Here is a 115,343-nt window from a genome sequence, read left to right as displayed (position 1 = left end):
TATCCGGCTTACTCATCTGTGTGGAGCACGCTGGGGATGGTATGCCGATTTCCGAGTGAAATACTATGTAAGCAAACTGGAGCATAGTGACTTTTTGGAGGGTTTTGTTTCGGCTATCTCTCCTTTAAGCTATTTTCATATAGGTTATAGCGTAGGGGGAGTGTACCGTTTGGAGGGAACGCGCTGGCAATGTTATCCCCGCGTAGGGATAGGACAGAATTTTTACGGATATAATCGTAAGAAGGAGTCGGATGGTGAGCTACGTCTGGAAAGTGACGGAAAAACATTCTGTATGGACGTAGGCATCATGACACAGTATCGTCTGACTCCTCTTTTTGCAATTACTTTTGATGTCTTGTACAGACAGCCCCTGACTTCCGCCGAGAGTTATTTGCTACTGGAAACAGAAACGGGTATGCAACCTTATTCTTATCGTAGCAGCACACTGGGCCGTGAACTGAATGTGGGCATCGGTATTAATTTCTGTTTTAGTCTGAAGAAGAAATAGCAGGCATCTCTTGTTTTATCTTGTTATAAGAGACTGGGGAAGAACAAAGGTCTGATTTCCTGAAAGGAGGGGAGAGAATACGGAAGGAGAACTGTAGTTGAAAACGAAAGTGACAAAATGTAACTTTCTCTGATGAGGCTGGTGGGCACAGAAGGAAGTTGACAAAATGTCAAATCAGACCGCTCTACACGGCTTTATTTGGACTCGGATACGAGGACGCTTGCAAATTTGCCTGTTTTTGGAGGTTCTCTGAAATCCGAATGAAACCTTAATTGACTGTTTTGCTTATTCTATCTTTTTAAAGGTGTTAAAGTGTAGCTTTTTGTAGTGTAATGGCTGGAAGCGGATACTTTTTGCCTTTTTGAAATAGATGGGTTTTAAAGTCGGTAAATGTATACAATAGGGTGAAAAAGAGATTTTACCTATGAATTGGAGGGCGAAAATCCCATTTCTTGTCGTGTTGATATACGCGACTGATAGCGTAAGCGTACGTGACTTGTCGCGTAAGCAATCGGTACAGGTATCGTAAGCCTTCGATACAAGTCGTATTTGATGGTGAAACAAGCTTGAAAAAGCTGTTGTATAGCATGGTTTAACCCTCTTTTAAAGGGTCATAAAGTAGCGTGAAGCTGTGTTTTGTGCAGAATGTGTGTTAGCTGAAAAGTGGAATTTTCTTGTTTTAGATAGCAAAATCGTTGTTTAGGTGTTATATTGATTATTTGCCGGTTGTGTGGTGGTTTAAAAGAAACCGGGATTCACTGAACAGTGAATCCCGGTTTTCTGTATGTGTATGAAACGGATTGTTCCGATTGTCATTAAAGTGCTTTTTCCTTTATGATGCCGGTGTTGTAGGCAACCAGCAGCTTTTTCAGGTCTTCTATCTGAATACTCAATTCTTTTCCCTTGTCGGTGTCTTTTACCATCATGCGTTTGCTGCTCATTTCTACCAACTGGGTAGTCGACTTAATGTCCTGGCCTTCTTCGATGGCTTTCTGTGTAGAGGTGAAAGGCTCATGCTGTACCAGCTGGAAACCGCGTGAGTGATAAACCAGTGTATAGCCGGCTATACCTGTTTCTGGTTGGTAGGCTTTCGAGAATCCTCCGTCAATCACCATCAGTTTACCATTGGCCTTGATCGGCTTTTCTCCTTTGACAGCCTTTACAGGTACGTGTCCGTTAATGATGTGACGATGCTCGCCTTCTACCTGGAACTCATCCATAATCATGTCGCATACATCCTCACGGTTGCGCAGTTCGTAGTAATAACCTTTTACTTCCTTATGTGTTTCTTTATCGCTTAAGAAGTAACGTTCAAAAGTCGCCATTTTGCTTTTATCGAAGGCTGGAGAATCTTTTCCGCACCACAGGTACCATACGTAGTCTAAAGCAAATGCCTTTTCTTTACTTTCGTTGTCGTCGAAATAAGCCTGTCGGATGAGTTGTCCTACCCGTTCCAGAAGTGCTTTTCCTTTGTACCGTTTACCTGCAATATCTACTTCTTTCAGACTGCCGTCTTCGTTTAGAGGCATGGAGGCATGATACAGCAGATTGGAGTTGCATACATTGTACATGCAGCCATAGCGGAACAGGCATTTCATGTGCTTGCGCAATTTTTCACTGCTGGTGAAAGAATGGTGCAGTTTGGTTACAATTTCCTGTTCTTCTTCGGTCAGTTTATATGGGTTGGCCGGATCGACTGTAGGGAAGTAACAGTCTCTCATTTCATATTCTTTTCCGTTCAGCATCAATGTCTTTCGTTCGAAATTGATACAGTGTAACAACATACGGTCTTCCATTTGGAATTCCGGACGGCGCTGTATGATTTCGGCTTCCAGTTTGAACTGAATCACACTGATGGCTTTGTGCATCTGTGCGATGAGGCGGATTGTCTTTTCGTTGTAAGGGCTGGCTTCCTTGTCTATTTTGGGGAAGAAATTGGTACATGGATCATCGGCATAGGCCTCCATTGCAAAAGTGGCAAGCGGCAATAGGTTGATACCGTATCCGTCTTCCAATGCAGAAAGGTTGCCGTAGCGCATGGCCAGACGCAGTACGTTGGCTATGTTGCAGTCGTTGCCTGCTGCAGCACCCATCCATAAAATATCGTGGTTTCCCCATTGGATGTCAAAGTTATGGTAGTTGCACAATATATCCATGATGATATGCGGTCCAGGACCACGGTCGAAGATATCGCCCAAGATGTGCAGTGAGTCGATTGTCAGGCGCTGAATCAGGTTGCACATTGCAATAATGAATTCATCGGCACGGTGTGTATCGATGATGGTGCGTATAATGACATTGATATAAGCCTGCTTGTTGGGTTCGATACTGCTTTCGTGAAGCAACTCCTGAATAATGTACGAGAATTCTTCGGGCAAAGCTTTACGTACTTTTGAACGTGTATATTTGGATGACACATTCTGGCATACCTTTACCAACTGGTTCAGGGTGATGACATACCAGTCTACAATATCTGTTTCTGTTTCCTTTACCAGCTGAAGCTTTTGTTCCGGATAGTAAATCAGTGTGCAGATTTCTTTCTTTTCTGTCTCGCGCAGGGTATTGCCGAAGATTTCGTTTACCTTGCGTTTGATGGCACCCGAAGCATTGCGCAGTACATGCTGGAAAGCTTCATACTCGCCGTGCAGGTCGGCCAGAAAATGTTCCGTACCTTTAGGAAGGTTCATGATTGCTTCCAGATTGATGATTTCCGTACTTGCAGCAGCAATGGTAGGGAAATTATGTGACAGCAACTCCAAATAACGGAGGTCCTGCTTGATGATTTCGGGAGTAATTTGCTTGTATATGTTCATGGGTCAGATTAAGTTATAGAAAGAACATTAAAATAAGTTGTGCGATAATGACTCTGGTAAACATGCCGAGAGGGTAGACTGTAGCATAGCTTACAGAAGGATTATCGTTGGGAATAATATCGTTGGCATAATTCAGTGCCATCGGATTGGCCATACTTCCGCAGAGCATTCCGCAGGTATTGCCAAAATCGAGACCGCAAAAGCGTAATGCGACCAAGGCCATGATAACAACCGGAATAAAAGTAATAAGGAATCCGATGCCTACCCATAAAGCACCCTCCGGGCGCATGACAGTTTCGAAGAACTGTGCTCCGGCATCAAGTCCCAGACAGGCTAAATAGAGCGACAGACCTATACCGCGCAGCATCAGGTTGGCACTGCGTGTGGTGTAAGTAAGCAGATGGAAGCGTGGACCATAGGCACCAATCAAGATACCGATAATGATAGGTCCTCCCGCCAGTCCTAATTTCACCGGAGAACTGATGCCCGGAATGGCAATAGGAATGGAACCTACAATCAATCCTAATACAATACCGATAAAGATGGAAGCAAGGTTTGGGTCTTTTAAGGTCTTGACTCTATTTCCCAACACTTTTTCTACATTCTGAATGGCAGCTGCTTCGCCTACTACGGTCAGACGGTCTCCCAACTGCAAGATAAGTCCCGGAGTGGCCAGTAGTTGTACACCGCTGCGCAGTACACGGCTGATGTTGATACCGTATGTGTTACGCAGGCGCAAAGCTCCCAGTTTCTTTCCGTTTATTTCCGGTCGCGATATGATAATATGCTTTGAAATAAGTTGGCTGTCTATGGCATTCCAGTCGATGTCTTCCTTGTTCCAGTCGCGGTTTTCCTGTTCTCCGAATAGAATAGTCAGAGCCGGAGCATCTTTCTCGGTTGTGATGACTAACAGACGGTCGTTTTCTTTCAGGATTTTGTCAGAAGTAGGAATACTTACCATACCTTCTCTCCAGATTCGTGAGATGACGAATTTGGGATAACTCATCTTGGCTATGTCCTGAATACTTTTGTTGAAGATAGCCGGATTGTGTACCTGAAAGGTAGCAATGTAAGTATGATTGGGATCATCGTGTTCCTGTTCTTCCAGATCTTTCGGACGGACAAAGAGTTTTCGTACCACAATGATGGCCAGAATGACACCGACTACTCCTAACGGATAGGTGACTGCACAACTTAGTGCAGCTCCGCTGGTCGGTTCACCCAGTTGTTTAAGGGTTTGCTGGGCAGCACCGAGTGCCGGAGTATTGGTTGTGGCACCGCATAGGATTCCCACCATGTCGGGCAGGGAAATGGAGGTGGTCTTGCTTAAGGCTACAGCCATAATGGTGCCTAACAGGATAACTCCTAATCCTAGTAAATTAAGTCTATATCCTCCTTTCTGAAAGGAACTGAAAAAACCGGGACCAACTTGTAGCCCAAGTTCGTATACGAAAATTACTAAACCAAAACTTTCTGCGTAAGTGAGCATTTGAGGGTCGATAGAGAAACCCAGATGCCCGGCGAAAATCCCCATAAAGAAAACAAATGTAACTCCCAGCGAAATTCCGCAGATATGAATTTTGCCGAGTCCTAATCCGCCTGCAATGATGAGTGATAAAATGACGACTGCCTGCAATGCGGAGTGATTGAAAAATAAATCATATAACCATTCCATGGCGCAAAGATACGTACTTTTGTTTATTGCAAGGGTTAGTTTATGCGTTTTTTATGCGGGAAAAAGAAAAAACACCCGCCAGCCTTGTGTTGCATGAGGCTGGCGGGTGTATATGGGTTGTAATACTTTGAATTGTTTTTATCGGATGAACAACAGTTCGCGGTATTTGGGCAGTGTCCACATCTGGTCGTCGATAATCAGTTCCAGCTTGTCGATGTGGTAACGGATTTGTTCCAGCATGGGGGCAATGTTGTCGTGGTAAGCAATCGCTTTGGCACGTTCTTCTGTTATGCGGTTGGCAACTTTACGTGCTTCTACCATTGCATCCACCTGTTCTTTGATGAAAGCAGTGTGTTCTGCAATCTCCTTGATGATAGCCAGATTTTCTGCCGACAGGCTTGCTGCTTCTTCTGCAGAGAAGAGAGATTTCATTTTGTAAGCGTTGTCTATCAGTTTGGTCTGGTATTCGATAGCAACCGGTACTACGTGGTTCATAACCAAATCGCCCAACACGCGTGCTTCAATCTGGATTTTCTTGGTATACATTTCCCATTTTACTTCGTTGCGTGCTTCGAGCTCTTTACGGTTCATTACTCCTGTAGATTCGAACATACGTATTGTTTCCGGTTTCAGGTAGTTGTCGAAGATAATCGGGCAGCTTGTTTCACAATCCAAACCTCTGCGTGCTGCTTCTTCTTTCCATTCGTCGCTGTATCCGTTGCCATCGAAGCGGATAGGCTTACATTCCTTGATGTATTTGCGGATTACCTGAATGATAGCAGAAATCTTAGGTTCGCCTTTTTCAATCAGTTCGTTTACATCTTCTTTGAAACGTATCAGCTGTTCAGCCATGGCTGTGTTCAAGGCTATCATGGCACTTGCACAGTTGGCTTCCGAACCCGGTGCACGGAATTCGAAACGGTTTCCTGTAAATGCAAACGGTGAAGTACGGTTGCGGTCGGTATTATCGATAAGCAATTCCGGAATCTGTGGAATATCCAGTTTCATTCCTTGCTTGCCTCCCAAAGATACCAGATCGTTGCTGGTGCTTTCTTCCAAATGATCCAGCACTTTACTAAGCTGTGTACCCAAGAAAGAAGAAATAATTGCTGGAGGCGCTTCGTGTGCTCCCAGACGGTGTGCGTTGGTTGCACTCATGATGGAAGCTTTCAGCAATCCGTTATGATGGTATACTGCCATCAGGGTATTTACAACGAAGGTAATGAAGCGCAAGTTTTCTTCAGATGTTTTACCTGGTGCCATCAGCAACACTCCATTGTCTGTACCCAATGACCAGTTGTTGTGTTTACCTGAACCGTTTACTCCCTTAAATGGCTTTTCGTGGAGCAGTACGCGGAAACCGTGATTGCGGGCGATTTTACGCATCAACGACATCACCAGCATGTTATGGTCTACTGCCAAGTTACATTCTTCGTAAATTGGAGCCAACTCAAACTGATTGGGAGCAACTTCATTATGGCGTGTCTTTACCGGAATGCCTAATTCCAATGATTGGATTTCCAGTTCTTTCATGAAAGCTGCTACACGGCTTGGAATTGCACCGAAATAATGGTCTTCCAACTGCTGGTTCTTAGATGCTTCGTGTCCCATCAAGGTACGTCCGGTGAGCAATAAGTCCGGGCGTGCTGCATAAAGGCCTTCGTCTACAAGGAAATATTCTTGTTCCCATCCCAAGTAAGAAATGATTTTCTTTACAGAAGGATCGAAATAGTGTACTACGTCCAGCGCTGCCTTTGTGACTGCTCTGATAGATTTCAGCAATGGAGTCTTGTAGTCCAGAGATTCACCTGTATATGAAATAAAAATAGTAGGAATACACAATGTATCATCTACAATGAATACTGGAGATGAAGGATCCCATGCACTGTATCCACGTGCTTCGAATGTATTTCTGATACCTCCATTGGGGAAAGATGAACCGTCTGATTCTTGCTGTACGAGCAGTTTTCCTGAAAACTCTTCCAACATGCCACCTTTTCCATCGTGCTCCACAAATGCATCGTGCTTCTCTGCAGTACCCTCGGTCAGTGGTTGGAACCAGTGAGTATAATGAGTAACTCCCATCTCAATGGCCCATCTTTTCATACCATTGGCTACTTCGTCGGCAATATTGCGATCAAGTGTTGCTCCGTTGTCTATTACGTCGATTAGTTTATTATAGACTTTGCTTGGCAGATATTTGAACATCTTTTCGCGGTTGAACACGTACTTGCCGAAGTATTCACTGGGGCGTTCTGCTGGTGAAAGTACTTCAACCGGTTTTTTGTGAAAAGCCTGTTCTACTACTCTGAATCTTAATTTTGACATAATACCTAAAGTTGTTTTTATTGTTGTTTTTATTTTAGTTGCTTATTGTTTAGCCCATTGTTGTATACGCTGCATGGCTTCTTTACATTGTTCAGTAGTATTGAAAGCCGTTAAGCGGAGATATTCATTCCCGTTTTGTCCAAATCCAATTCCTGGAGTACCTACAATATTGGCTTCATAGAGTAAAGTCTCGAAGAATTGCCAGGAGTTAAGATGGCCGGGAGCTTTTATCCAGAAGAAAGGTGCATGATTTCCACCGAAGAAAGACAGGCTTGTTTGTGAAAGCATATCTTTCATCAGTTGTGTATTGTGCATGTAATAAGATACAAATTCTTTTACTTGTTTCTTTCCTTCGGATGTGTATAGTGCTTCTGCGCTACGCTGACTGATGTAAGATGCGCCATTGAATTTGATGGAGCGATGTCGGTTCCATAATTTGTTGAGCATAATGCGCTCTCCTTTCAGTGTGGTAGCCGTGACTTCTTTGGGGATAACTGTATATCCACATCTTACTCCGGTAAAACCAGCTGTTTTGGAGAAACTTCTAAACTCTATTGCTACTTTTTTAGCTCCTTTTATTTCGTAGATGGAGTGAGGAATATCCGGATCTTGTATGTAAGCCTCATAGGTTGAGTCGTACATTATCAAGGCATCATTTTCAATGGCATAATTTACCCATTTCTTCAGCTCTGTCTTGTTCATGGCAACTCCTGTCGGATCATTGGGATAGCATAAATAGATTATGTCAATCCGCTGAGAAGGAATATGAGGCATGAACTGGTTCTCAGGTGTACAAGGCAGATAAACGACATTACTCCATAAACCTTCTTCTTCAAAACATCCGGCTCGTCCACACATCACATTCGATTCAATATAGCATGGATGAATCGGGTCGGTAACTCCGATACTGTTATCATGTCTCAAAATATCCCCGATATTACCAATGTCGGTCTTTGCTCCGTCATTGATGAATATTTCACTGGGTTCGAGTGATACACCTCTAGACAGATAATCATTCTTGAGAATAGCTTCGATAAGGAATGGATAACCTTGTCTGGGGGCATATCCGTGAAAACTATGTGAACTGGTAAATTCTTCGGCTGCTTTGTGCATGGCATTGACTGCTGCTTGAGGAAGAGGAAGGGAGACATCTCCTGAGCCTAAGTCGATGATGTGTGCCTTAGGATGAGTTACCTTGAAGGAATTGACCTTTTTTGTCACTTCAGAAAAAAAGTATTGGTCAGGTAGCTTGAGGAAATGTTCGTTTACTAATGCCATAATTTAATAGTAAAAACTATTTTGCTGCAAAAATACGAATTTTATGTCATTTGCAAAAGATTTTGTTTTATGGATTTTTACATAAAGATTGTTTTAACGTATTCTTTGTGTCTTTCTGGAAAAATATAAAATGTTCTGCCATTATATTTAGGTTTTTTTCTATTTTTGTACTGAATTTTAAATAGAACAACGACAATGAATCAGGCTTTATCTGCTACTCGTAAACAGAAAATTTTGAGAGAAACCAAAGATTATTTAATGATAGCTTTGGGTATGGTGATGTATGGTATTGGCTGGACTGCATTCCTTTTGCCTAGTGATATTCCATCGGGTGCGGTACCGGGTATTGCATCTATAGTCTATTGGGCTACAGGTTTTCCTGTTCAATATACCTATTTGATTATTAATTTTCTTCTATTATTACTGGCTTTGAAAATACTAGGCTTGAAGTTTTGTTTGAAAACGATATTTGCCGTGTTTGTATTGACTGCAATCTTAGGGGTTATTCAGAGCTTTTTTAAAGAAGGCTTGATTCACGATCAGCCGTTTATGGCATGTGTGTTGGGAGCTTCGTTTTGTGGAGGTGGTATTGGTGTAGCATTTTCCGCCAATGGAAGTACGGGTGGTACAGATATCATTGCCGCAATAGTCAATAAGTATCGTGATATCACACTAGGTCGAGTGATATTGATATGTGATGTGATTATTATTTCATCCAGTTATCTGGTGCTGCATGATTGGGAAAAGGTAGTATACGGATATACAGTATTGTTTATTTCCAGTTTTGTCTTGGATCAAGTTGTAAACAGCGCCCGCCAGTCTGTGCAGTTTTTCATTATATCTTCTAAGTATGAAGAAATAGGACGCCGTATTAATAAAGACTTGCATCGTGGAGTTACTTTCATTGATGGCGTAGGTTGTTATACTCAAAATAATGTGAAGATGATGTTTGTGCTGGCTAAGAAACGTGAGTCTAGTACTATTTTTCGCTTAATTAAAGATATAGATCCTCATGCTTTTGTCTCTCAAAGTGCTGTAATTGGTGTTTTTGGAGAAGGATTTGATAAGATAAAAGTAAAATAAACTTTAGAAACTTATGACAACAAGTGTTGAAATAGTACGGAGCATTGCTGCTCAGTACCATGTTTTGTTGAAAAAGGAAAGTATACATGCCTTGGCAGATATTCTTGTATGCAGAAAATATAAAAAAGGCGAGCGTGTTCTGAACGAAGGTGAGTATTGCAAATGCATGCGTTATATAGAAAAAGGTATGACGCGACAGTTTTATTTTAAATATGATAAAGATTTAACCGAGCATATTGCATATGAGGGGGGGATGGTGATTTGTCTGGAGAGCTATTTGAAAGAAGAGCCGACCCGTCTGATGATTGAAACGTTGGAACCTACAATCGTATGGGAAATTTATAAAAGCGAAGTAGAGGCATTGGCAGAGCAACATGCGGATATAGGTAAATTATACCGTAAGTTCTTCGAGTATTCGCTGATAGAATCGCAAATAAAGGCCGATACATTACGTTTTGAACCGGCCTATGAGCGATATATCCGTCTTTTACAACTTCATCCTGAAATATTGAAGCGTGCTCCGTTGGTTTATATAGCTTCTTTGCTGCAGATGACTCCAGAAACGTTAAGTCGTGTAAGATCTGCCAGCTTGAATGCCTGATATATTTTTAAAGAAGTAGGTATTAAAATAAAATAATACCTACTTCGAATGTAGCTTTATCGTCGAAGTTTCCACTGTGACCATATGTCTTTGTCCAGCTGTATCCACCGGATGCAAAGACACCTATCTTCTTGCTTATATTATATTCAATGTTGACGCGTGGCTGGAGTGCATACAATCGTGCTGGATATCCATTGTCTTTGTTTTTCAGGCTTTCGATATGATAATATCCCATATCGGCACTGATTTCTAACTGGGGGAGGATAGGATAATATACTCCTGCACGATAGAACGCGCTGAAAGAAAACTTGGCATCCGTATCAAAATAATAGGCACCTGTACCGATTTGGGTATATGTGTGTTGGTTTTTAAAGCGCACTGCTACATTTACCTTGTTCAGATTACCTCCGGAGATAATCAATTGGGGACGTGTACGTGGGTTCCAGTTGACCAGTCCGATCTGCCGTGCAGAAATACTGTCTTGGCTGATGTTGATAAGTCCCAATTGCCATCCCTTGTTTCTTTTGGTTTCTACATTGCTTACTCCTATTTGTAATCCTCTGTTCTGTTCGCTGTAGTTTGCCAGTCCAAGCTGTAATCCTTTATTGTTGACAGTCACATTGCCTAATCCGGCCAACTGTACCCCTTTATTGCTTTCTCCCGCTACATTGAGCAAAGCCGACAGTTGAACTCCTTTGATACTGTTGCCATTTACATTCATTAATCCACCGATTGACATACCCGAATAATCCTGACCGTTGATATTGGCCAGTCCGGCTATATGTACACCACCGGAAGATTTTCCACTCAGATTAATCAATCCTCCAAGAAAGAATCCTCTGGTGCTTCCATTGACTACGTTACCAATGCCGGAGAGTTGAAACCCATTGGCTTCTTTGCCGCTTACGTTCATCAATCCAGATAATACCATTCCATTGGATGTTTTTCCTGTTACGTTGGCAATGCCGGCAATTTGCAGACCGGACATATTTAATCCTGTTACGTTAGTAATACCGGCAACTTGTATTCCTTTAACGTATTGGTGAGTAATACTTGAAATGGCATTGAGGCCAAAGCCTTGCAAATTGGCATAATTACTAAGCAAGCCAATATTTACATAAGTCTGAGGAGGATCCTTTTTCTTATTGGTAATACTGAGAGCCATATTGGGCCCTTTTTTGAGACCTTTTGGTTTGGCCGAGTAGGAACTATTTGTTCCTGTCAGGACAAAGCCTAACAGGAACAATGCTATGAGTTGTTTGTTTGATTTCATTTGAACTTACTTTATATCCTGATATAAGAAGCGTTTGATACTCTTTTTAGGAGTTTTTTCAAACTCTTCTGGTTGTATAGTGATACGAGTGATCTGTGAGTATCCCGGAAGTTCTTCATTCAAAGCTATACGGTTGTTTTCCATTACCTGCGCAATGTCGGCATCAGTCATTCCCTGTGCATATGCTTCTTCAAAGTCGGGATATACAAGTGCCGTCAGTTTGTGGTCGGCCTGTTGGATGACAATGTTTTCTGCGACCAAAGGCATATTGGCCAATTTATCCTCGATTTCTTCCGGATAAATATTTTGTCCCGATGGTCCTAACAACATATTCTTGCTACGGCCTTTGATAGTAATGTTTCCTGCTGCATCCATTACTCCTAAATCGCCAGTATGCAGCCATCCGTCTTTGTCGATGACCTGAGCTGTTGCTTCGGGGTTCTTGTAGTAGCCCAACATTACGTTATCACCTCGTGTCAGAATTTCTCCTACTATATTTTCCGGGTCCGGACTGTCGATACGCACTTCCATACGTGGAGCTGATTTTCCGCAAGATCCCGGCTTGAAGCGTTTCCAGTCTTCATAACTGATAATAGGGGCACATTCTGTCATTCCGTACCCTACCGTATAAGGGAAGTCAATACTTTTCAGTAATTGCTCTACTTCCTGATTGAAGGCTGCTCCACCTATGATAATTTCGTGGAAATTACCTCCGAATCCCTGTATCATGTGTTCGCGTACGGTAGCCTTGATCTTATCGTTGATAATAGGTACCTTAAGCAGGATTTTCATTTTCAGTGTTTCCAACTTAGGCAATACGTTTTTCTTGATAATCTTTTCAATAATAAGAGGTACTGCGATGACAATATGTGGTTTTACTTCTGCAAAGGCCTGGAAGATAATCTTCGGACTTGGCATACGGGTGAGGAAGTAAACATGACATCCGCACGCAACTTCGTATAAAAATTCGAAAGCCAGACCATACATGTGTGCCATGGGAAGCATGGATACCACTCTGTCTCCCGGTTTGAGTGGCAGAACCTCGAAAGCGAACTGTGTGTTAGACCATAAAGCACGGTAAGGTATCATTACTCCCTTGGACGCACTGGTTGTGCCAGAGGTATAATTGATGACTGCCAGTTCTTCTGTTTCATCACGGCGGTAACTTACGTGTTCACGACGGAAATTACGAGGGAATTTACGCCCGAACAATTCGTTGAGGTGCTCGCGTGCGTATTCCAACTGCTTACTGCGGCATACCAGTAATGTAAAATCTGTCATTAGGATAATACCTTCCAGTTGCGGCATTTCCTTTTCGTCGAGCGACTCCCATATTACATCTCCTGCAAAGAGAAGGCGTGCACCCGAGTGATTGACAATGTTATGTATATTGTCTGCTTTAAATTCGTGAAGAATGGGGACTGCTACAGCTCCATAAGTCAGGATGGCCAGAAAAGCCACTCCCCAATGTGAACTGTTCCGTCCGCAAATGGCTACCTTGTCGCCAGGTTGTATTCCGCTCTCGGCAAGCAGAATATGCAATTTCTCTATTTTACGAGCTACGTCCTTATACTGCAAGGTTGCACCTTTATAGTCGGTCAGAGCATCCAAATCCCAATTTTTTTTGATGCTTTCTTCTATAAAAGCTAAAAAACTTTTTTCCATAATTTAAAATTTAAACTGCACATAGGGGCAGTAGTTTGTGCAAATATAGCTTTTTATTCTTTGTCGGGCAATTTATTTCTATGCAAAATCATATCGGAATACGATAGAATAAATTTCTTGAATGTAAATGAATCTTTTGCCGGATGGATATTTTTTTGCATTAGTGATGTACGATTCTTCTTCTTTTTTTATAACTTTGAGAAAGAGGCTTTTCCGCATATTGATGAAGAAAGTTGATGAAAGGGAAAATCAGTCGGTCATTGAATTATTCACTTAAATAAAAATGCCTATGAAAAAGTATGTAGCTGAATTAATCGGAACTTTGGTTCTGGTATTGATGGGATGCGGCAGTGCCGTGTTTGCTGGAAATATAGCCGGAACGGTAGGTGATGGAGTTGGGACCTTGGGTGTGGCTTTCGCTTTCGGACTTGCGGTGGTCGCTATGGCTTATACCATAGGAAATATTTCGGGTTGCCACATAAATCCGGCTATTACCTTGGGTGTATGGCTTTCGGGAAGAATGAGAACGAAGCGTGCCATGATGTATATGCTGTTTCAGGTGGTAGGCGGTATTTTAGGGGCACTGTTGCTTTCCTTGCTGGTGGCAACCGGTGCACATGAAGGGCCAACATTCACGGGTGCCAATAGCTTTGCACCCGAACATATGTGGCAGGCATTTCTTGCCGAAACGGTGTTTACGGCATTATTTGTATGGGTTGTATTGGGTACTACCGACGAGAAGAAAGGAGCCGGCAATATGGCCGGTCTGGTGATTGGTCTTACTTTGGTATTGGTACATATTGTTTGTATCCCTATCACCGGTACCTCTGTGAATCCGGCCCGTAGTATTGGACCGGCCTTGATGGAAGGTGGTCAGGCTATGGGACAATTGTGGCTGTTTATTGTTGCTCCTATGCTTGGAGGAGCAATTGCCGCTGGAGTCTGGAGGTTTATTAAGTCGGAAGCTTAGAATAAAAACAAAGGCTGGTTCAATTTGATGATGCATCAAGTGAACCAGCCTTTATGATGTGTATGCAATGTATTCCGGAAATGGATTGGTATTTTAGCCGACGTAGTCGGCTGTACAATCGGCGTAGTCAATTATGGAATCGGCGTCGTTGATTATACAGCCGACGGCGTCGGCTAAAGCATATTATCAGTATCGTATCTGAATTTATCGTTCATCGGGCCATGCACAAACCTTTTGAGTGGCTTTGATTACAGGCCGTTGAGCATTGGCTTGGCGGAGGTAGTTACCCAATTCTTTCGAAAGTTCATTTACTATTTCAGGATAGACTTTGGAGAGATCGTTTTGTTCACCGATATCTTCTCTGACATTGTATAGTCTTTTTTGTCCTGTCTCCCAAGTGTAAATCAGGTGATAGTCTCCTTTCAAAATAGCGGAATATGCTCCGTAGCCTTCTTCTGTATTTTGGGTTTCTCCCCAAAGGTTAGGGAAATGCCAGTAGATGGGACGTTCGTATCGATAAGCAGGCTGTTTCAAGGCTTTTACGAAACTGACTCCGTCGATAGTCTGTACAGGAGAATATTGTGTAACACCTGCCATCTCGAGTATGGTGGGGTAGAAATCTTCTACCATCACACGCTGGTCGTTGAGCGAGTTTCCTTCGGTTACTCCCGGCCAGTATACCATCATCGGTTCGCGTACGCCTCCCATGAAAGCAGAGCCTTTTCCTGCTCTTGCTGGGAAGTTCTGGTCTCGGTTTTCACGTCCCTGTCGTACGTTGTTCAATCCTTGTCCTCCATTGTCCGACATAAACAGTATGATGGTGTTCTGTTTTACTTCCGGGTTCTTTTCCAAGAAGTCCAAGATATCCCCCAAACTCTTGTCCATACCTTCTACAATGGCCGCATATCGGGCTTCGTTTTCATTGAGCCCAGCCTGAAGCTGTTCGTCGAACTTACCGCGGTATTTGTCCGAAAAACGTTTGTCATTATTGTAGGGCGAATGAACTGCATAGTGCGACATGTACAGATAAAACGGTTTATTTTCTGCAATAGGTTTTTTCAGCGCTTCCAGTGCTTCTATCGTGAGTGCTTCGGTAAGGAAAATATCCTGTCCGTAATATTTCTCCATTCCTTTTACTTCTTGCGGGCTTCCTTTTCCGAAGAATTCTGTTCCCAGATAGCTTCCTGGTGCTCCGTTTGCTCCTCCGGCAATATTCACGTCGAATCCCATTGTTGCAGGATTGGCTCCCGGAGTAGTTTTTGCACCAAAATGGGCTTTCCCGCAATGGATGGTGTAATATCCGTTATCGTGTAAGATTTTGGGGAGTGAAGTAATAGGTGTGGTATTTTTACGATTGTATGCAGTGGTTACCGTATCCGGTTGGATGCCGTTGTAGTTCCAGTCTGGAATATCGAGGGTTGCACTGGGAGCATCTGTCTTTTCATCATAGTTCAGGGTCCAGTTGGTTACCCGATGGCGTGCTGCATTCATTCCCGACATAATACTGCAACGGGTAGGGGATGATACGGCACAGGCATATGCTTCTGTAAAACGGACTCCCATTTGAGCCATACGCTCCATGTTGGGAGTATGGTAACGTTTGTTCAGATTGGTTTTCTCGTTGTTGTAAAAAGGAACAGATGTATCTTGCCATCCCATATCGTCTACTAAAAACAGGATGATATTAGGTGTGTTACTGTTCGGTGTATTGGCTGCGGCAGAGACAATCGGACTGATTGCCAGTGAGATTAACAAAGATTTGTTCATGAGTTTGTATGGTTTTATAGAAAAGTAGGCTAATACCACCAGGGGGTATTCCCTTGTCTGCTTTCTACTCCTATACTGATGGCTGCGCTTTCTCCAATCTTAAAATTGAACATGCCGCCAAATCTGTCAGGATTGTAGTTGGGCAGGGGATAGTAGTATTGGGGACGTTGAGGTGTCAGTGATTTGACTCCATAAGCTGTAAAACTGATCCGGTCTGTCAGCTGGAAAGCGGCTACCCCTGCAATTCCTACTTGCTGATAGTTTACGAATCCCCAGTTCATGTTGCTTGCATAAAGTCCGCCTGCAATGCTGATGCGGTTGCTTACCGGAACGGCATACATGAATGCTGCATCTTGTCCGAATCCGACGCCTGAAGGGGCATAACGACTGGGACTGAATGTAAGGTTTAGTCCGATGGAAGCATTGAAGCCTTTGTGCAACTCCCATGTCGAGAAGCCATATCCAAAAGGAGTAATACCGTATAAGCCAAAGGGTCTGTATATTCCGGATTCTACGACTGGTGACTGTAATGGTACATAAAGACTGTCGTTAGAAGCTGATATGGGTGAACATACTAAACTGTCCGGTTGGACTTCCGTTTGTGCCAGTCCGGCAACAGGCAGCAGTAATCCTATGAGGCTGAATAGACTTTTCATGGTTGCAACAATATAAGGGAGACTGATTGGTTTATACAGAACAGGGAAAATATTTCCCCTGTTCTGTTCACTTATACTTATTCTTCGTGATTGCTGTAATATTTCATAAACTGGGTACGTTCGAACGGGTTTACGTCTCCACATGCAGAAGCGTTCATTTTGCCCTGGAATTGAGAAATCGTATTGTATCCCTGTTCGTTCATCCATTCTGCCAGTTCTTTCTCCATTTTTGCAATTTCTTTTGCACCATATTGATAAATAACGCTGCAAATTTCTACAGCCGATGCACCTGCTAAAATGGATTTGATAACACCTTTGCCGCAATGTACACCACCAGATACAGCATAGTCTATCTGTGGAACTTCCGCAGAAGCAATTGCTGTCCAGCGCAGACGGCTTGCCAGTTCTTGAGGAGTACTCATTACGTTGGTGTTTGTAAAGCTTAGTGTGTCAATGTTGAAGTCGGGCTGGTAGAAACGGTTGAATAAAACAACGGCAGCTGCTCCGTTGGCATAAAGCTGGTTGATAAGAGCTATAGGATTGGTAAAGTTCATTCCTAATTTGATAATTATAGGAATGTTGACAACCTTCTTTACATGGCAGAGAATATCGATATGGCGCTGCTCAAAGCTACCGAATTTATAATCTTTGTCGATCTGCAATGACAAGATGTTCAGCTCCAAAGCATCAGCTCCTGCGTTCTGCATCATTGCTGCAAAGTCAGTCCATTCACTGTCGCTGTAGCAGTTGATGCTGGCGATGACAGGAATAGAGCATTCTTTTTTTGCCTGTTCGATGAGGCTGATGTGTTCGCTCAATGCATGTGAGCGTACATAAGCTCCCAAATAGTCGTCTGCTTCAGGAGAACCATAGCCCTGCATGGAACCTGCCTGCATGTTGATTTGTTCTTCGAAAACAGATTTAAGTACAACGGCTGCTGCATCGGCTTCTTCCAGTTTTTTTATTTTCTCTACACTGTTAGTCAATCCCGAACTACTGATAATAATGGGATTTTTCAGTGATAATCCTGCAAATGTAGTTTTCAATTGTTCCATATTGCTTGTTTTTTTAATAAATTCTTTCTCCGAATATTTTACTGCCTACTCGTACCAGGGTACTTCCTGCTTCTATCGCGAGTGGATAATCGTGCGACATTCCCATCGAAATTTCCCGGAATGTATCTCTGTCAGCAAAATAATTCTGTTTGATTTCGTTGAAGAACCGTTTTAGTGAATCAAATTCTCTTTTTATTTCTGTTTCATCTTCTGTGAAAGTAGCCATTCCCATCAATCCGGCAATGCAGATATGTGTGAGGTTTTTCCATTCTCCGGCTTCAAGCATTTTTCTGCATTCCTGAAAGGTAAAACCGTATTTGCTTTCTTCTTGTGCGATGTGTATTTCGAGAAGGCAAGGTATTACTCTGCCGTTTTTGGCTGCTTGTTTGTCGATTTCGGCTAACAGCTTGTAAGAATCGACGGCATGTATCATGGCGATATAGGGAGCAATATACTTGACCTTGTTGGTTTGTAAATGTCCAATGAAGTGCCATTCTATATCTTTGGGTAACGTTTCATATTTGCCGGTAAGTTCTTGTACCTTACTTTCTCCAAATATACGTTGCCCTGCCCGATAAGCCTGTTCTATCGATTCATTAGGGTGAAACTTCGATACCGCTACCAGTTTTACCTGTGCAGGTAAACTGGTAAGTACTTCCTTTAAATTTGCTTGGATGTCCATAGGCGGTTGGATATTATTTATCTTTTGTCTGCGTCAGGGAACTCTGGCTTTACATCAGGTTCGGCAGAATAAGGGTATACATCCATGATAGCTGTTTCGGCTACGGATGCAATGGAATAGTCTGCCATTGTTCCTTTCATTCCTTCATCCAGTTTCTTGACAGCATCCCGTAAGTCAGCTGCCTGTACCAGTACGTTGGTTGCAGTCTTTTTTTCTGCTCCGCTTTTTTCATCGAGTGTGATGAAGTACAATTTGCATTTAAACCAACGGTCTGCACTGTCTTCCTCACAGGGGAAAAGTTCGCTGTAGTTGGCTCTTTTGATATCGGAAACTGTAAATTCTCCGCTGATAAAAGGAGTTATTTCTTCAATAATACGTGATTCTGCTTCTGTAAAACTGAGTGCATCTACCAAGTAAGGTTCTGTTACTTTCTTGTTCATTCCATTTTCCATGACTTTTTCGTAACGAATCTTACATTCAAACCAATTATGCATCATAATGACTGTTTTTTCTTTTAAGGGTTAGTATCTTTTATGCAAAGATAAATTAAAAAATACAGACTATCGACTTCTTCATGGCAGAAAGTAATTCACTTTTCTATCCTTTATTCTCTCAGTTTGCACCGGTTTTGTTGCATGAACTCCTGTATGGCTTGTGCGTGTTTCCCAAGTAACATCACATGATGATTGCCTAACGGATTTTTTAAGAAATAAGAAACAGGCTTGTCCAGTTTTATTCTTAACTGTGTACGGCAGGCTGTAAGAAGATTCATGTTTTCCGTCAAGTATCCCTCTGTGACAAAATATTCATCCAGACATTCTCCTCCACAACGGAAAATGGTCACATCGCCAGGGTGTACGATACCTTGTATACCAATACCTGTAGCTGCTTCGAAATGATCACGGATGATGTAGCTGTCTGTCATGCTGGTAGGTATTGAACAATGTGCTAATAGCAGTTCGTTGTTCTGGGTATCGATAAAAGCCGGATTGCCCATAAAACAAGTTTGTCCTGTCAGAGCCTTTGCCATCAGAAGTGTCATGATTGCCTGTAAATCACCTTCGCATCCGGAAGGTATTCCTTCGTCATTGAGCAAAGAACTGGCAAGGCAACCGGTCAGTTGTAATTCTTCTGTCAATAATGCTCCGGACAGAGTGACCGCATCTAGTTTCTCTTCTTTGCAAATGGTTTTGACAGCCTTGTATAAACGCATTTCTTGAAGTAAAATCTCGGGGGTCGTGTCTTGACAAGCTTGTGCCCGGGTTGCAAAAAGAGAAGCTTCTACTCCCACTTCATCATCTGTAATTTGATTGTATAATTTATAGACTTCTTCTATTGGAATATCTACATATGTCACTCCCCATCTTTTGCTGGCAAGCAGATAGTCTACATGGCAAGCCACTAGCCAGGAAGATGGAGTGCCCACGACACCGATTCTCTTTCCTTTTAGGTAATGACGTGCCTGGAAAGCTTGATGATGTTGCAGTACTTGACTAACCATTTCCTGTGTACGGCCATGGATTATCTGTACTTTCATGTCCTTGCTTCGAATCCATGCAGCAATTTCCATTGCCGCTGCCAATGAATTGTTCAGTCCGTCGGTCAGTAAAGTAATGGGATAGGGGAAGATGCTGAAATTACTGATTACTTTATCTTCTACCTGTCCGCTTGCTATGAAAGCCATCTTGTAAGAATTGCTTGGAATTGTATCTGCATCTTTATAGTTTATAAGATGAAGCGTGAAATGGTTTTCCAAAGCAACAAATAGATCTTTGTGGCTTTCATAAACTTGCTCTTTTCTGTAATTACCGGAAGTGAATATAATAAGGTATAAATCCATGATTCTGAATATTTGTGTTAACTGCTAATTCAAATATATGTTTTTATTTTGAGCTGACCTTATAAAATGAGTTTTGATAACATACATTGACTTTATGTAAGAATCTTAATGGTAGTTTGCTGGGATTTATTCTCTCATATTAGTTGCGTGTTTTCTCCTTTACCGTTATCTTTGCAATAATGTTTTAAAATTATTGTATATGCCAGAAATATCCATCAGAGGTCAGGAAATGCCAGAGTCACCTATCAGAAAGTTGGCTCCTTTGGCAGAGAATGCAAAAAAGAGAGGAATCCATGTCTATCATTTGAATATCGGTCAGCCGGATTTGCCTACTCCTCGAGCCGCCCTTGATGCGATTCGACATATCGACCGCACAGTACTTGAGTATAGTCCCAGTCAAGGCTATCGTAGTTATCGGGAAAAGCTCGTTGGGTATTATGAGAAATATGCCATTCATTTGGATCCGGATGATATCATTATTACAACAGGAGGTTCGGAAGCTGTATTGTTTGCTTTTTTGAGCTGTTTGAATCCGGGTGATGAAATCATTGTACCAGAACCGGCGTATGCCAATTATATGGCGTTTGCTATTTCGGCAGGAGCAATTATTCGTACCGTAACGACTACAATCGAAGAAGGTTTCTCCCTTCCTAAGGTTGAGAAGTTTGAAGAGCTGATAAACGAACGGACCAAAGGTATTTTGATATGTAACCCGAATAACCCTACCGGTTATTTGTATACGCGAAGAGAAATGAATCAAATTCGTGATTTGGTAAAGAAGTACGATTTGTTCTTGTTCTCGGATGAGGTTTACCGTGAATTCATTTATACAGGTTCTCCTTATATCTCGGCTTGTCATTTGGAGGGAATAGAGCAGAACGTCGTCTTGATTGATTCAGTATCTAAGCGTTATTCGGAGTGTGGTATTCGTATTGGTGCTTTGATTACAAAGAATCCCAAGGTACGTAAAGCGGTTATGAAGTTTTGTCAGGCACGCTTGAGTCCTCCTTTGATTGGACAGATTGCAGCGGAAGCTTCATTGGATGAGCCGGAAGAATATACTCGCGAAATGTATGACGAATACGTAGAGCGTCGTAAATGTTTGATTGACGGATTGAATCGTATACCAGGGGTTTATTCTCCTATTCCTATGGGCGCTTTTTACACGGTAGCCAAACTTCCTGTCGATGACAGTGAAAAATTCTGTGCATGGTGTTTGGAGGAGTTCGACTATGAAGGAGAAACCGTCATGATGGCTCCGGCCAGCGGATTCTATACCACACCGGGTAAAGGAAAGAATGAGGTACGTGTAGCTTACGTTTTGAAAAAGGAAGATTTGGTTCGTGCTCTCTATGTGCTACGTAAAGCTCTGGACGCTTATCCGGGAAGAGTAGACGATTAAGCAATTTTCGTGCTGATATGAACTGGAAACTATTTGTAGCTCGTCGTATTTACAAAAATAATAAAGACGGAAAAGAAGTCTCTAAGCCTGCCATACATATTGCTGTGGCAGGCATTGCCATTGGTTTGGCTGTCATGATTGTAGTGGTGGCTGTTGTAATCGGCTTCAAGCATCAGGTACGCGATAAGGTTGTAGGCTTGGGAGCCGATCTCTTAGTGACCAGCTTGGACGATGCTCAGTCTTATCAGGCTACACCGATAGTGGGAAATGACAGCTTGATGCAGGTGTTGCAGTCTGTACCGGAAGTGAGCCACGTACAGCGGTACTCTACAAAACCGGGCATGATTATGACATCAGATAATTTCCAGGGAATGGTACTCAAAGGAATAGGACAGGAATATGATCTGACTTTCCTTAAGAAACATCTGCAAGAAGGCGAGATTCCTCTTTTTGCAGATTCGGCATCGAGTGGTAAGGTACTGGTATCACGGACTATCGCTAATAAATTATCTTTGAAAGTAGGCGATAAGCTGTATACATATTATTTGGAAAGCAAGATACGGGCTCGCCGTTTGACAGTTGCAGGGATTTATCAGACTAATTTTTCGGCTTACGACGATCTGTTTCTGGTGACCGACCTGTATACAGTGAATCGTTTGAACAACTGGAAGTCCGAACAGGTAAGTGGACTGGAAGCAGCCGTTTCTGATTATAGTAAACTGGATTGGGTAAACGATAGATTCCGTGAACATCTCGATACGAAAGAAGATCGTTATGGAAGCATATATTATTCCCGTACGGTAGAAGAAGCGTATCCTCAGATTTTTGCATGGCTCGATTTGCTGGACATCAATGTATGGGTAATCTTGATTCTAATGATAGGAATCGCAGGCTTTACCATGATATCCGGTCTGTTGATTATTATATTGGAACGTACCAATATGATTGGAGTGCTTAAGGCATTGGGAGCAGACAATACAGCTATCCGCAAAGTCTTTCTATCTTTCTCGGTCTTTCTTATTACCAAGGGGATGATATGGGGAAATGCAATCGGACTGTCCATTTGTGTCATACAGTATTTCTTCCATCCCGTAAAACTCGATCCTGCTACTTATTATGTAGACTTTGTTCCGGTTGAATTCAATTGGGGAATTTATCTGTTGCTCAATATCTGTACACTCATTGTGTCTGTTCTGATGCTTGTCGGTCCGTCTTATCTCATAAGCCGCATTCATCCGGCCAAGTCCATTCGTTTTGAATAATACCCTAAGAGTTTATTCTTTGAATAACTGCACCTTTGCTCCGAAAGAGAATCTTAAGATGTCTTTCATTGTAAGAGCATGGTTAGTAGCCTTACTGATAATGTATAACTCACAAGTACCGACTTCGTAGAACAGTGAGATGTTTCGTAATGTTTTATGATGAGGGTTGAAACCTATTCGTTGTCCTATAAAAATATAAGGGCGGAGTTTTGTACTGAAGTTGTAATACTTGTTAGGATAACGGCCCGGTTCTTTTTTCCAGAATTCTTCACCTGCAATGGTTGTTACATAAAGACCACAGTAAAAAGGTTCTATAGCCCAATGATCATTCAGTGAAATGCTGAAAGGAATATAGTTCTGTTTGACAGTAAAGGTAAGCCTGAACTGGTTTGCATATTTTTTAGGAAGATATCCTACAAAGAAATCCGTTTCCCATTGCGTACGCTTTCCGTAATCCCACCCTATACCCAAAGAAGAAACTCCCATGCCTCCTGCATATTGGTATTTAACATGAGTCGGCTTTAAACGTTGCCATCCTTTATATCTTAAATGAACTCTTTTATCCCATTTTCGTACTGTTGTGACAGAATCGGAAGGCGATTCCGCAAAAAGCAAAGCAGGAAAGGAAATAAGTATAAAGAGAAAATGAATTTTAAAAATCAATGACTTCATAGGTATACTGATCTTGAGTGATGGTGAAATGTAAATAGGAACGTTTTTCTATATTGGCACATTGGTAATAAAAGATTCCGTCTTCAAATAAATCTTTTGCACTGAGGGTATGGCCATGTCCATGAATACAGAACTGAAGACTGGGAAACAGTTTGATGTACTCGTGGAAGATAAAAGCCGTATTGTTGTTAAACTGTTCGGAATAGGGGGCTGCATGCATTGCTACTACAGTTTTTTTGATGGAAGGAGAAAGGTTCTCAAGCTCGTTACGAAGAAACGTAAAATCGGGCACAGCTTCTGTATAGTCAAATTCCAAGGCATTGGTGTTAAGGCAGATGAAACGTACATCTCCTGCTGTAAAAGCATAATTCTCTTTCCCGAAAACTAGATTGAACACTTCTTTTCCAGTGGCCAAGCAGTCGTGATTTCCTAAAAGGCATACATAAGGAACTGTCAGACGGTTTAGGATGTCTCTTTGTTTCTCGAATTCCAGTTTCATTCCGAAATCAGAAATATCTCCAGTATGTATAACAAAGTCAATGTCATTGCGTGCATTGATATTCTCTACTGCATCTTCCGTTTCATCGTACCAGCGTTGGGTATCGCTGATGACTGCAAAAGAGATTGTTTCTTTTGTTTGCAGGCTTTGCTCTATTTCCTGAATGTTTTTATCGTTTATTCCGGTCTCTCCGTCTATATCTAAATCGTACGGGTGATACTCTATCATGTCGCATCCGGATAGGAAGCAAAGCGTAATCAGAGTGTATAACTGAAATAAATATTTAGTCTGATACATGGTTTATTTGTAATTGGTTATGGGCAAAAGTAGATATTAAATTTAGAAAGAAGAAGATTGTTTACTCCGGAAAAGTGTTCTATTTCACCGTATTTTGGTCAATTTGAAAAATGGTGAAGTCTATTTTGTAAAAACGGAGTGTAATGACAGAAGTGGCAAATGGATTTAGTAAGAGAGATAGGACAAAAAACAAAATATCCTTTTAATCGTTGTATCTTTGCACACTGTCTAAGTTTTATTGCGGAAAATAATTATGAATAAAGGTAATCTTGTATTTTGTAATCGGGAAGAAGCTGTTTCGCGTATGAACCTGTGGGGGAGCGAACGGCGCAGTTTCTTTTTTCTGGTAGATTTCGACGGAGAAAAGTGTTTGGTGGAAGAAACATCGAAGCTTTCTTCGGAAGACCTCTTGTTTGTATTTCCCGATGTAGCGAATGTAAAAGACAAAGTCACACCTTTCCCAGATTCATTCGACTGGCAGGCTTTTCCTCAGTCGTTTGAAGAATATGCCAGATCGTTCGATATAGTTTACCGCAATTTATACGGAGGCAATTCTTTTCTGACCAATTTGACCTGTGCGACTCCTGTTCGCACCAACCTGACGCTCCGGCAAGTGTTCGATCATGCACGGGCAAAGTATAAACTTTGGGTAAAAGATTCCTTTACTGTTTTTTCTCCCGAGACCTTTGTCCGCATAAAAGACGGGTTTATATATTCATACCCCATGAAAGGCACTATCGATGCCACTTTGCCCCATGCCCGCGAGCAGTTGCTGGGCGATGAGAAAGAAACCGCCGAGCATGCTACTATTACCGATTTAATTCGCAATGACCTGAGTCAGGTAGCCACAGAAGTTACCGTGATGCGTTATCGCTATCTGGAAAAACTCATTACTCATCGGAGTACGCTGCTTCAGATGAGTTCGGAGATACGCGGCAGACTGCCCGAAGACTATCGCAGTCGTTTGGGCGAACTGTTCTTTTGTATGCTTCCGGCCGGTTCCATTACCGGTGCCCCCAAGAAGAAGACTGTAGAAATTATCCGTGAGGCAGAGACTTATCACCGTGGCTTTTATACCGGTGTGATGGGGTATTTTGATGGTGATAATCTGGATAGTGCAGTCTTGATTCGTTTCTTGGAGCAGACAGAACAAGGCATGGTATACAAAAGCGGTGGAGGCATTACTTTTAAGAGTGATGTACGGAGTGAATATGAAGAAATGAAACAGAAAGTATATGTACCGATTTATTGAAACACTCTGTATAGAGAACGGAGAACTGAAAAATGTAGAATACCACAATCGCCGTATGAATGAAACACGGCGTTTCTTTTGGAATGATTCCCCTTTGCTGGATGTGCGGAACTTTGTCAATCCGGAGGGGTATGAAGAGCGTACCCGTTGCAGACTGGTGTATGGTTACGAGATAGAGTCGGTGGAATATTTTCCTTATACAATACGTCCGGTTTCCTCACTGAAACTTATTCAGGATGAAACAATAGACTACCGTTTCAAATGGGCAGACCGTTCGGTACTCGACCGTCTGTTTGCACAACGGGAACAGGCCGACGATGTCCTGATTGTGCGGCACGGATTCCTCACAGATACCTCCATTGCCAATATTGCTTTGTGGAATGGACGGGAATGGCATACTCCTTCTTCCCCTCTGCTGAACGGAACTCACCGGCAGCGCCTGCTCAATGAAGGCCTTGTAACAGAATATCCGATAAAAGCCGGTCAGCTGGCAGATTATACCCATATCCGTCTGTTCAATGCAATGATTGAATTTGGAGAATTGGAACTGTCTGTTGAAAATGTTCTAGAGTAATTGTTGCCATAAAATAAAAGGTGAAAGGACAATGGTAATATAACTTCTTGTGAACGTTTGTGTACTGTATCCGACGACGTCGGATGCATAATCGGCGATGTCGTTTCCGCAGTCAGCGCTGTCGGCTGTATAGCCGGTGCCGTCGGATATACGTCTGGAATTGATTTGCTGATATATGTCGGCAACAGGGTGAAACAACCCTTATGTGAAGGGTGAGGAGAGGGGTTTCGCCCTATTGTATAAACAGACTTTGCAATAAAATGAAGCCAGTCTCCTTTTTTTCTTAAAAAAGCTATATATTTGCATCGCAAAACAGGAAATTAAGATATTAAAACATAAAGATATGCTTACTATTAAACAAATTACAGAAGATACCGAGAAGGTAATTCGCGGATTGGAGAAGAAGCATTTTGCAAATGCAAAAGAAACCATTGCACAAGTGCTTGAGCTGAATGACAGAAGACGCAATGCGCAAAATCAGTTGGACAGAAACCTGGCAGAAGTAAACTCCATCTCGAAGAGCATCGGTATGCTGATGAAAGAAGGCAAAAAAGAAGAAGCCGAAGCTGCCAAAGCTCGTGTAGCTGAAATCAAGGAAGTAAGCAAAGGTTTGCAGGCAGAAATGGATAAGGCTGCAGAAGATATGCAGAATGTATTGTATACCATTCCTAATGTGCCTTACGACAGTGTACCCGAAGGAACAGGTGCCGAAGACAATGTGGTAGAAAAAATGGGAGGAATGGAAACTGAACTTCCGAAAGATGCTCTGCCTCACTGGGAACTGGCAAAGAAATACGATTTGATAGATTTCGATTTGGGTGTGAAGATTACCGGTGCAGGTTTCCCTGTATATAAAGGTAAAGGTGCTCGCTTGCAGCGTGCGTTGATTAATTTCTTCCTCGATGAGGCTCGTGCTGCTGGTTACGAAGAAATTATGCCTCCTACAGTAGTGAATGCTGCTTCTGGTTACGGCACAGGTCAGTTGCCCGACAAGGAAGGTCAGATGTATCACTGCAATTTGGATGATCTGTATCTTATCCCTACTGCAGAAGTACCTGTAACAAACATCTACCGTGATGTGATTCTGGATGAAAAGCAGTTGCCTATCAAGAATTGTGCCTATACACAGTGTTTCCGTCGTGAAGCAGGTTCTTATGGTAAGGATGTACGTGGTTTGAACCGTTTGCACGAATTCTCTAAAGTAGAGTTGGTTCGTATCGATAAACCGGAACATTCTAAACAGTCTCATCAGGAAATGTTGGATCATGTAGAAGGCTTGCTGAAGAAACTGGAATTGCCGTATCGTATTCTCCGTCTGTGCGGTGGTGATATGAGCTTTACAGCTGCGTTGTGCTTCGACTTCGAAGTATATTCGGAAGCACAGAAACGCTGGTTGGAAGTAAGTTCTGTTTCTAACTTCGATACTTATCAGGCTAACCGCTTGAAATGCCGTTATCGTAATGCTGACAAGAAAACTGAACTTTGTCATACATTGAACGGCTCTGCATTGGCATTGCCTCGTATTGTAGCAGCTCTGCTTGAAAACAACCAGACTCCGGAAGGCATCCGCATACCGAAAGCACTGGTTCCGTACTGCGGCTTTGACATAATTGACTAAGATAGAAATCCTGATATTTTGAAGACAGAATAAGTCCGGTTGTTTCTTTTGGGAAATGCTGATGCATGGCCAGAAGAAACAATCGGATTTTTCTTTTTCTTTTCTGTCCGATTATAATTTTTTTGTTAAAATAATCATGGTTTCATGTACGCTTTTCAAAAGAAATGCTTACTTTTGCAGTGCGTTATAAGGAGGGGTGCAAAAGAATTTTATATTCTTCCTTTATTTTATGCGAGCGTTTATAAAGTTTATTATAAAACCTTTAAAATTTAACTAAGATGATTAAAGTAGGTATTAACGGTTTCGGTCGTATCGGCCGTTTCGTATTCCGTGCAGCTCAGAAAAGAAACGATATCCAGATCGTAGGTATTAACGACTTGTGCCCAGTAGATTACTTGGCTTACATGTTGAAATATGATACAATGCACGGTCAGTTCGACGGTACTATCGAAGCAGACGTTGAAAACAGCAAATTGATCGTTAACGGTAAAGAAATCCGTGTAACAGCTTGCAAAGATCCTAAAGAATTGGCTTGGGATGCAGTAGGTGCTGAATACGTAGTAGAATCTACTGGTTTGTTCTTGACTAAAGAAAAAGCTCAGGCTCACCTTGAAGCTGGTGCTAAATATGTTGTAATGTCAGCTCCTTCTAAAGATGACACTCCGATGTTCGTATGCGGTGTAAACGAAAAGACTTACGTTAAAGGTACTCAGTTCGTTTCTAACGCTTCTTGTACTACTAACTGCTTGGCTCCTATCGCTAAGGTTTTGAACGACAAATGGGGTATCACTGACGGTTTGATGACTACAGTTCACTCTACAACTGCTACTCAGAAAACAGTTGACGGTCCTTCTATGAAAGACTGGAGAGGTGGTCGTGCTGCTTCTGGTAACATCATCCCTTCTTCTACTGGTGCTGCTAAAGCTGTAGGTAAAGTTATCCCTGAATTGAACGGTAAATTGACTGGTATGTCAATGCGTGTTCCGACTTTGGACGTTTCAGTTGTTGACTTGACTGTAAACTTGGCTAAACCTGCTACTTACGCTGAAATCTGCGCTGCAATGAAGGAAGCTTCTGAAGGCGAATTGAAGGGTATCCTGGGTTACACTGAAGATGCAGTTGTTTCTTCTGACTTCTTGGGTGACACTCACACTTCTATCTTCGATGCTAAAGCTGGTATCGCTTTGACTGATACTTTCGTTAAAGTTGTTTCTTGGTATGACAACGAAATCGGTTACTCTAACAAAGTATTGGATTTGATCGCTCACATGGCTTCTGTAAACTGCTAATCAGTTCTTACAACCATATAAGCAAAGCCACCGGAATTTCCGGTGGCTTTTTTTGTTGTTATATTTATCAGCAGCAATGTGGTTCGTTGCAGATATACGGGGAAGCTTCGCATTCTATCGTGATATGCTGGATGTTCATTTCATGCATTTTGTGTCTTAGCTGCTGTTTGATGTTTTCCATCTGTCTGATATCTTCCAATACAATGTGTATGGTGGCCGCATTTTCTGTAGTACTTATTGCCCATATGTGCAGATGGTGCCAGCTTTGTATGCCAGGAATATTGGAAATCATCTTTTCTATTTCATTTATATGGATGCTGCTTGGTACTGCATCAAGCGAAAGGCACATGCTTTCTTTCAGAAGTCGCCATGTAGAAAGCAGGATGATGAGTGCAATAAGTAAGCTGATAAAGGTGTCTATCAGCGTAAAACCGGTATAAATGATGATAAAGCCGGATATCACTACACCGACAGAAACCAGTGTGTCCATGGCCATGTGCAGGAAAGCTCCCCGTACATTAAGATCGTGCTTTTGTTTTTTCATCAGCAGCCAGGCTGTAATGCCGTTTACTATAATGCCGGCACCGGCAGTCCATGATATCGCTTCTCCTGATATTTGTTCAGGATTTCTTAATTTGTAAATACTTTCTATCAGTATACCTCCGACTGCGATAAGTAAGATAATGGCATTGGTCAGGGATACTAATATGGTGCTTTTCTTATATCCATAGGTAAAATGACGGTTACTCCGGTGTCTGGCTATTCGGAAGGCAAATAAAGACAGAAGCAGGCTGAATACATCGCTTAGGTTATGACCGGCATCCGACAATAGACCGAGAGAATGATATATAAATCCTATTCCGGCTTCCACAACAACAAAAGATAAATTTAGAATGATGCAGATAATAAAGATAGAGTTGAGGGATGTAACGGGATGACTGTACTGGTGTGAATGATGAGATTTCATATCTTTTTATTTTAAAAGTTTCAGACAAAAGTATAGTTGTTACGTCATATAACCATGTTGTTGAGCCTTGAAAAAAGGGAGATGATGTCTGTTTGCAACTCGGTTGCAATTAAAAGCATTGTTTTGTATTAAAAAAAGTAAAAAAAGAAGGCATAAATGAATGAAATTAAGCGATTTGTATTTACTTTGATAATGTTTAAAAATAAAAAATTAAAACTATGAACGAATTACTTGCAAAAATTAAGGAATTGAATGCTGCGTTGGTTGCAGATGCAGAACAGCAGATTGAAAAAGGTAACAAGGCTGCTGGTACTCGCGCACGCAAGGCATCTTTGGAATTGGAAAAAGTGTTGAAAGAATTTAGAAAAGCTTCTTTGGAAGAATCAAAAAAATAACATTTTCCCAATATTAGGAAGAGATTGTATCGTTGATGAATGATGCAATCTCTTTCTTTTTTGTGGGGCTTTATATTAAGAGAATATTTTTTATGTCCATACATACTCTATTCTCGATTTAAAGGTTTATCTTTGTCCACTACTTTTAAATTTTATACAAAGCAATGAAGAAATTTATGTTTTTGGCAACTGCCGGTTTGTTGGCACTTGCTTCATGTCAGGAAAAAGCAGGCTATACCATCAAAGGTACTGCAGAAGGTGTAGCAGATGGTGAAACTGTATTTTTGCAGGATTATGTAGATGGTAATTTTGTAAAGAAGGATTCAGCTGTAGTTAAAGCGGGTGCTTTCGAGTTTAAGGGTACTCCCGACTCTGTAACAGTGAGCCGTTACGTAACTTGTTGGTCTAACAACCAGCGCATGATGACTATGGTGTTCCTTGAAAATGGAGTAATCAATGTAAACTTGGCTCCAAAGGGAGAAAGCACTGTTGCTGGTACTTTGTGCAATGACGCTTATCAGAAATTTATGGGAGAATATGGTGCATTGAGCAAAGAAATGAGAGAAATGTACCGTAAATCAATGGCAGATTCTACACTGACTGATGCACAGCGTGAAGAAATAATGAAAGAACTGGATAAGAAAGATAGTCTTGGAATGGAGATGGTTCTCAATGCAATGGCTTCAAATATTGACAATGCAATGGGAGTACACATGTTGGCTTCTTATGGATCATCTTTCCCTGCAGAAAAGGTAGAACCTCTGTTGGATAAGGTGCCAGCTGCTTTCAGTAATAATGAAAAAGTGGTAGAATTGAAAAACTATTTCAGTGTATTGAAGAAAACTGCGGTAGGACAGAAATTCACAGACTTCTCAATGAACACTCCGGAAGGACAGACTGTGAAGTTGTCTGACTTCATCTCTCAGAATAAATATACATTGATTGATTTCTGGGCAAGCTGGTGTGGTCCTTGCCGTCGAGAAATGCCGGTTGTTGTAGAAGCTTATAAAAACTTTAAAGCTAAAGGTTTTGGCATTGTAGGTGTTTCTTTGGATGAAGACCTGGATAAATGGAAGAAAGCAATCACTGACTTGAATATTACTTGGCCTCAAATGTCTGACTTGAAAGGTTGGCAGTGCGAAGGTGCTAAGTTGTATGGAGTACGTGGTATTCCGGCTACTGTATTGGTAGACCAGGAAGGTACTATTGTAGCACGTGATTTGCGTGGTGATGATTTGGGTAAGAAATTAGGAGAATTGATGAAATAATCAATAGAATATTTCTGTAGGAAGCTGGATTGAACGAAAGTTCAATTCAGCTTTTTTTGTTTGTATGTGTTTGTTGGTTATCTTTTTAAGGAAGGGAAATATTTCCTTTTAAGAGTTTGATTGATAGTGCCTTGTAAGAATGAGTAAGAGAGCATTTGTAGTAGAAGTAATATTAGTTGAATATTAATAAAGGTTAAATTGTAATTTATTTGAAGTGTATGAAGAACAAAAAGGCCAAGTCTGGTGTTATATACATGTTTTTCATAGTAATAGATTTATAAACAAAATTTGTGCTTGTGAAAGTATGAATTTACAGGACAAAAGAGTTTGTCTTGAAAAAAGAAGAGACTGCCTTTCCCCTGCAGTCTCTTTTCTTTTTATAATAATTCTTTTTATAAGGCTATGTCTTGGTACAAGAATCGTTTGATACTTTTCTTGGCCGTTTTCTCAAACTCTTCTGGATATAATTTGACTCGTGTTATCTGGCAATAGGCAGGTAACACTTTATTAAGTTCTATTCTGTTGTTTTCGATAGCTTCTTCCAATTGTTTTGTATTGAACCCTTGTGCATATGCTTCTTCGTTGTCTGCATATACTAAAGCTATAAGCTTATCACCAGAAAGAATTACGAGAGATTCGTTTACAAAAGGCATATTGTTAAGTCGAGCTTCTATTTCTTCAGGATAGATGTTCTGTCCGGAAGCCGTCAGAAGCATGTTCTTGCAACGTCCTTTGATAAAAATATTTCCTTCCTTATCTTTAATAGCCATATCACCGGTATGTAACCATCCGTCTTTATCGATAGTTTGTGCCGTAGCTTCTTCGTTCTTGTAATATCCCAACATTACATTGGCCCCTTTGCATACAAGTTCTCCTGGTATTTTTTCTGGATCGGATGACAATACGCGAGTTTCCATATTGGCTACAGTTTTGCCACAGGAGGTATAAAGAATTTCATCCCATCGGCTGTGGCAGATGAGAGGAGCGCATTCGGTCATGCCATAGGCTATGGTATATGGGAAATTGATTTTTCTAAGAAAGGCTTCTACTTCGGGATTGAAAGGAGCACCTCCTACTACAATTTCAATAAAGTTACCTCCAAATACCTCCATCGCCTGTTGGCGGATTTGTTCTTTGATACGATCACTGATGATAGGTAATTTCAGTAAAAGTTTTCCCATTCGGTTGTCTACTTTAGGGAGAATGTTTTTCTTGAAAATCTTTTCTACAATCAGAGGAACGCATGCTATGACACGTGGGCGGATCTCTGCAAATGATTCTGCAATGATTTTAGGACTTGGCATACGTGTCAGGAACCAAAGGTGAGCGCCTACTGTCATTCCATATAGGAAATCGAATACCAGGCCGAAGATGTGTCCTAACGGAAGCATGGAAACGATTCTGTCACCCGGTTTCAATCCTACTTTATCGTGGATGTGGATAATATTAGATAGGATGCTGCGATAAGGAAGCATTACCCCTTTGGAGTATCCGGTTGTTCCTGATGTGTAATTGATTACAGCAAGTTCTTCCGGTAACTCTCTTCGGTAATTAACCTGTTCGGCACGGAAGCGGCACGGATAGCGTTTACCGAATTCTTCGTTTAAATGTTCACGTATGTAACTAAGTTCTTTAGAGCGGGAAACCACTAAATCGAAATTTTTCAATTCAATGATTCCGTCTAAATGAGGCATAGCTGCTTCGTTGAAGTTTTCCCACACCTGATCACCCACAAATAACATACGTGCTTCCGAGTGGTTGACGATATTATGTACGTTATCGGCTTTAAACTCATGCAGGATAGGAACGGCTACGGCTCCGTAAGTGATAATACCTAAGAAAGTTGCTGTCCAATTGGCACTGTTACGTCCACAAAGTGCTATTTTATCTCCAGGCTTAATGCCTATATGTTCAAATAAGATATGTAACTTTTCTATTTTGCGTGCTACATCCTTGTATTGCAACGTGATTCCTTTGTAATCTGTAAGCGCATCCTGATTCCAATTATTGCGGATGCTTTGTTCGATAAGCTCTATAAAACTATTTTGTATTTCCATTGTTGTTTTGCACACTAAGCGTGTAAGTGTGCGCAAAAGTACAAAAACTTCTGAGAATGCTTTATATCAAGTCTATTTTATTTTACAGTAATATCCGCATACTAAAGGATATTTGATATATTTGCGGAAAATAATACCTCAATTTATGTTGATATATAATACTACTTATCATGTGCAGATAAACGATGCACGCAATTTTGTGATTTGGTTGAATGAATGTTATATTCCTGCAGTAGAGAAGTCGGGTGAATTGCATAACCCTCGTATTTTGCGTATATTGAGCCATAAGGAACAGGACAGCGAGTGTTTTTCGTTGCAGTGGGAAGTAGAAGACAGTGCAGCTCTCCATCGTTGGCATACAAAACAAGGTGCTCATTTGAACGAGGAAATGATAAAACTTTTTAAAGATAAAGTGATTGGATTTCCTACATTAATGGAGGTTATCAAGTGATTTGTCCGGTAAAAGAAAAGATAATTCTGGGTATCGATCCAGGTACGAATATTATGGGTTATGGAGTGCTGAAGGTGACTGGCACTAAACCTGAAGTCTTAAGTTTGGGAGTTATTGACTTGCGCCGTTGTTCAGACTCTTATCTGAAGTTAAAACATATTTACGAGAGAGTACAAGGAATAATATCATCGTATCTTCCCGATGAGTTGGCCATTGAGGCTCCTTTTTTTGGAAAGAATGTACAGTCCATGCTGAAGTTGGGACGTGCACAAGGCGTAGCCATTGTAGCTGCTTTGTGTCGGGATATTCCTGTGACAGAGTATGCTCCCTTGAAAATTAAAATGGCAATTACAGGAAATGGTCAGGCAACCAAAGAGCAAGTTGCCGATATGCTGAAACGTATGCTTCATATACCCGATTCAGAAATAGGACCTTTTATGGACGCTACGGATGCTTTAGGTGCGGCCTATTGTCATTATTTACAGATGGGGCGTCCTGCTATACAGCAAAAATATTCAAGCTGGAAAGATTATATAGCAAAGAATCCGGAAAAAGTGAAATAAATACATGCAATTATGAAAATAAGGTGTTTTATCGCTATGTCAATGCTTGCACTGTGTGGCTGTAATCATTCTCATCAGAAAGCGTATAGTTCTTTTGATGAATATCCTTTTTTTGAGGGAAAGTGGGAGGAAATGGTTTATTCTCCTTCTGAGACAAAATTTGCACTTTGGGCTCCGACTGCACAAGAGGTACGTGTGCTTCTTTATGAAGAGGGACAAGGTGGATCTTCTTATAGGATGATTCCGATGGAAGCCGTAAATGATGGAATGTGGGAGGCTGTAGTAAACGAAAATCTGGCAGGGAAATTCTACACTTTTAATGTAAAGATAGACGATGTATGGCAGGGAGATACTCCGGGAGTAATGGCTAAAGCTGTAGGCGTAAATGGAGACCGTGCTGCTATTTTGGATTTGGATAGTACTGATCCGGAAGGGTGGAAACAAGATGTTCGTCCTTCGTTGAAGAGTTTTGCCGATATCATGATTTATGAAATGCATCATCGTGATTTTTCCATTGATACTGTAGCCGGTATCCGCAATCGTGGTAAGTTTCTTGCATTGACAGAAGAAGGCACACATACATTTCTGGGAGAGAAAACTGGTATCGACCATTTAAAAGAATTAGGTATTACTCATGTACATTTACTTCCTTCGTTCGATTTTTCTTCTGTAGATGAAACAAAACTGGAAAAGCCGCAGTATAATTGGGGATACGATCCGAAGAATTATAATGTGCCAGATGGTTCCTATTCTACAGATCCTTATCGTCCGGAGGTGCGTATTCGTGAGTTCAAGCAAATGGTAATGGCTCTGCACAAAGCCGGAATCCGTGTGATTATGGATGTAGTATACAATCATACGGCGTTGACGAAAGGCAGCAATTTTGAACGTACAGTACCGGGTTATTTCTATCGGACAGATGAAGAAGGTAAGTTTGCCAATGCTTCGGGATGTGGTAATGAAACCGCAAGTGACCGGGCTATGATGCGTAAATATATGGTAGAGTCTGTCGTATATTGGGCGACAGAATATCATATTGATGGTTTTCGTTTCGACTTGATGGGTATTCACGATATTGAGACAATGAAAGCAATTCGTGCCGCCCTTGATAAGGTTGATCCTACTATTTATATATATGGTGAAGGATGGGCCGCAGGAAAGCCACAATTGCCGGAGGATCAGCTGGCAATGAAGAACAATACTTATCAGATGCCTGGTATAGCTGCTTTTAGTGATGAATATCGTGATAGTTTGCGCGGAGCTTGGGGGGACGATTCAAAAGGTGCTTTTGTGATAGGAAAACCTGGGCATGAAGCGGGCATTAAATTTGGAATTGTAGGTGGAGTGAAACATCCTCAGGTCAATACAGATTCAGTGCATCGTGTACCGAAGATATGGGCTAACCAACCTACTCAGTTTATCAGTTATGTAAGTTGCCATGACGATTTATGTCTGACTGACCGCTTGAAGACAACTCTGCCCAAAGCCTCTTTGCAAGAACTGCGTACATTGCAGAAACTGGCAGAAACTGCAGTCTTTACTTCTCAAGGTGTACCCTTTATCTTTGCAGGAGATGAGGTGTTGCGAGACAAGAAAGGAGTTGCCAATTCCTATAATAGTCCGGATGAGATTAATGCAATTGATTGGCGCAATAAGACTCACAATCGGGAGGTCTTCGATTATATAAAAGAATTGATAGCCATGCGTAAGGCGCATCCGGCTTTCCGTATGGGAGATGCCGACCTTATCCGGAAGCATTTGGAGTTTATTCCGGTACAGGCAACCAATGTGGTAGCTTTCTGTCTGAAAGGTAATCCTTGTGGGGATTCCTGGAGAAATACTGTTGTTGTGCTGAATGCACGTACAGAGCCGATTACGGTAACTGTACCAGAAGGCTTATACCGGATTGTATGCAAAGATGGAAAGATTGATTTGAAGAACGGTTTCGGACATGCCAATGGAGGTAAACTGACAGTCGGTCCGCGTTCTGCAATGATTGCTCATCAGTAATTAAATGGAATAGTTTATGATGGAAAAAGAATCTGTGAATACTGAATTGGTTGTTTACGGATTCTTTTTTCTTTATTTATAGGAAGAACTTTATGAAAAAAGTAATAGAAATAGAAAATGGAGTAGCTCGTCATCCTCTTTACCGGTTGGATGCTCCTATTAACCTTCAACTGCTGGAAGGCGAGCATTGGGCTATTGTAGGTCCTAATGGAGGAGGAAAAACTTTATTGGTCGAAACACTGACAGGCCGTTACCCTTTATTGAATAATGAAGTACGTTATGACTTTTCGCCTTCTTCTTCCAATTTGGTTTCCGATCATATCAAATACATCACCTTCCGCGACTCTTACGGAGAAGCTGATAGCACCTATTATTATCAGCAACGTTGGAATTCGCATGATATTGACGATACTCCGCTGGTACGCGATTTGCTCCCTGAAAGTAAGGATGAAAGCCTGAAGAAAGTGCTTTACGATTTGTTTGGAGTAGAAGAGATGCTCGATAAACACATTATTCTGTTGTCGAGTGGAGAATTGCGTAAGTTTCAGCTGACAAAGACTCTGTTGGGTAATCCTCGTATACTGGTGATGGACAATCCTTTCATCGGACTGGATGCGAAGACGCGTTCTTTGTTGCATGACTTGTTGAAGAAACTGGTAGAACAGACCAAACTGCAGGTTATACTGGTGCTCTCCAAAAGTGACGATATTCCTGATTTTATTACTCATGTCGTATCGGTAAACAGTCGTATCTGCAGTCCGAAAATGACCTTGCAGGAATATGAGGCTTCCCGGCAGCCTGTTCCCAGCCGTGTGCTGAGCGAAGAAAAGCGGCAGCGCATTCTGACTCTTCCAGATAGAGCAGATACTTATTCATCATCCAGTGTAATACAGCTCAATCAGGTCTGCATCCGATACGGTGAACGTACCATTCTTTCCGGGCTCGACTGGAGTGTGAACCGTGGGGAAAAATGGGCTTTAAGTGGAGAAAACGGAGCCGGAAAATCCACATTGCTCAGTCTGATATGTGCCGATAATCCGCAAAGCTATGCCTGCGACATCACCCTTTTCGGATACAAGCGGGGAAGCGGAGAGAGCATATGGGATATCAAGAAACATATCGGTTACGTCAGTCCGGAGATGCACCGTTCTTATCTGAAGAATTTGCCTGCCATTGAAATTGTAGCGAGTGGTCTTCACGACTCTATCGGACTATACAAGAAGGTAAAAGATGAAGACCTGCAGATTTGCGAGTGGTGGATGGATATCTTTGGAGTGAAAGAGCTGAAAGACCGCAGCTTCCTTCAACTCTCCAGCGGAGAACAGCGGATGATTCTGCTGGTGCGTGCTTTTGTAAAAGATCCGGAACTGCTGGTTCTCGACGAACCTCTTCATGGACTGGATTTATACAACCGCCGTTTGGTAAAGGATATCATAGAAACTTTCTGTCAGCGTCCGTCAAAGACTTTGGTGATGGTAACACATTATGAAGAAGAACTGCCGGATTGTATCGATCATCGTCTGTTTCTTCGTCGTTCTGGCAGATAAGTTTATTGCACAACCGATTGTAAAGCCTGCTGTACGTAGCTCTTTTTCAAGTCAGCAGGCTTTACAATTTCATCATCGTACGTCAGCAGGTCGATGTCCAGCGGTACAATTCCTTGCTGTTTGCCGGTAGCCGTTCTTCCGTGCCGGCTTTCTATCTTCTTGAATTCTTCTATAAGTTTTTCCTTATTCAGAGTAGTATTCATCAAGGCTGCACGATTCAGGTAAGAACCGGAAGATGCGGTATCTTCTGCAGCCGTCTCTACCGCATTTCCCCAATGGATACCGGATGAGATTTTTTCGAGTTCCTGCTCTGCACTTTTCAAGTGTGCCACTCCGTTGTGGTTTGAACCTAAACAGATGAGGCAACGGTGATGCTGATTCATATTTGTAATGTTTTGGTCTGCAAAATTATATTTTTTTCTTAAATTTGCGTGTTATTAATAATGAGTATAAAGACATGAAATTTATTGGAATTATTCCTGCAAGATATGCTTCCACCCGGTTCCCTGCTAAACCATTGGCAATATTGGGAGGAAAAACTGTTATTCAGAGAGTGTACGAACAAGTAGTCGGTGTACTTGATGAGGCTTATGTAGCAACCGACGATGTTCGTATAGAAGAAGCCGTAAAGGCTTTTGGTGGAAAAGTAGTAATGACATCAGTCGATCATAAGAGCGGAACCGACCGTTGTTATGAGGCCTTCTGTAAGGTAGGAAGCGGATACGATGTCATTGTCAATATACAAGGCGACGAACCTTTTATACAGCGTTCGCAGCTGGAAGCGATTAAAGCTTGTTTTGAAGATGATGCAACCCAGATTGCTACTTTGGTCAAACCGTTTACTCCGGAAGACGGATTCGATGCACTCGAAAACGTCAATTCCCCAAAAGTGGTAGTCAACCGTAATATGAATGCATTGTATTTCAGCCGTTCCATCATCCCTTATCAGCGGAATAAGGAAAAGATAGAATGGTTGAGCGGACATACCTATTACAAGCATATCGGACTTTATGCTTACCGTGCAGCTGTGTTGAAAGAAATTACCGCTTTGCCTCAGAGTTCTCTGGAACTGGCTGAGTCGCTTGAACAACTCAGATGGCTGGAAAACGGATATACGATAAAGGTAGGAATCACTACGGTAGAGACAATAGGAATCGATACTCCTCAGGATTTGGTTCGTGCAGAACAGTTCTTACAAGCACATAAAGAAATTATAGGATGAAGCTGGATAGAACTGTAGCCCCGAAGATTTGTCAGATAGACCATTTTTCTATTGAGAAGCCCCAGCTTCATGTCATGCGAAACGGTATGCCCCTGAATATTATTCAGGCGGGTAGTGAGGATGTTGTACGCTTTGACCTGCTGATTCAAGGAGGACAATGGAACCAGGAACAACCCTTGCAGGCGATGTTTACAAACCGTATGCTGCGCGAAGGTACATCGAGTATGAGTTCTGCCGAAATAGCGGAAAAACTCGATTATTATGGCGCGTGGCTCGATTTGTCATCTTCTGTCAATTATGGTTTCGTCACTCTCTATTCACTGGTAAAATATTTTCCGCAGACTCTTGAAATATTGGCTTCTATGGTGAAGGAGCCGGTTTTCCCGGAGAAAGAACTTCAAGTGGTAACGGAAATCAACAAGCAGCAGTATCTGGTCAACTCGGAGCGGGTAGAGGTTCTGGCACGCAAGCAGTTGAATCGGTCTTTGTTCGGCAACTCGCATCCGTTGGGACGCTATGCCGAGTTGGAAGATTACGACCGCATAACTCCTGAGATACTGAAACGTTTTTATCAGACCTGCTATCATTCGGCCAACTGTTCAGCTTATGTTTCCGGAAAGGTAACTCCAGAGGTCGTTCGTTGCATCGAACAGCAATTTGGCGATGCTGCATGGGGAGATGTTTCCCAACGAGTGCATCACGGAGAGTTTGCTGCGGCCCCCGACGACCGTAAGCGTGTTTTCATTGAGAAGGAAGAGGCGCTGCAAGGTTCTGTCAAGATGGGTGGATTCTCTTTGAATCGTATGCATCCGGATTATTTGAAGTTGCGCGTACTCATTACTTTGTTCGGTGGATATTTCGGCAGCCGTTTGATGTCCAACATCCGGGAAGAAAAAGGATATACCTACGGCATCAGTGCCGGAGTAGTCTGTTATCCTGATACAGGTGTGCTGGTAATTAGCAGTGAAGCTGCCAATGAATATGTAGAACCTCTCATTGCCGAAGTGTATAAGGAAATAGATATCCTGCGTACTGAGCGGGTAGACGAGAAAGAACTGGATATGGTACGCAACTACATGTTGGGCGATATGTGTCGTTCTTATGAAAGTGCTTTCTCCTTGTCGGATGCATGGATTTTCATTGAAACTTCGGGCTTAGACAATCAGTTCTTCGACCGTTCGGTGAAGGCTATCAGAGAAGTGACCGCCGATGAAATCAGACAGCTTGCCGAAAAGTATTTGTGCAAAGAAAACTTAATAGAGGTGGTTGCAGGTAAAAAAGTGTAATGAAATGGTAATAGTATCTTTTTAAAATCTTAATTTTGACTATCATTTCATTTTAAAAACAGAAGAATATCAAGCATGCGTAAATATATTTATTTGTTGTTCGCTTTCATGATGTGGGGAAATGTGTCGTCGTTTGCCCAATTGTCATTAGGTTATTATCAGTTTAAGGATGGTTCGGAATATACCGGTGAGCTGAAAGGCCGCCGTCCCAATGGAAAAGGCCGTACCGTTTATAAAAACGGAGATATCTACGAGGGCGAATACGTAAAGGGGAAACGGGAAGGAGAAGGAACCTGGACCTCTACTGACGGAAAAAAATACGTAGGACAATGGTATCAGGACCAGCGTCATGGAAAGGGAACTTTCTACTTTATGAACAATAATCGCTATGAAGGAATGTGGTATGCCGATACTCAGGAAGGAGAGGGAACCATGTCTTATTATAATGGCGATGTATATGTGGGAGTATGGCATCGGGACAAGCGAAACGGACAGGGTGTATATACCTGGAAGGGAGGAGCGAAGTACGAAGGAGAGTGGAAGGAAGACCTGAAAGACGGAAAGGGAGTAATGACCTGGGAAGACGGTTCGAGTTACGATGGCGAATGGAAAAGCGGGTATCGTGAAGGAAAAGGTACCTTCTATTATACGAATGGTGATAAATATGTAGGCGACTGGAGCGATGATGTGCAAGATGGAAAAGGCGTTTATTATTTCCAGAATGGCGAACGCTACGAAGGCGATTATGTGGAGGGAGAGCGCACCGGACAGGGTGTATATACCTATCCTAATGGCGATAAGTATGTAGGTCAGTTCCGCAATGGCTGGAGAGAAGGCATCGGTACATTTACCTGGTCGAATGGAGCTATATACGAAGGCTCCTGGAAAAAGAACCAGCGTTCGGGAAAAGGACATTATAAATGGGGAAATGGCGATGAGTACGAAGGCGAGTGGAAAAACGATCTGGCAGAAGGAAAAGGAGTGTTGCGTACTCAAGATGGTTCAGTATACACCGGCAATTTCTCTAAAGGAAAAGAGAATGGAGCGGGAGTACTTGTCACCAAGAACGGTACACGTTTTGAAGGAAACTTTAAGAATGGTCTGAAAGACGGTGATTTCCTTGAAAAAGATGCCACTGGCAAGTTGATACGGAAATGTGTATATCGCTCCGGGCGTTTGTTGAGCGAACAGAAATAAACGGTAACGAGACAAGATAAAGAATAGCATGTTTTATGCTGTATGATTGGGCCGGCGACGTTGATTGCATAATCAGTGTCGCCGGCTTTGTATTTGACACCGTCGGCTGTGCAGCCGGCGACGTCGGATAAAGAAGGGTACAAATCATAAACATGGCATATAATTGTATCACAGAATATGCAGAACTCTTTCATAAAGAAGGGTATTCCGATAAAATGCTTCCTTTTATTTCGCTTTATCAAAATATATTTGTATGTTTGTGTTACTTAATATATAGTAGAAAAATGATGCATATACAGGGAATCTTGGACTTTCTGAAACAACTGGCAGTCAACAATAACCGTGAGTGGTTTCAAGCACATAAGGATACTTATCTGTCTGTTCAAAAAGACTTTGAAGACCTGCTTGCCCTTGTTATTGCACGCATTTCCTTATTCGACGATTCTGTGGCTCATGTACAGCCGCGCGACTGTACTTATCGGATTTATAGAGACGTCCGTTTCTCGGCCGACAAATCTCCTTATAAGACACATATAGGCGGATATATCAATGCCCGTGGAAAGAAATCCAATCATTGTGGGTATTATATTCATCTGGAGCCGGGTAATTGTATGCTGGCAGGGGGAAGTTGGTGCATGCCTCCTGCAATGCTGAAGGCAGTCCGTCAGTCGGTATTCGACAATATTGATGAATATCGCTCCATTGTAGAAGATCCGGAGTTCAGGAAGTACTTTCCTGTAGTAGGGGAGGAACATCTGAAAACGGTACCGAAAGGGTTTCCGAAGGATTTTCCTTATGCCGCGTATCTGAAGTGTAAAGATTATACAGTGTCTTATCGTATCCCGGATTCGTTTTACGACAATCCGGATTTTATGGATGAAATAGCAAATGTATTCTGTCAGTTGAAGCGTTTTGCTGATTTCACCAACGAGACAATCGATGATTTAGAGTAAAAACTTTTAACCGTGTACTATGATTATAGATAGAATAGAAAATATAGAGAAATATCTTTCCCTTCATCCGCTTTTTGCTCAGGCTATAGAGTTCCTGAAATCTGCTCAGTTGCAGAATCTTGAGCCTGGACGTATTGTCTTGAAAGAAAATGATTTGTATGTAAATGTCGATCAGACTACTCCTAAGCGGAAAGAAGATGCCAAGTTGGAAACTCACAACTGTTTCATAGATATACAGCTTCCTTTGTCGGATGTGGAAACCATCGGATATGCTCCCCGGGCAGAACTGGATGAAGCTGTATATGAGGCAGACCGTGACATTACTTTTTATGATACTCCGGCCGCTGATTATTTTCTGCTGAAACCGGGTATGTTTGCTGTCTTTTTCCCCGAAGATGCACATGCACCGGCCATAACGGAAAAAGGAGTAAAAAAGATTGTAATAAAAGTTCGTGTAAACTAAAATAAACTACTGCTATGGATAAAGTATTAAACATCATCAAGAATGACCCGTGGTTGGAACCTTATAAAGAGGCTATTACAGGTAGACATCAACATGCTCTCGACAAGGAAAAAGAACTTGTAGGCAAGAAAACGCTGTCCGATTTTGCTTCCGGATATATGTATTTCGGATTACATCGTACAGACAAGGGATGGACCTTCCGTGAATGGGCTCCGAATGCAACGGCCATTTATTTAATTGGTGACTTTAATGACTGGAAAGAACAGCCGAAGTTTAAACTGAAAAGAGTTCGGAAAAGCAATAACTGGGAGATAAACTTGCCGGCCGACATGATTAAGCATGGCGATTTTTATAAGCTGAAAGTGTACTGGGAAGGTGGTTGCGGCGAACGTATTCCGGCATGGGCCAATAGAGTGGTGCAGGACGAACAAACCAAAATCTTTACAGCTCAGGTATGGGAACCCGAGAAGCCTTATAAGTTTAAGAAAAAGGTTTTTGTGCCTAATGTTTCTCCTCTGATGATATACGAATGCCATATCGGTATGGCACAAGATGCAGAGAAGGTGGGTTCTTATAATGAGTTCAGAGAAAATATTCTTCCCCGAATAGCAAAAGACGGATACAACTGTATTCAGATAATGGCTATACAGGAGCATCCTTATTATGGTAGCTTTGGTTATCATGTATCCAGTTTCTTTGCTCCTTCTTCTCGTTTTGGTACACCGGAAGAACTGAAATTGCTGATTGATACAGCACACCAGATGGGTATTGCTGTGATTATGGATATTGTACATTCGCACGCTGTGAAGAACGAACTGGAAGGTTTGGGTAACTTTGCCGGAGATCCTTGTCAGTATTTCTATCAGGGCGACCGTAGAGAACATCCGGCATGGGATTCACTTTGCTTTGATTATGGAAAGAATGAGGTGATTCATTTCTTGTTGTCCAATTGTAAGTATTGGCTGGAGGAATTCCATTTCGACGGATTCCGTTTCGATGGAGTTACTTCTATGTTGTATTACAGTCATGGACTGGGTGAGGCATTCTGCAATTATGGTGATTATTTCAATGGTTCGCAGGACGACAATGCGATTTGTTATCTTACTTTGGCCAACAAGTTGATTCATCAGGTAAATCCTCGTGCCATCACAATTGCCGAAGAAGTATCGGGAATGCCTGGACTGGCTGCTCCTTTTGCCGATGGTGGATATGGTTTCGATTATCGTATGGCCATGAATATTCCTGATTACTGGATTAAGATTATAAAAGAGCGTCGTGATGAAGACTGGAAGCCTTCAAGTCTGTTCTGGGAGGTAACAAACCGCCGGAGTGATGAAAAGACTATTTCTTATTGCGAGAGCCACGACCAGGCTTTGGTGGGCGATAAGACTATTATCTTCCGTCTGGTTGATGCGGATATGTACTGGCATTTCAAGAAAGGTGATGAAAATGGAGTGGTACAGCGTGGAATTGCTTTGCATAAGATGATTCGTTTGCTTACGGCTTCTACGATCAACGGTGGATATCTTAACTTTATGGGAAATGAATTCGGTCATCCGGAATGGATTGATTTTCCGCGTGAAGGAAACGGATGGTCGTATAAGTATGCACGCCGCCAGTGGAATCTGGTAGACAATAAAGAGTTGTGCTATCATTATTTGGGCGATTTCGATGAGGCTATGGTACATCTGTTGGAGAGCGTGAGAAATATCCAGAAGACGGATGTCGTAGAAATATGGCACAATGACGATGACCAGATTTTGGCTTTCCGCCGTAAAGATTTGATTTTTGTGTTTAATTTCAATCCTACTCGTTCGTTTACCGACTATGGATTCCTTGTACCGCGTGGTGAATACCGGGTAGTATTGAATACAGACGACAAACGATTCGGTGGCTTTGGTTTCGCCGACGATACAGTACCTCACTTTACTTGTGCCGATCCGTTGTATGCCAAAGAGAGAAAAGAATGGCTTAAACTATACGTTCCGGCACGTTCGGCTGTCGTCCTTAAACGAGTGAAAGTGTGATTTATATGAGTAAATATATTCTACCGTACGAGAAGGCCGCCCGCATACAAACCGTAGTGTGCGGTCTTCTTTTTTCTGTCTTTAGCTTTGTTTATTTGTATGTCTTCCAGCGCGATATTCTGGAGGCTGTTCATTTTTCCCTCGCTCATGGAAAAACCCACTTTGCTCCTATGGCAAGTGCGGTGGTGATTACATTCATCTTGATTCTGTTGCGGTGGGGAGTGAACAGTTTATTGGGCTTGAAAGGTATAGTACGTTCTGTAGCTTATTTCCCTTCTTTTCTTATATTGGGCGCCTTGACAGATATAAGCAGAGACATATACATGGATTCTTATCGAGGTTATTGGCTGTGGTTGTTACCACTGATACTTTTGGTATTTATTGGTACTGCCTATTTCCTGCGCCGTATTTTCAGAGTACAACTGAATAAAGAATATTCCTTTATGACTCTGATGAATAGTAATCTGATCATTTTGCTGGTATGGGCTCTTATGACTGTTGGAATTGGAAATTCCGACCGTAATTTTCATCATGAATTGGCAGTAGAGCGCTGTTTGCGTGCCAAAAAGTATGAAGATGCGTTGAAGGTAGGAGAACGTTCGTTGGAAGCAACACGTACGCTGACGGCCCTCAGAGCTTATGCATTGGCTCATGTTGGACAGATGGGTGACCGGCTTTTTGCATATCCCCAGTATTATAAATCGGAGGGATTGTTCTTTTCCGGTGATTCGTTGCATGACTTGCGTTATACCAATGATTCCATTTATCATTATCTGGGAGCACGGCCATACGAGAACGAAAGCAAACTTCCCTTTTTGCAGCATATATGTGATAGGGAGATAGGGAAATATACATCTTTGGATTACTATCTGTCGGCCTTGCTGTTGGATAAGAAACTGAAGGACTTTGCTGGTGCCATGTGTGAATTTTATGAGGAGAATACACGCATTCCCCGTTATTATCAGGAAGCTTTGGTGATGTATCAGAGTACTCATCCGGAATATACTTGTTTGGCTACAGACAGTACAATAGTTCAGAGATTTGATGCTTATAAGACCCGGCAGAAGGATTTTGCTTCTCCTGTAGAGGAAGAGAATAGGATGCGCCGGGAATTTGGCGACACCTATTGGTGGTATTATGATTATCAGAAGTAAAAAAGGATGGACCGGATAGTACTTTTTTAAGGAAGTTGCTCTCTATCCAAGTCTTTTTTACTACTTTTGTATCCTCAAAAAATAAGCTTAAGATAAATATAACATTATAACTATGGCAAAAGAATTGAAAGATCTTACCAAAAGAAGTGAAAACTATTCACAATGGTATAATGATTTGGTGGTAAAGGCTGATTTGGCAGAACAGTCACCGGTACGTGGCTGTATGGTTATCAAGCCTTACGGATATGCTATTTGGGAAAAAATGCAGCGTATATTGGATGATATGTTTAAGGCAACTGGCCATGTCAATGCTTATTTCCCTCTGTTGATTCCGAAATCATATTTGAGTCGTGAAGCTGAACATGTAGAAGGCTTTGCTAAAGAGTGTGCCGTAGTAACTCATTATCGTTTGAAAAATGCAGAAGATGGTTCGGGTGTGATTGTAGACCCTGCGGCAAAGTTGGAAGAAGAGTTGATTATTCGTCCTACTTCTGAAACCATTATCTGGAGTACATATAAGAACTGGATTAACTCATACCGTGATCTGCCTATCCTGTGTAACCAGTGGGCTAACGTAATGCGTTGGGAAATGCGTACCCGTCTGTTCTTGCGTACAGCAGAATTCTTGTGGCAGGAAGGACATACAGCGCATGCTACTCGCGAAGAAGCTGAAGCTGAAGCTCAGAAAATGTTGCATGTATACGGTGACTTTGCAGAAAAATACATGGCTGTTCCAGTTATTAAAGGTGTGAAATCGGCTAACGAACGTTTTGCCGGTGCATTGGATACATATACCATTGAAGGTTTGATGCAGGACGGTAAAGCATTGCAGTGTGGTACTTCTCACTTCTTGGGACAGAACTTTGCAAAGGCTTTCAATGTGCAGTTTGTTGACAAAAATAATAAACTGGATTATGTATGGGCTACTTCATGGGGTGTATCTACCCGTTTGATGGGAGCTCTGATTATGACTCACTCTGATGACAATGGTTTGGTACTTCCTCCGCACTTGGCTCCGATACAGGTAGTAATTGTTCCTATTTACAAGAACGATGAACAATTGAAGCAGATTGATGCGAAGGTAGAAGGTATTGTCAACAACTTGCGTGCAATGGGTATTTCTGTGAAGTACGACAATGCAGACAACAAACGTCCGGGATTTAAATTTGCTGACTATGAGTTGAAAGGTGTACCTGTACGTCTTGTTATGGGTGGTCGTGACCTGGAAAACAATACAATGGAAGTAATGCGTCGTGATACACTGGAGAAAGAAACACGTACTTGCGACGGAATTGAAGAATATGTGAAGAATCTGTTGGAAGAAATTCAGGCTAACATTTATCAGAAGGCTCTGAAGTATCGTAACGAACACATCGTGAAAGTGGATACTTACGATGAATTTAAAGAACAGATTGAGAAAGGTGGCTTTATCTTGGCTCACTGGGATGGAACTACCGAAACCGAAGAACGTATCAAGGAAGAAACAAAGGCTACTATCCGCTGTCTGCCTTTCGAAGCAGACGAAGAAAGCCTTACTCCGGGTGTGGATATGGTTACAGGTAAACCATCTGCTCGCCGTGTATTGTTTGCTCGTGCATATTAATAAAGATACTCAAGGAATATTAAAAAAGGGATATGTCTGCATGATGTGGACATATCCCTTTTTATTGATTGCAGGTTGAGGATAGACAAAGGATTCTGTCAGAATGTGAGTGAAGTATAAAAGCCATAGCAGCCGTTTCCTGCTGTGGGCGATATTACGAGGTTATGCTTTTGTGCAAAAGGGCGTGTAAAGAGGTATGAACTTCCGGCGCCGATAACAGCTCCTGCAGCCACATCCCACCAGTCGTGCTTTTTCCCATATACACGGCTCCATCCTACATAAGTCGATACAATGTAGGAAGGAAGTCCCCATTTCCATCCGTATCTGCGCTGAATAAAAGTGGCTGCTGCAAAAGAAGTGGAAGTATGCATTGAAGGGAAAGAATGGTTGTCGCTATGATCCGGACGCTCTTTATGAACGGCATATTTCAGTGCGTACGTGATTCCTATCGTGGTGATTCCTGCCAATGCACCTTGTTTAAGACCTTGCCAGTCTTTTTCTATCAGCACAGCAGTCAGCCCGGCTACAGGCAGGAGTGCGGCTCCTATATCGCCCGAAGTCCGTATAGCTTTTCTCTGTGAGCTTACTTCTATCGTTTGAGCTTGTAATATTTCTGTAGACAGTATCAGGAGAAGCAGGAGGGCTGTTTTTTTCATAAGAGGGTGAGTTTCGGTAAAAATATAATCAGTCCTGTGATAGCAGCAGCGATGGATAAGATTAAAACAGCTCCTGCTGCCAGATCTTTTGTGCGTTTGATGGCTTCGTTGTATTCCGGAGAAACCAAGTCTGATAATGCCTCTATGGAAGAATTGATGGCTTCGGCAGCCAGTACTGTACCAATGGCTACGACTATAAACAGCCATTCTGTAGAAGACAATCCGATGAGGCTTCCGGCTACAATTACACATAAAGCTACGCTTGCATGTATCCAAGCATTATGCTCATAGCGTAAAAGAAGAAAAACGCCATTAAAAGCATAACGGAAGCTTTTCAGGCGTTTCTTTAGGGTAAATCCACTATTCTTCATTGATTAAAAATTGACGGTTACTTCTACCGGACAATGGTCGGAACCGTAAATCTCTGTATGAATCTTGGCTCCTTCCAGTTTGTCTGCCAATCGTGCTGAGGCAAGGAAGTAATCAATACGCCACCCTGCATTCTTTTCGCGCGCCTTAAAACGGTACGACCACCAGGAATAGATACTTTCCTGTGTAGGATAGAAATGGCGGAATGTATCAATAAATCCACTGTCCAATAAGGTTTGGAACTTCTCCCGTTCCTGATCGGTAAATCCGGCATTCATACGGTTGGTCTTGGGATTTTTCAAATCAATCTCTTTATGAGCCACATTCAAGTCGCCGCAAACCAATACAGGCTTCTTCTCATCAAGACTTTTCAGATACAGACGGAAATCGTCTTCCCATGTCATTCTATAGTCCAGTCTCTTCAAGCCATCTTGAGAGTTGGGCGTATATACAGTGACCAGATAGAACTCAGGCATTTCAAGAGTGATGACACGTCCTTCGTGGTCGTGTTCATCAATTCCTAAGCCGTAACTGACGGACAGCGGTTGATGACGAGTAAAAATAGCTGTTCCCGAATATCCTTTCTTTTCGGCATAGTTCCAATAAGAATTATAACCTTCGAAAGCTAAGTCGAGTTGTCCTTCTTGCATTTTTGTTTCCTGCAGACAGAAGAAGTCGGCATTCAGTTCGTTGAATATTTCACGGAACCCTTTGTCGCAACATGCACGCAGTCCGTTTACATTCCAGGATATAAGTTTCATAATGATAATAGTCTTGTTATTTATTTCTTTAAGTCGAAAAGATACGTTACTCTTCCTCCGATATAAGAGTGTGCGGAGCGACTGAACGGATCTTTTTTTGTACTGTGATAAAAGTCACTAAGTCCGAAGTAATAGCGGGCTTCTATAAGAAAATTACCAATTCCTGTGCGTATTTCTGCACCTGCACCACCTACAATTCCATAATCGAATTTTACTTCTGCTTTTTTCCCGTATTCGTTTCCCCATCTGTCAGGACGCATTTCAGGATGCCAGGATGTACTGTAAGTTTCCTTTTCGCTGAGGAGGAAGCCAATTTGTGGTCCTAAGTTCAAGATGAAACGTGCTCCATTTCCTTTATCCTTTCCAAAAGCCAGATGAGCCAGCAAGGGAATTTCCACATAGTTCATCTTGCGCATATAAGTATCTCCGCTTTCATCTTCAATCTTCTCTGTCCATCCTCTTTGTGAGAAGTTCAGTTCGGCCTGCAATCCGCAAATCATCTTGAAGTATTTTTCCGAGATATATCGTGCAGTTACTCCAAAAGAAGGAGTAATCATTGATTTTTGTGGAATACTTGGGTCGAAGCTGACAGAACTGAGGTTCACTCCTCCATTGACACCAATAGAGAAATTACTTCGTTCGTCTTGAAGCTGTGCATGCAGTGGCAAACTGATTAAACTGCCTGCCAGGCCTATCAAGGCAATAATAAATTGTTTTCTCATGTTATTCAAAGTCGAGTTTAATCAGTTCATAGTCTTTTGTGAAATGAACAAAGAATACTTTACGGTTGATGAACCCGCCCCAATTGTTTACTCGTTCAAATTTGAATCCGGTCTGTATGGGGACTACCTCTATTCTGTTCAGATTGCTTTCCAATTCATTTCCTTCCTGAGCCAGTCCCTTCATGAAGAAGTAGCCGATGTCGAATCCCAGCATACCATATTTTGGGAAAGTATTCGACATGTCTTTACTGTACCAGTGGCGGTATGTATGCGTAAAGTTGATTGCTGCCGGGAACAGATTGTTTGTATAGAATGAAGAATAGAAATAAGTATCCAGTTCATAGAAACTTGCCAAGTGATCCTGGGTGTAAGTTTGCCATTCCGGATAGCCAAACAAGTGCATGTCGAAATGCGGATGCTCACGACGTACCATGCTGAGGTGAGGCAACAGTCTGGTCAATGCTGTATTCTTACCCGAAGTAGGGATAAAGATTGTTTGTGCCGTAGTATCCATTGCGGCAATTACTTTATTAGGATCTATTTCGTTGCCCAACTGCAGTTGAGTAAACTTGACTTTGTTGTCTTTTAATTCCGATTTCAGTCCTTTGATGAATTCGGCTTTTTCCCGATCTCCGCTTCCGTCATCAAGGAAAATTACGTTATTGTTCTTGAACTTACGGATAAAGTGTTCGTATACTTCAGAATACAGATAAGACTGAGGTGTATTCACCTGATAAATCATCGGATTATTGAAAACCTGATCCACCTTTGGAGTAAATGGAATTACCAGGCGAATCTGATGCTTTTCTGCAAACTGAGCCAATGGCTTAATTGTTTCTCCACTGGCAACTCCGAAGATAATATCCATATCCTCCATTGTTTTCTGTGACAAGATGGAGTTGATGGTGGAAGTAGTTCCATTTGTATCGAATGTATAGATATCCATGGATACTCCCTGCTTCTTCAAACTGTCTACAGCAATCAGGAATCCTTCGTAAAACTCTGTAATTCTCGATTGTTCAGCCTGTGAAATCGAAGAATTAAGTTTGAGTGGAAGCATAACAGCCGCTTTGATGGTCTTGATAGACTTACGGTCTGCCTTACTTTCATTGAAAAGCTCTTCATTGGTTGGAACATTAGACGGCTGAGATACAGTATTCCCTGTAGCAGTCTGTTTCGGATAAGGAATAAACAGAAAACGTCCCTTTTTCAGCTTTCCGTTTCTCAGTTCCGGATTTGCCTCTATCAGCTCTTCCTCTGTGATTCCATACATGCGGCTGATGCTGTAGATTGTTTCTTTACGCTGCACTTTGTGCATGTCTCTCCAGTCGTTTTTCCGTACCTCCGGTGCCGGTGTGTGCGTTGCCGCTACAGCAGGCTGGCTTTCTTCCTGCATGGGAATAGATATTACTTGTCCGATACGGAAATTGCTGGCACTCAGTCCGGGATTGGCTGCGCAGATAGCCTGAGCAGTTACATTGTATTTCACAGTCAGTTGGTACAATGTTTCGCCAGCCTGTATGGTATGAAAAGTTTTATTGCTCTTGTTGGATGACTGAGTTTGAGGTATTTTCAACACTTCTCCGGCACGTATGCGGGTTTCACTGCCAGGGTTCAGCTGTATGATGTCTTGGGTGGATACATTGTACATGCTGGCAATGGAATACAAACTCTGTCCTTTCGTCACAGTGTGCAAAAAGTACCCGTTGCTGCTTTGAGCCTGCACAGGCAGATTAAGACTGCCTAAAGATAAAGCCAGAGAAAAACAAATTGTATGAATAAATTTCATTTTGGACTTAGTATTTGTTGAAAGACAAAAGTACAAAAAAAAGACTTATCTTTGCAAGGATATCATCTATTTTAAGGATATGACAGAAGGAAAAGAAACGATAAGCGTGTATGGAGCGCGCGTACACAATTTAAAGAACATAGATGTAGAGATACCGCGTGACAGCCTGACAGTGATTACAGGCTTGAGTGGCAGCGGAAAATCGTCGTTGGCTTTTGATACGATTTTTGCAGAAGGACAGCGGCGGTACATCGAAACTTTTTCTGCGTATGCCCGAAATTTCCTGGGTGGAATGGAGCGTCCGGATGTAGACAAGATTACCGGACTGAGCCCGGTTATTTCGATAGAGCAAAAGACAACAAACAAGAATCCACGTTCTACGGTAGGTACTACTACCGAAATATACGATTACCTGCGACTGCTGTTTGCACGTGCCGGAACGGCCTATTCTTATCTTTCCGGTGAGAAGATGGTGAAATATACGGAAGAGCAGATTATCGAACTGATTTACCGCGACTACAAAGGAAAGCGCATTTTTGTACTGGCTCCTCTGGTAAGAACCCGTAAGGGACATTACAAGGAACTTTTCGAGCAGATTCGCAAGAAAGGTTATCTGTATGTGCGGGTAGACGGAGAAGTCCGTGAGATAGTACACGGAATGAAGCTGGACCGTTATAAGAATCACAACATCGAGGTTGTAATCGATAAAACCATTGTTACAGACAAGGAAGACAAACGCCTCCGTCAGAGTGTGGCAACAGCCATGCAGCAGGGCGACGGGCTCTTGATGATTCTGGATGCGCAGACAGAAAGTGTACGCCATTACAGCAAACGCCTGATGTGTCCGGTTACAGGGCTTTCTTACAAAGAACCGGCACCTCACAACTTTTCTTTCAATTCACCTCAAGGAGCTTGTCCGCGATGCAAGGGACTGGGGTATGTCAATCTGATTGATGTCGATAAAGTCATTCCCGACCGCTCATTGTCTGTATACGAAGGGGCAGTGGCACCTTTAGGGAAATATAAGAATGCCATGATATTCTGGCAACTGGAGGCTTTGCTGGAGAAGTACGATGCAACCCTGAAAACTCCGGTAGCCGAATTGCCCGAAGATGCCATCAATGATATCCTGTACGGCTCCGATGAGCGTCTGAAAATAAAAAGCAGCCTCATCCATACATCGTCCGATTATTTTGTGACATACGATGGAATTGTAAAATACATTCAGCTGATGCAGGACAAAGATGCATCGGCTACCGCACAGAAGTGGGCCGACCAGTTTGCAAAGACAGACGTCTGTCCGGAATGTAAGGGTGCACGCCTGAACAAGGAAGCGCTCTATTTCCGTATTCACGATAAAAACATTTATCAGCTTGCAACGATGGACATCAGCGAACTGTACGAATGGCTGATGCAGGTAGATGCTCATCTGGAGAGTAAGCAGCAGATTATTGCAGCTGAAATCTTGAAGGAAATCCGTACGCGTCTGAAGTTCCTGCTCGATGTAGGACTGGATTATCTGTCCCTCAACCGTTCGTCGGTCAGCCTGTCGGGAGGAGAAAGCCAGCGTATCCGTCTGGCTACACAAATTGGTTCTCAGCTGGTCAATGTGCTTTATATCCTCGACGAGCCCAGTATCGGTCTGCATCAGCGCGACAACTTGCGTCTGATAAACTCGCTGAAAGAATTGAGAGACTTGGGTAACTCTGTCGTTGTAGTAGAGCATGATAAAGATATGATGCTGGCTTCAGATTATATCGTAGACATGGGACCGAAAGCCGGAAGACTGGGAGGGGAGGTCGTCTTTGCAGGTACACCCGAGGAAATGTTGCGTACCGATACACTGACTTCGCAATACCTCAACGGAAAAATGCAGATAGAGGTGCCGGAACATCGCAGAGAAGGAAACGGAAAATCAATCTGGCTGCGTGGAGCCTGCGGTAACAATCTGAAGAATGTAGATGTAGAGTTTCCGCTTGGCAAACTGATTTGTGTGACCGGTGTATCGGGTAGTGGAAAATCTACTCTGATAAACGATACCTTGCAGCCTATTCTTTCCCAGCATTTCTACCGCTCTTTACAGGATCCGTTGCCGTATGGAAGTATAGAAGGCTTGGAGTATATAGACAAGGTTGTCAATGTAGACCAGTCGCCTTTAGGACGTACTCCGCGTTCCAATCCGGCTACTTATACGGGGGTATTCTCCGACATCCGCAATCTGTTTGTAGGTCTGCCGGAAGCCAAGATCAGAGGATACAAACCGGGACGTTTCTCCTTCAATGTATCGGGAGGACGTTGTGAGGCATGTGGTGGAAATGGATACAAGACCATCGAAATGAACTTCCTGCCGGATGTGCTGGTGCCTTGCGAAGTGTGTCACGGCAAGCGTTACAACAGAGAAACACTGGAAGTACGCTACAAGGGAAAATCGATTGCCGATATTCTGGATATGACCATCAACCGGGCTGTAGAGTTCTTTGAAAATGTACCGCAGGTATTGAACAAGATTAAAGTACTGCAAGAGGTTGGTCTGGGATATGTCCGGTTGGGACAGCCGTCTACCACACTTTCGGGAGGAGAAAGCCAGCGTGTAAAACTGGCTACGGAACTTTCCAAACGCGATACGGGAAAGACCTTGTATATTCTCGACGAACCTACTACGGGACTTCATTTCGAAGACATCCGTGTGTTGATGACCGTACTGAACCGTCTGGTGGATAAGGGCAATACGGTAATTGTCATCGAACACAATCTGGATGTAATCAAGATGGCCGATTATATCATTGATATGGGACCTGAAGGAGGAAAAGGAGGCGGCCAGCTCTTGTCGTGTGGTACACCGGAAGAAGTGGCCTGCTGTGACAAAGGATATACACCTAAATTTATTAAAGAAGAATTGGGAATGTAATTATGGCAAAAGAAAAAATAGCAAAGACAAATGCAGCCCGTTTGTTGGATAAAGATAAAATTGCTTACGAGCTGGTACCCTATGAAGTAGACGAGAATGACTTGAGTTGTATTCACGTGGCGGCTACTTTGGGCGAGAACATAGAACAGGTATTCAAGACACTGGTCTTGCATGGCGATAAATCGGGATATTTTGTATGTGTGATTCCCGGAGAGCATGAAATCGATTTGAAGATGGCCGCCAAAGTATCGGGCAACAAGAAGTGCGATTTGATTCCTATGAAAGAACTGCTCCCTATTACGGGGTATATTCGTGGCGGATGTTCTCCTATCGGGATGAAGAAGCATTTTCCTACTTATATCCATGCAACCTGTCAGGACTTTCCCTTTATCTATGTCAGTGCAGGTGTACGCGGATTACAGGTAAAGATTGCACCGGCCGACTTGATTAAAGTGAGCAAAGCCGAAGTTTGTATGTTGTTCTAAAATCATTCCGGTGTCATACAGGCAGTGTGGTATAATCCTCGTCGTTGGCTTTGCAGCCAGCGTTGTCGGCTATAAAAACAGCGTCGTCGGCTTTATATTCGACGTCGTCGGATAAAGATTGTTTCTGTATCCGGATGCTATCCATAAAGAAATCCTCTTCTCACGTATTATCTTCAATCGTGAGAAGAGGATTTTTCTATATGTGCTTGCTCTTGGAAAAAGTCTTTAATATGTGATGTAGATAATTCTCTTTTCCCTGCACTTTGTTGTGTATGATAGGGAATAGGAAAAATGTGGAATGAAGGAAGGTTATTTTTTGAAAAAGTTGTGATTTATAAAAAAATATTGTATTTTGGTAAAGTGACTCTTAGGACTATATGCTACGGAAGAGAGTGGCACTTGGATAGGCAAAGGAAAACACTGTTATATCACGGAGGAACTGCACAATGTGATATTATAGCAGAATGAAAACTAAAAAACTTTATAATATGAAAAAGAACTTGCTTTTGACTTGTTGTTTAGGATTTTGTGCTTTGTCGATGATGGGTAACGCATGGAGTTTCTCTCAGGCGCATGAAGCTGACGAATGGAAATCCTGTTGGATGTCCAAGGAAGAGTATCGTGAGTTGGTTGATTCTATAGCCGATAATTATGCTGTTGGAAAGATTAATAGCCTGATACAGCGGGACAGCGTTTGGGTTACTTCCGAGAAAATAGATTCGATTCATTCGTTTTGTGGCAAGATAAAGGCTATGCTTGACCATGTGGAACAGGAACGCAGGGAAGGTAAACGTCCGGGTGCCTAGATTTTGAAAACAAGTTCCGAAGGTGTGAATATGTCAAAGAAATATAGGAAGATTGTCTGATTGTGGCTTCGGTCTGTCTGACCGGAGCAGGGCTGAAATATTTGTTTGATATTGATACGCCTGGTCTGGTGGAACAGATAGCAGGATCGTTGACTAATACCCCGGGATTGGCAGCTGCCGATTCAATAACTGACAGCAGTATCCCGGGAGTAGTTTATGCTATAGTAGGGGTATTTACTGAATACCCCTAAGTGTCTGTTGCCAGATGCGGTTACATTGATTCGGTGTTGTGTATAGACTGATTGATGCTGTCGATATAATCTAATATCTCCTTGCGTCCGGTTTTGTTTTCCGACGAAGATACGAAATGAGGAGGCAATTCTTCCCATTGTTCTTTTAGCTTATTGAGATAGCGGTTGACGTTGGAACGCGTTTTTGCTATACTCTGCTTGTCGGCTTTTGTAAAGATAATAGCAAACGGAACTCCGTTTTCTCCTAGCCATTCCATAAACTCAAGGTCTATTTTCTGTGGTTCCAGACGGCTGTCCAGCAATACAAACAGACAAGTCATCTGTTCACGCTCCAGCACATAATATTCTATCAGTTTCTGAATCTTCTCCATCATTTTTTTACCACGCTGGGCATATCCATATCCCGGCAGGTCTACCAGATACCATTCTTTGTTGATTAAGAAATGATTAATCAGCAAAGTTTTTCCTGGGGTAGACGAGGTCATTGCCAGTTTAGGACGCTTTGTCAGCATATTGATGAGGCTTGACTTTCCTACATTCGAACGTCCTATGAATGCGTACTCCGGTAAGTTCCCCTGTGGACACATGTCAGCCCGTGAACTGCTAATTTTAAATTCGGCACTGGTTATTTCCATGATGAGTTCTGTTTTTATAATACTGCGCCAAAGTTACGAAATAAAACTGATTTTATTGGAATGTATGGAAGACACAAGTTATTTGTGGTCGCATTTCTTGGTAATATCGACTGTAAATCCGGTTTCTGTAGGCATGAATTTACCTTTCTGCTTCAGAAAGACAATCAGTTCTTCAGCGTTCATGTCGCTGGCAGAACAAGTATAAAAACGCTGTTCCGCTCCAAACTTGCGGATAATAGCTTCTTTTAAGCTGGCTTCAGAGTAGCTGTTTCCTTCCATCATGTGAAGGACCTCGTGTGCATGTAATTGTTCCATCATTTATCAATTAAAAGTTTGTAGGTATAACAATATAAAATGGAGTTGGTTCATAAAGATTAGTATGGGAATATTTGCGACGGTTGTATGTAGGCACTCTTTTAAGTACTGAAGTTGTTGTCTTGAATAAAAATAACATATTTATGAAAATAGTGTTAATAAAAAAAGATACTCCCGTTAATCGCTATTAACAGGAGTATCACAACACAAAAACTAAACTAGACTTAACTAAACTATTTTAAAAGAGGAAGTTTCACAACTTCCATTTTTCATAAATATACTTTACAAATATAGATGATATATTTTAATGTACCAAAAAAACCGTAAAAAAAGTTTCAATTTTATTTCCAAACTGTGTTTTTTAGTTATTAAATATTTAAATAGTATGTTCGTTAACATAATTTTGAAGCTCCTGCTTATAACTGTCTGAGATAGGAATATATTCTTTTCCGAAAATAATCCTTCCTTTATCGATTAGCTTGATTTTCTGTTTTTGTACGATAAAAGAACGGTGTACACGGATAAACCGGCTGGACGGAAGTTTTTCTTCTATGGCCCGCATACTGATTAAAGACAATATAGGGCGTGCTTCTCCTTCCAGATAGATTTTGATATAGTCTTTCAAGCCTTCTATATAGAGTATCTTGCTCAGTTCTATCTGGACCAGTTTATAATCACTCTTTACATAAATAAAGTTGATTTCCTCTTTTGAGGCGGGTGCCGGGGTATTGTTGTGTTGCGCCATTTCAAACCATTGTACAGCTTTATTGACAGCCTGCATAAAGTCTGTGTAACTGATGGGTTTCAGTAAATAGTCTAATGCATTTACTCTGTATCCGTCGAGTGCATATTGTTCGAAAGCCGTAGTGAATACGATGCGGGTAGTCGGGGGAACCATGTGAGAAAAATCCAGTCCGTTCAGTTCCGGCATCTGTATATCGAGGAAGAGTAAATCTACAGGTTTTTCGGGAAGATATTTCATGGCTTGTATGGCACTGGAATAACTTCCTTCTAAAGTCAGAAATGAGGTTTTCTTTACATAGCTTTCCAAAAGTCCTAAAGCCAGAGGTTCGTCATCTACTATTGCACATCGTAATGTAGTCATAAAAAGGAGAAATTAGTGTGTTAGTTTTATAGTGATTACCGATAAATATTCTTTTTTGTCATCCGATAATTTCTGAATCCATTCATAAGCATTCGGATAAATTAGTTCCAGTCGTTTTCTGACTTGTTCAAGTCCTATTCCAGATCCGCTTTTATCAGTTTCTGCCTTGGGATGGTTGCTGTTTCGTATCATGCAGCAAATGTGGTCATTGTCTTCCGATAGCGTGATGTGAATAAAGCTGGGCTCGGTAGGAGAAATGCCGTGTTTGAATGCATTTTCTATGAGTGAAATAAAAATTAAGGGCGCAATAGGGGTAGAGCTGTTGGGCTTTATCTGAAACTCCGTTTGTATATTGACAAGCGTTGATACCCGGATACGCATCAGTTCGATATAATTGCGTATAAAGTCTACTTCCTTATGTAGAGGTACATACATCTGCTGATTGTCGTAGAGTACATAGCGTAACAATTTACTTAATTCCTGTACAGCCTGCTGTGCTTTTTCTGTATCAAAGGAGATAAGTGCATAGATATTGTTTAATGTGTTGAGTAGAAAATGAGGATTGAGCTGGTTACGCAGATTTTTCAGTTCTGCTTCGGTACGGCTTTTTATTGCTTCTTGCCGTGCTGCCTCGGATTCACTCCAGCGCATACTCATACGGATGGCCACACTTAATCCGGCTGCAAAGATAAGACTGGCCATATCACGCATATAAAATGTGTATTGTGGAGGAGCCGGACGCCTCATATCCATGGGGGGAGGAAAATGCAGATTGTTCCAGTATCGTAAGATAAAGGTGAGCGCTACAATGATGATAAAGTTGATTATAAGAAATTCTTTTGTGCGTTCCCGAAAAAGGATTTGAGGAATCAGAACCAGATAGTTGATATAAAAAATCAGAAATAGGGAAGTCGGTACCATCGAGTGGATCATAAAGACATGCCAGTCTATAAAACCGTTATTCCGTTGTACTAAAAAAAGTGGGAAAACGTAGAACATGCCCCAGCAGATGATGTGGATAAGCAATTCCAGAGGACGGTGTTTTCTTTCGTTTATAGGTTTCATGTGTGAGTAATAAGCTTTAGGAACAAAGATACGTGTTTTTTGGAGAAAGTCCGGCTGCTTGGAACGGAATAGTGTGAAACTTGGAAAAGAGTGTTCCGTACAGCCGGACAGGAAACCAAAGTTATGAAGAACAAAGTTGTTATAACAGACTTTCCCAAGCCCGTTTCGTTAAATATCTTATTCGTAGCGCAAGGCCTCTATCGGGTCAAGATCGGCTGCTTTTTTGGCAGGATACCAGCCGAAGAAAACACCTGTGAAAGTGCAGACTGCGAAAGAAAGCAGCACACTCCAAGGCTGGATAAAGACTGGCCAATGAGCTACGTTTTTTACGATTGCGCTGGCTCCGCATCCAAGAAGTACTCCTATGATACCTCCCGTGATACTGATGAGGATGGATTCTATAAGGAATTGCGACAAGATGTCTATACCTCTTGCTCCTACAGACATACGGAGACCTATTTCTCTTGTACGTTCGGTGACTGATACATACATGATATTCATAATACCGATACCACCTACTATTAATGATATACCGGCAATGCATGCCAGTAGTGTAGTCATCAAGTCGGTTGTTGTATTCAGCATTGAACTGAGTTCTTGTTGGGTACGGATGGTGAAATCATCACTGTCGGTAGTTTTCAGCTTATGTTCTCTGCGGAGGATACTTGTTATTTCGTCTACGGCTTCATCGGTCATCTCCTCAGTCAGAGCCGATGCAAAGATTCCGCTCAGGTAAGTCTGTGCCAGAAGTCTTTTCATCACAGTAGTATAAGGAGCAAGTACTACATCATCCTGGTCCATACCCATGGAGTTGTATCCTTTCGATTCCAATACACCGATTACCCGGAGAGGAATCTTGTTGCAGCGGATTATTTTACCAATCGGGTCTATACCATCGGGAAACAGATTGTCGACAATGGTTTTACCGATAACACAGACTTTGGCTGCGGTACGGATGTCGTTTTCTGTAAACATCTCTCCTTGTTCTATTTTAAGCTGGCGTATTTGCAAATAACCGATACTTACACCACTGACAGAAGAAGGATAGTTATTGGCTCCTGCTATAAGCTGTCCCGATGAAGAAACATTCGGACTGATGGCAGAAAGATACATGGACTCGTTGACCAATGTTTCATAATTTTCCAACTTTAAAGTTTGCATGGAAGAGGGGTCTTGGCGAACACCTCCACGCATTTCCGCTCCCGGATGAATCATAATCATATTCGATCCCATTTCTGAGATTTGCTGCTGTATGCTTCGTTTGGACCCTTGGCCTATGGCAAGCATGGTAATGACCGAAGCCACTCCGATGATGATTCCCAGCATGGTAAGGAAAGCCCTGAGTTTGTTGTTGGCCAAGGCTCGGAATGCTATTTTTAAAAGGTTTGTACCGTTCATTTTTTATTTCTTTTATCAGGTTCTATCACTTAATCTTCGTCATTGGTTGGCAGTGCAGCCAATGCTTCAGCAGCCGATAGAATATGTTTGTTTTCTATATCTTCGATGACATGACCGTCGCGCAACCGGATGTTTCGGCTACTGTATTGTGACAATTCCGGATTATGGGTAACGAAGATGATTGTACGTCCTTCGGCATGTAGTTTCTGAAACAGAACCAATATTTCGAATGAAGTACGTGTGTCGAGGTTTCCTGTAGCTTCATCAGCCAGAATCACTGCGGGATTGTTGACCAATGCCCGGGCTATGGCTACACGCTGCATTTGTCCACCTGACATCTGGTTGGACTTGTGTTCCAACCGGTCGCCCAATCCTACAGCTATCAATGATTCGATGGCTCTGCGCCGGCGTTCTGCTGCACTTACAGAAGAGTTGTACATTAAAGGCAATTCTACATTTTCTACAGCCGTTGTTTTTGGAAGCAGGTTGTAATTCTGAAATACAAATCCAATCTTCCGGTTACGGAGTATTGCTCTTTGAGGTTTACCCATGGTACGTACAGAAACTCCATCGAGTAAGTACTCGCCACTGGTGGGCGTATCCAGACATCCTAATGTATTCAGCAAGGTGGATTTTCCAGATCCAGAGGTACCCATAATCGTTACAAACTCCCCTTCATGTATGGTAAATGAAACTCCTCGCAAGGCATGGACAGTTTCATCTCCTACCTGAAAGTTTCGTTTGATATTCTGTAGTTCGATAATGACTTTTCTATTATCCATAATCAGATTATTTTTTCTTTTTGTCCTTATCCGGTGGTCCAGGCATAAATGGACTTCTTTCTCCTTGTGGACTGCTTTCTCCCAGGGTCGGTTCACTGCCTTTTACGATTGTTTCTGTAATGACAGGAGTTCCTTCCGAAATACCGCCAAGGATTTCTGTATTGCTTCCGTCAGAGAGTCCGGTTTTCACAGGATGTGCAATGAATGTATTGTTTTCCAATGTCCATACTTTATGTTCTCCTTCGCAGTTCTGGATGGCACGTCCGCCTGCCAGTTCTTTACTAGGGGCAAAGCGTAATGCTTTGTTGGGAACGGAAAGTACATTGTTGCGTTCGTCTGTGTAGATGGTGACATTGGCTGTCAGACGTGGCTTAAGTTTCAAATCAGGATTGTCGGCAGTAATAACAACTTCATAAGTGACTACGGTTTCACTTGTGCTGCTTGTGCTGCTCGTACTGCTGCTGTTTGTACTTCCTAATCGGATCTGAGCTACCTTTCCTTCAAATACGTCATCAGGATAAGCATCTACTGTGAAGGTAACTCGTGCACTGTCTTTTACTCCTGCAATATCTGCCTCGTCTACATCGGCTACAACTTGCATTTTAGTTAAGTCTGCTGCGATGTTAAATAGTGTCGGAGTCTCGAAGCCTGAAGCTACGGTCTGTCCTTCTTCTACATCTTTACTGGTTACAATTCCATTGATAGGGGAGGTAATGGTAGCGTACGAAAGGTTTCGTTCTGCCTTAGCCAAAGCAGCCTTTGTTTGTTCGTATGTACTGCGTGCCCGTTGATAGTTATATACAGATTGTTCGTAGTCTGTATCACTTATCAATTGTTTTTGATGTAATTTTTCGTTTCGTTCGTATAGCTTCTTCTGATAATCGTATTCGGCTTTTGCTCCATCGTAAGTGGCCTGAGCAGATTGCAAGTCACTTAATAAAGTGACCTTATCCATTTCGGCGATTACTTCTCCTTCCTTTACTACCGAGTTATAGTCGACATAGATTTTGTCTATGATACCCGATACCTGAGTTCCCACTTCGACCTCTGTTACAGGTTCTATGGTTCCTGTTGCCGTAATTGAATTACTGATGTTTTGTCTTTGTACCTGTTGGGTAGCAAACTCAATTTTAGTCTGTGCTTTTGAACCACTGAAAAGCCAGAAACCTCCAATTACAACGACTCCGGCAACTGTAGTAATAATAATTTTTTTATTTTTCATATGACCGTTTTCTTATAATTCAATTTTTTGTCCCGCATAAAAGTTCAGCAATGTACGATTTAGTATGGCCATGTATTTGGCTTGTACCTGTTGTTGCTGTGCACTAAGCAAATTATTCTTTTCTGTAAGCAATTCTACTGTATTTTTCATTCCCAGGGTAAACTGTTCGTTGACCATGTCGAAACTTGTCGTACAACTCTTCAGCTTGTCATTTGCTGCAAGGTATTGCTGTTGTGCGTTGAGTGCATCCAGCCAAAGACTCTGGATTGTGCTGTACAATTCTTTTTGTTTGTTTGTCAACTCCAGCTGACTGTTGCTATATTGTATACGTGCCTTTTGTAAATTACTTTTATTTTGTCGGTTGTCGAAAATGGGAATACTCAAATTGATTCCTATCATGTTGTTCCATCCGTACTTCATTTGTTGTGCCCAGTTATTGGTACTGGCACTATTGGTTGTACTGGAGGTCGAAGCCGATAAACTGATGGTAGGCATGTATCCGGATTTAGCACTGGCAATATTCAGTTTGGCATTTTCAATGCTGTATTTGCTGCTTTGGATTTCCGGACGTGTGCTTAAGGCTGTCTGATATACGTCTTCTTGAGCCGGAAGGAGGCGGACGACTTGTTCTTCATTTACTTTGGGTAAAGCCAAATTCATCTCCTCTGTTCCTTCCAGTTCCAACAACTGTTTCAATTGTAGCTTGTAGTTACGTAAGGAACTTTCGGCATAAACAACTTGATATTTGTCGTTGCTTATTTGAGCCTCCAGTTGGGCTAAATCAGCTTTTGAAATACTACCTTCCGTAAAAAGCTCTTTTCCGCGGGCATAAGTAGCTTCGCTTACTTCCAATGTGTTTTTGTTAATGGCTACGGATTCATCGGCATAAAGAATCTGAATAAACAGTTTGGCAATCTCTTCTTGCAGCATATTCTCTGTTTCAGCGATGCTCAGTTCTGCTATTTTCAAATTGGTCTTTTGTTGTTTGATGTTATTCAATCGCTTACCGCCATTCCACAAAGTCCATTGTGCGTTTAAGCTATAATTACCGTTATATGTATTTTTGTTGTCACTACTGATGATTTCTGTTCCACTTACCGTGTTGCTGTTTTCTTGATATGGCCGGTTGATCAGATTATGACCAGTGGTAAATGAAAGGCTGGGAAAGAGTTCAGCTTTTGCTTTCTTTACATCAATCTCAGTTTCCTGCATCGTCAGTATATTCTGCTGCAATTGGATATTTTTTTCAAGTGCATATTCCAAGCAGTCGTTTAATGTCCATGTTTTTTGCTCTTGAGCAAAAAGGGGCGTAGCGGCAGAGAAGAGCCAGACTAAAAAGAAAGTTTTTTGTTTCATTACTTTATTTATTTGCATCTGTTGTTTATACATGTTTTGTATAAATTCTTTTTTGTCCTATCATCTGTATATTGCTATCATGGAAAGGACTGTCGTTTATTTTTACTGATACAAAGGTAGAAACTGCAATTTTTACATAAAAATAAAGTAGCTTCTCGGGCAATTTACGAGGATGAATCTTTGTTTTTTATCGATAAAAGACTTTACTTTGTAATAATTGTAAAAATAGAATATGATTAAAAAGAATATAATTAATATCTGGAAGTTTTATAGAGATGGTTTTTCCCAGATGACATTGGGCAAGACATTGTGGATGATTATCCTCATAAAACTTTTTATAATGTTCTTTGTCCTTAAATTGTTTTTCTTTCCCTCTTTTCTGGGAGGAAAGACCGAAAAAGAAAAGCAAAACTATGTAGGAACTGAATTGATAGAACGTGCAATAGATTATTAACCTTAATAAATAAATTTATGTTAGAAAGTATTGATACCTCGATGATTGACTGGTCGAGAGCCCAGTTTGCTTTGACAGCAATGTATCATTGGTTGTTTGTACCACTTACATTGGGATTAGCAGTGATAATGGGTATTATGGAAACATTGTATTTCATTACCGATAATGAATTTTGGAAGCGAACTGCAAAATTTTGGATGAAACTGTTTGGTATTAATTTTGCTATTGGTGTGGCTACAGGACTCATTCTGGAGTTTCAGTTTGGTACCAACTGGAGTAATTATTCCTGGTTTGTAGGAGATATATTTGGAGCTCCCTTGGCTATTGAAGGTATTGTAGCCTTTTTTATGGAGGCTACTTTTATTGCCGTCATGTTCTTCGGATGGAATAAAGTAAGTAAACGTTTTCATTTGGCTTCTACTTGGCTGACAGGTATAGGAGCGACTTTTTCTGCCTGGTGGATTTTGGTAGCCAATTCGTGGATGCAGTATCCGGTAGGGATGGAGTTCAATCCTGAAACCGTACGTAATGAAATGGTGAATTTTGCAGCTGTAGCCTTTTCACCGGTAGCGGTAATGAAGTTTTTGCATACTGTATTGAGCAGTTGGATGGTAGGAGCAGTTTTCGTGATTGCTGTCAGTGCTTGGTTCTTATTGCGTAAGAGAGAGAAAGAGTTTGCTTTGGCAAGTATTAAGATAGCAGCAGGAGTAGGTCTGTTTGCATCACTTGTTACAGCCTTTACTGGCGATAAATCGGCTTATCAGGTAGCTCAGTTGCAACCGATGAAACTGGCTGCAATGGAGGGATTATATGAGGGTGGTTCACACGAACCGCTTACTGTTGTAGGAAGTCTTAAAATTCCCGGTATGTTGTCTTTACTTGCTACTCATGATACAGATGGTTTTGTTCCCGGTATCAATGATTTGTTGCAAGGAGGATATACACAACCCAATGGAGAGAAAGCGCTGTCTGTAGAGGAAAAAATTAAGCGTGGGCAAAAGGCTATTACGGCATTAGGCAATTATCGGAAGGCCAAACAGGAGGGGGATAATGCTCAAATGCAGGAAGCCCGTAAGGTCCTGGATAAAAACATGAAATATTTTGGCTATGGATATATTAAAGATCCGAATACACTGGTTCCAAATGTGTGGCTGTCATTCTGGTCTTTTAGAGTGATGGTAGGCTTTGGAGTCTATTTTATAGGCCTGTTTGCTTTGATTCTGATTGTTGCATGGAAACATAAACTGTCTCAGTTAAGATGGTTGCACTGGATTTCTCTTTGGAGCCTTCCGTTTGCTTATTTGGCCAGTCAGGCAGGATGGATTGTAGCAGAAGTAGGCCGTCAGCCATGGGCTATTCAGGATATGCTTCCGGTAAATGCCGCTATATCAAAACTGGAAACAGGTTCGGTGCAGACTACATTCTTTATTTTCCTTGTGATGTTTACGGTTCTGCTTATTGCCGAAATAAATATCATGCTGAAAGCAATAAAAAAAGGACCTGAGGAAGCATAAATTCATCATTGTTTATTTATTATTTGATATAAGATTATGGATTCAACCTATATTTTTCTACAGCATTACTGGTGGTTTTTAGTGTCCCTGCTGGGTGCGTTGCTGGTATTTTTATTATTTGTTCAGGGAGGTAATTCTCTGCTGTTCCGTTTAACTCATACAGAGGAAGAACGTACACTGATGATTAATTCTACCGGTCGTAAATGGGAGTTTACATTTACTACACTGGTTACTTTTGGAGGAGCTTTTTTTGCTTCTTTCCCATTGTTCTATAGTACAAGTTTCGGAGGAGCCTATTGGTTGTGGATGATTATCCTTTTTAGTTTTGTATTACAGGCAGTATCTTATGAATTCCAGTCAAAGTTAGGCAACCTCTTAGGCAAACGGACTTATCAGTATTTTTTAGTTATCAATGGTATTGTAGGACCAATATTGCTGGGAGCTGCAGTTGCTACTTTCTTCAACGGCTCTAATTTTATTATCGATAAAGGAAATATGACTGATGAGATGATGCCGGTAATTAGCCGTTGGGCGAATGGATGGCATGGTCTGGATGCTTTTACCGATCCGTGGAATATTGTGCTGGGATTTGCTGTTTTCTTCCTTGCCCGTCTGTTAGGAAATCTCTATTTTATCAATAATATTCGCTGTGAGGCATTGATTGCCCGTTGCCGTCGGCAACTCATAACCGATGCTGTTCCTTTTCTCTTCTTTTTCCTTGCTTTTGTAATACGCACTTTGCTTAAAGATGGTTTTGCTGTAAATCCAGAAACGCAGGAGATAGTGATGGAACCTTTCAAATATTTCCATAATTTGCTGGCTATGCCTTATCTGCTTGTTCTGTTTTTAGTGGGAGTTGCAGGAGTCTTGTATGGCCTGGTGAAAAGCATTTTCTGTACTTCGTATACCAAGGGAATTTGGGCTGCAGGAATAGGCACCGTATTTACAGTACTTGCCTTATTGCTGGTTGTAGGATATAACAATACGGCTTATTATCCTTCTACAGCCGATATGCAGAGCTCGTTGACATTGGCAAACAGCTGTTCCAGTCAGTTTACTTTGCATGTGATGGCCTATGTTTCTATTCTCGTTCCTTTTGTCCTTGCATATATCGTATATGCATGGCGTGCCATCGATAGGAAGCCGATTACTTCCGAAGAATTGAAAGAAGACGACCATTCTTATTAAGAAATACTTAAAGCTGTTTTATGAAAGAATCCGGATTCCACGGTTTGAAACAAACTGGAATCCGGATTCTTTTTATAAAGGAAATGTGATTGTGATTCTGCATCCTTCTCCTGTTGCAGTATCTAAGAGGAAAGTTCCTTTCAGTTCATCAATTCGTTTTTTGACCAATTGAAGTCCTACTCCTTTTCTCTTTTTCTGCGGATCGAACCCTTTACCATTGTCACTTATCTTCAATTTTATGTGCGTTTGGCCTGCTTCTAGCTCAATCGTAGCTGCAGAAGCCGATGCATATTTAATGATGTTTCCGGAAAGTTCCTGTACCATTCTGTAAACTACAAGTGATATTTTTTCCGTGACTTTATTTAGCTCCTGTTCATTCGTCAGTATTAGTTCGAAATTACAGTTTCCTCTTACGTTGAGGTTGTAGATGTGCGCTTTTAAAATCTCTGTCAGTGTAACTTGTCTGAATATGGGAGGCATCAAGTCGTGCGAAATGGTTCGTACTTCTTTTTGAAGTTTCTGTAATTGTTGTATTGCCTCTTCGCTTTTGTCTGGCTGTAGTTTCATAAGCATACTTATTCCCAACAGTTCATTGGCCACATTGTTATGCAGTTCTTTAGCCAGTCGTTCCCGTTCCGCTTCAATTCCTTTAAAATAAGAGTCAATCACATGCGAGTGCATTTCTTTTTCCGTTTTCTCCAGTTCCTGTTCTTTCTGTTGGATACGGATATGCAGATCTGCCGCTTCCTTTTCTTTCCGGATTCGTTTCATGCGCTGGTAAAGAGTAATCATACACAGTATAATAATCATCAATGCACTTCCTACTATAGCCAGTATCCATTTTTGTCTGGCCAGTCTCATTGAGGCTATTTCCAGTTCTTTTTCAGTAGTCTGGTAGCGTGCATAGAATTCGTTCATCTGTATGTTTGCCTTCTCCTGGTACAAAGAGTCCTGCATGCTGGCAGCTTTCTTCTTGTATTTCAGTGCAGTCTGATAATCTTCTGTACCTTTTTCCAGTGCCAGCGATATCATGTTGTATATGTAAGGAGAACTTTCTGTCAACTCCTTTTGCTCATCCAGTTTTACAAAGCGTTGGGCATAAAAAGCTGCTTCCCTGTAATTTTTTCTATGCATCAGCAGGGCAACTTTAGACGCATAAAACAATTCTCCCCGTACAAACTGGTGAGTTTCTGCCAGACTATCTACTTTGTTCAGGTAGTATTCACAAGAGTCGGGCATACCCAGCATATCATAATCGCTTGCCAAAGTCTGGCAAAGACTACCTTGATAATGGAACGATTCGCTGACAAGTGGAAGAGCCATTCTTAATGTATCAGCCGATTCCCTGAACATTCCGGCTGCATGCAGATAAAGTCCTAAATTGCAGAGCAGTTTGCCATATGTCGCTTTCTCGGCTGTACCTTCCGCATCTTTCAGTGCATGTCTTGCAAATTTAATGGCAGCCGTTTTCTTTCCCCATTTATGATACATGGCGGCCAGATTCGTATATACATAAAGACGGTTGTGTTTATTCTCTACCAGTTCATAGATATCCAAAGCTTTGGTAAAATAATTCAGAGCATCGGGATATTGTTTCTTCTTGATATAAAATACCGCCATCTGGCTATAAGCATCGAGCAGGCGTAATGTATCTTTGGCTTCGATTGAGGCTTCTATTGTTTCCTTTGTATAATGATAGGCGGAGTCGGCTATTCCATATACACTGTATGCATATGCCATATTCTGACATTCTTCTCCCCATTTTCCTCTACTCCCTTTGTGGAGACGGTTCAGGAACATTGCCTTCCGTGTGTAGTAAATCAGTGAATCAATTTGATCCTGCTCGCCGAAAGAAGTTGCAATATTATTCAGGGCAACTTCTTGCAAACCGTATTCGTGAGTATTCCGAAGTAGTTTTAAGGCTCTTCTGTTTTCGTCCTGATAGGATTGAAATTCTCCTTTCTGGTAAAATAAATCAGAACCGTATATTACAGCTTTCCCCCATTCTATAGAGTCCCTGTTCTTTTGTGCCAGCTTTTTGGCATGTTCGGTTGCAGTACGCAATAATGTGGGGTTTTTACGTGCCGTATAAAGATATTCGGCCAACTTGTTCCATGTCTCTGCCTGTTGTGTTTCTGTTGCTTTCCTATACAGTTCTTCGGTGTTTTGTGCCGGAGCTGTATGGATGCAAGACAAACCTATGCAGCATGTGCATAAGAGATATTTAGCGATGTTCATATAAGTTGTCTGTCTTCATTAGTAGTATGAAACAAAATTAGCATATTTATGCGAATTTGCAATTGAAGAATCTGCTCCTGTTATTAATTTTATAGTATATGGGAACATTATCTCATTGTAAGGGACTTATTTCCCTGAAAGCGATTAAAAAAGAAAGCTCTGAAATGATTCTGCAATTGAATCATTTCAGAGCTTTTATAGTATCGTTGAATAATTACGAATTCATGCTCATAAGGAACTCTTCGTTGTCTTTTGTCTTTTCCAGACGGTCTTTTACGAAGTCCATTGCTTCTATCGGATTCATATCCGACAAATATTTGCGGAGAATCCACATACGGTCCAGTGTAGTCTTGTCCAGCAGCAGATCATCGCGGCGTGTGCTTGATGCGATTATGTTGACAGCCGGGAAGATACGCTTGTTACTCAAGTTGCGGTCGAGCTGGAGTTCCATATTACCTGTACCCTTGAACTCTTCAAAGATTACTTCGTCCATCTTCGAACCGGTATCAATCAAGGCAGTTGCAATGATGGTAAGCGAACCACCTCCTTCGATATTACGGGCTGCTCCGAAGAAACGTTTCGGTTTATGCAGTGCATTGGCATCCACACCACCCGAAAGTACTTTACCCGATGCCGGAGATACCGTATTGTATGCACGTGCCAGACGAGTGATAGAGTCGAGGAAAATTACCACATCGTGTCCGCATTCCACCATACGTTTTGCTTTTTCCAGTACGATACCTGCAATTTTTACGTGACGTTCTGCCGGTTCATCGAAAGTAGAAGCGATTACTTCTGCATTGACGCTGCGTGCCATGTCGGTTACTTCTTCCGGGCGTTCGTCAATCAGCAACATAATCATATAGACTTCCGGATGATTGGCTGCGATGGCATTGGCAATATCCTTCATCAGGATGGTCTTACCGGTTTTAGGCTGCGCTACGATTAAGGCACGCTGTCCTTTTCCGATAGGAGAGAACAAATCCACTACACGGGCAGATAAGTTGTCGTTATATCCTTTGCAAAGTTTGAATTTTTCTTCAGGGAACAACGGAGTCAGATGATCGAACGGGATACGGTCGCGCACCAGGTTCGGATCCAGTCCGTTAATAGTAAATACCTTTACCAGCGGGAAGTATTTTTCTCCTTCTTTAGGCGGACGGATTGTTCCTTCTACCACATCGCCGGTTTTCAGACCGAACAGTTTGATTTGTGATTGAGAAACATAAATGTCATCGGGAGAAGAAAGGTAGTTGTAGTCCGAGGAACGGAGGAATCCATATCCGTCGGGCATAATTTCCAATACTCCGGTACCTTTCAGCACGTCATCAAATTCATAAGGCTTTTCTACCGGTTTTGCAGGTGCTGGTTCTACAGCAACAGGAGCGTTGGTTGCCTGTGCCTGTTGTGGGGCAGCAGCTTGTGGCTGTCCTTGTTGTGGACGGTTGGCCGGAAGGTTACGGTTGTTGTTATATCGTTGTTGGCGAGGTTGGAATTTACCGGCCGGTTTATTTTCTTTTTCTTTGTTTTCTTTTTCCTGAGGAGCAGGAGCCGGAGTTTCCATTTTTGTGGCTTCAAATTTGCCAAGTAATTCAGAAGGTAATTCAAATTTTTCAGAAGGAAGATCTTCTATTGGAATAAAATCATTTCCATCAGAAAGATTCAGAGGAGGAAGTTCGTCTTCTTCCTTTATCATAACCGGAATTTCGGTTGTTTTTTTCTGTGCAGCTTCTTTCTCCAGAGTCGATTTATTTTTGCTGCCAGGTTTGCGTCCCCTTTTTGCTTTTGGTTTTTCGGTTGTGGCAGTTGCTGTATCAGGAGTTGTTTCCGGAGTAGAAGTAGTAGTTATGCTTGGAGCAGGAATATCATCTTTGAACAAGGGAGCCGGAGTAGGAAGGGGAGGAGTGTTTGCTTCCAGTTTTTGTGCTTTGTCTTTTGTCGCTGTATATACTTTATCTCCTTCTTTTTTTACGCTGATGCGTGAACGCTTGCGCGGCTGACGTTCCTCGTTGTTTTTATTGGCTGCGGCTTTTTGAGTAGCACCGACAATAGCCTGTTCGTCCAAAATGCGGTAAACTAATTCTTCCTTGCGGAGAGAACTGGTTTTCTTCAATCCCAACTCTTTGGCGATTTCTTGCAATTCAGACAAATCTTTGTCGTTTAATTGAATGATGTTATACATAATAATATATGTGTGTAATGAATTTAGGTAATACCTCAAGGCATAACGAATGGTTTTGGCAGAAACTTTGTTCTGTCTTAATTATACCGGGGAGGTAGTTACGAGTTTTTTTTAATGATTGTTATTCGTTGATTTATTTGGAAGTAAAAGATATGGTAAAAAGACATTATCAGGCCTTTCTGTATCTTCACATTTACAAAAGTAGTGTTTTTTTATCATATATGCTAATAAAAACGACTTTTTTTGTGTCGGTAGATAATAATTGAGATAATTGTCGTAATTTAGCCGATGAAATCTTATTAATAAACAAATATCAGAGTATGAAAAAGGTTATTTTTACAGAGAAAGCTCCTGCTGCTATTGGTCCATATAGCCAGGCTATCGAAGCAAATGGAATGGTTTTTGTTTCAGGTCAGCTCCCAGTTGATCCGGCTACAGGAGAATTCGCTCCGGGTGGGGTTACTGAACAGACTACACAGTCTTTCGAAAACATCAAAAATATATTGGCTGCTGCCGGACTGACTACTGCAAATATTGTGAAAACTACTGTTTTCCTGGCAGATATGTCTTTGTTCGCTGAAATGAATGCTGTATATGCTAAATATTTCGATGGAGATTTTCCTGCACGTTCTGCAGTTGCTGTAAAGGCATTGCCGAAAAATGCATTGGTAGAAATTGAATGTATTGCTGTAAAATAATTTAAAGGCATACATACATCGTATTTTTGATAGAAAAGAATAAGGGCAGGAAGAGTGACTTCCTGCCTTTTTTATGCTTTGGGAATGGCGTATACTGTGTAAAATGGCCCTTTGACAGATTGTTTATGAAACGGGCAGATATCTGTCTGAATGTTGGATAATGGCTTGTTTGGCTGACTGCATTTTGGGGAGAAACCTTCGTTCACGAAGGGAAAAAGCTTCTTCTGATAGTGAAAATCGTCTCTATTATATGTTGTATGGCAGGATTTTGACTGTTCAAATAAGAAAATACAACGGGTATCGGAGGCAAATGATACAGGTATTGTGGGCTTACGCGACTAGTCACGCAAGCTTTTGTGACCAGTCGCGTAAGTTCCTTTTTCATAAAGCTCTTTTCTTTTTATAGTTTATTGCTTTTATATACATATATTAACTAATTCTTTTGGTTTTTCAATAGAAAACGAGATGAATTTTTCTTTGTTAAAACGGCATGAAAATAACGCTTTCTGTGTCAATATAAATATGTGGAGGAGAAACGGAGTAGTATATGCTGCAAATAAGTCTGTTTCCCTTTCTTTATGTATTTTCTGTATCATTAAAAACACTCTTCTTTTTGTTCGCTTCCCTATCAGACTCCAAATATGGCCGTGTAGAAGCCTCTGATTTGACATTTTGTAAAAGTACTTTCAGTAAAAATGAAAAGGTATATTCGTTTACATTTTGTCAGATAAAGAAGTTCGGGAGATATACTTTTTTCTTTGAGTTTTTTTCTTGTTTTTGTAACTTTGTATCAAATCGAATATATGGAACTGATTTATTTATATCATAGCGGATTTGCCTTGCTGGGAGAAAACTTTACTGTAGTACTCGATTATTTTGAAGATTCCGACGGTGCTACGGAAGGTATTCTTCACAGAGAACTGCTTCACCGTCCCGGACGCTTTTATGTATTGTCCAGCCATTTTCATGCCGACCATTTCAATAAGGAAGTTTTAAAGTGGCGTGAAACTCGTCCGGATATTGTATATATTTTCTCCAAAGATATTTTGCGCAGAAGACGTGCGGCAGCCGATGATGCCTTGTGGCTTAAAAAAGGTGATGAGTATCACGACGAAACGATACATGTGCAGGCGTGTGGTTCGACCGATGTAGGCATATCTTTTCTGATTGAAGCAGAAGAGAAGAAAGTATTTCATGCAGGCGATTTGAACAACTGGCATTGGATGGACGAAAGTACCGAGGCGGAATGGAAAGGTTACGAGAAAAACTATCTGCACGAGCTGGAGTATATCCGTCGCTATACAACAGAAGTGGACGTCGCTATGTTTCCGGTCGATCCCCGTCTGGGCAGGGAATATATGCGGGGACCGCGTCAGTTTGTGGAACAGATAAAAACATCTATCTTTGTACCGATGCACTTCGATGAAGCTTATGAGGCTGCAACGGCCTTTGCACCAGTAGCCGAAGCGAATGGAACAGCAATGATCAGGCTTTATCGGAGAGGGCAGCAAGAACATATTGACTAATTTCAAAAATAAGATAAGAATATGAAAGTAAAAGGACGATTCGACCATTTTAATATTAATGTGACAAACTTGGATAAAAGTATCCAGTTTTATCAGACTGCATTGGGGCTGCATGAGTCACACCGTAAGGAAGCATCCGACGGTTCGTTTATTCTGGTTTATCTGGCAGACGACCATTCTAATTTCCTGTTGGAACTGACCTGGTTGCGCGATCACACTGAAGCATATGAGTTAGGAGAAAACGAAAGCCACTTGTGCCTCCGTGTAGAAGGAGATTATGATGAAGTACGTAAATTCCACAAAGAAATGGGATGCGTATGCTTCGAAAACGAAAAGATGGGTCTTTATTTTATCAACGACCCGGACGATTACTGGATTGAAATCCTTCCTGTAAAATAAGGCAGTCTTTATATGCTGCATACAGATTCTCTTCAATAAAAACTGGTAAAACTTTAATCGATAAGTATGATGAAATATATTGCTCCCGGTTCTTGGTTCTCATTGGAGTACCCCGCAGATTGGCGTGAGTTTGAAGATACCGAAGATAGTTTTTTGTTCTACAATCCGGATAAGTGGACGGGAAATTTCCGTATCTCTGCTTACCGGGGAGAAAGCCGTAATTATGCCAAAGAGTGCATTGAATATGAAATGGCACAAAATGCAGGTGCAAAGCGAGTGACTGTAGGAAGTTGGGACTGTGCTTATCTGATAGAAAGCTTTCAGGAGGAAGGAGCATGGTATACTTCACACATTTGGGTGACCGGTAAAGGAGAAATTTCAATAGAGTGCTCTTTTACGGTAGCAAAGGAAGACAGTCCGAAGCCGGCAGAGGAGATAATCCGTACACTTCATGTACGTACAGCCGGAGAGAAACCCGCTAAGGAAGTAATTCCGGTGCGCGTGCTGGAAATCAACGAGATAAACGAAGCTTACGAATGGGCTGTAAGCACCATCAAGAAGCAGTTGTCGAAAGATTTTACTTCGGTAGAAGCCGATGTAGACAGCATCCAGAAAGTGATGGATAGCGGACGCTTCAACAAAAACCAGCGTCAGGCATGGGAAAGCTTGGGCGTAGCATTTGGAGCCATACTGATTAATGAAATGGATGGCATGGACTGGGTAACCGTTGTAGATGGTGCCAAAGAATATCCGGCCTTGCGCTTTGCCGATACTCAGGTAATGGTAGACCCTTCTGCTCTGATATGGAATAAGGTGAAGAACGGACAGGAATGTAATCTTCGTGCAGAGTATGCCCGCATCAAAGAAGAGGTAGAATCGGTATTGTAATGATATAACATTGAATTATGGTTCCTTATTTACAAGTAGAAGACTTGACAAAGTCTTTCGGCGACTTGGTTTTGTTTCATCAGATCTCCTTTGGCATAGCGCAGGGACAGCGCATCGGGCTGATTGCAAAAAACGGAAGCGGAAAGACTACATTATTGAATATACTGTCGGGAAAAGAAGGATACGACGAAGGAAAAATTACCTTCCGCCGCGATTTGCGTGTAGGCTATCTGGAACAAAGCCCGAACTATCCTGAGGATTTGACAGTGCTCGAGGCTTGCTTTTATCATGGAAACAGTACGGTGGAACTGATAAAGGAGTACGAACGCTGTATGGAAACGCCGGGCAATCCGGGACTGGAAGATTTGCTGGGACGGATGGAGCACGAAAAGGCTTGGGATTATGAACGTCGTGCCAAACAGATTCTTTCGCAGTTGAAGATTCGTGATTTCGGACAGAAAATCAAGCATCTTTCCGGCGGACAGCTGAAGCGTGTGGCTTTGGCCAATGTGCTGATTACCGAACCGGATTTGCTGATTCTGGATGAGCCGACCAACCATCTGGACCTTGATATGACAGAGTGGCTGGAAGAGTATCTGAACCGGGGTACACTGAGTTTGCTGATGGTGACACACGACCGTTATTTCCTCGACCGCGTATGTTCCGAAATTATCGAGATAGACAACAAACAGATTTATTCCTATAAAGGAAATTACAGTTATTATCTGGAAAAGCGTCAGGAGCGTATCGAAGCTACCAATGCCGAGATTGCACGGGCCAATAATCTGTATCGTACGGAACTGGAGTGGATGCGTCGTATGCCGCAGGCACGTGGGCATAAGGCCCGTTATCGTGAAGAAGCCTTTTACGAACTGGAAAAGGTGGCTAAACAGCGTACGTACGATTCTAATGTAAAGCTGGATGTAAAAGCATCATATATTGGCTCGAAAATATTCGAAGCCGATCATCTGTACAAGAGTTTTGGCGATTTAAAGATTCTGAATGATTTCTCCTACATCTTTGCACGCTATGAAAAGATGGGTATTGTGGGAAATAACGGTACCGGGAAGTCTACATTCATCAAGATTCTGATGGGGCTGGAAAAACCGGATAGTGGTACCTTGGATATCGGAGAAACCGTTCGCTTCGGATATTATTCTCAGGATGGGCTTCAGTTCAACGAGCAGATGAAGGTGATTGATGTGATTACCGATATTGCAGAAGTCATCGAACTGGGAAATGGAAAACGTCTGACCGCATCGCAGTTCTTGCAGCATTTTCTGTTTACTCCCGAGACGCAGCACAGTTATGTGTATAAGTTGAGTGGGGGAGAGCGCCGTCGCTTGTATCTGTGTACAGTGCTGATGAAGAATCCGAACTTCCTGGTTCTCGACGAGCCTACCAACGACCTGGATATCGTGACACTTCAAGTGCTTGAAGAGTACTTGCAGAGTTTCAAGGGATGCGTGATTGTGGTGAGTCACGACCGCTATTTCATGGATAAGGTGGTAGATCATTTGCTGGTGTTCAAGGGACAGGGTGATATCCGCGATTTCCCCGGAAATTATTCGGATTACCGTGACTGGAAACTGGCTAAGGCTGAGCACGACAAGGAAGAGGCTAAACCGAAGGAAGAGAAAACTCAGCGTGTGCGTCTGAACGACAAGCGTCGGATGACATTTAAGGAAAAGAAAGAGTTCGAACAGCTGGAAAAGGATATTGCTGCACTTGAGGCCGAAAAGACGCAGATAGAAGAAGCTTTATGCAGTGGTACGCTGAGCGTAGACGAACTGACTGAAAAATCGAAACGCTTGCCCGCGCTGAATGACGAACTGGATGAGAAAACCATGCGTTGGCTCGAACTGAGTGAGATAGAAGGGTAGGATTCTTAAACATATCCTTAAAATAAAAGAGAAGGATTCTGAAGCATTTGCTGCTATCGGAATCCTTCTCTTTTTTATATGTGGTTGGCTTATGCTATGAAGCTGTTTTTATTCTTCATCCCATACCAGGTATGCTGATACCAGCCAGTGATTCATTTCGTCGCCGTTGATAGGCTGTGCCTTAGGTATGCTGACCGTAAAGGTATGTTTGCCGGCTTTAAGGTCGGGCAAAGCAATTTCTTCCGGAGCTACATCACTACCCGGACACCAGTTGGAACGAGATAAATCCGATGAAGCCAATGGCTCTTCTACTTCCTTGGTCTTGTATCCATCCTCGCTGATGTAAGCTGCCAGACGTTTGATTAACCATACACCTGTAGCCGGGTTGAATCGGCGGAAAGATGCACAATCGTCTCTCCAGGGGATGAAGCTGAACACTTCAGTACCGTCTATGGAGAGTATATTCTTTTTCTGTACAAACTCATCGCCACCAGAGTGTCCTCCATGACCTGTCACGATGTATTTCAATCGTACGTTCTTTGCATTTTTCGGCAATACAAAGTCGGTCGATACCGATTTGCGTGCAAAGATGTCGGGGTAAGACTGACCGATGTAGTACACGGTATTCATCAGTGGTTCTACATGGCGGCGCACCAGCTTGTCGCAACTGATAGTACTTTCCTTAAAGTTCAGTTCCATGCTTGCTACATAGCCTTCCGGAGTCCATGTATCGATGAAGATACCCACATATACTTCACCTTCCAAAGCAGAATACAAGTCGGTGATATCCTGTTCCCATTGTACTTGTTTTTCCCATTTCGGGATGTATACCGGGCGGCGTTTGCTCGATAATGAGTCGTCGTTCTGGCTGTAATGTCCTACACCAAACGGAGTCATGAAGCGCATCAATTCGATAGTAGGCAGGTAGTTTTTACCAGGTACGATACCCACAAGGTTTTCCAGTTTGGTGCTGTCTATAGCCGGAAACTTTTGTTTGCCTTGTGCAATGCTCATCAGGTTGATGGCCGATTTCTTTGGCAATACAAAGCAAGATCCTGATTTGTCCCAGCGGTCACCGTTGGAAGCGACTGTCAGTTTCAGGCTGACTGTTACATCTCTCTGATAAGATGGAATCTGGATTTTCTTTAAGATGATACGTCCGTTTACCAGATGGATGATGCCATTATTGTCTGCTTCAGAGAAATTGGCATAAGTGTCCGGAAGAAAACGTACGTTAGCCTTGTTGAATACCTGCAAATTGAGATTTCCTTTGGCAGGTAGTTCTTTATGGTTGGCTGCATTTGCTGTCAGTGTGAACAGCAGAGAAAAAAGAATAAAGATTGTTCTCATGTTTGTTTAAGTTCTTATGCTTTCAGGTTAATAAATTTCGAGCTCTTAAGTTTATGTGTATAGGCAACAATAAACTTAAGAGCCCAAAATCAGATTTTATTTTTGTGCTGTAATCGGTTCGCGGGTAAACTTGCTCAGATTATCTACTACATAGCGGACATTCTCTTCCGGTACACTGATGGCAATACGGAAGGTGTGGGTAGTAGCTTCTACTGTAATTTCAGCTCCTTCAGACAGTCCTTTCAGTTCTTCGTCGGTCAGGAAGAAACTTTCTTTTTCACGCAAGTATCTCTTTTCTTTGGCGTAGAAGTCTTGCTGTGCATAGAACATCGCCCACAAAAGTTTGTATGTAGCCATGTGGTATGGATACTTGAACTCGTCAGTTCCTTGTCCTACAGTTTTGTCGGACAGATACAGGAATCCCCAGCGGTCTGGCATGTGCATGTCAATCTTTCCGGTAGGCATCCATACCCAGTTTTCTTCACGTTGTCCGGGTTTGAGCCACTGTACACGTGAGAAGTTGATGCGCCAGTAATTGCCGGCTACTCCAGGATTGGAGAAGTTTACAGTCAGTGCCTTATGAGGAATAGCCATTTCTACACTCCACTGTTTGTCTTTGTCTTTCGACTTGTTGAGTGTTCCTTCGCGATGTACGGCCAGTTTCAATCCCGGGCAATCCCATTGTACCAGGAAGTTTCCTCCCGAGCGGTAAGGTTTGTCCAGCATCAAATCGAAGATTACTCCTTTGGCATTGTTTTCAATTTCAAAGTAGTTTTGTCCGTCACCGTCCGGATCGAGGAAAACTTCGAAATCGTTGTCGTAATAGATGATTGTATCGCGCTGGCTCAGTTTTGCTTTGATATCATCTTCCTGCAAGGTTGCTGCTACGTACAAATAGTTGTCGTCCCACAACATTTTAGCAGATGTATCGTAGCAAGGTTTCGGGAAGCCTTCTCCACTGATGTCTACAAATGTAGCGGTAGCTTCTGCTTTCTGCCAGTCTGCTTCATTCAGTTTTCCGTCTATTTTCAACTTTCCTTCTGTACGGTAGCATACATAGCCGGCAGGCAATGTCAAGACACGTTCGTACTTCGAAAATAAATTCTGTGCTCCAACCTGTGTGAAAGCAGCCAGAGCAAGTAAACTGCATACAAATTGTTTTCTCATGTGTTTATTGATGGTTTAGTTACTTTCAATTACTTTACCGGCACCTCTGTACAGTTTTATAGGTCCATCCAGCAAGACTGCTACAACTGTAATCTGTGGGTCGAGTACTCGTTCTGGTACATCAATGTAGAGGTTTCCTGGTACTTCACTCCAATAGTTCTTGTTGTATACTTTGTAGTTTAGCATGTTGCCGCTTCCTACTACCCATACTCGGTTTACCTTGTTCATCAGACCTTTTACTTCGATAGGACCGTTAGGTTTGTAAGGCAAATAGAGATACAGGATATCTCCTGATTTGCTTAATGTGGTATATCCCTGGAAATGTTCGTTAGGTATACCGGCTTTGGTTTCGTAAATGGCTTCTTTGTGTTTTTTTGTCCAGCGTCCGAATTCCTTCAGAATGGCAATCTGCTCTTCTGGCAGTGTTCCGTCTTCTTTCGGAGCCATATCAAGCAGCAGGTTGCCTCCCATACTCAGACAGTCTACAAATGTACGCAACAATATGTATGGCGATTTGTAGTTGGTATCTGTGTGCTGATATCCCCATGAGTCATTCATAGTCATGCAGAGTTCCCAGTATTTGTCTTCCGGACGAACTACCGGAACACCCTGTTCGGGAGTAGCATAGTCGCCGTATCCCTGAATACGGGAGTTGATAATTACGTTCTTATTATCAGAACGGAGCAGGTCGACAATACCTTTGGAGTTCCAGGCTTCGGCTGTTTGTTCCCAGTCACCGTCGAACCAATACAAATCAGGTTTCCAGGTTTTGTTCAACTCTTTGAGCTGTGCCATGTTGAAATCAACAAAACGCTGCCAGCGTGCCGGATCGTCTTTGTATCGTACTTCTGTACGGGTTTTGTTTGGATAATCGGGATGTGACCAGTCTAGCAACGAGTAATAGAAACCTAATTTAAGGTCGTGTTTGCGTACTTCTTTTACAAACGGCTCGATCAAGTCGCGCTTGGCTGGTGTACTTTTTACAGTACTTAGATTTCCAGCTTTTGTATCCCAAAGTGCTACACCATCATGATGTTTAGTTGTAATGACTGTATAGCGTGCACCGCTTTCTTTTATTAAATCTACCCATGCTTTAGGATCGTATTTTGAAGCAGTAAAACCTTCCTTTTGATTCATATATTCTTCGTACGGCAAGTACTTGTTGAAGAAGGACCAACTTTCAGAAACTCCGTTTACTGCATAAATTCCCCAATGAATGAAAATTCCGAGTTTGGCATCTGCAAACCATTCCATTCGTTTTTCTTTTTGCTCATCTTGCATTTCGCTTGCTTTCTGCTGTCCCATAATGGGAGAAGTAGCGCAGCTTAATGCAGCAAGCAGCGTCACAACTTGTTTTTTGATCATGTTATTAGAAGATTTATAAAAATAAAGTATACCTACAATATATATGCAAATATAGTAATTTTTGCAATAAGGACAAGACTCTTGTCGGATGGTATATTTTATAAACTGTCTGAAAAAGAAAAAAGGCATGCCTCGAAAGACATGCCTTTTAGAGACTATAATAGCTTTTATAAAGTTATTATTGATTTGCACCCATTGACCACCAAAGCGGAGTCATTGTGTTGTCTTTTCCACCCAGCAATTCTACTGCATGGTTGTATGCAGCTTCGTCAGATGTCAACAGTGATTGAGGATATCTCATACGCTGTGGATAGTATTTCCAAGACTGTCCAGACTGCCATGAGTTGTTTTTCCATTCAGTCATATCCGAGCCTGTCATCACAGTTGCTTCGTTTGCTGTCATATCGAAGAACGGAAGACCCAGACGACGATGGTCTGACCATGCTTCCTGTACCAAGTAAGGCATCTGTGCCAGATATTTCTGAGTAATAATCTTAGTCAGTTTGTCATTCAACTTATGGCCTTTGTACAGAATCTTAGATGCATCAGGATAATTGTATGTACCAGATTTTTCTGCATTGTTGTTGTATCCGTCTTTGTAAGTGGTAGCGAATGAAGACGGTTCTGCAGTATGGTCGTAACTTACAGAAGTACCTACACGGTTGTATCTTTCTGATGCAAGATAGTCTGTAGCATATTCCGAAATACCGAAGTAGTCGAAGCTGGCGCGTACTCCGGCTTCATAAGCAGCTTTGTCACCCATATCGGTACTCCAGTTGCGAAGAGCAGCTTCTGCAACGAGGAAGTAAGATTCCCATGCGCCGAAGAATACTACACGTCCTAATCCTTCTTCACCACCTGTACAGTATTCTTTACCCCACAACGGATAGCAAGAGCGGATACCACTTCCAGTTGTAATCAATCTGTTCTTAGACAGAGTAGGTGACCAACTTGTAGAAGAACCGGTAGGAACTCCGTTCCAAGTATACGAACCTTTGACTTTGATAGTTTGTTTGCCTTCATCATCCAAAAGCAGTTCACTGCCTTCTGGGTTGATGGATGTTCCTTTTCTGTCTGAAGGAATTGCATTTTCTGCATCGTTGTCGTTTACAATCCAGAACATTTTCAAAGCACGAGGATCCAAGTATTCTGGAATACCATCCAACCAGTACTGTTTTGCAGGATCGTCTGTATTACCAACAAAATGCTTGTCGTAACGGATACCCATGTAATTGTTAGCTTTCGTATAAGCTTTCAAATCCGGACGTTGTGTTTCTACTTTAATGTCACCGAAGTTGTTCATCAAGTTAGCCATTGTAACAGACAAAGCCTGCAAGTTCCATGTACGGGTATAAGGGCTGGTGTAATCATTCCATCCGTTATCAGATTTGAACCACAACATATCTGCCTGGTCTTTGATGTAGTTACCGTCTTTACAAGCTTCTTCGAAATGCTTTTGTGCATCGTTAGCTCTGTTTGTATTAGTCAGACGCATTGCATAACGCATACGAAGTGAGTTAGCCAATTTAACCCATTTGCTTGCAACGAAACCGTATGCAGGGTCGCATTTTGCCTGGTCTTCTGTCGGGTTGATAGAAGTGTCAATTGCTTTAGCTGCAGCTTGCAGTTCAGACAATATAAAGAAATATGTTTCTTCTACTGAGTTGAATGTCGGGTTTTCTCCTTGTGCAGCATTCAAAGGATAAGGACCGAATGAATCTGCAAACTGTGCGATTACCATTGCACGCCAAATACGGCTGAATTGCTCTACATTTTTGTAGAATGGTTCTGTCTCGGCGCGTTTAGCTGCTTCGTTGATGGCAGTAGTTACATAAGTAATAGTAGAAGCCAGACAAGGATAATAGAAATTTGTCATATAGGAGTCATCATATAGACCCACAGACAACATTCCGGCTTCACCAAAAGTACGAGCTGCATCTCCCCAGTTCAAGTAGTAGACACGTTCGCCTGTACTTGGGTCCATCTGAATTTTACCGATAGCATTGTTCAGAAAGTATTCAGGCAAAGTAGACTCAATAGGAGTCTTGGTCGGGTCTGTATTGATATCTTCGAAGTCTGAGCATGCTGTAAAACTACTCAATAATCCGAGACCTAAGAATAATTTATTGATTGTCTTCATTTTCTTTAATTGATAGAATTAGAAACCAAGAGTAACATTAAATAAATAAGAGCGTGAAGTAGGTGATGCACCGAATTCAAAACCTGTGGCATTGGTGTTTGCAACCATTACAGATTCAGGATCGATACCTTCCATATCGCTGTAAATCATCCATACGTTGTTTACAGATACCCCCAATTTTACCTGCTGGAAACAAGTTTTCTTCAGCATTTCGCGTGGGAAGCTGTAGTTAAGAGCAACGTTACGCAAGCGGAAGTTTGTTCCATCATAAATGTTGGCTTCTGCAATACCTTGGTTACCGGTACCAATACCTTGTGACCAGTACTGCTGCGGAGTGACAGCTACATTATTTACTGTGTAACCGCCTTTTCCGTCAGGGATAACACCATCCAATACAAATTGGTCACGACTGCCGTTCGGTGCAGTTACTTCTGCACGACCGCTTACCTGCAACATATAGTTAGTATATGAGTAGATATCGCCACCGATACGTCCATCAAATTGGAAACTGAAACTAAAGTTCTTGTAATTTAATGTGTTGACCCATCCCAACATGCAGTCTGGCTGTTGGTCACCGATTTTGCGTTTTTCTCCGTCTGTTGTAGGAAGTCCTGCTTCGTTCAGAATCAGTTTACCATAATAAGGGCTGTTTTCATCTGTTACGCGAGCAAAAGTTGTACCCCAGATTTCACCGTAGTTTCCTCCTGCTACTGCATATACTTTCAATTCTTCAGCACCACCCAATTCATATTTTGGTATACCAGGACCTAAATCTAAGATTTTGTTGTTGTTCTTAGAGAAGTTGATTTGAGTATCCCAGCTGAAATCTGCTGTCTCTATCGGGCGAGCATAAACCATCAATTCGACACCAGTATTCTGAATGTTTCCGGCATTGATAATCTTCTTTGCGTAACCTGACATCTCGTTCATAGGAATCTTCATCAACTGACGTTTTGCATTTGACTTATACCATGCCAAGTCGAATCCTAAACGGTTGTTCAAGAATTTCATTTCCAAACCTGCTTCCCAAGAAGAAATTAATTCGCTGCGTACTGTTGCATCGTATTTTGTATCACCTGGTTTGGCAGTAGTGTTACCCCACTGGTCTGAACCGATTTCATAAGAATCGTACAACTGATATGGATCCATGTCATTACCTACCTGTGCGAAAGAAGCACGAGCTTTTGCATAAGTAACCCATTCAGGCAATGGCTTGTTCATTTTGTTCAACATATCAGTAATTACCCATGACAATGAAACTGACGGGTAGAAGAATGAACGGTTTTCTTTTGCCAATGTAGAAGACCAGTCATTACGGAATGTTGCATCTAAGAAAATCCAACCATCGTAGTTGAAACCTACAGTACCATACAGAGAGTTAATTTTTCTATGGTTATAGGTTTCAGTAACAGTACGGTCTGATTTGCTACTATTGTTGATGCTGAACAAGTTAGGAACAGTCAGTTTAGATGCAAAGTTCTTCAATCCAGTAGACTTTCTTTCCATTAAGTTACCACCAAATGTAGCATTTACACCTATCTTGTCAATCAGGTTGTCTTTCTGAGCTGTAAACAAGAAACTGAAGTTGTTTTCGTAGAAGCGTTGTTCATTCAAACCATAGCTACTGTTTCCGTTGTTCAATGTGCTGGCACCTGCATAAGTTTTTTCTGTAGATTCTGTAAAGTACATATCGCTACCGGCACGTACTTCTGCATTCAACCATTCTGTAATCTTATACTTCAATGATGCATTGATCATGAAACGGCTACGGGTATCTTCGTTTTGTTTGTATTGTTCCAGCCAGTAAGGGTTCAGACCTGTTGGAGACCACCAGTACATCTTTCCATCTTCGTTCAAAGGATTACTATAATCTTTGATATTGATAGATGAAGGAAGTTTGTAAATGGTCAAGAATGCATTGGAGTCTGTATTACCAATTAAAGGACGGTTTTGAGCTGTATTGTTGATATACTGGATTTTTCCGTCGAAGTTCCAGCGGTCGTCTTTTCCAAAAGTTGAAGAAGCACGTAATGTAAAGTTAGTACGGCTTAACTCTGCACCTGGGATTTTGCTGGAATCATCCATGCGGGTGGCTGATGCATATACTGCAGTCTTATCAAACTGTTGCTGGAATGAAACACTTTCTGTAAAGTTAGTACCAGTTTTAAAGTAAGCATCAATGTTGTCATAATACTGCATTGTGCGTTTCTGACCGTTGAAGTCATATTCTGTTCCCATTGCAGGACCCCAGCTGTCTCCACTTTCTCCATTATAAACGCCGTCTCTACCTTGACCGAATGAAGTCTGCATATTCGGTTTCATGAAGATGGTTTCAGCAGATACAGATGCAGAGATCGTTACACCAAGACCTTCACGCTTGCTACCTTTCTTGGTTGTAATCAAGATTACACCGTTACCAGCACGTGAACCATAAAGAGCAGCTGCAGATGCACCTTTCAGTACAGACATTGATTCGATATCTTCAGGGTTGATATCAGACAAACCGTTACCCATGTCCAAGCCCACATTGTAAAAACCATCGCCACCGTCTGAACCTGTAAAGTTATCCATAGGAACACCATCGACTACAATCAATGGCTGGTTCAAGCCAGTAACAGAGTTTGCACCACGCAACTGGATTTTAGAAGAACCGCCAGGACCGTTACTTGAACGTGTAATCTGTACACCGGCAATTTTACCAGAAAGTGCATTGGCAATATTGGTTTCGCGTGATGCTACCAATGATTCACCTTTTACTTCCTGCATAGCGTAACCCAACGCTTTCTTTTCGCGTTTGATACCCAATGCAGTTACTACTACCTCATCCAATACCTCTGTGTCTTCAGTAAGAGTAATAACACCCAAATCTGCTTTTGGTGCCAATTGCTGAGATTTGTAACCGATGTATGAAAGCTCCAATTTGGATTTTTCGCTTACAGACAAAGTGAACTTTCCATCAAAGTCTGTAATAGTACCGTTTGTGGTACCCATTTCAAGGATACTTACACCGATAAGGGGTTCCCCTGTTGCATCGACTACTGTTCCCTGAACAGTAATTTTACCTGTTTGCTGTAAGGCAAATACTTCAGGTGCATTCTCGGATGCAGCCATTACTGTACCGCAACCGGAAGCCATCATTAATAAAAATACTTGTGAAAATCTTTTAATTTTCATAGGTTGACATTTTGTTATTAGGGTTAAGATATATTTATCGTTTCCGTTAGTATTGTAAGATTAAACTTATTAAATGGTCATATATGTCTCTTTTATAATTAGTTATATTTGTTTGTGTGTTTAGCTTTTTACTTATTCTTTAGTAAAAATATGAAATAGTTAAGAATTATTGAATATGTAGAAAAAAGATTATCTGTGTTTTAACGCTTATTAACTCATAGGGTAGCGTTATATTGTGTATTCTTTTTGTAATATGTTTGTATAAAATATTTAATATCAGAGATTTATAAGACGGTAATAAATGCTTCTTACTGGTGTAAGTTTCGAGGAAAATAGGTTGCTTTGCTAAGTGTGACAAATCGATTTTGAACAGGGTTACTACCTTGTTATACTATGTCTTTTTGCTGCTTTTATTGCCTATTCTATGTCTTTTTGTTTTTATTATAGTGTTTTTAATGACACTTATTTATGTTGTATAACATTGTTTGGAAGGGAAATATATTTATTTGTAAGAATATGATTATAGTATAATATGAAGATTGTCGAAGAGGATGAATCAAAATAAGATTTAACTATCATGTGTCATTTTGAGCGAAAGCGAAAGATCTCGTATATAATAGCTAATGCTTTCAGGATTTTGCGCTACGCTCAGAATGACCTCCTTTTTCAATCTCTTGTGGGGCAATTAGAGGTGTTTAAATGATAAAGATAGTACTTCTGTTTTGATGTGAGAAATAAGCTGATAAAAATAGCCGGAATGAATTTTACAACTCATTCCGGCTATTTAAATATTATTTTTAGGAATACAGATTAAGCTTATGCTCTTTCTGTCTCCTTTTTGACATTTACTGTTGGACTTCTTCTTCTGTAATCTTATTGATAATTTTCAACAAGCGTTCGCCCAATCCAATGGTATATCCATGTGAAGTGAAGACAATACGGTTGAATGTGTCGCCAATAATAAACAAAGGTAATGGTGTATTGGCTTCGAGGTTAAGTGCTTCCAGTAAATCCTTTTGAATGCTTCCATCAGTATCGATACCCCATACAACGTGTTCAGGAAGACCTGGAACAGGTGCTTTCAGGTATTTGTTGTATGCTTCACGGCTTTGGAAAAGCAATACCATTTTACGGCCACATTCGTCGAACTCTTTTGCTTTTACGGCAATGTCTTTTAAGGTATGGTCTGTAGGTTCCTGTCCTACACCCAGAATAGCCAATACATAAAGTCCTCTTCCGCAGGAGTTGAGAATGCTTGTTTCTTTTCCACTTGTAGTTTCTATGAATTTAGACTCTGAGTTGAAGTTGCCAATAACCATGATCTCCTCTGTATTGTCACGGACAATCAGTTTATCTTCTTTGGTCTGATTCTTGTGAATGTTAAACAAAGAAACCTGAGCTAATACACCTCCATCAGCCAAACGGCTTCCTGTTACCATCATATAATAGCCTGTATCAATTGAGGCTCCATCTTTAAACAGACTGCTCCATTTTGCAAAGTCTGGATAGTTAAGCAAATCAAAACGTCCGTTGTTGAATTTTGACAAGGTGAAATGACGCAGATATTCAGGATCATCAAGTTGTGGAATAGAAGAATAACTCAGCTTAAGAGTTCCTGTTTCTGCTGCTCCGGAAATACCACTTTCAAAATTCACCTTGATATCTTTGCCGTCTTTTTGGTAGAATACATTTCCGGTTACTCCGTCTATCCATGCAGGGATTTCTAAAGAACGAGCTACGGCAACAAAGAAGATATCGCGTGAAATACGGTCAGCGGTACGGCTTTTCCATACTCCAGCGGGTGAGATGAATGTACCTACGCAACAAAGGTCATCGCGTAAAGTAATATTCTTTAGACACCATTCTGCCAATTTTTCCGGTGCCTTTCTGTAACGGCGTGCATCGCTTGCCTTGATTTCTTTTTGGAAGAATGAACGATAGGCCGACAACATTTCACCTGCAATGCGCGGGGCCAAAACTTTGGCTGCATCAGATGTCATAGAAGTGTGGTATAAGTGATCGTTCAAAATGTCTTCCGGGGTATCACGAAGGTCTTTGGCTGATAATGTAGCCAACAGTTCAAGAGCACGTGCTTCATATTTCTTCTCTGCGGCTTTTTTCAGGAAGTCCATGATTTCTGCATGATTTCCACGTGATGCTACAATATATTTTTGTATGTCTTCTGCCTTGTATCCGTTAGCGGTAGCAAATTTTTGGATTGCTTCGGCATTAGGGAAGGTGGCAATATATGCATTACGAATAGAGTCTTCCAGATTGAAGCGGCGATCGTTTTCTGCACGCTGTTCTGGAGTAACTTCCGGTAAATTGAGTTTGGCAGGTGGAGGAAGCAAATCAACGGGGAATGAAAATTCTTCTCCGGTGTGGTGATCTAATTTTAAAATAGCTTCACGCTCTTTTCCAAAAGATACTTTACGGATTCCAAATTTGTCTCCTTTGGTAGCAATTACGATCATATCGCCTAATCCGGCAGAAAGGTTAGCTGTTCCGTCTTTAGGTGTCAGTACGGTATGTACTGTGAAGAATTCAGCATAGTTGTAGATTTTAAACTGCACGCTGGCTCCTTCTACAGCCACTCCTTTCTCGTCTACTACTTTTACGGTCAAAGGCTCAAATTTAGCATAATTGCCGATAATATTAATTTCTGTATAATTGGCTGTAGTACGCATAACTTCTTCCGGACCATTATATGCTCCGAATACTTTGGTGTGCATTAGCATACCACGGCTTGCAGGCAGATTAAACCATCCCAGATTCAGTACTGGTTCCGGTTCGCAGGCTCCTAAGAAATGCCACTTGCCATCTACCCATGCTTCTACCCATGCGTGATTGTCGTCTGTATGGGCCCATCGTGGGGTGTATACTTGTCGGGCTGGAATACCTACCGCACGTAAAGCAGCTACTAAAAAAGTAGACTCCTCGCCACAACGCCCGTATGCTGTCTTTACAGAAGCAAGTGGGGCACTGGTGCGCGCGTCAGCAGGCTGGTAACTTACTTTTTCGTGACACCAGTGATTTACTTCGAGTACTGCATCGTGCATGGACAAACCTTTGATACGAGGCATCAGCTCGTCATGGAATACCATACGAGCACGGTCAAGATTCTCATTATTAATACGTATTGGGAGAACGAAATGGTTGAAAATATCGTCTGGAATGTTTTTCCCCCAACTTGTTTCTTTGCGTGTAGCAAGTGAGGTGCGCACATTTTCCAAATAAAAATCTCCCGAATAATCAGTGATATCGCCTACAGGCATGTAAGCATAATAAAAAGTCAAAGCATCACGTTCCTCTTGTGTGAGTTGTTTTTGAAAAACATTGAACAGATCTCCGTGAGGTAATGCTTCCTTTTTCTTCTGAAAGTCGGCGTGTATCCGGCTGTCAAAAGAGGTTTGGGCCATTACAGGCATGGCTGCAAGTAGCAACCCTGCAATTACTGAAAAAGGTCTTTTCATAAATAAAGATGTATATTATGTTAAAGGATTTGTGGCAAAGATATGCTTTTCGGAGGGATTGTCCTAATATTTTGTATAATTAATCTCTGCCGGCTCTTATGTGAAGAGGATGACTCTTGAATTTGGTAACTATTAACTCAGAGATAATATTTCACAAACAGGTATTTATTTTATGTCTGATATTTTATTTGTTAAACAATTCAAAAGTGAATTTAAATCCTATTGAGGTGAATTTCCCTTTTTCATTACCAATAAATATACCTCCATCGAATAAATGAGTGCCAATGCCGTACCCTAATTCAATATATGGGTTTAAATGTGGCATAAAAAGGATTCCTGCATAAATACGTTCTTTTTGGATGAATGAAAGTAGACGGGTGACCGGATATAATAAAAGGAAAGGGGTTTCGTAAGTCATATTTCCTCTGAAATAATGCCGGGAAGCATTGTACCATCTTCCATCCAGCATTTGAAAAGTACCTCCCATATCATCATTCCATCCTTGTGGCAAATTACGATTTGCAAAATTTACGTAGTCGACAAAATACATATCATCTTGATTGGTGAAGAATCCTCCCCCTAAGTGATATGCAATGGTGTGTAATTGCCTGAAACGGATTTTTTGCTCGGCTGAAAATTCTACCCGTTCATATTTTCCGGAGTTTTTCATAATATTGATACCTCTTTCGTAGTCGATAACGAATGTAGGAAATTTAGAGCCTACATTGATTTTTCGGTTCCCATTTATATAGTAATACATGCCGGGAGTCCATTCTAATCGTACGCGGGGAGCAAAACTGTTATATTGTGACCGTATACCACGAGCTGCCACTTCCGGTGTGCTTTTTGTATGACGCCAGTGCATGGTTATTCCCGTCCAAAGATTCAATCCGTTTATAATTTCGATGTTGTGTGAAGCATGTAGGTATACATCCTTAAAATAATCCAGTTCCAGGCCATCAAAACTGAAGGCGCTATCGGGTAGATTTTTTAATTGGTCAAGTACAATACTGCTGTAAATGCGGTTGCCGTTTCCTATACTGAATGTAAAAGAACCATGCTTCATTGGATTATATATATATTCTGCATCCATTTGGGCGTAAAGTTCTTTTTTGGTGAAATTGTATCCTATTTGAGGAACAATATGTAGTAGTCTTCCATTATGAAACAGCTTGTTGTATTTAAATTCCTGCCGGTAAGATATTCCATTTGTATGGCTGTAGCTGACTAACAAAGGATTGATTAGAGGGGAGCAGTTGATACTTCCTATTTTAGTAATGTCTATTTCATAGCTGCTTATCAGTGCATCTCCCAGCTGTCCTATATAGGTTAAGTTTCTTTGGAATTTTGTCTCTTCTTTTTTAAGTGTATCTTGTACCTGAATTTGGTGGCGTTGGTCGAATGCCAGATACAAGGAATCTTCCCATTCATTGAGCGGGATAGGGCGGATACGGTTGAAGGAGTCACGGTTTTGTATCAGACATGCCGTGTCGCAGGTTAAAGTATAAGATTTGGTCAGATTGTATTTGCTTTTATCTTTATATAAGTACTTGGGTGTGATATCTTCTTCGCTCCTGAATTTAACGTCTTTATAGGTAAGCCATCCAGTATATTTCATTTCCAAATGGTTAAGTAGAAACTTGAAATTTACATCCAGGTTGATAAGTTGGGGGAGGTATTTTGTTTCTTCTGTATTTCCCATTCTCATGCTTAGTTGGAAACGGATTACATCGTACCTTCCTTTAAATTCAAGGTGACGGATTGTAAAGTCGTCAGCTGATATCCATATGTATCCTTCCAATAATTGAGTGCTCTTGAAACGCGGAATAATTTGTATCTTATAGGTCTTTGTTCCTAACCAGTAGCTGATGGATTCCAGATAGTAATTATAATGTATTTTCGACTGCTTATTCAGGGGTGACAGAATCTTATCTCCCATTACAGAGGGAGAATAAATGTTGAATTTAAGGTAATCTAATATGTCGAAAAAACGACTATTCCCTCCTGGGAAGGTTGTTGAAATCGCTCGTATTTTACGATCGTAAATATCTGGAGCTGTATACTGTAATTCACTGATGGACTCATGTATATAGTCTTTTATGCCTTTTTCTAACCGGAACATGGATGGCACATACTTGATGATACGGTTTTGTTTGTGAATCTGCATTTTCCCTTTTAAATAGAGATCTGCCTGATAGCTCTTCACTTTTGTCGCATAAATATTGGCTGATTGGAAGATATGTTCAAGGATGGAATCTGATACATATGGTTTATTGAGTCTGTTATTAATAAAGACATCGTTGGCATGTGCCTTTCCAAAAATAACAAATAGGAAAAGTACCAGCAATATGTGTATATAATTATGATATCTCTTCTTGACTCTCTCCATACTAGTGACAAATATATAATAAAAGCGGTTTGTTGCATGAGATTTTTAGAAATTAAAATGTAGATTTCATTTTTTCTTCCTACCTTTGTGTTCGAAAACATGGTTTTATAGCATTTATGGTTAAGAAAGAACTTACAGAAGCTGAAATTGCAGAAAGTATACCTGATTTATGGCAGCCTCTGACTACGGAACAGCGTGCGATTCTTGCACGGGACTTTACTGTACAGAAATATAAAAAAAATGAAACAATCTACTGCGAAGGGGAAACTCCTATGCATTTAATGTGTTTGCTTACCGGAAAGGTAAAAATTTATAAAGACGGAGTTGGTGGGCGTAGTCAGATTATACGTGTAATTAAAAATAAAGAATATTTTGCATATCGTGCTTATTTTGCAGAAGAAATTTTTGTAACGGCTGCTGCTGCTTTCGAGCCTTGTACGATTTGTCTTATACCAATGCCTACTATTGTAAAACTGATTCAAGAGAACACAGATTTGGCTATGTTCTTTATTCGTCAGTTATCAAAAGATTTAGGTATTTCGGACGAACGTACAGTAAGTTTAACTCAAAAACATATCCGTGGCCGTCTGGCTGAATCATTGTTGTTCTTAAAAGATACATATGGTTTGGAGGAAGATGGCAGAACATTGAGTATTTATCTGTCTCGTGAAGATCTGGCCAATTTGTCAAATATGACTACTTCTAATGCAATTCGAACTTTGTCTAATTTTGCTTCTGAAAAGTTGATTGCTATTGATGGCCGTAAGATTAAGTTGATAGACGAAGAGCATTTGAAAAAAATCAGCAAAATAGGATAATTATTGCTTTTCTGTCAGATACTTCCAAAAACGTACAGGCATATCTTTTTTATGCTTTATTGGATTAAGTCTTTCTTTTATACAGATAGAATCGAAATAGCTTTTCCAAAGTGTTTGGAAAAGCTTTTCTTTTTTATCCAGTAGACTATCATTTAACTTTCCTGTTGTGAAATGAGACTGTTCGGGAAATTCAAAAGTGATTTCGCTTACTGTATTTTGATCATAATAATATCCATATTTCCGCTTGGTGTCATAAATGAGCCAAGGCTGATCGGAAAAACGGTTTTGAAAATGAGAGATTGTAAGTGGAAATACATTGTATAAAGGAGCCATTGCTCCATAATAAATTCCATTATACGTTTTTTGAAAACGCATGAATTGGAGAACTCTATGTTGTTCAGAACTTACTTTTTTCCCTAGCTGTGTGATAGCCAATATGTCTGGATCGCTAAAGTTTGTCTCTATAGAATGCGGTGCGATGACTATTTTCCGCATATAGTTGAATAAAAGGAGGGGAGCCTCAGGCTTCTCCGAAAGCCAGCAATAAGTGAGCTGAGACAAGGCTCCCCTGGATAGTTTTTTCTTTAAAGCAGTCCATACCCGTTCTGCTTTTTTATTGTCTGTTACAACATGAAATACGGAATCATAAAACAAAGGAAGTGGCTCTTTTTCCGGCAAAAGTAAATCTGGAAATGTTTTTCGACTGTATGCATCGAATAGAGCCGATAATATTCCTTCGAAAGTATGATCGTATTGAAAAATGATCATTCTATATCTTCTATAATGATTGAGTAACTTGTTGTAAAGCTTTTGTTGGGAGCAAGATGTTGCATCCATTCGCGGTCTTTAAACTCACCATGATATCCCACTTTATCACAACGTCCATACCAAGGCTCAATGCAAACAAATGGAACATCCGGATGTACAGCACTCGGTGACCATACAGCAACTAATGGGCTGCTAAATTCCAAACTGATATAAGGCTTTTGCTCTTTATCCATCAGTGTGATTTTTTGCAACTGACTATTGTCAAACATATAAGTATCGCACATAAATGTATCGCTGGTTAGCTCCATGATTCCATTTTCTGTGTGTAAAATATGCCGTTTGTCAGATACACATCCTTTTTCTGCCGGTGAAATGTATTCTAAGTCGGTATGTTTTTTGCCAAAATCCAAATATCCACGTTTATGTGTTGTCGGATCTAAGTCGCGATAATAGAAGGCTGGATGCGCTCCAATTTGGAAATACATGTCCTTATCTCCCGTATTTTGTACACTCCACATCACTTCTATTCGATTTCCTTTCAGTCGATAGCCTATTTCAAGAACAAAAGGAAATGGGTATTTATTAAGAGTTTCCTGTGAACTTTCCAGTGTATAGATCAATGCATTATCTTCTTCGTAAGTCAGTTGAAAATCCATGTCTCGGGCAAAGCCATGCTGTCCTAATTCGTATGTAATCCCCTCGTGGTGATACTGATTGTTCCATACACGGCCTACAATAGGAAAAAGAACAGGAGAATGTCTTCCCCAAAACTTAGGATCACCTTGCCACAAATATTCTGTATTATTAACATTTATACTTACTAATTCAGCCCCATGTTCGGCTATTTGTAGTGTAATCTTATCATTAGAAAGTGTTTTCATTTTGTTTTCTTTTAAGTTGTAAATCTTTCATCAAAAGTAGTGAATTTATTCACTGAACAGTATAAAAATAGAAACTTATTTTTGTTTGTTTATTATTTTTACATACATTTGTGTCACTACCTTGAATTGTGAAATGAAATTTGGATTACATATTATACTATATATACTTATTTTCTTTTCCTGTTTGTGCTGTAAAAGGAAAGGAAATGAATCTGATCAGGAAGATTATCGTGACCGATTCCTGATCAGGGAGATACTTGATTCAGTATCTGTCAATCCTTTACAAGCTTCTAATTTGCTGGATAGTTTGCTTGTAATAGAAAAAGACAGTGTAACATATTATGAGTTGCTGGTTGTAAAGGCAAAAGCAATGATGTTTTTGTCAAAGCATGATTCTTCAGAGATTTTATTGAATCGTGCAGAAGACTTTTATAGACGCAATAAAGAACTGCCTCATATAGAGGATTTCTATATTCAGATATTAAATGGAAAAGGGAATCTTTTCTCTCGTAAGACAATGTTCGATTCGGCTCTTGTTCCTTATAATCAGGCATGTAGCTTGTGTATGAAGGGTGGTGATAAAGAAAAACTGGTCTTTTTATCACTGAATTTAGCAGATGCCTATCTCAGGGCAGGACATTATGATTTGAGCTCTTATTGGTATCGTTATTCATTGTCATTGGCAGATTCTTTACAGCTTCCTGACGAGAAACGCTTTCCTGCTTATGGAGGATTGGGGCAGGTAAATATGGAACTACGTGATTTTGTACGGTCTGATTATTATTATGATTTAGCAGGAAAGTATTATGACAGGATGACCCCTCATGAGAAAAGATTTTATCTAAATAATAGGGGAAACTCTTATTATTTTCGTGAAGATTACCCTTCTGCTTTGACGTATTTTCGCCGTCTGATGGATTTCCTCCAGGAATACCCTGAGATGACATTTGAAAGAAATATTACCATGGTTAATTTGGGTGACGTATTTCTTTCTATGGGTGAAATAGATTCTGCGGCTTATTATTTGGACCGTTGCTATAATTATTTTCAAAAAGAGGAAAATTATAGTGCATTGTATTATATCGATACGCAACTTATAGAATTGGCATTGAAAGAAGATAATGTACAACTTGCACGAAAGCGCTTGCAAAATGCTGTAACTCCAAAGTATGTAGAACCTGATATGGTACATATACGAAATCGATATTTGCAGCTTTATTTTGAAAAAGTGGGTGACTTTAAGAATGCATATTATTACCAAAGAGAGAATCAGCGGATTGATGACTCAATCCGAAGTGAGCGGGTAAAAATGAGAGCTGCCGAGATTGCCTTGAAATACAAGCAGGATAGTACATTGATGAAGAAGGAAATTCTCATACGTGAAAAACAAAATGAGGTTTTGTTGTTGAATCAATGGTTGTATCGGATTGTGTTGATTGTGGTAGTATTAATTGCTGTTTCATTGTTTATTGTATTTTACAGAAAGAGGAAAAGAGATCGTGATAAATGGAATATGCAACAGGCAATGACTTCATTGCGACTGGAAAATATACGTAATCGCATTTCTCCTCATTTTATATTTAATGTGCTGAATAGAGAAGTTGCCTTACAGAGAACGGAAAGTGATAATTTACAGAATCTGATAAAAATAATTAGAAAAAATCTGGAATTTACGAGCCATATGGCTGTCACTCTTGCTGATGAATTGGATTTTGTAAACACTTATATTCAATTGGAACGTCGTACTTTACGGAATGATTTTATTTACGTGGAGGATATTGCTTCTGACGTGGATTTGAAAACTGTACAAGTTCCTTCTATGTTGTTGCAGATTCCTGTAGAAAATGCCATTAAGCATGCTTTACGAATGAAAGAAGGGCAACAAAAGCTTTGGATTCGTATCAAAAAAGAATCTGAGTACATAAAAATTGTAATTTGCGACAATGGAGGAGGTTATAGACCTCACAGTCAGAACAAAGGAACCGGCACAGGAATGAAAGTGCTTACACAAACCATACAATTGCTGAATTCGTATAATCGTAGACAAATTGTTATGACTATAAATAATGTATCGGTAGAAGGGGGAGAAGTGGGATGTGAAGTTTGTTTCACTGTACCTTTTGTCTATTCGTATCAATTAAAAGGGAAATAAAAAGTTACTATGATGGAGAAGGTTTATAAAGTTGTTATTATAGATGATGAAGAATGTGCGATTGATAATTTATGTTTTGAACTAAAAAAATATGATTTTATTTCTGTTGAGGGAACTGCACGTAATGGTATTTCAGGAATAAAACTTGTAGAGAAGGTACATCCTGATCTTATTTTTCAGGATGTGGAGTTGCCAGATATGCTGGGAATGGATGTGGTGTCCAAAATACATGATAAGTTATCGGAAAACGCTTGCATTATATTTTATACAGCCTATAATAAATATGTGCTTGATGCTTTCCGGAATTATGCTTTTGATTTCTTATTAAAACCTATTGATTCCAAAGAGTTGGAACTTGTGATGACACGTTTTATTGATAGAATGCATTCATCTGCTCAATTGTCATCCAATCGTATTACTACAGGGACTGAAGGAGAGAAGCCATTTATGGTAGTCACTCCTACAGGTGATCTACGCTTTCTCCGTGCTTCCGAAATAGGATACTTTCGCTATTTATCTAATCGTAAAATCTGGGAAGTTGCTCTTTCAAATGGGACTTTCCTTCCTTTGAAACGCAATACTACAGCTGAACAACTTTGTGCTTACGATTCTTCTTTTATTCAAGTACACCAGTCGTATATCATTAATATGAATTTCCTTATTATGGTTCAGGACAATCGCTGTATCATGTATCCTCCTTTTAATCAATCAGGAGATTTACTGGTTTCTAAGAAATATAAAAAGGAAATGATGGACCGTTTTTATCAATTATAGATGAAGAAGATTTGCTTACTTGGATGAATTGAATAAAAAGCATAAGGATGCAAGTCTGTTGCTTGATGTTATAATGGGTTGTAGAGCTTGTTTTTTATGATTTATGTAATAAACAGCTTATTTTATTTGTCAATATCGACAATTTTTACGAATATTGTATACTTTTTCAATTCACAAGGGTTGCTATCATTCTCTTTTAATCTTAGTGTTAAGATGGTCTTGGAAATTACCCGGTTAAATTGAATTTATGGAATAGAAAAAGTGTTTTCAATTTATGGCTAATACCAGAGATTTTGAGACGGATTTTTATAGACGGATATCATAAGACTAGGCTTATAAAAGAACTGATAAAGTTGCTTAAACTAAATTTACATTATAATAATGTTATGAGAAAAGTTTTTCTGACTTCCTTTTTTTCTCACCATTCTATATTTATGTTGGGAGTGTTATTGTTCTTGTTTTCGTGTACATCAGAAATTGATAAATTAGATGAGACACAAAATAATGGAGAATATATCGAGTTTACTTTCAGTACAAATAATTCAAGAGCCAATGTAAATGCTGATGGAAGTGGATTTTTTACAGAAGGAGATGCTGTTGGTTTGTATATTAATAATGGAAGTAAAACAGAGTTTAGAAAATTGATATATAGTGGTGGCAAATGGACTCCTGGTTTAAGACGTTCGGATTTTGGGGATGGAGAACTTACTTTTTCGGCACATTATCCTTTATTGTCGGAAACTGAATTTGAGTTTTCATATCAAATTCCAACAGAACAGAATTCAGAAGGATACAATTCTGCTGATATATTGTTTGCGCAAAATACTTTGCCTGCAGGAGAATATAAATCTAATATGGTATTCAATCATAAAATGCACAGATTGATAATCAATTTAAGTGATGAATTAAAGAATGCTGGAATAAAGGTTAGAACTATTGTAAATGGTGAGGTAAATTTGCTGACAGGTGAAACGGAGGTGTCTTCTACAGGTGCTACTTTTGATTTTGTTACTCCTAAAAAAAATGCTGATGGAAGTTTGGAGGCTATCATATATCCACAACCTACAACTCCTTATAAGAGTGATGAAGGTTTGATAGAAATATCACTTAATGGTAAAAAACTGATATATAAAGTTCCGGAAGAGGGAAATGATGGAGAATTGTTGACTGCCTTTGAGGCGGGAAAAAAGTTTTCTATAAATCTGAAAACTGTAGCTCCGGATTTTGATTGGGCTAATAAGAAGGTTTGGGTGTATGGAATTAATCCACCAGAGGAAGGAGCATGGAGACAGATCTTTTCTAATTATTCTACCTATTATTTATCTTTGAAAGAGGAGTATGGATGGTATGATGTGAATAAGCGATATACTTCTGATGCGCCGGACAAATTTCCTGATGGAATGATGTGTTGGGCTGCTTCTGCTTCAAACTTGTTACATTGGTGGATGGATAGAAACGAAGAATATATTGATAAATATATTAAATTAGGAAAATATAAGGGGCCGGATTGTAAGTATAATTTTGTAAATGCCAAAACGCAAACAGAACAGGAAAGTCAAATTTTCCAAACATTTATGGATTCGTTTGAGGATGAAGCTGGAAATATAGACGATGGTATAAACTGGTTTATACATGGAGTAAAACCTAGGTTGCCTGCAATGGATTTACCTGCCAATTATGCCGGATATTTTAAAGATGTATTTCCGGATGGTGTAAAATTGGCTGCGAATATAGCTGGAATGGGAAAAGAAACCTTTAATAAAGCGATAAAGGATGCTTTATTGAACAATAAGGGTATAGGTTTTAATTCAGGAACAGTTAAGAATACTCATGCAATGACTATCTGGGGTGTTGAGTTTGATGAAAATGGTGATGTATCCTATATTTATTTTGTTGATAATAATGATAGAAATGATTATTTAAATAATGATTTTGGATGTATTAGAAATAAAATAGTTTATACTCAAATGCCGGAAGGTGGTTATATGGTAGGGCATCATACTGGTTTTATGGTAGATGGTGAATTGTATGGCAATCCTAAACCTATAAATAGATTGTATACGCTTGAATTAGGCACAGAATATTGGAAAGATTACTTTAATAAGGTTGAAAATAATAAATAAGTTCTTATGAAAAAAATAAATTCACTTTTAAGCTTTGTTGCTGTCGCATCATTTTTGTGTGGATGTGGCAATGAAATTAATGATAATACGGATAATAGTATTAATATTGTTACTTCAATTTCTTCGGAAGATATTGCACGAAGTCCGGTGCTTGATGAAACCGGAAAAGGTAATTTTATGAATGGAGATATATTTTCACTTGCTGTTTCTAATTCAGAAAAGGAGTATGTCTTGAAGGATTTTATTGTGGGAACTTCTGATTTTAAATGGAGTGATTTAAATATTTCCTCCGGTAATGGTAAGGTAGCTTTCTTGGCCTGTTATCCTAAACAAAATATAAAGGATGGAAAGTTCACTTTTGATTTAGCTACCGTTGATGAAAAAGACTTGCTTCTTGCAAAGGTTGAAGGTGTAGCTATTAATGCTGCGGAGCCAGTCTATTTGAATTTCAGACATGCGATGCATAAATTGGATATTTATTATAACTTAGAAGAAGATATAAATGTAACGACTCGATGCGAGGCTCTATCTACATGTGAAGTGAATATGTTTGAAAATACTGTAACTGCACAGAATGGTAAAAAAACAGTGTTTACACAATCGGGTAAGAATATTTTCTTTCTTATAGTCCCGCAACAGACAGCTGATGTAACTTTGAATATCACTTATGGAAATAAAACGAAGTCTTATGTTTTGAATGAGATTATTAAAGATTATAATCAGTTGGAAAGTGGAAAAAAGATGGAATTGACATTGAATGTAAAAAATGGTGATATTCAGATTGAAAATCCAACAATAGGCGATTGGGGTAATCAAGGTTCGGTAGATGGAAGTATTATCATGTAGACGGATATTTGTTTTACAATAAAATAGCTTATTTTGTATTTATGGAATCCCTGAAAATTAAGAATAAAATTTTCAGGGATTTTTATTACCTGTCTTCTTATGGAAAATAGTCGCATTAGTAAATTGTAGAATATATAATTTGTAATGGATATTATTTTTTGCTTTTAGTAGCAAATTCTGTTTGTTTAGTTCGTAATTTTCTCCATTTAGTCCTGAATGGTGGTATTGTTGTAAATTTCTTTTTAAAGAATTTTATACTTTTGCAAATAATTTAAAACAATGTTGGATATATTATTATGAAAATCGTTAATTGCAAAAGGATTTGTCTGATTGCGGGATTAATATATGGGGGAATGAACATTCACGCCCAGTATTTGCGTACTTCTTATTTTATGGAAGGAACGAGTTATCGTTTGCAGATGAATCCTGGTTTACAACCTACCCGTGGCTATTTTAACTTTCCTGTGATTGGCTCGCTTAATGTAGCTGCGTCTTCTAATGTGTTGGGGACAAATGATATTATAGATATTCTTGATTCTAAAGAGGATTTGTTTACCAATGATAAGTTGTATAATCGCTTGAAACCAGATAACCGGCTGAATGTGAACTTCAATACAGATATTCTATCATTTGGATGGTATAAAGGAAAAGGTTTCTGGTCTGTGAATGTAGGACTTCGTACTGATATAGGGGCTTCACTTACCAAGTCTATGTTTGAGTATATGCGGAATATTGATGGATTCAATATTGAAGAGGGAGGAGTCCATTCTTATGAATTAGGAAACCAAAGAGTCAATATAAATGCTTATGCAGAAGTCGGTCTTGGATACTCTCGTCCTATTACGGATAGGTTGACTATTGGTGGACGTGTAAAGGCTTTATTGGGAGTTGCTCATGCCGAAATGGAGGTAGAACGCTTTGATGTGGATTTGGAGATGCCGGATATGGCGAATGTAGATCCTGAAAATTTGCGTCCGGAAGACTGGTATGGTAGTCAATATGCTTATAATGTAAAAGCAAATGTAACTACTTCTTTCTCCGGAGGAGGATTAGGCTTTAACGAAAATCAGCAAATTGATGGATTTGATTTTGATGGTGGCATTGGTATTGCAGGTCTTGGCTTTGGAGTTGATTTAGGTGCAAGTTACAAATTGTTGGATAATCTGACCTTGTCTGCTGCTGTATTGGATTTAGGTTTTATCAATTGGAAAAAGTCGGAAACAACAGTTGCTTCAGTCGAAAAATCTGCACAAGAAACTATTGATGAAAATAATTATAATCAGTTCTTGAGCAGTGATTTTCTTAACCTGGAGCGCTTTAATCTTACGCAAGATGAAGAAGCTGCTGCCTCCTACAAGACTCGTCTTTCATCTACTGTATTAGTGGCTGGTGAATATACTTTTTTTAATAATAAGTTAGGAGTAGGAGCGATGTATTCTGCTCGCTTTGTAGAACCTAAAACTTTGAATGAATTGACTCTGAGTCTGGCTTATCGTCCTAAGAACTGGTTTAATATAGCTGCAAGTTACTCTCCTGTTCAGGCAAACGGAAAATCTTTTGGAGTCGCTCTGAAATTAGGACCATTGTTTGTTGGAACAGATTATATGTATCTTGGAGGTAACTCTAATTCTGTGAATGGATTTATAGGTATTTCATTTCCGTTAGGAAAGAAAAAAACAGAATCTATCTGATAGATTTTATTGAAGCGATTCGGATATAATACTGAAGGCTGTCTCTGTATTTATAGCTTTTTCTTGTCTGTCTCTTTAAATAATAAAGCTATAGCAGAGCAGCCTTCTCTTGTTTATACAGTAGGATTATATTCTTTTAGCAGTTTCCCTTCCAGAGTGTAGACGCGTACTGTTTCTTTTTCATACGTAGCAAACGTAGGTAGGTTTCCTCCTTTAGGGAAAGTAATGGAACCGGTATTGCAAATGACAGTGCCGTTCTGCTCTTCCAATTTCCATAAATGGGTGTGTCCGTAAAAGAAATAGTCGGGATGTCCTTTCGGCATTTTATCTTCGTTGTAAATATGGCCGTGAGTGAGAAACAAGCGTTTCCCGTTATCTACAAGAAGTGCATAGTCCGCCATTACTGGAAAGTCGAGTAGCATTTGGTCTACTTCCGATTCGCAGTTTCCGCGAACTGCTATAATCTGGTCGGCCATGTTGTTCAGACGCTCGGCTATCGCTTTGGGGTTTAATCCTTCGGGAACACTGTTTCGGGGGCCATAGTTCAGAATATCTCCCAGTATGCAGAGCATATCACATTGCTGCTCATTATAAAAGTTTAATACGGTTTCTAAAGTAGGCAGAGAGCCATGAATGTCGGATACAATTAAATATTTCATTTTTCTTTTTTAGTTGATTTGAGTAGGCAAATATACTTGTTTTGGCTGATTTTATTGGGTAATAAAAGGAAATCTTGATTGAGTGAAACCCTTCAAAAAACGTGACTTGTATCGTGAGCTCTCGATACAGGTATCGTTGCTTGTCGATACAAGTATCGTTGCCTTACGATACAAGTCACGTTTTTGAAGGGTAAAAGAGCACGGAAAACATGAATGCGATTATCGCATATCAATGATTTCGGCATTAGGATATTTTTTTGCGTCGAAACGGAAACTGGCTGCTGTCAGTCCCTGTACCGTTTTGTATGAACGTATAATAAATTTCTGCTGCTCGCCATTAGATTGTTTCACGGAAATGTCTGCTGGCTGATAAGCAGTTGAAATATGTAGTACGACCGACGAAATTTCATGATTGCCTGAAGTACGGGGAGTAAGCAGAATTTCGTAGTTCGACTTCCCTCCTTGGTTTTTAACTCCTTTGTACTGATAGTTATAATGTTGACGATAAGAGGTGAGGATGGCGTATGGATTTACGCTTTGCAGCTCTTCGGGGGTAGGGGTAGAGATTGTCACTTCTTCGTTTTCCTCTACGTAACTCCACTGAGTTTTTCCGTCAAACCAGCTTTTCACACCTCCGCAGTCCAGATAGAAGCAGGTGCCTTGCAGCATCAATGTACCTTCCTGGCTTCCTCCAAAAGTTAGACTTACTCCTTTAGACTGCTGGAAAACTGCAAGAGTTTTGTCTAAAATTTCACGGGCTTTGATGTCTTGTTGTGCAAATACCTGACCGATTCCTGTCAAAATCAGGCCTATTGCAAGCATATAAAGTTTCTTCTTCATTGTTTCAATTCTTTAAATTGTTCATACGCATTTCTAGATCGTTTTCGTCTATGCAAAGTACATCACGCGCTTTACTGCCATTGGCTGGACCTACTATACCGGCTCTTTCTAATTGATCCATAATGCGTCCGGCACGATTGTAGCCGATAGAGAATTTGCGCTGGATAAGAGAAGTTGAACCTTGCTGATGGTAAATAATCAGTCTGGCTGCTTCTTCAAACAGAGGGTCCAGACGGTTCATATCTACATCGCCTACTGTACTGCTTTCAGCATTTTCGTCAATGTATTCTGGTAACATGAAAGCTGTCGGATAACCCTGCTGGCGACTGATATAGTTGGCTATTTTTTCTACTTCCGGGGTATCCACAAATGCACATTGTACACGAACCGGATCATTGCCCTGTAAATAGAGCATATCTCCCTTACCGATGAGTTGCTGAGCTCCCGGACGGTCGAGAATCGTACGTGAGTCCATCATAGAAGCTACACGGAATGCAACTCGTGCCGGGAAGTTGGCTTTGATGGTACCGGTGATGATATTGGTTGTCGGACGCTGAGTTGCGATAATGGCATGAATACCAACGGCACGTGCCAGCTGTGCGATGCGGCAAATAGGTAATTCAACCTCTTTTCCGGCGGTCATAATCAAATCCCCGAACTCATCGATGATGATGACAATGTATGGCATAAACCGGTGTCCCTTTTCCGGATTCAGTTGCCGGTTGATGAATTTTGCATTGTATTCTTTGATATTTCGGCATCCGGCTTTACGCAATAAATCGTAGCGGGTGTCCATCTCCACACAGAGTGAATTGAGTGTCTGGACTACCTTTGTTACATCAGTAATGATGGCATCTTCTCCGTCGGGTAGTTTTGCAAGGAAATGCTTCTCGATGGGAGCATAGATGGCAAACTCTACTTTTTTGGGGTCGATAATGACGAACTTCAGTTCGCTGGGGTGCTTTTTGTACAACAACGATGTGACGATTGCATTTAATCCAACCGATTTACCTTGTCCGGTAGCACCGGCAACCAACATATGTGGTGCCTTAGCTAAGTCTACCATAAAGACTTCGTTGGTAATGGTTTTTCCCAGGGCAACAGGCAGGTCGAAAGTTGTTTCCTGAAACTTTTTGCTGGCCAGTATTGAGCTCATGGGTACAATGCGCGGATTGGCATTAGGTACTTCAATACCAATGGTTCCTTTTCCCGGTATGGGGGCGATGATACGTATGCCTAAAGCCGAGAGACTTAGGGCAATGTCGTCTTCCAGATTTCTGATTTTGGAAATACGTACTCCTTCTGCCGGAGTAATTTCGTACAACGTAATAGTAGGTCCTACGCTGGCCTTGATGGAACTGATTTCAATGCCGAAGCTACGTAATACCTTAATGATACGGTCCTTGTTGGCATTTTGTTCTTCCATATCAATGGTAGGCTCATGGTCTCCGTAAGAGTTGAGCAAATCGAGTGTCGGAAACTGATAATGTTCCAAATCCAGACGAGGATTATAGGGTTGGCTAATTTCACCATGATATTCTTCGTCTTCTTCGTTGTGGTTGTCATCTATCTCGAATGAAGGCTCTTCTAATTGCTGATTGGGCTGCAAATCTTCTTGTTCCATTTGCATAAGCATCAGATTTTCTTCCTCCTCATTGTCCTCTGTATGAGAATGGTTTGCAGGTTGTTCGTCGACAGTTAGTTCTATTTCGTTAGGCTTTGAGTCCGTGTAATTCCCATTTTTTGGCTCTGTATATTTGTTTTTGTCGTCGTCGGTTGTGGGTAATGTCTCTTCTTGAATGGTATGAGATTCTTCTTTGTTTTCTCTTTCCTTCTTTATGGCTTGTGAGGCTTCAGATTGCACAGATTCTGTTCTTTCGTCAGTCATTTTTTTCTTTCGTTTGGGCAATGACGGATGAAATAGTTTGCGTACCATCTGAATGGTAGATTTGGAGAAAAATACACCTAATAAAATGGCGGTAATGAGTAATCCAAGCAGCAATCCTGAAGCTCCGATTTGTGAACATATCCATAGGCTGATGTTATATCCGTGTAGTCCGCCCGGATACAAGAAAGAATCCTGAAATGTCCCTTCAAACATGAAACCCAGGGCAATGGACAGCCATATCATCAGTAAAGAGCATCCGGCAAACCATTTCCGTAGTTTAAAATCGTATGCTTTCATTAGTTTCATACCTGTCACTATAAGAAATACGATAATTAAATAGGCAGAAATACCGAAGCAGTCATTGATTAGAAACTGTGATAATTGTGCTCCTCGGGCTCCGGCATAATTCTGGATGCGGTTTCCTGTTTCCAGCAATTCGCCAGGGTTGGGGTGTGAAAGTATACTTTGGTCATTTCCTCCTGTAAAAAAGAAAGAACTGAAAGCAAGCAACATATATACGCCAAAAATTACACAGAAAAGCCCGACTGTAAAATGAAAGGTCTCGCTTTTGATGGCTGTTACCACTTTCCCGGCACTGATAAATTTCTCTTCGCTGGTTTTGTTATCTGTTTTTTTCTTTGTCATAACACCTTATTTTATACATGCAAATGTACGAATAAAACTAAAACTGCGAAATTTTTTTCATACCTTTGCACCATAATATGGAGTTATGGAAAAGAACACAAAAATTATATTCGATAAGAATACAGTTGAATTTGTAACAGTGGCGGCTGAGTTCTGCGGATTCTTGGAACGGGCGCCTCAGATTTCCCGTCGTTCGTTTGTAGATAAGTCTCTTAAGTTGCTGCCTTTGCTTTATCTGAAGGCATCTTTGCTCCCTCAGGGAGAGCGGATGGATGAATTCGATCCGGAGTTGTTTGTCACAGAGGGAGACTATCAGCGCATATGTGGTGGAATTGCTGCGCTGCTGGGTGAAAAGGATGATTATCTGGAAGTGTTTCTTGATGATATGGCTTACAGTGATACTCCTATTAAACAGAATATTTCAGAAGGACTGGCAGACATTTATCAACCCCTGAAGGATTTTGTATGTGTGTATCAGTTAGGATTTGAGCAGACAATGAATGATGCCTTGGTTATTTGCCGTGAACAGTTCGCTGAATTTTGGGGGCAGCGTTTGGTTAATGTGATGCGTGCATTGCATACGGTAAAATATGCTGCAGGAGCGGAAGATGAAGAGGACGAATATTCTAATGCAACTTTGCATGGGGATGAGGAGTTCGATGAAAATGACTTGTACGAAGGGCTTGAAGCTGGAGAAGATGATGGTTTTGGAGACCGTTGGGAATAATGATGAAAAACCCTTTACAGAAAACTTGGAATGATTGTACTACAGAATAAAATAAAAAAACAGATAGTAGCCGAAATGCCGAAAGTGGTTTTCCCAGGGCGGATTTTTGTAGTCTATACAGAAACGGAAGCACGGAAAGCTGTTGATTATCTAAACAGGCATGAGGTGGTAGGAGTTGATACTGAAACGCGTCCTTCGTTCCGTCGGGGTACGACTCATCAGGTGGCATTGCTTCAGATATCTACACAGGATACATGCTTCCTTTTTCGGTTGAACCGTTTGGGATTGCCTGATTTTCTGGAAGATTTTCTTTTGAACGATGTGCTGAAGATTGGACTTTCGCTGAAGGATGACTTTGCCATGCTTCGCAAACGGAATAATAAAGATCCGCGTCAAGGCAATTGGATTGAATTGCAGGATTATGTTCGTCATTTTGGAATAGAGGAAATGAGCTTGCAGAAAATCTATGCCTTATTGTTTGGAAAGAAGATATCCAAAAGCCAGCGCCTTTCCAATTGGGAAGCTGAGAGTCTTACAGAAGCACAGCAGTTATATGCAGCAACTGATGCATGGGCTTGTGTAGAGATTTATACCTACCTTGAGGAATTGAAAAGGGAAGGTAATTTTCGCGTGGAGCGGGTGATAGAAGAAGCTCCGGTTAATAATTGATTTTATCCGTTACATTTATGTCATATAAGAAAGTATATCTTAAACCGGGTAAGGAAGAATCGCTGAAGCGTTTCCATCCTTGGGTTTTTTCGGGAGCTATTGCCCGTGTAGAAGGGGAGCCCGAAGAAGGTGAAGTAGTAGATGTTTATACTTCGAAAAAAGAATTTATAGCTTGTGGCCATTTCCAGATTGGTAGTATTGCTGTGCGTGTACTGTCGTTTGATCAGGTGGAAATTAATGCTCAGTTTTGGAGACAAAAACTACAGGTGGCAAAAGATCTGCGCTGTGCACTTGGCTTGATTGGCAATCCGAAGAATAACACTTATCGTCTGGTACATGGGGAAGGTGATAACTTGCCGGGCCTTATTATTGATGTATACGACCATACTGCTGTGATGCAGGCACATTCTGCAGGTATGCATGTGTATCGGATGGAGATAGCCGATGCTTTGTCGGAAGTGATGGGAGATATTATTCAGAATATTTACTATAAGTCAGAAACTACATTACCGTTTAAGGCAGATCTGCTGGCGACAGAAAATGGCTTTATCAAGGGAGGAAGTCCTGAGAACGTGGCTATGGAGAATGGACTGAAGTTTCATGTGGACTGGTTGAAAGGACAGAAAACCGGATTCTTTGTCGACCAGCGTGAGAACCGTAGCCTGTTGGAACGTTATGCAAAGGGACGGAATGTCTTGAATATGTTCTGTTATACAGGAGGATTCTCTTTTTATGCCATGAGAGGAGGAGCAAATCTGGTGCATTCTGTAGACAGTTCTGCAAAGGCTATTGACTTGACAAATGATAATGTGGAGCTGAACTTCCCGGGAGATACCCGTCATAAAGCGTATGCTGAAGATGCCTTTAAATATTTGGATCGCATGGGTGACCAATACGACTTGATTATTCTCGATCCTCCAGCTTTTGCCAAGCATCGTGATGCACTTCGCAATGCACTTCGTGGATATACCAAATTGAATGCGAAGGCATTTGAGAAAATTCGTCCCGGAGGTATACTGTTTACTTTCTCCTGCTCGCAGGTAGTAAGCAAGGAAAACTTCCGTAATGCGGTGTTTACTGCTGCTGCACAGAGTGGACGTAGTGTACGTATCTTACATCAGCTTACACAGCCCGGAGATCATCCGGTAAATATTTATCATCCTGAAGGAGAATATTTGAAGGGATTAGTGTTGTACGTAGAATAATTAAAATATACCTATGGATATCCGGACTATACTTGCCAATTTGAAAATCGAACAGTTGAATGCCATGCAGCAAGCTGCTGTGGATGTATGTAAAGAAGGAAGCGATCTGATTCTTTTGTCACCTACAGGTACTGGCAAAACGTTGGCTTATCTTCTTCCGCTGGTTTCATTACTGAAGCCTGGTGTGGAAGGGGTACAGGCTGTTGTCTTGGTGCCTTCTCGGGAACTGGCATTGCAGATAGAGCAGGTTTTTAAAGCAATGGGTACGGATTTTAAGGTAATGAGCTGCTACGGTGGGCGTCCGGCAATGGACGAACACCGTACAATGAAAGGAATTCGTCCATCGGTCGTGATTGCTACTCCCGGCCGTATGAACGATCATCTGACTAAACAGAATATCGATGCTTCATCTGTTCGGACATTGGTTATCGATGAATTTGACAAATGTCTGGAGTTTGGATTTCAGGAGGAAATGGCTGAAGTGATAGGTAAACTTCCTGCCTTGAAGCGTCGTTTTTTGCTTTCTGCTACCGATACGGAAGATATTCCACGTTTTACTGGATTGAACAAAACAGTGAAACTTGATTTTCTCGATCCGGAAACACAGGGGATAAACCGTATTCATATATATAAGGTAATGTCGCCAGTCAAGGATAAACTGGAAACATTATATAAGTTGTTATGTAGTTTGGGTGATCAGTCTACGCTTGTCTTCTGTAATCATCGTGAAAGTGTAGACCGGGTAGGTAAGTATCTTCATTCTATGAAAGTGTATTGTGAAACTTTCCATGGTGGAATGGAACAGGACGACCGCGAACGTGCGCTTTACAAGTTTCGTAACGGAAGTTGCCATATATTTATTTCTACCGATTTGGCTGCCCGCGGACTGGATATTCCAGATATTCGGAATGTAGTGCACTATCATCTTCCGATAGCTGAAGACGGTTTTATCCATCGTAATGGACGTACTGCTCGTTGGGAAGCGGATGGTAATGCATATGTTATTTTGCATCCAGAAGAGTCGATCCCTTCTTATCTGAAAGGAAATCCGGAAGAATTTGTATTACCGGAACAAACCCCGAAGCCTGCTTTGCCAGCCTATGTTACTTTATATATTGGTAAAGGGAAAAAAGATAAAATCAATAAAATAGATATCGTGGGTTTCCTGTTTAAGAAAGGCGGGTTGAGCAAGGAAGATATCGGTCGGGTAGATGTAAAGGACCATTATGCTTTTGCGGCTGTTTCACGGAAAAAGGTAAAACAAACGTTAAAACTTATACAAAATGAAAAGATAAAAGGGGTAAAAACTTTGATAGAACAGGCAAAATAATATCTTTGTGATATTATTAATCTTTCATCTTCCACTCTTCTCGGGTGGTATGCTATGATGACTGGAATGCCTGTTTGTCATAGGTGGGTATGGCTGTGCCAATTTGATATTTAAATCTTCGTTTTAAGAGTAAAATGAAAGTATAAATATTATAATACTGGAAATTTATCATCAAAACTTTTGGAAGTCTGAAAATAATCGCTAAATTCGCAAATGTCGAGATTAAAAACAAGATTGTTAAACCAAAACAAACTTCCAAATGAAAAAGCATAATTTTAATGCGGGGCCTTCTATTCTGCCGCGCGAGGTGATTGAAAAAACAGCTCAGGCTATTCTTGATTTCAACGGTTCAGGGCTTTCGTTGATGGAAATCAGTCACCGTGCTAAAGATTTCCAGCCAGTGGTAGATGAGGCAGTAGCCTTATTCAAAGAACTTCTGAACATACCAGACGGCTATTCGGTGCTTTTCCTTGGGGGAGGAGCAAGTATGGAGTTTTGTATGGTTCCCTATAACTTCCTGGAAAAGAAAGCTGCTTATCTGAATACGGGTACTTGGGCTAAAAAGGCACTGAAAGAGGCTAAAGGATTTGGTGAAACTGTAGAAGTTGCCTCTTCCGAAGCTGAAGGTTATACTTATATACCGAAAAACTATACAGTTCCTGCTGATGTAGACTATTTCCATATCACAACCAATAATACCATTTATGGAACAGAATTGCATGCTGATTTGGATGTAGATGTTCCAATGGTAGCCGATATGTCTTCTGATATTTTCTCTCGTCCGGTTGATGTTTCTAAATACATCTGTATCTATGGCGGTGCGCAGAAAAATTTGGCTCCGGCTGGTGTAACATTTGTAATTGTAAAGAATGATGCATTAGGCAAGGTTTCTCGCCATATTCCTACGATGTTGAATTATCAGACTCATGTAGACAAAGGGTCTATGTTTAATACTCCTCCGGTAGTACCTATTTATGCAGCTTTGCAGACATTACGTTGGATTAAGGCACAGGGTGGAGTTGAAGAAATGCAGCGTCGTGCTAAACAGCGCGCGGAGATGTTGTATGCAGAAATAGACCGTAACAAACTGTTCAGAGGTACGGTTACTGTACAAGAAGACCGTTCATATATGAATATTTGCTTCGTAATGGCTGATGAGTATAAAGACCTGGAAGCTGACTTCTTGAAATTTGCTACCGAACGTGGTATGGTGGGTATCAAAGGACATCGTTCTGTCGGTGGTTTCCGTGCATCATGCTACAATGCAATGCCGGTAGAAAGTGTACAGGCATTGATAGACTGTATGCAAGAATTTGAAAAAACACATTAAATCTTACTATTATGAAAGTTTTAATTGCAACCGAAAAACCGTTTGCTAAGGTAGCAGTCGACGGTATCCGTCAGGAAGTGGAAGCGGCAGGCTATGAATTGGCTCTGTTGGAAAAATATACAGATAAGGAACAGTTACTTGATGCGGTAGAGAATGTAGATGCAATCATAATCCGCAGCGACATAATTGATGAGCAAGTATTGGATGCTGCCAAAGAGTTGAAGATTGTAGTTCGTGCCGGTGCCGGTTATGACAATGTGGATTTGGAAGCTGCTACAGCTCATCAGGTTTGTGTGATGAATACACCGGGACAGAATTCAAATGCTGTAGCTGAGTTGGCTTTCGGTATGATGGTGATGGCAGTGCGCAATTTCTATGATGGAAAAGCCGGTACAGAGTTGAAGGGAAAGAAGTTGGGTATCCATGCTTACGGGAATGTGGGCCGGAATGTGGCTCGTATAGCCAAAGGCTTTGGAATGGAAATATATGCATACGATGCTTATTGTCCAAAGGATGTGATGGAAAAAGATGGTGTGATACCATTGGATTCTGTTCAGGCTTTGTATGAAACATGTCAAATTGTGTCATTGCATATTCCGGCTACTCCTGAAACCAAGAACTCCATAGACTACGATTTGGTTAACCGGATGCCGAAGAATGGTGTGCTGGTAAATACGGCTCGTAAGGAAGTTATCAATGAGGTTGATCTGCTGCGCTTGATGCACGACCGTCCGGATTTGAAATACGTGACCGATATTATGCCTGTTCATCATGAAGAGTTTGCATCTCATTATCCTGGACGTTATTTTTCTACCCCGAAGAAGATGGGGGCTCAAACTGCCGAAGCTAATATCAATGCAGGTATTGCAGCAGCTTGTCAGATTGTAGACTTCTTCCAAAACGGCTGTGAGAAATTCCGTGTCAATAAAAAATAACTAAAAATCTAATACTATGGCTAAAATCAAACCTTTTAAGGGTATTCGTCCTCCTCAGGAATGGGTGGAGCAGGTTGCTTCCCGGCCTTATGATGTGTTGAATTCGGCCGAAGCCCGTGAAGAAGCAAAAGGGAACGAAAAGTCACTTTATCATATCATTAAACCTGAAATTGATTTTCCCGAAGGGACAGACGAACACGATCCTGCCGTATACGATAAGGCTGTAGAAAATTTCCGTATGTTTCAGGAGAAAGGATGGCTGGTGCAGGATTCGAAAGAATGTTATTACATTTATGCCCAGACCATGAATGGGAAAACGCAATATGGATTGGTCGTAGGAGCTTATGTACCCGACTACATGAATGGCGTGATAAAAAAACATGAACTGACTCGTCGTGATAAGGAAGAAGATCGCATGAAGCATGTGCGTATCAATAATGCGAATATTGAACCTGTATTTTTTGCTTATCCGGATAATAAGGTGTTGGAAGGTATTATTGCAAAATATACTGCACAAAAGCCAGTTTACGATTTTGTAGCTCCTGATGATGGGTTTGGACATACTTTTTGGGTGATAGATTGCGATGAGGATATTGCTGCTATTACAAAGGAGTTTGCTTCTATGCCTTCTTTGTATATTGCAGACGGACATCATCGAAGTGCAGCTGCAGCTTTGGTAGGAGCTGAAAAGGCCAGTCAGAATCCTAATCACCGGGGAGATGAAGAATATAATTATTTTATGGCAGTTTGTTTCCCGGCCAATCAGCTTACTATTATCGATTACAACCGTGTGGTGAAGGATCTTAATGGGCTGACTCCGGCTCAGTTCCTGGAAGCTTTGAAGATTCATTTTGATGTCGAAGAAAAAGGTTCTCAAGAGTACAGACCGTCTGCCTTACATAATTTCTCATTATATATGGATGGCAAGTGGTATAGTCTTACTGCCAAGCCGGGTACTTATAATGATCATGATCCGATAGGTGTACTGGACGTAACTATCTCTTCAAATCTTATTTTGGATGAAATTCTGGGCATTAAAGATTTACGCTCGGATAAACGGATTGACTTTGTAGGAGGTATACGTGGATTGGGAGAGTTGAAGAAACGGGTAGATAGTGGTGAAATGAAAATGGCGCTGGCTCTTTATCCGGTTTCCATGAAACAGTTGATGGATATTGCCGATACGGGTAATATCATGCCGCCTAAAACTACTTGGTTTGAACCTAAACTCCGTTCAGGGCTGGTGATACATAAGTTAGACTAATATCGAAAGTTGTTTTTTGTTTCTCGTCGGAGAAAGAATAGAAAGTTTCCAATTTCTATGGCTTATGTGTTATGAACGATGATATCATTTCCATAAAATAGCCCTAAGGAGGGGAGGTCAGGATATTTTAGAGAAAGTATCCTGACCTTTTTTTATGTGGTAAAAATAAGATTTTCTACCTTTGTCTTCATGATGACAGAAGATACTTATAAAACCATAGCAGCTCCGGCAGAATCTGTTTATACAGAGAAACGGAGTAAATTTATTGCTATTGCTTTGCCTGTACGTACGCTTGCAGAAATCAAGGCCTATTTGGATGAATATCAGAAAAAGTATTACGATGCTCGCCATGTATGTTATGCTTATATGTTTGGGGCGGAACGTAAGGAGTTTCGTGCCAATGATAATGGCGAACCTTCCGGTACGGCAGGAAAACCGATATTGGGACAAATCAATTCTAATGAACTTACAGATATCTTGGTAATTGTTGTCCGCTATTTCGGGGGCATTAAATTGGGCACCAGTGGTCTCATAGTCGCTTATAAGACTGCGGCAGCACAAGCCTTGTCCGAAGCACAGATTATTGAGAAAACAGTGGATGAGCAAGTGACGGTAGTATTTGAATATCCTTTTATGAACGATATTATGCGTATTGTCAAAGAAGAATCTCCTGAGATTCTCAATCAGTCATACGACATGGATTGTGTGATGACTCTCCGTATTCGTAAGTCGCAGATGCCCCGGTTACGTATGCGGCTGGAAAAGGTGGAGACAGCACGTATATCTGATGATGTAACATCTTTGTAATACATTTGACATAATCTGTTTATATACCTCCCATACTTTTGTGGCCAAAAAGAAAATACTTCATGAGAAAGCAACTTTTAGCGTGTACAAGCACATTGCTGATGGCAGTTTCTTCA

At 41.0% G+C, this 115,343-nt stretch carries 95 protein-coding genes and 1 pseudogene (2 of these 96 running past the window's edge); 51 read left to right on the top strand and 45 right to left on the bottom strand.

The window, feature by feature from the left end:
* Nucleotides 1-508: the 3' portion of a hypothetical protein gene (locus O6P32_RS02505; RefSeq protein ID WP_178267423.1), read on the top strand. Its footprint begins 227 nt before the window's first position; the window shows 508 of its 735 coding nt (coding positions 228-735); its start codon lies beyond the left edge, outside the window; its stop codon occupies nucleotides 506-508.
* 815 nt (nucleotides 509-1,323) lie between these two features.
* On the opposite strand, the gene O6P32_RS02500 is transcribed toward O6P32_RS02505, so the two are convergent.
* The 4 genes from O6P32_RS02500 to O6P32_RS02485 form a co-directional block, all read right to left on the bottom strand.
* Nucleotides 1,324-3,321 (bottom strand): fructose-1,6-bisphosphatase, encoded by a 1,998-nt coding sequence (locus tag O6P32_RS02500; protein ID WP_269876584.1) that lies wholly within the window; start codon nucleotides 3,319-3,321, stop codon nucleotides 1,324-1,326.
* A 13-nt stretch (nucleotides 3,322-3,334) separates the two neighbouring features.
* On the bottom strand, nucleotides 3,335-4,996 hold the full coding sequence (locus O6P32_RS02495; protein WP_269876582.1) for a putative transporter: 1,662 nt from the start codon (nucleotides 4,994-4,996) through the stop codon (nucleotides 3,335-3,337).
* Nucleotides 4,997-5,134: 138 nt separating this feature from the next.
* Complete coding sequence (locus tag O6P32_RS02490) at nucleotides 5,135-7,324, bottom strand: glutamine synthetase III family protein (protein WP_178267420.1); 2,190 nt, start codon at nucleotides 7,322-7,324, stop codon at nucleotides 5,135-5,137.
* Between the two features lie 42 nt (nucleotides 7,325-7,366).
* Nucleotides 7,367-8,602, bottom strand: coding sequence for an LL-diaminopimelate aminotransferase (locus O6P32_RS02485; RefSeq protein ID WP_269876581.1), 1,236 nt, complete (start codon nucleotides 8,600-8,602; stop codon nucleotides 7,367-7,369).
* Nucleotides 8,603-8,797: 195 nt separating this feature from the next.
* Between O6P32_RS02485 and O6P32_RS02480 the strand changes: the two genes are divergently transcribed.
* On the top strand, nucleotides 8,798-9,685 hold the full coding sequence (locus O6P32_RS02480) for a YitT family protein (RefSeq protein WP_178267418.1): 888 nt from the start codon (nucleotides 8,798-8,800) through the stop codon (nucleotides 9,683-9,685).
* Nucleotides 9,686-9,698: 13 nt separating this feature from the next.
* Entirely contained in the window at nucleotides 9,699-10,286 is a 588-nt protein-coding gene (locus O6P32_RS02475) for a Crp/Fnr family transcriptional regulator (protein WP_269876580.1), read from the top strand.
* A 22-nt stretch (nucleotides 10,287-10,308) separates the two neighbouring features.
* On the opposite strand, the gene O6P32_RS02470 is transcribed toward O6P32_RS02475, so the two are convergent.
* Nucleotides 10,309-11,559 carry a hypothetical protein gene (locus tag O6P32_RS02470; RefSeq protein WP_269876579.1) on the bottom strand — a complete coding sequence of 417 codons (1,251 nt, stop codon included), beginning with the start codon at nucleotides 11,557-11,559 and terminating at the stop codon, nucleotides 10,309-10,311.
* 6 nt (nucleotides 11,560-11,565) lie between these two features.
* On the bottom strand, nucleotides 11,566-13,224 hold the full coding sequence (locus tag O6P32_RS02465; RefSeq protein ID WP_178267415.1) for an AMP-binding protein: 1,659 nt from the start codon (nucleotides 13,222-13,224) through the stop codon (nucleotides 11,566-11,568).
* A gap of 289 nt (nucleotides 13,225-13,513) precedes the next feature.
* Here O6P32_RS02465 and O6P32_RS02460 point away from each other — a divergent pair, with 289 nt between their 5' ends.
* Nucleotides 13,514-14,194, top strand: a complete 681-nt coding sequence (locus tag O6P32_RS02460; protein WP_178267414.1) for an MIP family channel protein — start codon at nucleotides 13,514-13,516, stop codon at nucleotides 14,192-14,194.
* A 204-nt stretch (nucleotides 14,195-14,398) separates the two neighbouring features.
* On the opposite strand, the gene O6P32_RS02455 is transcribed toward O6P32_RS02460, so the two are convergent.
* From O6P32_RS02455 to O6P32_RS02430, 6 genes are all read right to left on the bottom strand, one after another.
* Nucleotides 14,399-15,961 carry a sulfatase gene (locus O6P32_RS02455; protein ID WP_269876578.1) on the bottom strand — a complete coding sequence of 521 codons (1,563 nt, stop codon included), beginning with the start codon at nucleotides 15,959-15,961 and terminating at the stop codon, nucleotides 14,399-14,401.
* A 29-nt stretch (nucleotides 15,962-15,990) separates the two neighbouring features.
* Nucleotides 15,991-16,617 (bottom strand): hypothetical protein, encoded by a 627-nt coding sequence (locus O6P32_RS02450; protein WP_269876577.1) that lies wholly within the window; start codon nucleotides 16,615-16,617, stop codon nucleotides 15,991-15,993.
* Nucleotides 16,618-16,694: 77 nt separating this feature from the next.
* Nucleotides 16,695-17,672 (bottom strand): dihydroorotate dehydrogenase-like protein, encoded by a 978-nt coding sequence (locus tag O6P32_RS02445; protein ID WP_269876576.1) that lies wholly within the window; start codon nucleotides 17,670-17,672, stop codon nucleotides 16,695-16,697.
* Between the two features lie 13 nt (nucleotides 17,673-17,685).
* The gene (locus tag O6P32_RS02440; RefSeq protein ID WP_269876575.1) at nucleotides 17,686-18,354 is read right to left on the bottom strand and encodes a YggS family pyridoxal phosphate-dependent enzyme; all 669 of its coding nucleotides are present in this window, start codon (nucleotides 18,352-18,354) and stop codon (nucleotides 17,686-17,688) included.
* A gap of 17 nt (nucleotides 18,355-18,371) precedes the next feature.
* On the bottom strand, nucleotides 18,372-18,854 hold the full coding sequence (locus O6P32_RS02435) for a DUF4494 domain-containing protein (protein ID WP_178267434.1): 483 nt from the start codon (nucleotides 18,852-18,854) through the stop codon (nucleotides 18,372-18,374).
* Nucleotides 18,855-18,958: 104 nt separating this feature from the next.
* Entirely contained in the window at nucleotides 18,959-20,194 is a 1,236-nt protein-coding gene (locus tag O6P32_RS02430) for a fucose isomerase (protein ID WP_269876574.1), read from the bottom strand.
* Nucleotides 20,195-20,393: 199 nt separating this feature from the next.
* On the opposite strand from O6P32_RS02430, the gene O6P32_RS02425 reads away from it, so the two are divergent.
* Nucleotides 20,394-21,596 (top strand): pyridoxal phosphate-dependent aminotransferase, encoded by a 1,203-nt coding sequence (locus tag O6P32_RS02425; RefSeq protein ID WP_269876571.1) that lies wholly within the window; start codon nucleotides 20,394-20,396, stop codon nucleotides 21,594-21,596.
* A 17-nt stretch (nucleotides 21,597-21,613) separates the two neighbouring features.
* A complete protein-coding gene (locus O6P32_RS02420; RefSeq protein ID WP_178265869.1) occupies nucleotides 21,614-22,858 on the top strand; it encodes an ABC transporter permease in 1,245 nt (414 codons plus the stop codon).
* Nucleotides 22,859-22,870: 12 nt separating this feature from the next.
* On the opposite strand, the gene O6P32_RS02415 is transcribed toward O6P32_RS02420, so the two are convergent.
* On the bottom strand, nucleotides 22,871-23,530 hold the full coding sequence (locus O6P32_RS02415) for a hypothetical protein (RefSeq protein WP_269876569.1): 660 nt from the start codon (nucleotides 23,528-23,530) through the stop codon (nucleotides 22,871-22,873).
* Nucleotides 23,511-24,326: a metallophosphoesterase family protein gene (locus tag O6P32_RS02410; protein WP_178265867.1), complete on the bottom strand. Its 816-nt coding sequence runs from the start codon at nucleotides 24,324-24,326 to the stop codon at nucleotides 23,511-23,513. The genes O6P32_RS02415 and O6P32_RS02410 overlap by 20 nt, the downstream gene beginning before the upstream one ends.
* Before the next feature lie 253 nt (nucleotides 24,327-24,579).
* Between O6P32_RS02410 and O6P32_RS02405 the strand changes: the two genes are divergently transcribed.
* From O6P32_RS02405 to gap, 4 genes are all read left to right on the top strand, one after another.
* Nucleotides 24,580-25,578, top strand: coding sequence for an aminodeoxychorismate synthase component I (locus O6P32_RS02405; protein ID WP_269876568.1), 999 nt, complete (start codon nucleotides 24,580-24,582; stop codon nucleotides 25,576-25,578).
* Entirely contained in the window at nucleotides 25,562-26,152 is a 591-nt protein-coding gene (locus O6P32_RS02400; RefSeq protein WP_269876567.1) for an aminotransferase class IV family protein, read from the top strand. The genes O6P32_RS02405 and O6P32_RS02400 overlap by 17 nt, the downstream gene beginning before the upstream one ends.
* Before the next feature lie 343 nt (nucleotides 26,153-26,495).
* Nucleotides 26,496-27,770, top strand: a complete 1,275-nt coding sequence (serS, locus tag O6P32_RS02395; protein WP_178265864.1) for a serine--tRNA ligase — start codon at nucleotides 26,496-26,498, stop codon at nucleotides 27,768-27,770.
* Nucleotides 27,771-28,048: 278 nt separating this feature from the next.
* Nucleotides 28,049-29,059, top strand: a complete 1,011-nt coding sequence (gap, locus tag O6P32_RS02390; RefSeq protein WP_178265863.1) for a type I glyceraldehyde-3-phosphate dehydrogenase — start codon at nucleotides 28,049-28,051, stop codon at nucleotides 29,057-29,059.
* Nucleotides 29,060-29,126: 67 nt separating this feature from the next.
* Here the strand turns inward: gap and O6P32_RS02385 are convergent, their stop codons facing one another.
* On the bottom strand, nucleotides 29,127-30,026 hold the full coding sequence (locus O6P32_RS02385) for a cation diffusion facilitator family transporter (RefSeq protein ID WP_269876566.1): 900 nt from the start codon (nucleotides 30,024-30,026) through the stop codon (nucleotides 29,127-29,129).
* A 218-nt stretch (nucleotides 30,027-30,244) separates the two neighbouring features.
* On the opposite strand from O6P32_RS02385, the gene O6P32_RS02380 reads away from it, so the two are divergent.
* Nucleotides 30,245-30,421 (top strand): histone H1, encoded by a 177-nt coding sequence (locus O6P32_RS02380; RefSeq protein WP_178265861.1) that lies wholly within the window; start codon nucleotides 30,245-30,247, stop codon nucleotides 30,419-30,421.
* Nucleotides 30,422-30,585: 164 nt separating this feature from the next.
* A complete protein-coding gene (locus O6P32_RS02375) occupies nucleotides 30,586-31,689 on the top strand; it encodes a TlpA disulfide reductase family protein (protein WP_269876564.1) in 1,104 nt (367 codons plus the stop codon).
* 392 nt (nucleotides 31,690-32,081) lie between these two features.
* Here O6P32_RS02375 and O6P32_RS02370 read toward each other — a convergent pair whose 3' ends face one another.
* Nucleotides 32,082-33,746: an AMP-binding protein gene (locus O6P32_RS02370; protein WP_269876563.1), complete on the bottom strand. Its 1,665-nt coding sequence runs from the start codon at nucleotides 33,744-33,746 to the stop codon at nucleotides 32,082-32,084.
* A 145-nt stretch (nucleotides 33,747-33,891) separates the two neighbouring features.
* Between O6P32_RS02370 and O6P32_RS02365 the strand changes: the two genes are divergently transcribed.
* The 4 genes from O6P32_RS02365 (at nucleotide 33,892) to O6P32_RS02350 (ending at nucleotide 38,317) form a co-directional block, all read left to right on the top strand.
* Complete coding sequence (locus tag O6P32_RS02365; RefSeq protein WP_178265858.1) at nucleotides 33,892-34,197, top strand: DUF4286 family protein; 306 nt, start codon at nucleotides 33,892-33,894, stop codon at nucleotides 34,195-34,197.
* Nucleotides 34,194-34,760, top strand: coding sequence for a crossover junction endodeoxyribonuclease RuvC (gene ruvC / locus O6P32_RS02360; RefSeq protein WP_178265857.1), 567 nt, complete (start codon nucleotides 34,194-34,196; stop codon nucleotides 34,758-34,760). Before O6P32_RS02365 ends, ruvC begins: the two co-directional genes overlap by 4 nt.
* A 12-nt stretch (nucleotides 34,761-34,772) precedes the next feature.
* A complete protein-coding gene (gene pulA, locus O6P32_RS02355) occupies nucleotides 34,773-36,770 on the top strand; it encodes a type I pullulanase (protein WP_269876560.1) in 1,998 nt (665 codons plus the stop codon).
* Nucleotides 36,771-36,862: 92 nt separating this feature from the next.
* Nucleotides 36,863-38,317, top strand: a complete 1,455-nt coding sequence (locus tag O6P32_RS02350) for an ATP-binding cassette domain-containing protein (RefSeq protein ID WP_269876559.1) — start codon at nucleotides 36,863-36,865, stop codon at nucleotides 38,315-38,317.
* Nucleotides 38,318-38,319: 2 nt separating this feature from the next.
* Here the strand turns inward: O6P32_RS02350 and O6P32_RS02345 are convergent, their stop codons facing one another.
* Entirely contained in the window at nucleotides 38,320-38,700 is a 381-nt protein-coding gene (locus O6P32_RS02345) for a 2-amino-4-hydroxy-6-hydroxymethyldihydropteridine diphosphokinase (protein WP_178265854.1), read from the bottom strand.
* A 74-nt stretch (nucleotides 38,701-38,774) separates the two neighbouring features.
* Here O6P32_RS02345 and kdsB point away from each other — a divergent pair, with 74 nt between their 5' ends.
* The 8 genes from kdsB (at nucleotide 38,775) to proS (ending at nucleotide 48,222) form a co-directional block, all read left to right on the top strand.
* Nucleotides 38,775-39,539 carry a 3-deoxy-manno-octulosonate cytidylyltransferase gene (kdsB, locus tag O6P32_RS02340; protein WP_178265853.1) on the top strand — a complete coding sequence of 255 codons (765 nt, stop codon included), beginning with the start codon at nucleotides 38,775-38,777 and terminating at the stop codon, nucleotides 39,537-39,539.
* Entirely contained in the window at nucleotides 39,536-40,825 is a 1,290-nt protein-coding gene (locus tag O6P32_RS02335; protein WP_178265852.1) for a M16 family metallopeptidase, read from the top strand. Before kdsB ends, O6P32_RS02335 begins: the two co-directional genes overlap by 4 nt.
* Before the next feature lie 75 nt (nucleotides 40,826-40,900).
* Nucleotides 40,901-42,022, top strand: a complete 1,122-nt coding sequence (locus tag O6P32_RS02330) for an MORN repeat-containing protein (protein WP_269876557.1) — start codon at nucleotides 40,901-40,903, stop codon at nucleotides 42,020-42,022.
* Nucleotides 42,023-42,309: 287 nt separating this feature from the next.
* Nucleotides 42,310-42,975, top strand: a complete 666-nt coding sequence (locus O6P32_RS02325; RefSeq protein WP_178265873.1) for a DUF2461 domain-containing protein — start codon at nucleotides 42,310-42,312, stop codon at nucleotides 42,973-42,975.
* Between the two features lie 19 nt (nucleotides 42,976-42,994).
* A complete protein-coding gene (locus O6P32_RS02320; protein WP_178265850.1) occupies nucleotides 42,995-43,438 on the top strand; it encodes a YhcH/YjgK/YiaL family protein in 444 nt (147 codons plus the stop codon).
* A 14-nt stretch (nucleotides 43,439-43,452) separates the two neighbouring features.
* On the top strand, nucleotides 43,453-45,465 hold the full coding sequence (locus O6P32_RS02315) for an alpha amylase C-terminal domain-containing protein (RefSeq protein ID WP_269876555.1): 2,013 nt from the start codon (nucleotides 43,453-43,455) through the stop codon (nucleotides 45,463-45,465).
* A gap of 5 nt (nucleotides 45,466-45,470) precedes the next feature.
* Nucleotides 45,471-46,619, top strand: a complete 1,149-nt coding sequence (locus O6P32_RS02310) for a DUF6057 family protein (protein WP_269876554.1) — start codon at nucleotides 45,471-45,473, stop codon at nucleotides 46,617-46,619.
* A gap of 112 nt (nucleotides 46,620-46,731) precedes the next feature.
* Entirely contained in the window at nucleotides 46,732-48,222 is a 1,491-nt protein-coding gene (gene proS, locus O6P32_RS02305) for a proline--tRNA ligase (RefSeq protein ID WP_178265847.1), read from the top strand.
* A 98-nt stretch (nucleotides 48,223-48,320) separates the two neighbouring features.
* Here the strand turns inward: proS and O6P32_RS02300 are convergent, their stop codons facing one another.
* The 5 genes from O6P32_RS02300 to O6P32_RS02280 are packed head-to-tail and all read right to left on the bottom strand — an operon-like array spanning nucleotide 48,321 to nucleotide 52,519.
* Nucleotides 48,321-48,878: a phosphatase PAP2 family protein gene (locus tag O6P32_RS02300; protein ID WP_269876553.1), complete on the bottom strand. Its 558-nt coding sequence runs from the start codon at nucleotides 48,876-48,878 to the stop codon at nucleotides 48,321-48,323.
* Nucleotides 48,875-49,249 (bottom strand): diacylglycerol kinase family protein, encoded by a 375-nt coding sequence (locus O6P32_RS02295; protein WP_269876552.1) that lies wholly within the window; start codon nucleotides 49,247-49,249, stop codon nucleotides 48,875-48,877. Before O6P32_RS02295 ends, O6P32_RS02300 begins: the two co-directional genes overlap by 4 nt.
* 3 nt (nucleotides 49,250-49,252) lie before the next feature.
* A complete protein-coding gene (locus O6P32_RS02290; protein ID WP_269876551.1) occupies nucleotides 49,253-50,008 on the bottom strand; it encodes an exodeoxyribonuclease III in 756 nt (251 codons plus the stop codon).
* Between the two features lie 20 nt (nucleotides 50,009-50,028).
* On the bottom strand, nucleotides 50,029-50,730 hold the full coding sequence (locus O6P32_RS02285) for a porin family protein (protein WP_269876550.1): 702 nt from the start codon (nucleotides 50,728-50,730) through the stop codon (nucleotides 50,029-50,031).
* A gap of 1 nt (nucleotide 50,731) precedes the next feature.
* The gene (locus tag O6P32_RS02280; protein ID WP_269876547.1) at nucleotides 50,732-52,519 is read right to left on the bottom strand and encodes a LysM peptidoglycan-binding domain-containing protein; all 1,788 of its coding nucleotides are present in this window, start codon (nucleotides 52,517-52,519) and stop codon (nucleotides 50,732-50,734) included.
* Nucleotides 52,520-52,598: 79 nt separating this feature from the next.
* On the opposite strand from O6P32_RS02280, the gene uvrA reads away from it, so the two are divergent.
* Together uvrA and ybaK are read left to right on the top strand one after the other, a co-directional pair.
* A complete protein-coding gene (gene uvrA, locus O6P32_RS02275; RefSeq protein WP_269876546.1) occupies nucleotides 52,599-55,427 on the top strand; it encodes an excinuclease ABC subunit UvrA in 2,829 nt (942 codons plus the stop codon).
* A gap of 2 nt (nucleotides 55,428-55,429) precedes the next feature.
* Nucleotides 55,430-55,912, top strand: a complete 483-nt coding sequence (gene ybaK, locus O6P32_RS02270; protein WP_178265841.1) for a Cys-tRNA(Pro) deacylase — start codon at nucleotides 55,430-55,432, stop codon at nucleotides 55,910-55,912.
* A gap of 13 nt (nucleotides 55,913-55,925) precedes the next feature.
* Here the strand turns inward: ybaK and O6P32_RS02265 are convergent, their stop codons facing one another.
* Complete coding sequence (locus tag O6P32_RS02265; protein ID WP_269876545.1) at nucleotides 55,926-56,057, bottom strand: hypothetical protein; 132 nt, start codon at nucleotides 56,055-56,057, stop codon at nucleotides 55,926-55,928.
* Nucleotides 56,058-56,400: 343 nt separating this feature from the next.
* On the opposite strand from O6P32_RS02265, the gene O6P32_RS02260 reads away from it, so the two are divergent.
* Entirely contained in the window at nucleotides 56,401-56,718 is a 318-nt protein-coding gene (locus O6P32_RS02260) for a ParB N-terminal domain-containing protein (protein ID WP_178265840.1), read from the top strand.
* Nucleotides 56,719-56,780: 62 nt separating this feature from the next.
* Nucleotides 56,781-56,969, top strand: coding sequence for an aspartate-alanine antiporter-like transporter (locus tag O6P32_RS02255; protein WP_408636030.1), 189 nt, complete (start codon nucleotides 56,781-56,783; stop codon nucleotides 56,967-56,969).
* A gap of 20 nt (nucleotides 56,970-56,989) precedes the next feature.
* Here the strand turns inward: O6P32_RS02255 and yihA are convergent, their stop codons facing one another.
* The 8 genes from yihA to O6P32_RS02215 all read right to left on the bottom strand — a co-directional run bounded on the left by yihA (nucleotide 56,990) and on the right by O6P32_RS02215 (nucleotide 64,847).
* On the bottom strand, nucleotides 56,990-57,604 hold the full coding sequence (yihA, locus tag O6P32_RS02250) for a ribosome biogenesis GTP-binding protein YihA/YsxC (protein WP_178265839.1): 615 nt from the start codon (nucleotides 57,602-57,604) through the stop codon (nucleotides 56,990-56,992).
* Between the two features lie 78 nt (nucleotides 57,605-57,682).
* Nucleotides 57,683-57,919 (bottom strand): YecH family metal-binding protein, encoded by a 237-nt coding sequence (locus O6P32_RS02245; RefSeq protein WP_178265838.1) that lies wholly within the window; start codon nucleotides 57,917-57,919, stop codon nucleotides 57,683-57,685.
* Between the two features lie 376 nt (nucleotides 57,920-58,295).
* Complete coding sequence (locus O6P32_RS02240; RefSeq protein ID WP_269876544.1) at nucleotides 58,296-59,024, bottom strand: LytR/AlgR family response regulator transcription factor; 729 nt, start codon at nucleotides 59,022-59,024, stop codon at nucleotides 58,296-58,298.
* 12 nt (nucleotides 59,025-59,036) lie between these two features.
* A complete protein-coding gene (locus tag O6P32_RS02235) occupies nucleotides 59,037-60,089 on the bottom strand; it encodes a sensor histidine kinase (RefSeq protein ID WP_178265836.1) in 1,053 nt (350 codons plus the stop codon).
* A gap of 177 nt (nucleotides 60,090-60,266) precedes the next feature.
* Nucleotides 60,267-61,487, bottom strand: coding sequence for an ABC transporter permease (locus tag O6P32_RS02230; protein WP_269876543.1), 1,221 nt, complete (start codon nucleotides 61,485-61,487; stop codon nucleotides 60,267-60,269).
* 29 nt (nucleotides 61,488-61,516) lie between these two features.
* Nucleotides 61,517-62,269 carry an ABC transporter ATP-binding protein gene (locus O6P32_RS02225; RefSeq protein ID WP_269876542.1) on the bottom strand — a complete coding sequence of 251 codons (753 nt, stop codon included), beginning with the start codon at nucleotides 62,267-62,269 and terminating at the stop codon, nucleotides 61,517-61,519.
* A 7-nt stretch (nucleotides 62,270-62,276) separates the two neighbouring features.
* Nucleotides 62,277-63,491, bottom strand: a complete 1,215-nt coding sequence (locus O6P32_RS02220) for an efflux RND transporter periplasmic adaptor subunit (RefSeq protein ID WP_269876541.1) — start codon at nucleotides 63,489-63,491, stop codon at nucleotides 62,277-62,279.
* 12 nt (nucleotides 63,492-63,503) lie between these two features.
* The gene (locus tag O6P32_RS02215) at nucleotides 63,504-64,847 is read right to left on the bottom strand and encodes a TolC family protein (protein ID WP_178265832.1); all 1,344 of its coding nucleotides are present in this window, start codon (nucleotides 64,845-64,847) and stop codon (nucleotides 63,504-63,506) included.
* A 232-nt stretch (nucleotides 64,848-65,079) separates the two neighbouring features.
* Here O6P32_RS02215 and O6P32_RS02210 point away from each other — a divergent pair, with 232 nt between their 5' ends.
* Genes O6P32_RS02210 through O6P32_RS02200 form a run of 3 tightly spaced genes read left to right on the top strand, consistent with a single transcriptional unit; the run spans nucleotide 65,080 to nucleotide 68,003 of the window.
* Entirely contained in the window at nucleotides 65,080-65,301 is a 222-nt protein-coding gene (locus tag O6P32_RS02210; RefSeq protein WP_178265831.1) for a DUF4492 domain-containing protein, read from the top strand.
* Between the two features lie 17 nt (nucleotides 65,302-65,318).
* Nucleotides 65,319-66,815, top strand: a complete 1,497-nt coding sequence (locus O6P32_RS02205) for a cytochrome ubiquinol oxidase subunit I (RefSeq protein ID WP_178265830.1) — start codon at nucleotides 65,319-65,321, stop codon at nucleotides 66,813-66,815.
* 36 nt (nucleotides 66,816-66,851) lie between these two features.
* Nucleotides 66,852-68,003 carry a cytochrome d ubiquinol oxidase subunit II gene (locus O6P32_RS02200; RefSeq protein ID WP_269876540.1) on the top strand — a complete coding sequence of 384 codons (1,152 nt, stop codon included), beginning with the start codon at nucleotides 66,852-66,854 and terminating at the stop codon, nucleotides 68,001-68,003.
* Nucleotides 68,004-68,075: 72 nt separating this feature from the next.
* Here the strand turns inward: O6P32_RS02200 and O6P32_RS02195 are convergent, their stop codons facing one another.
* Together O6P32_RS02195 and rho are read right to left on the bottom strand one after the other, a co-directional pair.
* Nucleotides 68,076-70,241: a tetratricopeptide repeat-containing sensor histidine kinase gene (locus O6P32_RS02195; RefSeq protein WP_269876539.1), complete on the bottom strand. Its 2,166-nt coding sequence runs from the start codon at nucleotides 70,239-70,241 to the stop codon at nucleotides 68,076-68,078.
* A 214-nt stretch (nucleotides 70,242-70,455) separates the two neighbouring features.
* On the bottom strand, nucleotides 70,456-72,423 hold the full coding sequence (gene rho, locus O6P32_RS02190; RefSeq protein ID WP_269876538.1) for a transcription termination factor Rho: 1,968 nt from the start codon (nucleotides 72,421-72,423) through the stop codon (nucleotides 70,456-70,458).
* 320 nt (nucleotides 72,424-72,743) lie between these two features.
* Here rho and O6P32_RS02185 point away from each other — a divergent pair, with 320 nt between their 5' ends.
* From O6P32_RS02185 to O6P32_RS02165, 5 genes are all read left to right on the top strand, one after another.
* Nucleotides 72,744-73,121, top strand: coding sequence for a RidA family protein (locus O6P32_RS02185; RefSeq protein ID WP_178265826.1), 378 nt, complete (start codon nucleotides 72,744-72,746; stop codon nucleotides 73,119-73,121).
* Nucleotides 73,122-73,924: 803 nt separating this feature from the next.
* On the top strand, nucleotides 73,925-74,647 hold the full coding sequence (locus O6P32_RS02180) for an MBL fold metallo-hydrolase (RefSeq protein ID WP_269876536.1): 723 nt from the start codon (nucleotides 73,925-73,927) through the stop codon (nucleotides 74,645-74,647).
* Between the two features lie 21 nt (nucleotides 74,648-74,668).
* A complete protein-coding gene (locus O6P32_RS02175; protein WP_178265824.1) occupies nucleotides 74,669-75,046 on the top strand; it encodes a VOC family protein in 378 nt (125 codons plus the stop codon).
* A 69-nt stretch (nucleotides 75,047-75,115) separates the two neighbouring features.
* Entirely contained in the window at nucleotides 75,116-75,934 is an 819-nt protein-coding gene (locus tag O6P32_RS02170) for a DUF3805 domain-containing protein (RefSeq protein ID WP_269876644.1), read from the top strand.
* Nucleotides 75,935-75,951: 17 nt separating this feature from the next.
* Nucleotides 75,952-77,817, top strand: coding sequence for an ABC-F family ATP-binding cassette domain-containing protein (locus O6P32_RS02165; protein ID WP_269876534.1), 1,866 nt, complete (start codon nucleotides 75,952-75,954; stop codon nucleotides 77,815-77,817).
* A gap of 108 nt (nucleotides 77,818-77,925) precedes the next feature.
* On the opposite strand, the gene O6P32_RS02160 is transcribed toward O6P32_RS02165, so the two are convergent.
* The 7 genes and pseudogenes from O6P32_RS02160 to O6P32_RS02130 all read right to left on the bottom strand — a co-directional run bounded on the left by O6P32_RS02160 (nucleotide 77,926) and on the right by O6P32_RS02130 (nucleotide 92,875).
* Nucleotides 77,926-79,167, bottom strand: a complete 1,242-nt coding sequence (locus O6P32_RS02160) for a PNGase F N-terminal domain-containing protein (RefSeq protein ID WP_269876533.1) — start codon at nucleotides 79,165-79,167, stop codon at nucleotides 77,926-77,928.
* 99 nt (nucleotides 79,168-79,266) lie between these two features.
* Nucleotides 79,267-80,334 (bottom strand): annotated as a pseudogene (locus O6P32_RS02155) (carbohydrate-binding family 9-like protein); the annotation flags it as partial.
* Between the two features lie 15 nt (nucleotides 80,335-80,349).
* The gene (locus tag O6P32_RS02150; protein ID WP_269876642.1) at nucleotides 80,350-81,639 is read right to left on the bottom strand and encodes an alpha-L-fucosidase; all 1,290 of its coding nucleotides are present in this window, start codon (nucleotides 81,637-81,639) and stop codon (nucleotides 80,350-80,352) included.
* Between the two features lie 238 nt (nucleotides 81,640-81,877).
* Nucleotides 81,878-83,839, bottom strand: coding sequence for a SusD/RagB family nutrient-binding outer membrane lipoprotein (locus tag O6P32_RS02145; RefSeq protein ID WP_269876532.1), 1,962 nt, complete (start codon nucleotides 83,837-83,839; stop codon nucleotides 81,878-81,880).
* Nucleotides 83,840-83,857: 18 nt separating this feature from the next.
* Nucleotides 83,858-87,013 carry a SusC/RagA family TonB-linked outer membrane protein gene (locus O6P32_RS02140; RefSeq protein ID WP_408636029.1) on the bottom strand — a complete coding sequence of 1,052 codons (3,156 nt, stop codon included), beginning with the start codon at nucleotides 87,011-87,013 and terminating at the stop codon, nucleotides 83,858-83,860.
* Nucleotides 87,014-87,858: 845 nt separating this feature from the next.
* Nucleotides 87,859-90,486, bottom strand: coding sequence for a transglutaminase-like domain-containing protein (locus O6P32_RS02135; RefSeq protein WP_269876531.1), 2,628 nt, complete (start codon nucleotides 90,484-90,486; stop codon nucleotides 87,859-87,861).
* 184 nt (nucleotides 90,487-90,670) lie between these two features.
* Nucleotides 90,671-92,875, bottom strand: a complete 2,205-nt coding sequence (locus tag O6P32_RS02130; RefSeq protein WP_269876529.1) for a DUF5686 family protein — start codon at nucleotides 92,873-92,875, stop codon at nucleotides 90,671-90,673.
* A gap of 116 nt (nucleotides 92,876-92,991) precedes the next feature.
* On the opposite strand from O6P32_RS02130, the gene O6P32_RS02125 reads away from it, so the two are divergent.
* Nucleotides 92,992-93,693 (top strand): Crp/Fnr family transcriptional regulator, encoded by a 702-nt coding sequence (locus O6P32_RS02125; protein ID WP_269876528.1) that lies wholly within the window; start codon nucleotides 92,992-92,994, stop codon nucleotides 93,691-93,693.
* On the opposite strand, the gene O6P32_RS02120 is transcribed toward O6P32_RS02125, so the two are convergent.
* Nucleotides 93,694-94,461: a TIGR03915 family putative DNA repair protein gene (locus O6P32_RS02120; RefSeq protein ID WP_269876527.1), complete on the bottom strand. Its 768-nt coding sequence runs from the start codon at nucleotides 94,459-94,461 to the stop codon at nucleotides 93,694-93,696.
* Nucleotides 94,458-95,342 (bottom strand): aldose 1-epimerase family protein, encoded by an 885-nt coding sequence (locus O6P32_RS02115; RefSeq protein WP_178266497.1) that lies wholly within the window; start codon nucleotides 95,340-95,342, stop codon nucleotides 94,458-94,460. The genes O6P32_RS02120 and O6P32_RS02115 overlap by 4 nt, the downstream gene beginning before the upstream one ends.
* Before the next feature lie 133 nt (nucleotides 95,343-95,475).
* Here O6P32_RS02115 and O6P32_RS02110 point away from each other — a divergent pair, with 133 nt between their 5' ends.
* The 5 genes from O6P32_RS02110 to O6P32_RS02090 all read left to right on the top strand — a co-directional run bounded on the left by O6P32_RS02110 (nucleotide 95,476) and on the right by O6P32_RS02090 (nucleotide 102,928).
* Nucleotides 95,476-97,494 (top strand): tetratricopeptide repeat-containing sensor histidine kinase, encoded by a 2,019-nt coding sequence (locus O6P32_RS02110; RefSeq protein WP_269876526.1) that lies wholly within the window; start codon nucleotides 95,476-95,478, stop codon nucleotides 97,492-97,494.
* Between the two features lie 12 nt (nucleotides 97,495-97,506).
* Nucleotides 97,507-98,268, top strand: a complete 762-nt coding sequence (locus tag O6P32_RS02105; RefSeq protein ID WP_269876639.1) for a LytR/AlgR family response regulator transcription factor — start codon at nucleotides 97,507-97,509, stop codon at nucleotides 98,266-98,268.
* A 386-nt stretch (nucleotides 98,269-98,654) separates the two neighbouring features.
* Complete coding sequence (locus O6P32_RS02100; RefSeq protein ID WP_269876525.1) at nucleotides 98,655-100,391, top strand: fimbrillin family protein; 1,737 nt, start codon at nucleotides 98,655-98,657, stop codon at nucleotides 100,389-100,391.
* Between the two features lie 6 nt (nucleotides 100,392-100,397).
* Nucleotides 100,398-101,237: a fimbrillin family protein gene (locus O6P32_RS02095; RefSeq protein ID WP_269876524.1), complete on the top strand. Its 840-nt coding sequence runs from the start codon at nucleotides 100,398-100,400 to the stop codon at nucleotides 101,235-101,237.
* 296 nt (nucleotides 101,238-101,533) lie between these two features.
* Nucleotides 101,534-102,928 (top strand): DUF5723 family protein, encoded by a 1,395-nt coding sequence (locus O6P32_RS02090; protein ID WP_269876523.1) that lies wholly within the window; start codon nucleotides 101,534-101,536, stop codon nucleotides 102,926-102,928.
* A 113-nt stretch (nucleotides 102,929-103,041) separates the two neighbouring features.
* Here O6P32_RS02090 and yfcE read toward each other — a convergent pair whose 3' ends face one another.
* The 3 genes from yfcE to O6P32_RS02075 form a co-directional block, all read right to left on the bottom strand.
* Nucleotides 103,042-103,587, bottom strand: coding sequence for a phosphodiesterase (gene yfcE, locus O6P32_RS02085; RefSeq protein WP_269876521.1), 546 nt, complete (start codon nucleotides 103,585-103,587; stop codon nucleotides 103,042-103,044).
* Between the two features lie 219 nt (nucleotides 103,588-103,806).
* Nucleotides 103,807-104,427, bottom strand: coding sequence for a LolA-like putative outer membrane lipoprotein chaperone (locus O6P32_RS02080; protein WP_269876520.1), 621 nt, complete (start codon nucleotides 104,425-104,427; stop codon nucleotides 103,807-103,809).
* Between the two features lie 4 nt (nucleotides 104,428-104,431).
* Nucleotides 104,432-106,960 (bottom strand): FtsK/SpoIIIE family DNA translocase, encoded by a 2,529-nt coding sequence (locus tag O6P32_RS02075; RefSeq protein WP_269876519.1) that lies wholly within the window; start codon nucleotides 106,958-106,960, stop codon nucleotides 104,432-104,434.
* Between the two features lie 85 nt (nucleotides 106,961-107,045).
* On the opposite strand from O6P32_RS02075, the gene O6P32_RS02070 reads away from it, so the two are divergent.
* From O6P32_RS02070 to O6P32_RS02030, 9 genes are all read left to right on the top strand, one after another.
* Entirely contained in the window at nucleotides 107,046-107,687 is a 642-nt protein-coding gene (locus O6P32_RS02070; RefSeq protein ID WP_178265390.1) for a DUF5063 domain-containing protein, read from the top strand.
* A gap of 30 nt (nucleotides 107,688-107,717) precedes the next feature.
* On the top strand, nucleotides 107,718-108,356 hold the full coding sequence (locus O6P32_RS02065; protein WP_269876517.1) for a 3'-5' exonuclease: 639 nt from the start codon (nucleotides 107,718-107,720) through the stop codon (nucleotides 108,354-108,356).
* A 17-nt stretch (nucleotides 108,357-108,373) separates the two neighbouring features.
* Nucleotides 108,374-109,561: a class I SAM-dependent rRNA methyltransferase gene (locus O6P32_RS02060; protein WP_178265392.1), complete on the top strand. Its 1,188-nt coding sequence runs from the start codon at nucleotides 108,374-108,376 to the stop codon at nucleotides 109,559-109,561.
* A 13-nt stretch (nucleotides 109,562-109,574) separates the two neighbouring features.
* A complete protein-coding gene (locus O6P32_RS02055) occupies nucleotides 109,575-110,891 on the top strand; it encodes a DEAD/DEAH box helicase (RefSeq protein WP_269876516.1) in 1,317 nt (438 codons plus the stop codon).
* A 259-nt stretch (nucleotides 110,892-111,150) separates the two neighbouring features.
* Nucleotides 111,151-112,221: a 3-phosphoserine/phosphohydroxythreonine transaminase gene (gene serC / locus O6P32_RS02050; protein ID WP_269876515.1), complete on the top strand. Its 1,071-nt coding sequence runs from the start codon at nucleotides 111,151-111,153 to the stop codon at nucleotides 112,219-112,221.
* Between the two features lie 11 nt (nucleotides 112,222-112,232).
* Complete coding sequence (locus tag O6P32_RS02045; protein WP_269876513.1) at nucleotides 112,233-113,156, top strand: NAD(P)-dependent oxidoreductase; 924 nt, start codon at nucleotides 112,233-112,235, stop codon at nucleotides 113,154-113,156.
* A 16-nt stretch (nucleotides 113,157-113,172) separates the two neighbouring features.
* Nucleotides 113,173-114,420, top strand: coding sequence for a DUF1015 domain-containing protein (locus O6P32_RS02040; protein ID WP_269876512.1), 1,248 nt, complete (start codon nucleotides 113,173-113,175; stop codon nucleotides 114,418-114,420).
* Nucleotides 114,421-114,609: 189 nt separating this feature from the next.
* Nucleotides 114,610-115,227 (top strand): IMPACT family protein, encoded by a 618-nt coding sequence (locus O6P32_RS02035; RefSeq protein ID WP_269876511.1) that lies wholly within the window; start codon nucleotides 114,610-114,612, stop codon nucleotides 115,225-115,227.
* A gap of 62 nt (nucleotides 115,228-115,289) precedes the next feature.
* Nucleotides 115,290-115,343: the 5' portion of a porin gene (locus O6P32_RS02030; RefSeq protein ID WP_178265398.1), read on the top strand. The gene runs 975 nt beyond the window's last position; the window shows 54 of its 1,029 coding nt (coding positions 1-54); it begins with the start codon at nucleotides 115,290-115,292; its stop codon lies beyond the right edge, outside the window.

It is taken from the genome of Phocaeicola acetigenes (genome assembly GCF_027529745.1).
In the GTDB taxonomy this organism is placed as follows: domain Bacteria; phylum Bacteroidota; class Bacteroidia; order Bacteroidales; family Bacteroidaceae; genus Phocaeicola; species Phocaeicola acetigenes.
This window is presented reverse-complemented; position numbering and strand designations above follow the sequence as displayed.

Coding starts and splice junctions, on each gene's coding strand:
- O6P32_RS02500 (WP_269876584.1), bottom strand. CDS start 3,321: ATGAACATATACAAGCAAATTACTCCCGAAATCATCAAGCAGGACCTC.
- O6P32_RS02495 (WP_269876582.1), bottom strand. CDS start 4,996: ATGGAATGGTTATATGATTTATTTTTCAATCACTCCGCATTGCAGGCA.
- O6P32_RS02490 (WP_178267420.1), bottom strand. CDS start 7,324: ATGTCAAAATTAAGATTCAGAGTAGTAGAACAGGCTTTTCACAAAAAA.
- O6P32_RS02485 (WP_269876581.1), bottom strand. CDS start 8,602: ATGGCATTAGTAAACGAACATTTCCTCAAGCTACCTGACCAATACTTT.
- O6P32_RS02480 (WP_178267418.1), top strand. CDS start 8,798: ATGAATCAGGCTTTATCTGCTACTCGTAAACAGAAAATTTTGAGAGAA.
- O6P32_RS02475 (WP_269876580.1), top strand. CDS start 9,699: ATGACAACAAGTGTTGAAATAGTACGGAGCATTGCTGCTCAGTACCAT.
- O6P32_RS02470 (WP_269876579.1), bottom strand. CDS start 11,559: ATGAAATCAAACAAACAACTCATAGCATTGTTCCTGTTAGGCTTTGTC.
- O6P32_RS02465 (WP_178267415.1), bottom strand. CDS start 13,224: ATGGAAAAAAGTTTTTTAGCTTTTATAGAAGAAAGCATCAAAAAAAAT.
- O6P32_RS02460 (WP_178267414.1), top strand. CDS start 13,514: ATGAAAAAGTATGTAGCTGAATTAATCGGAACTTTGGTTCTGGTATTG.
- O6P32_RS02455 (WP_269876578.1), bottom strand. CDS start 15,961: ATGAACAAATCTTTGTTAATCTCACTGGCAATCAGTCCGATTGTCTCT.
- O6P32_RS02450 (WP_269876577.1), bottom strand. CDS start 16,617: ATGAAAAGTCTATTCAGCCTCATAGGATTACTGCTGCCTGTTGCCGGA.
- O6P32_RS02445 (WP_269876576.1), bottom strand. CDS start 17,672: ATGGAACAATTGAAAACTACATTTGCAGGATTATCACTGAAAAATCCC.
- O6P32_RS02440 (WP_269876575.1), bottom strand. CDS start 18,354: ATGGACATCCAAGCAAATTTAAAGGAAGTACTTACCAGTTTACCTGCA.
- O6P32_RS02430 (WP_269876574.1), bottom strand. CDS start 20,194: ATGGATTTATACCTTATTATATTCACTTCCGGTAATTACAGAAAAGAG.
- O6P32_RS02425 (WP_269876571.1), top strand. CDS start 20,394: ATGCCAGAAATATCCATCAGAGGTCAGGAAATGCCAGAGTCACCTATC.
- O6P32_RS02420 (WP_178265869.1), top strand. CDS start 21,614: ATGAACTGGAAACTATTTGTAGCTCGTCGTATTTACAAAAATAATAAA.
- O6P32_RS02415 (WP_269876569.1), bottom strand. CDS start 23,530: ATGAAGTCATTGATTTTTAAAATTCATTTTCTCTTTATACTTATTTCC.
- O6P32_RS02410 (WP_178265867.1), bottom strand. CDS start 24,326: ATGTATCAGACTAAATATTTATTTCAGTTATACACTCTGATTACGCTT.
- O6P32_RS02405 (WP_269876568.1), top strand. CDS start 24,580: ATGAATAAAGGTAATCTTGTATTTTGTAATCGGGAAGAAGCTGTTTCG.
- O6P32_RS02400 (WP_269876567.1), top strand. CDS start 25,562: ATGTACCGATTTATTGAAACACTCTGTATAGAGAACGGAGAACTGAAA.
- serS (WP_178265864.1), top strand. CDS start 26,496: ATGCTTACTATTAAACAAATTACAGAAGATACCGAGAAGGTAATTCGC.
- gap (WP_178265863.1), top strand. CDS start 28,049: ATGATTAAAGTAGGTATTAACGGTTTCGGTCGTATCGGCCGTTTCGTA.
- O6P32_RS02385 (WP_269876566.1), bottom strand. CDS start 30,026: ATGAAATCTCATCATTCACACCAGTACAGTCATCCCGTTACATCCCTC.
- O6P32_RS02380 (WP_178265861.1), top strand. CDS start 30,245: ATGAACGAATTACTTGCAAAAATTAAGGAATTGAATGCTGCGTTGGTT.
- O6P32_RS02375 (WP_269876564.1), top strand. CDS start 30,586: ATGAAGAAATTTATGTTTTTGGCAACTGCCGGTTTGTTGGCACTTGCT.
- O6P32_RS02370 (WP_269876563.1), bottom strand. CDS start 33,746: ATGGAAATACAAAATAGTTTTATAGAGCTTATCGAACAAAGCATCCGC.
- O6P32_RS02365 (WP_178265858.1), top strand. CDS start 33,892: ATGTTGATATATAATACTACTTATCATGTGCAGATAAACGATGCACGC.
- pulA (WP_269876560.1), top strand. CDS start 34,773: ATGAAAATAAGGTGTTTTATCGCTATGTCAATGCTTGCACTGTGTGGC.
- O6P32_RS02350 (WP_269876559.1), top strand. CDS start 36,863: ATGAAAAAAGTAATAGAAATAGAAAATGGAGTAGCTCGTCATCCTCTT.
- O6P32_RS02345 (WP_178265854.1), bottom strand. CDS start 38,700: ATGAATCAGCATCACCGTTGCCTCATCTGTTTAGGTTCAAACCACAAC.
- kdsB (WP_178265853.1), top strand. CDS start 38,775: ATGAAATTTATTGGAATTATTCCTGCAAGATATGCTTCCACCCGGTTC.
- O6P32_RS02335 (WP_178265852.1), top strand. CDS start 39,536: ATGAAGCTGGATAGAACTGTAGCCCCGAAGATTTGTCAGATAGACCAT.
- O6P32_RS02330 (WP_269876557.1), top strand. CDS start 40,901: ATGCGTAAATATATTTATTTGTTGTTCGCTTTCATGATGTGGGGAAAT.
- O6P32_RS02325 (WP_178265873.1), top strand. CDS start 42,310: ATGCATATACAGGGAATCTTGGACTTTCTGAAACAACTGGCAGTCAAC.
- O6P32_RS02320 (WP_178265850.1), top strand. CDS start 42,995: ATGATTATAGATAGAATAGAAAATATAGAGAAATATCTTTCCCTTCAT.
- O6P32_RS02315 (WP_269876555.1), top strand. CDS start 43,453: ATGGATAAAGTATTAAACATCATCAAGAATGACCCGTGGTTGGAACCT.
- O6P32_RS02310 (WP_269876554.1), top strand. CDS start 45,471: ATGAGTAAATATATTCTACCGTACGAGAAGGCCGCCCGCATACAAACC.
- proS (WP_178265847.1), top strand. CDS start 46,732: ATGGCAAAAGAATTGAAAGATCTTACCAAAAGAAGTGAAAACTATTCA.
- O6P32_RS02300 (WP_269876553.1), bottom strand. CDS start 48,878: ATGAAAAAAACAGCCCTCCTGCTTCTCCTGATACTGTCTACAGAAATA.
- O6P32_RS02295 (WP_269876552.1), bottom strand. CDS start 49,249: ATGAAGAATAGTGGATTTACCCTAAAGAAACGCCTGAAAAGCTTCCGT.
- O6P32_RS02290 (WP_269876551.1), bottom strand. CDS start 50,008: ATGAAACTTATATCCTGGAATGTAAACGGACTGCGTGCATGTTGCGAC.
- O6P32_RS02285 (WP_269876550.1), bottom strand. CDS start 50,730: ATGAGAAAACAATTTATTATTGCCTTGATAGGCCTGGCAGGCAGTTTA.
- O6P32_RS02280 (WP_269876547.1), bottom strand. CDS start 52,519: ATGAAATTTATTCATACAATTTGTTTTTCTCTGGCTTTATCTTTAGGC.
- uvrA (WP_269876546.1), top strand. CDS start 52,599: ATGACAGAAGGAAAAGAAACGATAAGCGTGTATGGAGCGCGCGTACAC.
- ybaK (WP_178265841.1), top strand. CDS start 55,430: ATGGCAAAAGAAAAAATAGCAAAGACAAATGCAGCCCGTTTGTTGGAT.
- O6P32_RS02265 (WP_269876545.1), bottom strand. CDS start 56,057: ATGGATAGCATCCGGATACAGAAACAATCTTTATCCGACGACGTCGAA.
- O6P32_RS02260 (WP_178265840.1), top strand. CDS start 56,401: ATGAAAAAGAACTTGCTTTTGACTTGTTGTTTAGGATTTTGTGCTTTG.
- yihA (WP_178265839.1), bottom strand. CDS start 57,604: ATGGAAATAACCAGTGCCGAATTTAAAATTAGCAGTTCACGGGCTGAC.
- O6P32_RS02245 (WP_178265838.1), bottom strand. CDS start 57,919: ATGGAACAATTACATGCACACGAGGTCCTTCACATGATGGAAGGAAAC.
- O6P32_RS02240 (WP_269876544.1), bottom strand. CDS start 59,024: ATGACTACATTACGATGTGCAATAGTAGATGACGAACCTCTGGCTTTA.
- O6P32_RS02235 (WP_178265836.1), bottom strand. CDS start 60,089: ATGAAACCTATAAACGAAAGAAAACACCGTCCTCTGGAATTGCTTATC.
- O6P32_RS02230 (WP_269876543.1), bottom strand. CDS start 61,487: ATGAACGGTACAAACCTTTTAAAAATAGCATTCCGAGCCTTGGCCAAC.
- O6P32_RS02225 (WP_269876542.1), bottom strand. CDS start 62,269: ATGGATAATAGAAAAGTCATTATCGAACTACAGAATATCAAACGAAAC.
- O6P32_RS02220 (WP_269876541.1), bottom strand. CDS start 63,491: ATGAAAAATAAAAAAATTATTATTACTACAGTTGCCGGAGTCGTTGTA.
- O6P32_RS02215 (WP_178265832.1), bottom strand. CDS start 64,847: ATGAAACAAAAAACTTTCTTTTTAGTCTGGCTCTTCTCTGCCGCTACG.
- O6P32_RS02210 (WP_178265831.1), top strand. CDS start 65,080: ATGATTAAAAAGAATATAATTAATATCTGGAAGTTTTATAGAGATGGT.
- O6P32_RS02205 (WP_178265830.1), top strand. CDS start 65,319: ATGTTAGAAAGTATTGATACCTCGATGATTGACTGGTCGAGAGCCCAG.
- O6P32_RS02200 (WP_269876540.1), top strand. CDS start 66,852: ATGGATTCAACCTATATTTTTCTACAGCATTACTGGTGGTTTTTAGTG.
- O6P32_RS02195 (WP_269876539.1), bottom strand. CDS start 70,241: ATGAACATCGCTAAATATCTCTTATGCACATGCTGCATAGGTTTGTCT.
- rho (WP_269876538.1), bottom strand. CDS start 72,423: ATGTATAACATCATTCAATTAAACGACAAAGATTTGTCTGAATTGCAA.
- O6P32_RS02185 (WP_178265826.1), top strand. CDS start 72,744: ATGAAAAAGGTTATTTTTACAGAGAAAGCTCCTGCTGCTATTGGTCCA.
- O6P32_RS02180 (WP_269876536.1), top strand. CDS start 73,925: ATGGAACTGATTTATTTATATCATAGCGGATTTGCCTTGCTGGGAGAA.
- O6P32_RS02175 (WP_178265824.1), top strand. CDS start 74,669: ATGAAAGTAAAAGGACGATTCGACCATTTTAATATTAATGTGACAAAC.
- O6P32_RS02170 (WP_269876644.1), top strand. CDS start 75,116: ATGAAATATATTGCTCCCGGTTCTTGGTTCTCATTGGAGTACCCCGCA.
- O6P32_RS02165 (WP_269876534.1), top strand. CDS start 75,952: ATGGTTCCTTATTTACAAGTAGAAGACTTGACAAAGTCTTTCGGCGAC.
- O6P32_RS02160 (WP_269876533.1), bottom strand. CDS start 79,167: ATGAGAACAATCTTTATTCTTTTTTCTCTGCTGTTCACACTGACAGCA.
- O6P32_RS02150 (WP_269876642.1), bottom strand. CDS start 81,639: ATGGGACAGCAGAAAGCAAGCGAAATGCAAGATGAGCAAAAAGAAAAA.
- O6P32_RS02145 (WP_269876532.1), bottom strand. CDS start 83,839: ATGAAGACAATCAATAAATTATTCTTAGGTCTCGGATTATTGAGTAGT.
- O6P32_RS02140 (WP_408636029.1), bottom strand. CDS start 87,013: ATGAAAATTAAAAGATTTTCACAAGTATTTTTATTAATGATGGCTTCC.
- O6P32_RS02135 (WP_269876531.1), bottom strand. CDS start 90,486: ATGAAAAGACCTTTTTCAGTAATTGCAGGGTTGCTACTTGCAGCCATG.
- O6P32_RS02130 (WP_269876529.1), bottom strand. CDS start 92,875: ATGGAGAGAGTCAAGAAGAGATATCATAATTATATACACATATTGCTG.
- O6P32_RS02125 (WP_269876528.1), top strand. CDS start 92,992: ATGGTTAAGAAAGAACTTACAGAAGCTGAAATTGCAGAAAGTATACCT.
- O6P32_RS02120 (WP_269876527.1), bottom strand. CDS start 94,461: ATGATCATTTTTCAATACGATCATACTTTCGAAGGAATATTATCGGCT.
- O6P32_RS02115 (WP_178266497.1), bottom strand. CDS start 95,342: ATGAAAACACTTTCTAATGATAAGATTACACTACAAATAGCCGAACAT.
- O6P32_RS02110 (WP_269876526.1), top strand. CDS start 95,476: ATGAAATTTGGATTACATATTATACTATATATACTTATTTTCTTTTCC.
- O6P32_RS02105 (WP_269876639.1), top strand. CDS start 97,507: ATGGAGAAGGTTTATAAAGTTGTTATTATAGATGATGAAGAATGTGCG.
- O6P32_RS02100 (WP_269876525.1), top strand. CDS start 98,655: ATGAGAAAAGTTTTTCTGACTTCCTTTTTTTCTCACCATTCTATATTT.
- O6P32_RS02095 (WP_269876524.1), top strand. CDS start 100,398: ATGAAAAAAATAAATTCACTTTTAAGCTTTGTTGCTGTCGCATCATTT.
- O6P32_RS02090 (WP_269876523.1), top strand. CDS start 101,534: ATGAAAATCGTTAATTGCAAAAGGATTTGTCTGATTGCGGGATTAATA.
- yfcE (WP_269876521.1), bottom strand. CDS start 103,587: ATGAAATATTTAATTGTATCCGACATTCATGGCTCTCTGCCTACTTTA.
- O6P32_RS02080 (WP_269876520.1), bottom strand. CDS start 104,427: ATGAAGAAGAAACTTTATATGCTTGCAATAGGCCTGATTTTGACAGGA.
- O6P32_RS02075 (WP_269876519.1), bottom strand. CDS start 106,960: ATGACAAAGAAAAAAACAGATAACAAAACCAGCGAAGAGAAATTTATC.
- O6P32_RS02070 (WP_178265390.1), top strand. CDS start 107,046: ATGGAAAAGAACACAAAAATTATATTCGATAAGAATACAGTTGAATTT.
- O6P32_RS02065 (WP_269876517.1), top strand. CDS start 107,718: ATGATTGTACTACAGAATAAAATAAAAAAACAGATAGTAGCCGAAATG.
- O6P32_RS02060 (WP_178265392.1), top strand. CDS start 108,374: ATGTCATATAAGAAAGTATATCTTAAACCGGGTAAGGAAGAATCGCTG.
- O6P32_RS02055 (WP_269876516.1), top strand. CDS start 109,575: ATGGATATCCGGACTATACTTGCCAATTTGAAAATCGAACAGTTGAAT.
- serC (WP_269876515.1), top strand. CDS start 111,151: ATGAAAAAGCATAATTTTAATGCGGGGCCTTCTATTCTGCCGCGCGAG.
- O6P32_RS02045 (WP_269876513.1), top strand. CDS start 112,233: ATGAAAGTTTTAATTGCAACCGAAAAACCGTTTGCTAAGGTAGCAGTC.
- O6P32_RS02040 (WP_269876512.1), top strand. CDS start 113,173: ATGGCTAAAATCAAACCTTTTAAGGGTATTCGTCCTCCTCAGGAATGG.
- O6P32_RS02035 (WP_269876511.1), top strand. CDS start 114,610: ATGATGACAGAAGATACTTATAAAACCATAGCAGCTCCGGCAGAATCT.